The sequence below is a fragment of the Arenibacter palladensis genome (assembly GCF_900129275.1).
Taxonomy (GTDB): domain Bacteria; phylum Bacteroidota; class Bacteroidia; order Flavobacteriales; family Flavobacteriaceae; genus Arenibacter; species Arenibacter palladensis.
The window spans coordinates 1-115343 of the sequence record NZ_FQUX01000004.1; the positions used below are offsets into that span (position 1 = coordinate 1).

Sequence of the window (115343 nt, forward strand, 5' to 3'; positions counted from 1 at the left end):
CGAGATGTCGATCATCGTATTAAGGATCTTGTTCTTCAACTTCGCGTCAGATAGCTCGCGTTCTAAACGCTTGATCTTCTGGGCAGGGGTTTCTTTGGATTTTGGCATTTGATGTCGAATTGGGTTGCTCCAATCTAAGGTACCATGTTTTCTCAACCAGACCAAAACAGTACTTCTACCTTGAATGCCATAAGCCTTCTGTGCCTGCTTATAGGTCATTTCGCCTTTTTCAACTTGGGAAATAACGGCCAATTTAAAACCTAGATTGTAATCGCGTTGTGTCCGCTTATTACCTGTAATCTTTGAATGTTTCATAAATAAGTCGATTTTGTGTCAACTTATTTTAGGACGGGACACATTGTTATAGTAAATAAGCCACCTTAAATGGTGGCTTTATTTTACTACTCATTTGCTAGCTCTGTTTATATTAATGAGGCCCGGTGACACCGGTCAGGATAATTGTCATTTTGGCTTTTTGATTAAGAAATCACTAAAAATAAGGGCTTCATTTTCCTACTTTCTTAATAATTTAAACTAAGTCTATTTTTCTTCGCTTCGGTTATGAATTTTGGCTAATTTAAAGTTGAATAACAACTTAATTCGGCCTAAATCAAATTAATTAAATATGCAACTAGAAGGAAAAAATGTACTTATCACAGGCGGTACTCGAGGTATTGGAAGATGTATGGTACAGGAATTGGTAAAAGGGGGTGTACACAATATTGCCGTAATAGCCCGTGATAAACAAAACTTAAAAGAGTTATCTCAAGAATTTGAGGACGTTAAGTTTATGCGCATTGCTGGCGATGTGGCAGACATAGAAGTTTTACGGGAGGCTGCGGCACGTATAGAGGACAAATGGGGGCATTTGGATATCCTGATCAATAATGCCGGTATAGTATCTGCCGGTCCTTTGGAGGATATACAGGATGAAGACCTTTATGATCAAGTAGCGGTAAATATTACTGCTGTGCTTTTGCTTACTAAATATTGCATACCACTTTTAAAAGCATCCCAAGAAGCTGCTATTTTAAATATATCTTCTGGTTTGGGCCTCTTGGGCATGCCCTTCTATGCGGCCTATGGAAGCACTAAGGCAGCCGTACGCCAATTTTCGGACGCTATGCGAAGGGAACTTGCTCCTTTCAATATAAGTGTTACCTGTTCTTTTCCAACCGCAACGGATACGGATATGATGGAGAAATTTAAGGGTAGAACAATGGATTCTCCGGAATTTGTGGCCCAGCGCACAATAGAAGGATTATTAAATAAAGAATTACATGTAATTTTTGGAGGTGAGGAGCGACTCAAGGAAAATATCATGAATTTTGAAGCTCCTCAAGAATTTGATAAAATAGTGGCAAAGAATTATGAGGACCGAAAAAAAGCAAGTATAGGTCATAAGGCCGTTTAATCCTTACGGGATTAGTAATAGTAAAACACAATTATTCAATATGAAGTATACGCTTATTTATGCAGTAGTAATATGTAGCTCTTTAATATCTTGCAAGGAAACCACAAAGCCAAAGCAGGAGGTTGCCGGGACCGAAGTGGTTGGGGAAGCCAATCCTGGTTCTATACCAATTTCTTGGGTAAATAATAGGGTTGAAAAGGCAAAAAAGAGACTTGATGGGTCTGAAGCGGGAAAAGTGGTTTGGGATGCTATGGAAGCCATGGGAGGATTAAATAAATGGTATGGCAATGGCTATTTGTCCTTTAGATTCAATTATCAACCCTTGGATGGCTCTGTGCCCCGGGATACGTATCAGACTATTGATACATGGAGCAATAAAGCCAGACACCACAGTGTTACGGACAGTACCGCAATTTATGGATGGGATGGAGAGAATGCTTGGGTAACTGCCAAGGACAGTACCACCTTTAAATATAATTTGCGATTTTGGGCCTTGACCCCTTTATATCTTGCCGCACAGCCTTTGGTGTTGGACGGGGAAGGTGTTAATTTGGAGTTGTTGCCGCAAGTAAATTATAAGGATACACTACAGGATGTGGTGAAAGTAACATTCGATTCAGGGACTGGTGATGCTCCGGACGATTATTATATATTGTATTTGGATGCCAAAACGCATCTATTATCAGCACTTCGGTACATAGTTTCCTATCCAGGGTATTTTCCAGATGGGGGGAATAATCCTGAAAAAATTATGGATGTGGTTAGTCGAACTACCGTTAACGGTATTAATTTTCCTTTAAAATTCGATACTTATTGGTCTACGGAGGACGGTCAACCAAAAGGTGAGCCTATCACCACTATTGAATTGAGCGATATAGAGTTCCAAAGTCAGTTGGAGGAAGGTTTTTTTGAACGTCCAGAAGGAGGAATGCTCTTGGAAGGTCTGTAATGAATATAATATAAAAGAGGTGATTTTCAATTTTGAAAATCACCTCTTTTGTTTTGCTTATGTGCGGATATTACAATGTACCCTGGTTTTGTTGGCTGGTAAAGATATTATGAAGTACAGCTAACTTTCTTTAATGTAAAACTCCCTTTTTATTATAGGCTGCCGCCGCTGCGCCAATAATGCCGGCATGATTTTGCAATTCTGCAGGTATTACCGGGGTTTCAATACTGATATAATCCTTAAACTCGTCCCAATCCTTAGAGGTGCCCCCTCCTAATATAATTAGGTCCGGAGATACGATCAATTCAACCAATTCCAAGAAGACGTTAAATCGCTTGCCCCATTTCTTATAACTAAGTTCTTCCCTTTCCTTGGCCGAAGCCGCAGCCCAAAGCTCAATTTTATCATACTTTTTATAAGGAATCTGACCCAATTCAAAATTAGGGATCAATTCTCCGTTGTAAAAGGCACCGCTACCCAAACCTGTTCCTATAGTGATCATCACTACAAGACCTTCCTTGCCCCGGCCTACACCAAAATTCATGGATGCGTATCCTGCGGCATCGGCATCGTTTACCACGGTAACAGGCAATCCCGTAGCTTCGCTGAACAATTCATTAACATTAACACCGGCCCATTTTTTATGTAAATTTCCCGGAGTTTTGCAGATGCCATTTTTTATAACGGTAGGAAATCCACAGCCTATAGGTCCGCTATAGTCAAAATGTTTTACGATTTTGGCTACAACTTCGGCCATGGGTTTTGGTTTTCTGGATTTTGGAGTGGGTATCCTAAACCGCTCCGTTATCATTTCACCAGTTTCCATATTCACTAAAGCTCCTTTTATGCCCGAGCCACCGACATCTATTCCTAGGATTTCCATGTATTATATTAAAATATTTGTAAACAAAGTAACAAAAAACTTTTGGGAGTTGTGGTATGCATATCTCAAGGACAGACTTTTGTAGTCCTGATGAGCCTTGCTAACACAATTGCAACAATAGTCTTCCTGATGCTTATTAATTCTTTAGTCCTCTTCATATAGGCCCGTATTTCCCTTTTCCAACAATGGCATAAGAGACTGGACGATGTCCTGGTTTATATGGGCTATATTTTTGGTTTCGTAAGGGTCCGAAACATGATCGTATAGTTCCACCGTGGGTTCCTCCTTTCTAAAGTATTTGGTTAATCTGTATCTATCGGTTCTCAACGAAATACCATTTCTGAAATAGCTGTAGGCTACCTGATCGGTATTGGGTTTATCGGCAATAAAACTGTCCCTAAAGCTTTCCCCGTCTATTTTATGTTTCATATCTATACGGCACATTTCCATTATGGTTGGATAAATGTCCACGGTCTCTACGATGGTTTTTATATTTTTATTCTGATGTTCTTCAAAGGGCGATCTTATGATCAAGGCACTATTCAAGGCATTTTCAAACAGGGTGTGTTTTCCCCAAACCCGCTGATCTCCCAGATGCCAACCGTGGTCCCCCCATATCACGATAATGGTATTTTTATCCAACCCCAATACTTTTAGTTCATCCCATATCATCCCTATTTGCGCATCGATATAACTTATGGAAGCTAAATAGGCATGTCCCAACTTTTTTGCATAATCAATGGAAGCTGGTTCTGATAGGTTGGGAAGTTCATCGCCAAGGGCGTATCCATTAAATTCGCCGCTTTCATGTAAACTTTTCAAGTTTATGTTTTCTGGAATATTGGGATTTGGGGAAACAGGTATCTGTTCCCTGTCATAAAGGTCCCAGTACCTTTTGGGTGCATTAAACGGAAGATGTGGCTTAAAAAATCCAACTCCCATAAAAAAGGGGCTTTTCTTGTCCTTTAGTTCCCTGAGTTTTGCAATGGCCAGTTCGGTGGTAAGTCCGTCTGGATAACCCTTGTCGTTCACTTCCCCTGCCTCATATGGCTTTACCTGCTTCTTTAGGCTTTGACGGTTTTCTCCGTTAGCGTAAGCAAAGAAGGCGTTCCAACCTGTGCCCCATTTACCCGGATTGAACAAGAGTTCATCCCAGCTATGTGGTAGCTCTTTTTTTGTGGAAACCGGTTCTTCATAACCGTAGACCAGACCATCGGCAGAGTGACTAATTTTGCCTATGCCAACAGTGTAGTAACCGTTTCTTTTCAGTTGATGGATAAAACTCTCGGGAATATCATTTTCTTTCTTGCCCGATATTTCTTCTTCAATGGCACTGTTCCTCAAATGTGCTGGCTTCATTGGTCGCATCCCCGTCAATAGGGCATAACGGGAAGCCCCGCAGGTGGGGACCTGAACAAAATGGTTGTTAAAAACAGATCCTTCTGAGGCTATAGCGTCCATATTGGGCGATTTTACTACAGGGTGGCCATATACGCCCAATTCCGTTCTTAGGTCGTCAACGGCAATGAACAGCACGTTGGGCGGTTTTTGCCCTTGCTGGCATTGCAAATTGCTAGTCAAAAGGACTAGGATGATAAGTGGGGCAAATAGCTTTTTAAAAATGGTCGGCATGGGCAAATTAAGTTCATGGTTTAAAATTACTTCAAATATAACGGCTAATCCAATATCAAAACAATTGGTCCGAATCTTTAAGGAAATCGAATATTAATGTATCAACTTCGCATACATTTTTCCGGTCTTGATATCTCAGCCAAACAATTTCTCCTAGTTCCGGGTCAATTGACATTTCTCCTGAATAGGAGGAAAAATAACAGGTTTTTCTAACTAAGATTCCAGGTCTCTTGCCATCGGCCTGAGCTTCAAAAACACCAATATATTCAAAAGAGGAAATATCCAGGGATATGTTCCAATCCTCCATTATTTTTTGGGTGAGCACCATTACATCGGACACTTTTGGATCTTTTTGTGTACCGGGAAGCATATACTTGGTCTTTTCCTTAGGCCTTAAGGCCAATAGCTTTTTATCCACAATATGGATCCATGCCAGTTGATCCAAAATTTCTTCTGAAGGTTCAATGTAATAGTCAATAGAATTTAAGGAGTGGTTTTTGTCCAAGAAATCAAGGAGCTTATCTATTGCAGAGCCAAACTTGGTGAGTGTGCCCAATTTGTTGTTTCTGCCTAGGGCGCTGGAAATGGTCTCGTCCCTATTTCCAAATTTATAGCCGCCTTTTTTGATCCACAATAGGTTTAGGAGATGTTGCATCCCTACATTTCCCAATTGGTCTATAGAGATGGCTATTTTTAGAAGATACTCGCCAAGTCCTACTATGCCCTTTTTGAATAGCCCATGAAAAATACCATATATAAAGCCTAAAGGAACGGTAAGTATGAACAAAAAGATGGAGATGAAGAACAGGAGGATCCCAATTAAGGGATTCACCTTTTTGTCCACCTTATAGGTTTGTTTTTTTAAAATCATTGGCTTTGGTTGGTTGCTTAAAGATATAAATTAATTTTTGCGGTAGGGAAAGGTTTTTATGCGATGTTGGAAATTGTAAAATGAATTATTTTCAATTCTTAAATATCCAACTGCAATACAATCAAATAAATGTTATATTTGAGAAATTCAAAATTTTTTGGGATGGCCTAATAAAAAAGTTGTGTTCCAATATTGTTTTTACTTCCAATCATATTATGTATAATTTAAGCTTCTCCTTTAAATCTCAATAATCTTATTAATATCCTGTTTAGATGAAAAATTACATTGCGCTTTTTCTTGGTGTGTTTATTATTTTCCTTTCTTCCTGCTCCAGTAATATTAGGGAGGGAGAGCCGCGGATTTTGGTTTTTTCCAAGACCATGGGCTTTAAGCATGCTTCCATACCCGCGGGCCTGCAAGCTATCCAAAAGTTGGGGGTAGAGAGTAATTTTCTTGTGGATACGACCAAAAATGCCGAAGTCTTTAATGATGAAGATTTAAAAAAGTATTCTGCCATTGTTTTTTTAAGCACTACCGGCAATATATTGGATGCCAAGCAGGAAGCGGCATTTGAAAGGTATATTCAGGCCGGTGGAGGCTTTGTTGGTGTTCATGCTGCAACAGATACCGAATATGATTGGGGTTGGTATGGAAAATTGGTAGGGGCTTATTTTGATAGCCACCCTGCAGGTACCCCGGAAGCGGATTTTATCATCAAGGACAACTCCTTTGCTGCTACCAAAATGTTTAAGGATACTATTTGGCATAGATCCGATGAGCTTTATAATTTCAAGAAATTGAATCCCGAGGTAAACGTGTTGATGACCGTAGACGAAGAGACCTATGAGGGGGGTAAGAATGGGGAACATCATCCTATGAGTTGGTACCACGAATACGATGGTGGCCGAGCCTTTTATACGGCCCTGGGCCATACAGCTGAAAGTTTCTCCGAAGATTTGTATTTAAAGCATTTACTTGGAGGGATTAATTATGCCATTGGGAAGAATGAGACCCTAGATTATTCAAAAGTAACTTCACAGATTCCTCCAGATTCCGATCGTTTTACTAAGGTTACCTTAAAGTATGGGGAATTTTTTGAGCCTACCGAAATGGCCATTTTGCCCAATAATGATATTTTGATATCCCAAAGAAGGGGAGGGATCATGCTTTATAAAAACGCTACCCAAGAGTTGTCGCAAGTCGGATTCTTGGATGTGTACCATAAAACTTTAAATACACCCGACGTAAATGCGGAAGAGGGGTTGATGGGATTGCAAAAGGACCCGAATTTTGAAGCCAATCATTGGATTTATGTTTATTATAGTCCAACTGGTGATAAGTGGGTCAATAGGTTGTCTAGATTCAAGTTTGAGAACGATGTCTTTGATATGGCATCCGAACAGATTATCCTAGAAGTGGATAGTCAGCGAGAAATATGTTGCCATACCGCGGGTTCCATAGCCTTTGGTCCGGATAATATGTTGTATTTGTCCACAGGGGACAATAGTACCCCCTTTAATGAAAAAGGGGCTAAGTATACCAATAAAGGGTATGCGCCGTTAAACGATCTTCCTGGAAAGGAACAGTACGATGCCCGTAGGTCCTCGGGGAATACCAATGACCTTAGAGGCAAGATATTGCGTATAATAGTAAATGAGGACGGTAGTTATAGTATCCCGGAAGGCAATTTATTCCCCAAAGGAACACCTAAGACCAGGCCTGAAATTTTTACCATGGGCCACCGAAATCCTTATAGAATTTCTGTAGATCCCAAAAAGGGATATGTGTATTGGGGAGATGTGGGCCCTGATGCCCGAATAGATAGTTTGGAAACTAGAGGGCCAAGGGGATACGATGAAATGAATCAGGCCAGGGAAGCAGGTAATTTTGGGTGGCCTCTGTTTGTTGCCGATAACAAACCTTATCGCAGTTATAATTATGCTACAGGGGAGAGCGGGGATGCTTTTGATCCTGCCAAGCCTATCAACGATTCAAAAAACAATACGGGGCTTAGGGAGCTTCCGAAGGCTATGCCGGCCTATGGTTTTTATCCCTATGTGGCGTCCCAGGAGTTTCCTCAGACCGGAACTGGAGGTAGGAATGCCATGGCCGGACCTGTTTATTATTCGGACCTTTATAACGGTCCCAATGCCTTGCCCGAATATTATGATGGTAAGGTGTTGGTTTACGATTGGATAAGGGGTTGGATGATGGCCCTGAGCCTGTTTCCCAATGGGGAATTCAATAAGATGGAGCCTTTTGCTGATCAAATTAAGGTAAATAATCTAATAGATATGGAGGTAGGTCCTGATGGTAGGGTTTATCTTTTGGAATACGGTAGCGGTTGGTTCTCGAAGAATGACGATTCGGCCTTAAGTTATATTGAATATAATGGAGGCAATAGGCCTCCGGTGGTAGAAAGTATTACGGTGGACAAAACCTCGGGAAAACTACCGTTGACCATTACTGCCAAAGTTGTGGCAAGCGATAGGGAAGAGGATGCTATGACCTATATGTGGGATTTAGGGAATGGGGAAACCAAGGAAACTGCCGCCCCTGAGCTAACCTATACCTATGAAAATGAAGGCGACTATTTCATATCCACTACAGTAATGGATAGTAAGGAAGCTTCGGTTAAAAGTGAGCCGATTAATATAGTTGTAGGTAATTCCAGGCCGGAAGTTTCCATAGATATTAGCGGTGGTAATACAGCCTCATTTAAGCCAGGTACGCATATAGATTATAAGGTTTCCGTTACAGATCCGGATGGTTCGGCCATAGATGAAAATAACATATTTGTCTCTGTAGATTATTTGGAAGGAATGGATGAGGCCTCACTATCGTTAGGACATCAAGAGGTTTCGGCGGCCGTTACCGGTAAGGCATTAACGTTGGCTTTGGATTGTAAAACCTGCCACAAGGAAAAGGAAAAATCTGTTGGTCCAATGTACCGTGATATTGCCGAAAAATATAAGAATGATAAAAAAGGACTTAGCTATCTGCAAGGAAAGATAATTTCCGGAGGCAGCGGGGTTTGGGGAGAAGTAACCATGCCTGCCCATCCCAACCTTACCAAGGATGAGTCCAGGCAGATAGGATTGTACATACAGTCACTGGCCAGCACAGCGGTCAAAAAGAAATCTTTGCCGGCGGAGGGAACCATTAAACCAAATCCGGTAAAAGGGACAACGGTAATGGTGATAACCGCTAGCTATACGGATCAAGGCGGAAACAATGTGAAACCCCTTACAGGGTCCAAGTCCGTAGTATTGCAAATGGATACCGATGTTGTTAATGTTGGGGCCAGGTAATGGGAATTTGGTTGTTTTCTTTTTTATGGATACCTAATTGTGTGGTAATATATAGGGAGTTGCTGGAGTAATCCAGGGCAGCTAGTGTTATAGGGGATTGCAAATTGGGATTTTAAGTGGCCTGGTCATTACAGGGTTATTTTGTTGACTTGGGGCAGTTGGTGATCGATATCCTTCGGGTCAGTGATTCATCCAATTTTTAAATTCGGTGGCTTTTGCCTTGCTAACAATTACTTGTTCTATATGGGGCGGTATTACGCTAATGATTAGCTTACCATTAAAATATTGTTTTATCCCTGCAATGGCATCCCTTTGTGCAATGAACTGCCGATTTAGTCTGTGAAAGTTGGATGGGTCCAGGTCGTTTTCAATATCCTCCAATTTCTGATCAATTATATGGGTTTGCCTGTCTTTTGTTACCGCCTTGACTATCCCGTTTTCAATAAATAAATAGGCAATTTTTTCTGTTTTCAAAGGAATTAGTTCGTCCCTGTAATGCACTAAATACATAGATTTATAGGTCTTTTTTTGGTCCTTTAAAAGACTTAGAAGTCCCTCGACCTGATTGGTAATAAGCCCTTTGCCCTTTAATTGCCCTTTAAACTGTGCGAGGCTTACTTCCAATTCATCCTCGTCTATTGGTTTTAACAAATAATCAATGCTATTTAATTTGAATGCCTGTAAGGCATATTGGTCATAAGCAGTGGTAAAAATAATTGGGGCATCAATTTTAACGGCATCAAAAATTTCAAAAGAAAGTCCGTCGGCCAGATGAATGTCCATAAAAACAAGGTCGGCTTCCTGATTTTTTGAAAAATAATCAATAGCCGTTTTCACTGAATCCAAAACGGCCAATACCTCTAGATTATCCTGTAGGTTTTTGAGCATATAGGCAAGATTTTCACTTGCAGCCAATTCATCTTCTACAATTACTATTTTCATGTCATTTTGTTCAAGGGTAGTTTTACTCTAAAAATATCGCTCTGATTGTCTATAATTATTTGTTGTTTGCGAATCATATAATAACGCTTGTACAGGTTTAGAAGACCATTCCCAGTTCCTTCTGCCAAGGTAGAGCGGGGCCGTACTTTGTTTTCCACATAAATACAATCATCCTGTGAATAGATATTGACTTTCAAAGGATGTGTTTCCGAAATTTCATTGTGCTTCACTGCGTTTTCTACTAATAATTGTAAGGCCAAAGGGGGTATTTTTCTGTCCAGATAACTTTCGTCTATAGTTATTTCTATTTGAAAACGGTTCCTATATCTCGTCTTTATTAAATAAGTATAACTGTCCAGGAATTTAAGTTCTTCCTTCAGAGCAACTAGATCCCTGTCACTGCTCTGCAATATATAGCGGTACATAAAGGATAGCTTTTTAACAAACATGGTAGCCTCCTTATTGTCCCGGATAAGGGAGTTTAGGGAGTTTAGTGAATTAAAGAGAAAATGGGGGTTAATTTGATTTTTAAGGGCCGAAAGTTCATTTTGAAGGTTCTGCTGTTTCAAATGCTCGTTTTCCAATATGTTTTGGCGCTGAATAATTTGAAGCCTCAAAATTCTGGAAATGAAAATAATGATGATAAGGACCACTATGAATATAAAAACTTGAAAATCCTCTTCCCTATTGGAGACGTCTTTGTCCACCAAATAGGGATATATGAAATCTAAAAGTAAAACCGTGGACACTAGGATTCCAAGGTTGCCTGAGAGTCGCAATGCCCAAACAATTAAACGGTTCCTTTTGGGAATACGATAAATCCAATTGGTGTTGAATTGCAGTGTGGCCCAAGAAAAAAGGAAGAAAAACCAGAATTTTAAATCAAGGTCCACAAACAGTTCGCTAGAAAAAATCTCTTTGTTAAAACCGGTTGTCCTGAAAAGGGAAATGGTTAGCGGTAGGGTCACTAAAACAGCAATTAGTAGGGCTATCTTAATTATTTCAAGCTGTTTTACCTGTTTTATACTTTCCATATTACCTTTGTTGTTTTAAATATACTTCATTACACCTCCCTATCATAGTTCTCAAGATGGATTTTATAGTTCTTCCGGTTTGGAGCGAAAAAAGCCCCTGAATATAATCAAGGGCTTATAGGTGATAAACTTATGTAACTTTATTATTGTTATTTGGCATAAGCATTGAATCCCTTGGGCAAATAGTTCATTACTTCAAAGCCAAGATCGATCTCTTCCTCAATTTCTTCTACAACAATATCGTTTAGGTCCAGTTCCATGCCTTCGTATGCATTGAAACCAATTGGAAGGTATTGGGCCGGGTCAAAACCGAGTACAATATCTTCTTCCAAGTCCTCAACAACAATTGTATCGAGGTCTAATCCCATGCCCATATAAGCGTTGAAATCCAACGGAAGGTAGAGGGTTGGATCAAAATTAAGCACAATTTCTTCCTCATCCTCAATAAGGTTAATATCCTCTATGCTTAAATTTCTTACTTCTTCATCCATAAGCAATCCTTCCATAAATGGATTGTGGGGGTCGTATGAGGTGTTTGTTAGACAATCACTGTCTAAATTATTTGGACATTCCACTTTTCCTGAAAAAGAAAATAGCAAAAGTGATGTTAGCACAGTACCCAATAATAGAACTGATTTTTTCATGATATTTATTTTTGTATTATTTTGATTTGAACTTAATTTCTTTGGCAAAGATAGGGTCCGTGATAGGGGGTAATCAGCTTATTTCAAGTGAAACGTACAAAAAGGAAAGTGAAGTGTCTTTGAAAGCGACTCAACTGATGAGGATATGATTAAATGGAAGGAATGTTGCCCTATTATGGGCTAGTTTAAAGCTGTTTAAATGAAAATTGCGGTCGCGTTGGTCAGCTAGGTTATAGCAGCTGAGGTACTTGCAATTGTGATCTTTTTATAATTTTTTTTGGGAAATATTGCTCCAGGGCACCTATACTGCCCTCTGTATTACCTCAAACACTTTGTTGCCATCGCACTTCAAGGTTTTGGAAGGGTATTTTAGTATAAGGGCATAGTCATGGGTGGCCATAAGAATGGTCCGTCCTGTTTTGTTTATATCCTGTAGCACCTTCATTACTTCTACACTGGTCTGGGGGTCGAGATTCCCGGTAGGTTCGTCTGCCAGGATTAGATCCGGATCGTTGAGCAGTGCACGGGCTATAGCAATACGTTGCTGTTCCCCTCCGGAAAGTTCATGAGGAAATTTAAAACCTTTTGTTTTCATTCCCACCTTGTCCAAAACATCTTCTATCTTGGCGTTCATCTCACTAGGGTCTTTCCAGCCGGTAGCCTTTAGAACAAAAAGAAGGTTGTTGTTGACGTTGCGATCTGGCAATAATTTAAAATCTTGAAAAACCACTCCCAATTTTCTTCTCAAATATGGAATTTCCTTTTCCTTCAAGGTGGTAAGATCGAAATCTACAATATGGCCACTTCCTTGTTTTAATGGCAGGTCGCCATATAAAGTTTTCATAAAGCTACTCTTTCCACTGCCTGTCTTTCCGATAAGATATACGAATTCCCCTTTTTTAATCTCAAGGCTAATATCGTTCAATACTAAATTTTCCCCTTGAAATACGGCTACATCCTTCAATCGCAATATGCTTTCGCCCATAGTTTTTAATGTTGATATAAAAGTAATAAGTTCCTTTGGAATTAAATCAAATCTTCTTTAAAAATCTTTTTCTTTATCATATACTTAGGGACAATATTTATCGTTATATAATTTAATTACGGTAATTCTTAACTTCTAGAGAACACTATGCTAAGAAAAAAAACCGCTGTAATACTGTGTTTTGTTGGGTCTTTATTTTACGTAAACGCCCAAGAATCCGAAATCTATACTTTTGACCAAAAGGACTACCAGGAAGCTTTGGCCTTGTATAACAATAAACAGTATCAGGCAGCTCAGACTATCTTTGAAAGAGTAAAAAACAATACCAGGGATGAAGAGACCCAGGCCAACAGTGCTTATTATGCCGCTACTGCAGCAATTCGCCTAAATCAGTTGGGGGCCGACAGGTTAATGGAAGACTTTGTTGAAAAGTACCCAACTTCTACAAAACGTAATTCAGCTTATCTCGATGTTGCCGATTATTATTTCGCAACCGGAAAATATCCTTATGCCTTAAAATGGTATGCCAAGGTAGATCAAAGTTCCATGTCCAGAAAGGATAAGGAACGCTTCAATTTTAACAACGGCTACGCCTTGTTCTCCTCTAACAAACCAAAGGAGGCCGAACGTTACCTAAACCAGGTGACCACTTCTCCAACCTATGGTTCCCAGGCCAAGTATTACTTGGGATATATTGCGTATCAGCAGGACGATTATGTCCAGGCCAATCAGCGTTTCGATCAGATAACCGACCAAGAATTGTTGGAGGAAAAGCTATCCTATTATCAGGCGGATATGAACTTTAAATTGGGCAAGTTTGAAGAAGCTATCGCCTTGGCGAAAAAACAATTGCCAAAATCTGATAGAAATGAAGTATCGGAGCTCAATAAAATTATTGGGGAGAGTTATTTCAACCTAAAACAATACGCCAATGCCATTCCTTATTTAACCGAATACAAAGGGAAAAGAGGTAAGTGGAGCAATACCGATTATTATCTATTGGGCTATTCCTACTACATGCAGGGGGATTATGCCAATGGAATACAGCAATTCAATAAAATAATTGACGGCAACAACGATGTTTCCCAGAATGCCTATTATCATTTGGCGGAATGCTATTTAAAACTCGACAAAAAACAAGAGGCATTGAACGCCTTTAGAAATGCTTCCCAGATGGATTTCAATCCGGAAATTCAAAAGGATGCCTATTTAAATTATGCCCGACTGAGTTATGAAATAGGGAATGCCTATGAGCCAGTTCCTAAGGTATTGACCAATTATTTGGAAAAATACCCAAATGATCCCAATAAAGCGGAGATGCAGGAGCTTTTAGTGGATTCTTACATCACTTCCAAAAATTTTGCCGGTGCCATGGAGCTTTTGGAGAAAAACAAAAACTTTGCCAGTAAGGCTACCTATCAGAAAGTAGCATTTTACCGGGGAGTTGAATTGTTCCTGGAGGGAAATTACGAGGAGGCATCGGGCGTGTTTAAGAAATCCTTGGACAATGCCGAAGACCAATACTTTAAGGCAAGATCCAGCTATTGGAAGGCGGAATCGGATTATAATATGAATCGTTTTGATGATGCCCTGACCGGATATCTTCAATTCAAATCAAATCCGAGTGCCAGAGCAACTCCTGAATTTAAGGACTTGAATTACAATCTGGCATATACCTATTTCAAATTGAGAAATTATAACAATGCCATATCTGCGTTTTCCGGTTATGTGGAGACCAATAACGGCGATAGCGAAAAACTAAACGATGCCTATCTACGTTTAGGGGATAGTTATTTTGTAAGTAGCAAATATTGGCCGGCCATAGAGACCTATAACAAGGCAATAGCACGGAATAGTGCTTCTAGCGATTATGCTGCCTACCAAAAGGCATTGAGCTATGGGTTTGTGGACAGGAGCGCTACCAAAATAGAGGAGCTTTCCAATTTTGTGTCCAGATATCCCAATTCAACACTTAAGGATGATGCCTTGTTTGAACTGGCCAATTCCTATGTAAGGGCCAATAATACGGAAAGAGGGTTGCAGTTGTACGATCAGCTCACTATGGATTACAAGGGCAGCTCTTTGGTGCCACAGGCCATGCTTCGCCAGGGATTGGTGCACTACAATGCCAATCGTAATGAACAGGCTTTGGCCAAATTTAAAACGGTGGTAAGGGACCACCCCAATACTCAGGAAGCGCTTCAGGCGGTAACTACGGCCAAGCTTATTTATGTAGATCTGGGTAGGGTGAATGAATATGCCCAATGGGTAAAAGGTCTGGATTTTGTAGAGGTTACGGATACAGAACTGGACAACGCTACTTTTGAATCTGCGGACAAACAATATATTGAAGGTAATCAGGATGCGGCCATAAAGGGATATGAAGCCTATATTAAACAATTTCCAAACGGATTGAATGCCTTAAAGGCCAATTTTAATTTGGCCCAATTGTATTTTGGCAAAGGACAGAAGGACAGAGCATTACCCTACTTTAAGAACGTGGCCGGTAAAGGGACCAATGAATATGCCGAACAGGCACTTACAAGGGTGTGCGAGATCTTTGTAAGCAAAAATGATTATGTAACGGCCATTCCGTTTTTGGAGGAACTGGAAGCCAAGGCGGAAATTCAGCAGAATATCACCTTTGCCCAGTCCAATTTAATGAAGGGTTATTATGAGCGGTCGGACTACACCAAGACCATTCAGTATGCCACTAAGGTGTTATCCAATTCCAACATAGATAATCGTATAAAAAGTGATGCACAAATAATGATCGCTAGATCGGCCATTAAGACCAATGATGAGAACAGGGCGGAAAAGGCGTATGGGGAAGTGCTAAAAATTGCAACCGGGGAATTGGCGGCAGAAGCACTTTATTACGACGCTTATTTTAAAAACAAGTCTCAGAATTACGAGGATTCCAACGCTTCGGTTCAAAAATTGGCCAAGGATTATGCGGGGTATAAGGAATGGAGCGCCAAAGGCTTGATCATTATGGCCAAGAACTTCTATGCCTTGGGAGATGCTTTCCAAGCAACCTATATTTTGGATAGTGTTATCGCCAATTTCGGGGATTATCCGGAAATAGTGGCCCAAGCCAAGCAGGAGTCGTCTATTATTAAGGCAAAAGAAGCTCAAAGTAATTCCTCTATTAATCCAGAGGGAAATTAAAATTTCCTTGCAAAAAGAACACAATATGCACAAGCACATTAAAATATCCATATTTGCTATTCTAGGTTTTCTACAGATCGGATTGGCACAGGACGATAAAAAAGATTTAGGTACGGAAACGGTGACAGTGGTAAAAGCCTATTCACCTACCATTTCGGATGCGTTTAAGGTGAAGTCGGTACCTACTTTGAACGATTCCATAGTTTTACAAAAAAAGCCCATCAAATACAGTATATTTTCCGTTCCCGTTGCTTCTACTTTTACCCCTTCCAAGGGTAAGGCTTCCGGGGTGAAAAAGCTGCCGCCGGAAAAAATATATAACTCCTATGCATCCATAGGGCTGGGCAACTATAATAACGCCCTGGCAGATTTCTATACCAGCAGCGCCCTTAACAGGGATGAAAGATTGGATTTGAGTCTAAACCACCACTCCTCTAGGGGGGAAATAGACGGAACCGCTTTGGACAACATATTTTATAATACCAAATTGGACGCTAGTTATACCAAAAAGGACAGGGATATAAGTTGGGGAGCCAATATAGGGGCACAGCATCAATTATATAATTGGTACGGAATTCCCAATGGCTATTACACAGAGGAACTAGTGAATGGCATAGATGAAAAACAGATCTATTTTAATGCATTTGCAGGAGGATTTGTGGAAGTGGAGGATTCCTTTTTTAAAAGTGCCAATTTGTTCTATAGACGGTTTTGGGATTCTACCAAATCGGGTGAAAATAGGGCAGTGCTAAAGCCTGCCTTCGAATTTCCTTTGGGGGATGAGTTATTAACGCTTAAGGCCAAGGTTGACTATTTGGGCGGCAAGTTTAAAAATGGCCAGGTGGCCAATGATTCCAATGTTCCCGGAATAGATTATTCGCATTTGCAAGTGGGCATAAATCCCAATATAAATATTTTAGGGGACGATCTTTCGCTTAATCTGGGGGTGAATTTAGTGTATGGCATGGATCTGGAAAACAGTGAGGGCAACTTCTATATTTATCCTACAATCACGGCATCCTATCGTTTGTTGGATGAGGTGGCCATTGCTTACGGTGGGGTAGAAGGTGAGTTGAAGCAAAACTCCTTCTATGGATTTGTAGAAGAGAACCCATATGTTTCCCCTACCTTGGAAATGCAACCTACAGACCAACAATATGATGCCTACATAGGCCTAAAAGGACAATTATTACCTAATCTTAGCTACAATCTTAAGGGCTCCTATATGGCGGAAAATAGAAAACCACTATTTTTGCTAAACCCTGAAAATACCTCCAGGACAGATGAAAAAGGGTATTTCTATGGAAATAGCTTCCAGGTGTTTTATGATGATGTAAAGACTTTAGGAGTTTTTGGTGAATTAAATGTAGATATAAACCGTAATTTTAGCCTTGGGATTAATGCCCAAGTGTATGATTACGATACGGAAACCGATAATCCTGCCTGGAATTTGCCAGGTCTAACGGCCTCTATGTTTATGGATTATCAAATAGGGGAGAAGTGGTTCATGGGTGCCAACCTCTTTTATGTGGGTGAACGAGACGATCTTTACACTATAGCCTCCCCGGGAACTTTGCCGGAAGATTTTGCAATGACTCCGGTAACCTTGGATAGCTATTTTGATGCAAATGCGCATATTGGCTACCGCATAAATGAGCAACTGTCGGTTTTTGCAAAGGCCAATAATATAGCCAACCAGAATTATATGCGTTGGAACAATTATCAAGTACAGGGTTTCCAGGTTTTGGCCGGTGCCACGTACAAGTTTGATCTATAGATGAAAAAGTAATATTTGGAATTAGCGGTTGGTCATGATCTGCCAAAAACCCCGTGGTATTTTATGGTCGCCGTAAATGTACCTTCTGCCTTTAGACTTTTATCTTGAAAGGCAAAAAGGCAGTAAGGTATTTTTATTTTAAGTAGGACTGGCCTATTATGTGAGTGTAGGATAATATTGGGACCAGTTGTTCCAGCTTTACCAGAACATAAGATTTTTTTCAAACAGTGCCGGACTATTTAAACTAGTTAATATTTGGAAAAATGTCCCTTTTAATATTGCCCCATTCGTAACCCTCACGGTACATTTGGTCACAGAATAGGAAAAAAGATTCCTTTTTGTTCTAGGATAGGTTTCTTTTGCTGTATAGATAAATATTAATTATAAAACTTTATAAGAATGAAAAATTTTGGAAAATTGTTTTACGCTTCTCTTTTTTTTGTTTCCTGTAGTATGTCGCTTTTGGCTGAAACCCCAGGCCATGGTAATTATTGTTCCGATACTATAACGGAACTCGTGGATGAGGTGTATAAATCTCCTATTGGTACATGGGAATATACAGTGGCGGACGTTCCTTATGAATACAGTGCCGGAGTATTGATTATTACCAAGGAAAAAAATGAGTATAAGGTGTTGGTAAAGGCCAATAATAATACTCTCACGGCTTCGGATGTAAAGGTAAATGATGATAAAGTAAACTTTTCGGTTTATATTGAAGGAGGAAAAGTACAAGTTTCCTTACAAGTAAAGGACGATGTTATAAATGGCAACGCCAATTCTTCGGAAGGTTCATTTTCATTGAAAGGAAAAAAGAAATAGATCCTAAATTTTTAAAATTCAGACAAGGTCAATTGTCTATAGGCTTTACAAACATCCCTGAATATGGGGATGTTTTTTTATTTTTGAGAATATGTACTTAAACTTTTGTCTGTGAGGGATTCCTTTTGCCAATAAGTTTTGTTTGCAATTTGTTTAATATGGGGCAGTTCACTGTGGGTTGTAGAAATTGGATAGGAATTTTGTCCGTATTGTGCCTCGGTAGCGTCATGTCCCAAAACCTGGTGGAAAATCCGAGTTTTGAAGCTTTTTTGGAATGCCCGGATCATTTAGGGAACTTTGGGGAAGACCTTAAATATTGGTCAGTACCCACTCTGGGAACTACGGATTATTTTAATTCCTGTAGTCTTAGCATGGGAGTGCCCGTTAATTTTATGGGAGAGCAAACGGCAAAATTTGGGGAGGGTTATTTGGGTTTTTATATGTATGCCCCAGAAGATTATAGGGAATATATTCAAGGGGAGTTTAAGGAACCATTAAAGAAAGGAATTACTTATACACTGTCTTTTTACATTAGTTTGGCCGAGAATTCGGATCATGTTGTTCGTGATTTTGATGTGCTATTGTCATCAAAACCAATAGGGATTAAAATAAAAAAGGGACTCACCAAATGGCAGCTTTCCAAAATTGAAGGGAATAGTTTTACCTATATCGAAATTGTAGGTGACGAATTCATTAATGATGAAAAAGCATGGACCAAGATTTCCACTACCTTTCTTGCCACGGGTGGCGAGCAGTTTATTACTATTGGTAATTTTAATAACAATGCGTCTACAAGACGACAGAAATTGGTTAAGGAAAAAAATGTGAATGGAGCCTATTATTTCCTGGATATGGTCTATGTTGGGGAAGGTATACAGGCCTATGCCTTGGATGAGACCCATATTTTTGAGAATGTACATTTTAATTTCGATGAATTTAAATTAGCGGAAAATGGTGCACTTGAAATAAAGCGGGTCTACAATTATTTACAATCAGATAGTACTTTGAACATTGTCATCAACGGATATACGGACAACTTGGGGACCCCTTCCTACAATAAGGAGCTTTCTGTTAAACGTGCAAAGGCAGTGGCTAATAGATTGGTACAATTGGGTTTGGCCTCGCAAAGAATTACCTACAATGGTTTTGGAGCAACACAACCCCTAGGAAATAATGAGGAGGAAGAGGGTAGGGCACGGAATAGAAGGGTAGAGTTTATAATTTCGAAAACCCTTGAAAAGTAAGCTTTTAAAGGGCTGAGCGATTTTTTTTTAAATACATGTTAAAATTGTTGGCTATAAATGATTGTGGTTCAAACTTTTGGAACTATATTTGATTCACAATAAGTAATTAATTTAAATTTTAGTAATGAGTAGAGGAACAGTAAAATTTTTCAACGATGCCAAAGGATTTGGGTTCATCACAGAAGAAGGTTCTAACAAAGAACATTTTGTACACATCTCTGGTTTAATCGACGAAATTCGCGAAGGCGATGAAGTTGAATTTGAACTAAAAGAAGGAAAAAAAGGATTAAACGCAGTAAACGTTAAAGTTATTTAATATATACTTATTTTAATTTCCTAAGATCTAAAGCCTATCGTTTGATAGGCTTTTTTTTGTTCGTGAGACCCGTATTCCAAAAGCCGCATACGCATTGGAATACGTTAGTCGAACGAACCCCGCCTTTTGGAGGGTTTTCGGTTTAATACCCAGATCTTCGGGCACGTCCCTTATAGGAGTCCAGTATTTGGGATCAATCCCAAAAGTTGTGCGTGAATTGGATAAAGATAGGATAGACTATCCCAGAGTTCGTGTTCTGTTCATTTTTTGCATCGCCCAAAAAACGAACCAAAAAACGCTAGGCTGATTTTTCTTTTCTTGAAATCTACGGACTTTGCACGGCCGCAGCGTCCAGGCCGCTTTCACTAAGGTGAAATGCTCTATGGACGCCTACCTGCACCCGGTGTTAAAACCCCTTGATTTACTACTAAAACAAAAATAGGCCGTTCCTTTGTTCCGTCAACCTATATAGTGTCAATAAATCATTGACCATTTTTGAATACCGTTGAATATTGTCCTTGAAGTCCGTAGTTAGGTCGGTCTTCTTCCGTGGTGGAGATGACATGGCCGTAAAGAATTATTGAAGCCTTGGAAATAATTTAGGCCATGGCATCGGTCCCAAAAATCCAACGATTTTAGGGGCCACATAGTGAAGAAAGGTCTTTTCTCCTGCCCGATGGCAAGGCGGGTTTGTTTCGTTTTATTCATTGCCATTCTATTTTTTTATAAGGTATTCATGAACCTCCTGCGTCGGTTTCATTGGACAGTAAAGAAAATGAAAGAATGATTTTAATAAAATTTTCATTCGATTATGCCCAATAAATAGAGATAAAAACAAACAAAAAACACACAACAAATCATCTCAATCCCAAATTTTTCAGAAACACAACAATTAAGCATGGTCCAGTATTTGGTTTAGGTTTTAATGCTATTTACTAAATGACGAAGTTGGAAATTATTGCTCCTCAAAGTGTTGTGGCTTTATATTTTTAGACTTTAGCTGGACTAAGTTTATATTCTTTATATTGGTTTATGGAAATATGTATTGGTATTAGGGAAAGTTATCCCGATATCAATATTGTTGGTTTTCTTCCTTAACTTAAATTCTACTGTTTTTATGTTTGAATATTTGGAAAAAATAAAATTACTGATCAATAAAATGTCCACGGATCAGCAGGATCAATTGGTCAGTGCCGCTAAAATTGTGGCAGACGTAATTAAGAATGATGGCATAATTCACACCATAGGTACTGGTCATTCTCAAATGATAGGGATGGAAATGTTTGGCAGGGCGTCCAATTTGGCCAACGTAAATGCCATTATGGACGATATGGTGCTTATGGCCAGTGGGGCAAGAAGATCGGCTGAAATGGAACAAATTAGCGGACTTGCCGAAATACTTTGGAATAAGTATCAATTTAATCAGGGGGATGTGTTGATTGTTGTTTCAAATTCGGGAAGAAATGCCTTGCCTCTAGAGATGGCTATGAAGGCCAAGCAGGAGGGATTAACTACCATTGCGATCACCTCCTTGGAACAGTCCAAAAGGTATCCTTCCAGACATCAGAGCGGAAAGAAACTGTATCAGATTGCGGATTTGGTCATTGATAATTGTGTTCCCTCGGGGGATGGGGTTATCTCCATTAATGAACTGCTCATTGGTCCTGCTTCCTCGGTATTGGGCATGATCATTGTCAACATAATCTCGACCGAAGCCATCAAAATAAATTTGGACAGAGGTGTGGATGTCTCTGTTTTTCAAAGTCAGAACATAGATGAGGCCGATAATGAAGCACTCTATCAAAAATATGAATCTCGGGTAAAACACCTTTAGCATTCAATTGGGATTTCTAAAAGAAGTCCAAAAGGGCTACAATTCCATTGTAGGAGATTATAATAGAAAAAAGAAAAGCAGCATATAATCCTACATTTAGGAAGATATTGGCTTTGTGTTGGCCCATCAGCTTTTTGTTATTGATCAGTAAAATAATCCCTAGTATTACCAAGGGCAGTACAAATACATTAAATACTTGGGATAAAATCTGCATTTCTATAGGATTGGCTCCAAAAACAGGGACAATTAGGGCAAAAAGACATGCAACGGCCGTAATTATCTTAAATTGTTTGGAAGTGGTGTCCAATTCCCCGGATTGGTAATCGGCCAATAGGATGGGGGCAATCAATAGGCAGGGAAATATAGAGGACAGACCGGCACTTAAGGTTCCGAAGAAGAATAGGGTCAATGCGAATTTTCCCGCGACCGGTTCCAGGGTATTTACCATATCCAATACTTTAGTGACCGGTTGACCTTGATGAAACAGGGCGCCACTGGCTACGGCCATAACCGATGCACTAATGACAAAGACCAGACAGGCGGCTATTATGGAATCCTTTTTTTGTTGCTTAAGGTTGTTGATATTCCATCCTTTACCCTTGACAAATAATGGGCGGGATAAAAAAGTAGCAGCGGCCATGGTGGTACCCACGAAGGCGGCCACCATCATTTTACCACCTTCCACCTTGGGGATGGACGGTATTAAGCCTTTAGCCACCTCAATAGGCAAGGGGTAGACCATAAAAAGTGATATAAAAAAGGAAAGCCCCATAATGGTAACGAAAATCACCAATATCTTTTCAAAGAAGGCATATTTTCCTACCATGAGGAATCCATACATAACTATAATGACCACAATAGCAATTATTAAAACTGCTTCATATTGATAGCCTTGTAAATTGGGAAAATAGATAAGGAAAATCTCGAAGATAATATTGGCGGAAATTCCTAAGATACCCATAAGTGAATTCCATTGACCAAAGGAAATGCCAACGATTATCATAATGGCAATAAGCTTGCCCCATTTCAGATGGTTTTTAAAGGCAAATAGGGCAGTTTCCCCTGTGACCAGAGCGTAATTGCCATAGGAAAACATTAAGATTCCGGAGAATATACAGCTCAGCAACAAAACCCATAGCAATTGCATGCCGTATGTGCTTCCCGCAACGATCATGGAGGTTACACTTCCTGTACCAATGGTATAGCCAATGGCAAAAATACCTGGGCCGAAGGCTAGTATAAGGGCCAATATTTTTTTTAGAAATGAATTCTTTTTGATCGCGTTTTCCATCAATTTAGTTTCTTAGCTTTATAATAGACCCCAAAGTTTCGCGAACAGTGTTTTCAAGTCCAACGAAATCCTCGTTGTTCAATATTTCTTTACTAATAAGTTGGGAACCTAGTCCTACGCAGGTTACACCGGCATCAAACCATGCCTTTAGGTTGGCAACTTCAGTAGTGACCCCTCCTGTAGGCATAATGCTTGTCCATGGTTGTGGGCCTTTAATGGCCTTCACAAATGAAGGGCCATAGGTAGAACCTGGAAACAATTTTACGATTTCGCAACCCAATTCCTCGGCATTGTTAATTTCGGTAAGGGAACCGCAGCCTGGAGACCAAAGAACTTTTCTCCTATTGCAAGCGATGGCAATATCTTCCCTGAGCGATGGTGTTACTATAAAGTTGGCTCCTATCTGCATATATAGAGATGCTGCGGCTGCGTCTGTAATGGAGCCTACCCCGAGGACCATACCAGGAAGTTCCTTTATGGCGAATTTGTTAAGGGCAGAAAATACTTCGAAGGCGAAGTCGCCCCTAGCCGTAAATTCCATCAATCTTGCACCGCCGTCGTAGCAGGCCTGTAAAACCTTCTTACCCAATGCTATGTCTGAATGGTAGAATAAAGGTACCATCCCGGTCTCCTTCATTATAGTAGCTACTTCTATTCGTGTATATTGTGCCATATAATTTTATCAGTTTTGGTAATCTTCCAAGTATTGTATTGGACTGTTGGCTTTGATCAAAAGTTTATAGGTATTTACACTGCCGTTGCCTATGACAATGTCAGAGTAAGTAGTTGGTAAATACAAATAAATCCGGGAAGAGCCTATCGGCCTATGGGTTCCCGGATTTATTTACTTTTTTACTTATTTTTTTCTATTTTCTTAAATTCCTAAACCTTGTCCACCACCTATTTGGATAGTTTCGGCCGTAAGGAAAGCAGCATCCTTACCAGCTAAAAACGAAATTACAGAGGCTACTTCTTCAGGTTGTCCCAATCTTCCTAACAAAATATTGTTTTTCCAGGAAGCGAATACTTCTGGTTTGGTAGATTTAATTTCAGTATGGAAAGGGGTATCAATGGTACCCGGGGATACTGCATTTACCCTAATCCCATATTCGGCAAGATCTTTGGCCAAAGCCCTGGTTATGGCATGGACACCCGCTTTGGATGTTCCATAAATTCCTGCTCCAGGTCCTCCGGCATTCCAACCTGCAATGGAAGTGTAGTTAATGATGGTAGGAAGATCTCCTTTTTTTAGATACGGTATGGCAGCCCTTGATGCGAAAAACACTGAATCCAGGTTTAATGCCATTACAAATCTGTAAAACTCAGTGGTCATTTCTTCAAACCTGGATCTTCCTCCAAGGCCACCGGCATTGTTGACAAGGACATCAATCTTTCCGTATTTCTTGCCAATTTTATTAATGTTTGCCGTTACCTCGTCTTCTTTGGTAACATCAAATCCGTAATATTCAGCCGTAATACCTTCCGCAGTAAGCTCTTTTATTCTTTTAGCTCCCCCTTCATCATCTATTCCGTTCAATACTACCGTATATCCGTCTTTACCCAGTCTTTTTGCTACCTCAAACCCGATGCCTCCTGTAGCTCCTGTGATTACTGCAATTTTTCCATTTGAATTACTCATATTCCAATTTTTATATTATTAAATTTTAAATTATTCTACTGACTTTATATTTTTCGCGAAATAATAAATAGATCCTACTCCTAGTGGAACAAAAATGGCTATGGCCACAAAAATCGGCGTATAGGAAACTTTTGCAATTACCGGAACCAAAAAGTTCATGATAATTACGGAAAATACGCCTACCATACCACCCAGACCAGCCAATGAACCTACGGATTTACCACTAAAGAAGTCGCTTGGTAGGGTTTGGATGTTTCCAATGGCAAACTGAAAACCGAATAGTACAATAAATACGATTGCAACAAATTTTTCTGGTGTATCAGCAAGCAATATAGTGGCAATAAGGCCCAATACCATAATAATTCCTCCAATGAAAATGGTAGTTTTCCTACCCTTATTTATGGAATTTGTTTTAGCAATGATAACACCTGAAACGTATCCTCCTGCAATACTTCCGATAGCCGCACCTACGTAAGGAACCCAGGCAAACATTCCCACTTCTTTTACATTAAAGCCATACACGTCAAATAAATAAATGGGCATCCAGCCTACAAATAGCCACCAGATGGGTTCTAGAAAAAACCTACTTGCCACAATGGCCCAAGATTCCTTATAGGATAGTATTTCTTTAAGGCTTAACCCCTTTTGCTCCTCAGTGGCATTTTGATCGGCTATACTCTGTCCTTCAGAAATATACTTTCGTTCCTCTTCCGTTATCCATGGATGCTTTTTTGGTCCCGCTTTATTGATCATCAGCCAAGGAATAATCCATATTAGTCCTATGGCACCCACTATTATAAATGTCACTTCCCAGCCATAGGCCACAAAAAGAAGGGCTATTAGTGGCGGTGCTATAACAGAGCCAATGGAGGCGCCGGCATTAAACAACCCTTGGGCAATGGCCCGTTCTTTTATTGGAAACCATTCCGCATTACTTTTAACGGCACCTGGCCAGTTTCCTGCTTCTGATAAACCTAAGGTAGTTCTGAAAAATGCCAAAGATAAAAAGCCCCTTACGGTGGAGTGCAATAAGGTGGACAAACTCCAAATTCCTATGCTTATTACGTATCCAATCCTTGTACCAACTTTATCGAAGAGTTTGCCCGAGAATAATTGACCCAAGGCATAAGCCACCATAAATATGTTTAGTATGTAACTATAGTGATCTTTGGTTAGGCCCAAAGAATGCGATATGGAGCCTTCAACATTCTCATTACCCCACATAATGGACAAAGCACTTCTGTCTATATAATTAATAACAGTTGCTAAAAAGATAAGACCGATAATGAACCAACGTAATCCTTTAATTTTCATAGTATTTTGCTTTGCTTTGGTTTGTATTGTTGTTGCTAAGTCATTTATAGGTTATAGAAAGTAAGCGGACGAAATATCCGTGCTATTATAATACTGGAATTATAGCTGAAAAATTTGGGAGTATTTAAATTGTAATTTTAAATATCACACTATTCCATGGTATTGATCCTAGTATTATTTCCCTTCAGATTATTTTTTACAAGGCGATAAAAGTGTGCGATTTTATCCCTTGGTAATTTTTCTTAATCTTTAATGTTATAACAGTATTGATATAGCATTTTGAAATGTACCTTCATTTTTTCCTTTGCCAATTGGGGGTCCTGTTTCTTTATCGCTTCATAAATATCCCTGTGCTCTTGAATTCCTATAAATGCTATATTCTTGTCGCAAACGTGATATTTGGTAAAGTTGGTAATGATCTCCGGTGTTATGGTCAGCATGAATGTATTAATGGTACTATTCCCACTTGCCTTGGCTATTGCCAAATGGAACAAGAGATCTTCCTGCACCGCATCTTCCCCGTTCATTACTTTTGTAGCATAAGCCTCCAAAGCCTCCTCTATTTCTTTCAATTCTTCCTTGGATCTTCTCAAGGCCGCCAATCTAACGGTTTTTAGCTCCAAAAGTATCCTTGTCTCCACCAAGGATTTGAAATCTGGTTTTTCCAATCTAAGAATATCAGTGATCATTCCATTCAATGCCACGGAGCCAATATCGGCAACAAAAGTACCGCTCTGCGGCTTTGACTTTAACAGGCCATAGAACTCCAAGGTCTGTATGGCTTCCCTTACACTGCTTCTGCTCACTCCAAAATTTTCGGAAAGCTTTCTTTCCGACGGTAATTTGTCCCCTGGTTCCAGGTTCTTGTAATTTATATAATCCCTGATCTTGGATATAATTTCTTTCTGAATTGCGTCGTTTTCGTTTTTCGGGAGAATTTCTATTTTCATGCTAATCTTGTTATTTCTTAAATTGGTTAACCAGATTGGTTTGTCAAATTTAGGCATAAAACGCAATTGAGAAAAATATAACTCACTTATAATTCCTGCCTTCTTGCATTAAAGTTGCTTTTTGAAAAAAATTTACTGGCCTGACATCAAGCCAGTAAATTTCAAAAACAAAACTAACTAAACTACTAGTCCTTTATGGGTGTGGTCCCCAGTATGGATATGGATTTATAAATTGAACTTTTGAAGGTTCTTTTTCCATTTCATAAAACCACGACCCCTTAAATACTTTTTCGCCCAAGTCTGAAGATAATTCATTGCTCTTGAAGTAATATCCAAAAGTATCGCCTAACTACAAATCTCCACATTTAGACCTTTGGTATATAGGGCATGTTTTACCCTAATACCGGAACTTTTAATTAATATCCATCGTTTTGGGTAATAACTCCGTCGCTAGCAAGAATTTCCGAGTTTGGTATTGGGAAAACATGGTAATTACTACTAATCGTTTGTCCCATTTCTGCATCTACTGTACCAGTTCTTACCAAATCGAACCATCTATGTCCTTCAAGGGCCAATTCCACTCTTCTTTCGTCAGCAATTGCTTGTCTAACGTCGGCTTGCGAACTTATTGTTCCGGTTAAACTATTTAAACCCGCTCTGGTTCTTATGGGATCCAGCAATGGCAGTACGGTTGATGCAGGAGCGCTATTTTCATTCAGTGCTTCGGCGTACATTAGGATAACATCGGATAACCTCATTTCTATAAAGTCCTGGTCAAGAGCTCCGGTATATTTATTACTACCATTCATATTATCGGTATCAATAGTAAGAGCCTTTCTTAAATCGGTACCTCCACCACCAGCACTACTGGCGTCAAAAGCGGCAATTAAGCGTGGATCTAGAGGCGTAAGCGATTTTGTATCGGCCCCGCTAAACCATCCTACAAAGGTAGTTTGTGATCCATAAGCATTCGGAACTGAAGTTGATAATTGGGTTGCGAAAATGATTTCTGAATTACCATCTACCACAACGTTGGCATAGTCGCTTTCCAAACTAATCCCTGCGGCGGCTGCACCGTTGACAACAGCAGCAAGCATTGTAGCAGCTTCGGGGAAATTACCTCTGTACATATATACTTTTCCGAGAAAGGCTTGAGCGGCTATTTTGGACGCACGCCCACTTGACAATCCAGAATTGTCCAAACCGGCTATGGCTGCCTGAAAGTCTGGTATGATTACGTTATTGTACACGTCGGCAGCCGGTTGTCTTGTTAAAATGGACAAATCCGATGGGCTGGGGGAAGGAGATAAATTCACTGTAACATCTCCAAAAACCATCACCAATTTAAAGTAGGACAAAGCTCTTAGGAATTTGGCCTCAGCAATCTCAGTGGCGTCAGTTGAATTATCAATAACATTATTGGCACTTAAGATGGCCTTGTACATATTGCTATAGAATGGTCTAAAAAATTGCTCAACCAAATCTAAACCTCCTAAATCTGCGTTGTAGGTGTCAAATGACGTATATGGGCTTTCTAACATTAACATATTGTCTGCCCTAAAGTCGCCCATCACACCCATTGGGGTTGAACCACCGGTCTGATAGTGATACGCTGCGTTCAAAACGGGTCCAAATTCCTCCAAAGCACTGGATTCAAGTAATAAGGGTGGTGTTTGATCCAAATCGTTATCACATGATGTTAAGATCAAGACGGACACTATTGCTAGATATATAGTTTTCATTTTTTTCATGATTTCTTAATTAAAAATTTACGTTAAGACCCAAAGTAAAACTTCTTACGATAGGGCTCGCACCTTCTTGGTATCCGTAGGTGGTTGGACCCGCATAGCCATCATTTTCGATCTCTACACCTTCAGGGTTATAGGAGGTATAATCGTCTGCCATTATGTACAATAAATTGGTAGCTGCAAGATATATTCTCATAGAACTTAGGCCAATTTTGTCCGTTAAATCCGAATTAAGGGTATACCCTAGGGTTAGGTTTCTCAAGGCAGCATAGGAAGCATCTTGAATTCCTGAACCATGTGCATTTCTGGTCTCCTGATAGAATTTGCCACTGGCATCGGCAATACCGTCATTATTGGCGTCAAAACTGGACTTTAATCTACCACCAAATTGTGATTTCCAGTAAATTGGGTCAATATTGTAAAGTTCTGCTCCTTGAGATCCTTGCAATTGGAATGAAAAATCAAAATCCTTAAAGTTCATGGAACTTGAAAGTCCCCAATAAAAATCGGGCGTAGCGGATCCTAATTTTACGTAATCACCTTCGTAGGTAATTTCACCATCTCCGTTCTGGTCAACAACATACCATTCCGAACTGCCAAATCCAATGCCTCTGGTTGGATCTGACATGTGAATGGTTTCAACCTCACCAGTTACTTCATACCCCCACATTTCTCCAATTTCACCTCCTACATAGTTTCTAAACTCAGGACCTCTACCACTTGGTCCACCGTAAATCTGCCTGGGCAGTTCGGTCAATTCACCTAGATTGGTAATTTCTGATTCCACCGTTGATAAATTGGCGTTGACATCCCAAGAGAAGTTTTGACTGGTTACTATTTTTGCATTTAATTCAAACTCCAATCCTGAACTTGTTACATTACCACGATTAAGCTTTATAGCAGGTGTTCCAAGAACTTCGGAAACACTTTGATTGATCAACATATCTTTTACATCGGAAGTATAGTAATCTACACTAAATCTAAGTCGGTTATTAACAAAACCTAAATCAACACCATAGTTTGTCTCTTTATTGGTTTGCCAAGTTAAGTCTGGGTTTGCTATATCTTCAGGAATTAGAAATCCTGTTCCGAATGCTGTTGGCGAGGTACCTAAAATACTTAAGGAGTTGTATGAACCTAAGAAAGAAGCAGTACCTAAAGACCCCGTACTAAACCTAAGTTTAAATAGGCTAAACGCATCGGCATCTCCAAAAAAGGATTCATTGTGAATATTCCAACCCAAGGATAGTGCTGGGAATACTGCGTATTTTTCATTGGCTCCAAATCTTGAATCGCCATCCCTTCTAATGGAAGCCGATAGTAAATAACGATCATCGAATGCATAGGCAATTCTTCCAAAAAAACCATTTCTTGACTGCGTCTCATCTACCTCGTTGGTAATTACATCTGCAGGGTCGAAAAAATCATAATTCAATGGAAGAGCATATGGTACGTTGGATCCGTTGGATGTAATTCCCTTATAATAGGTGTTTACAAATTCCATACCTGCAACGGCAGAGATGTCATGCTTGTCAGCTAGTACTTTTGCATAACTCAAAGTAGTTGTACTTAAAACAGTAGATTTTTTTAAATTCGAGATATCCAATTCAGTTTGATTGGAACGTTGTTGGCCATCGGTCAATATTCCGTGATATACATAGGTCTGGGTGTCTTCAAGATCCGCTCCGAAAACGGTTTTTAAATTCAGACCATCTATGATCTCATATTGTAAATAAGAGCTCACATTTCCGAAATATGTCTTTTTCCATCTCCTCGAATTGTCAAATTTAGCGGCTACACCTGCATCTCCTGTTCCTCCAATACCGTTTTGGTTTCTACCGTATTGCCAATCGTGAACTACATCACCAGGTTTCAAATCATAGATACTAGTAGGATCTAGGCCAATACCTCTATAATCTTGGTCAAATGACCTGCCAATGTTATTTCCAGTAAAACCAGAATCGAATAATGCCTGTCTATTACGATCCAATTGTTGAACGAAATCTATGGAGGCTTGTGTATGGTAAATAGGACTAATGCTATAGGCTCTCAACAGATCCCTCATTTCCCAAGGAACAATATCTTGTTTGCCATAATAACCATTCATACTCAATCCAGCCTTTAGTTTGGAACTCAAGTTGGCATCTAGGTTCATACGTCCATTGTATCTTTCATAACCTTGCCCTTTTACAATCCCATCGGTTTTCAAGTAACCAAGGGAGGCAAAGGCTTTTATGTTTTCAGAGCCTCCGCTTACACTGAAATCATGATTGGTTGTGCTACCATTTTTGAAAAGCCAATCTTCAACACTTACTACATCGGGCGCATTGGCGTATGCGTCCAATCTATATTGTAATAAACCTGGATCGGTTTCGGAAAGATCGTACGCACTAGTTTGTAGCTCACTGGCCCATTCCCCTGCAGTCTTAAGCATCTCAATATCCTTTACATACTTGCTTGAAGTACTTGCGTACGAATTGTAGTTAAAATTAACTTTTCCTGCTTTTCCTTTTTTGGTAGTTACCAAAATAACACCATTGGCACCCAAAGATCCATAAATAGCAGCGGAAGCGGCATCCTTTAAAACCTCCAGGCTTTCTATATCGTTGGGGTTGACGGTTGCCAGATTACCTGAAATTGGATACCCGTCCACTACAATTAACGGACCAGAGTCACCCGAAACAGATGAAGCAGCCCTAATTTGGATCTTTGGATCCGCGCCGGGCTCTCCACTTTGATTTTGAATCCTCACCCCGGATAACTTACCTGCCAGAGCATCATCCACACGGGCTACTTGAACAGCAGCAACCTCATCTCCGCCTACTTTGGCTACGGCTCCGGTAAGATGTGATTTTTTTACAGTACCATAACCAACTACTACAACCTCATCTAGCTGGCTTGCATCTTCTTGGAGGGTGATATTCAATTGCTCTTGATTTGTAATGGTTATGGATTGGGTAACAAATCCCAAGGACGAAAACTGTAGTACGTCCCCATTTTTTACCATAATTTGGTAATTTCCATCAAAGTCTGTTGCCGTACCGGTAGTAGTATTGGCAATAATTACATTCACTCCAGGTACTGGGACCTTGGCAGCATCTGTTACCGTTCCGGACAGCATACGTCCATCCTGGGCGAACAGTGCAATGTTGAATAACAATACTACTGTTAGAATTAAATTAGTTTTGAATTTCATTAGTGATTTAATTAAGTTAGTAACAATTGATTAATTATGGCTCAAATGCCATTGGTTTCTATAATGTGATATTGTTCACATTTAATCCTTCAACTTACTTAAACATTTGGCTGCACTAATATTTAATGAAATTGCTTATTTTTGCAGTAAATATGTTTATAGTAATATTTGCATGTTTTGGTATTACTTCCCTTCAGAATGAAGTAATCTTTTTACAAAAGGATGGGTGTGCGCCCGTCCTTTTTTTTGGTCAAATCCTATGGTTTATTTTCGAGTGTTTTTCTGTTGACATGGTTCTTATTTTTTAGTTTCTTTTGGTAAACCAAATTGGTTAACCAGTTTGGTTTACCAAATATATGTTATTTAATTGTTAATTAAAAATTTAATTGCAAATTTTGTATGTTAAATTTTTGGAGGTGATAATTTAGGGGTGTATAAATTATCAATTTCGCATTGAGGCTGTTTTATGAAAAGACAAGTCCGCCGTTAATATCGATGTTTGCACCTGTAATAAATGATGTTTCGGATGAAGCCAGGCAAGCCACTGCATTTGCAATTTCGTCCGCCGAGCCTTCCCTGCGAAGTGGGGTCATTCCCGCTACTTTCTCCCGTACCTCATCTGTAGTGAAGGTATCGTGAAAGGTGGTGGCGATCATACCGGGACAAAGGGCATTTACGCGAATATTTTTTGGGCCTACCTCCTTGGCCAGACCTCGTGTAAAGGTCATAATAGCTCCTTTTGAAGTTGCATAGGCTATAGATCCTCCGCCCCCGCCGTCCCGACCGGCTTGGGAGGCTATATTTACTATAGAGGCACCAGATTTCATATGGGGCAGCACTGCTTGTGTTACAAGAAAGGTTGAGTTAAGATTTAATTTTATCACCTTGTCAAAAAAAGCTTCGTCCATCTCCGCTAATGTCTTTCTGGCCACTAGGCCACCGGCGTTGTTTACCAAAACGTCTATAGTTTCTCCATAGTTGCCAATGGTTTCCTTTATGAGTTTGTCTACTTCAGATTTCTTGGTCACATCCGCCTTGACAATTATTGCTTCGCCACCGGCCGATTTAATTGCGTTAAGAGTTTCTTTGGCATTTGCCTCGTTACTGTAGTAATTTACTACAACCTTGGCGCCTTCCTTGGCCAATTTTATGGAAATGGCCTTTCCAATATCCCTAGTACCACCAGTAACAATGGCTATTTTTCCTTTTAAATTCATATGTGTTGTTTATGGCATTAAGTCTTCCCAAATAGGGCGGTTTTTTAATTATTACTTCTTATCTCCAAAATAAGATACCGCTCCACCGCTTAAGAAATCTTCCCTTACAGGACTAAATGTGTCAATTAGTATCCCTTCTTCCAAACAAACTGCACTGTGCAATAGATTCGGTTCAATATAAACTCCATCTCCTGCTTCTACAATTTTCTTTTCTCCATTAATTTCAAATTCAAATTTGCCTGAAGCACAATAGGTAGCTTGGGTATGAAAATGTTTATGTGGGGAACCTAATGCTCCTTTTTCAAACTTCACTTTTACCATCATGATTTGGTTATCGTACCCCAAAAACTGTCTTGATACTCCTCCTCCAAGTTCTTCCCATTCCATTTCTTTTGTGGTGATGTACTTTTCACTAAATCGTTTCATTGTTTTTTGATTTTAATTAGTCATTATTCTTTTTTTAATAACGGTCAACTCTTTTATATGAATCAAATCGATTTACTTTGGGGGTGTGCCCTGACCTACGGTTGCTTCCCTAAACCATACTTCCGTAAAACATCCGTTTTCGTATTGTTTGGCGATATCACCTCCGTAGGTTTCCGCACCTGAAAACCAAACCATGTTGGTTTCTGGACTTTTTCCATTGGTCTGGTTATATGCGCCTTGTTTAAAATAATTCAATTCTCCACTATAGGCAGTGGCACGTTCAACGGCGTCTTGCCCTATGGGGGCGAATAATTGCTTCATCTGTTCTGGGAAGTCCGACTTTTTTACATATTCTGATGAAATCAGATTTTTGGTAAATGTTTTGGTTTCGTGATTTTCACTTTTGAAGGTTAGATACATGATTCCCTTATAAACATTTACTTCATAACTAAATTCTTCACCTAATTCAATGCCATTTTTAGGTTCAGCAGGAAAGTCGTTTTTACCTTTCCCAATGACGGACATATCGTTCCCCCAAACGGCATAGGAATGTTCCCACCGGCCTGAATTATCATCCCCTACTGGATTGATTTCATAATTCCAAAAAACGGAACCCTTGGTGTGACCAGGAAATTTCTTGTAGAATATTTTAAGAGGTTCATTTTCATGTCCCTCACCACTGTGAATTTGCCCGACAACAGTTGAATAAGAGGCAGCTACTCTGGCATCGCCAGAAATGGAGACCTGCATCACCTTGCAGGTGCCTGTTAGTTTGCCACCTTCTTCAGGAAGCCATTCTCTTTTTTCGTGTAGCTCGGTTCTTGTATTACTGGAGTTTTTTGACGTGACACCGGAATTGGGAGTTTTGTAGACTACCCAGCGCCTTGTACCGTCTATTACAGTGTAGAAGAAATCTTTGTGTTCGAACTGCGTGATATCTTCTACCTCCTTACCGTTACCCAGCAATATTTTAAATTTATCCATAAATGGAATCACCTCATTGGGATAGACCGTTTTAGTACTTAGGCCATCATTTGCTTCGAAATAACCTGCATTTGAAATGGCATCATCGCTGATTGTAATATCCGCTGATTTAAACCATACCTCAGCGTAATTACCATCTGCATATTGTTTTTGTAGATCACCACCATGGGTTTCGGCACCAGAACACCAGACTTTATTTATTTTAGGGTCTTTTCCGTTGGTTTGGTTGTACGTGCCCAATTTAAAAAATAGGCCCTCACCGGTATACGCTTCTTTGCGCTCCAGGCCATCCTGCCCTATGGGTACAAATAATTTCTTGGTTTGCTCTGGCATGTCCGAACGATTTGCATATTCAGAGGAAATAAGATTTTTAGTGAATTTTTTGGTTTCATGGCCTTCACTCGTGAATGTTAGATACATCATACCTTCCTTAATAACTACTTCATAAGTGAATTCTTCACCTAAGGCAATTCCGTCAACTGGTTCAGGTGGATAGGTGTTTTCATCAGTACCGACAACAGAAAAGTCATAGCCCCATATTGGATAGGAGTAATCCCATCTTTTGGAATTATCATCACCTGCAGTATTTATTTCGTAATGCCAAAAGACAGAACCTTTTTCATGCCCAGGAAATTTTTTATAAAAGATTTTAAGTGGTTCATTTTCATGCCCATCTGCACTATGAATCTGACCAACTACTACTGAATATGTTGAAGCAACGCGGGCATCGCCGGTAGTTGACACGTTCATTACCTTTAGGGTCGCTTTCATAGTAGCATCTGTCATTGGCGTCCACTTCTTTAATTGGGCCAATTCGGTTCTTGTATTGTTCGAGGTACCATGGGTATTTCCTGCATTTGGAGTTTTAAATACCACCCAATCCCCTTGATCATCACTTGCAGTATAAAAGAAATTCTTGTTCTCATAGTCAATAGCTTGGCCTACATTAGAGCCATCACCTAGGATCAAATTCCAATGTTGGAAAAATGGTATGATTTCGTTTGGACTACGACCTATAGCTGAGTTTTCAGAATTGTCTATAGATTCTTGTTTTTTGTTTTCTTTACAGCCAATAAATAGCAAAATGGTACTCATCATGAATAAATAATGTACCGAAACCGAATTGAATATTTTAAAGTTCATATTATATGGATTATGTTTTCTATAAAAACCGTAAAAAGTCATTTTTTTAACGGCTAGGATAATTTCTTCAACAATCTAAAAGAAACCTTCTATCAGATAGTTTTACCTGCACTTCTACGATAATGAAAGCCATTAAAAAACATAGCGAAAGTAATTTTGTAAAAATTGGTTTACCAGATTGGTTTACCAAAAATACGCAAATTTGTGGAACCACCAAATATTTAACATTAAATCGATCTGTTTTATCTTTAATTAATAATATTCTATCTATGAAATTGCTAATTCGGCAAATGCGAATTTTGCTCTGAACGCGAATTGTATAGGGGGTATTTAAAAAAAATTTGGAAATAAGGTTCTTCATTCCAAAATACCACTGGACTAAGTGACCTTTTTTATTAAATTGGAAGCCATGGTATTACATCGCTTGGATGAATTGCAGCTTTTGAATCTTCACTACTAGACTTCTTAGCGGTAATAGGACAGCTATTTGGGCTGGTACGAACAATTCGCAATTTTGGAGGCCATTTTAATTGGTTTTAATTTTAGTTTATTTCTTTTTAATTAGAAACATTGGATGTAATCCTTGCAAAGTGGCTTAATGACAGGGGGATTGGTTTAATACATTAATTTCATTTCTAAATTCTCCTCTATCCTGATTTCTCCAGAATTGTTGATCTCATTGTTCTTATGAGAATTATTTTTCGCTCCCCATAGTAATGCTACCAGTTTTACCGGATTGTTGTTAAATGTATTATTGGAAATATCTACATTTACAATGCCATGGGAGTTGATTAGAATTCCACTTTTTTCTTGTGCCCCACAATTTGTGAAGGTGCTGTTGGTGACCAATAGGTTGCCACCAATGGTTGATTCGTCATAACCACCGCGATAGTAATCTATGACATTGCTTTTTACGTTATTGAACCTGCAATTGTTTATTGTTAGATATTCAGTGTTATAATCTCCTAGATCATTAGTTTCTTCAGATAGTTCCAAACCATTTTCGCAATTTGATATTGAAGTATTTTCAAAGGTGATACGTTCTGCAAAGGACTCCTTATGGACCTTTAAGACATAATTAAAATCACTGATATCACAATCGGCAACGGTTAAACCAAAATGTGTAAACATATTTTCTTTTAAACTGGCGAATGCATATTGGGTATTATTTCCTTTTAGGGTTACATTTTTTAGGTTTAAAAATCCTTTAGGTTGAAGTTGGAATAGTGGTGAATTTTCTGCTCCTGAATAATTTAGGACAACTTTTGACTTATCCAAAGATTGAATGGTAAGCCTTTTATTGATTATCAAGGATTTCGGGATATCATAATTTCCTTCTTCCAACAAAAGGATATCCCCATTATTCGCTTCATTGATTTTTGATTGTAGATTTTCCGCTTTGCCTACAGCAATAGTTTTAGGTTCAGGAGCTTCAGCTTTAATTGAATACCAGCTTGGACCATATTTGGATCTGTCCAAAATTTTGGGGTCTTTAAAATCCGTAGAGACAAAGGCTCCAATGGAGTTGTTTTTAGCTCTGGAATTGCCGATCAAATCTTTGGATATTTTTTCAAATTCGAACCCTTTGTACGGTTCGATAGCAATTTTGGAAGAAGGAATAAGAATATTTTCTGCAATTTCCTTAACCTCAAAACTTACGGCCTCTAATCCATCATAAGTTTGAAAGTTGATACCTTGATTATTGATGGCGTTGCTTTTAAAAGTAACACCATCGGCCTTATCGTGTTCCACAATCGGCGACGTATCACCTTTTTCATTATAAATTACATTGTTTGCTATAATGGTCCTTATGGGTCTGGCAGAGCGAATCTCAGAGGAAGGCAGAACATCTTCCTGACTTAAATTTTGACCAACTCCGAATTGCCAGGGGGAATCGCAATTGATGTAGGTATTATAAGCGACCACTACATCGGTAACCTGATTGTATCTATTTTGGGGGGATTTTGGTATTCCGTTCATCACGGCCAAGGCACTTCTAAAATTCTTTCCTTTTATATTATAGAAGTAATTGTTGGTCACCCAATGCCCTGTGTTTATTATTCTAATACCTCCTATGTTTTCGTTTTTACCATCGCCAATAAAGTAATTACCATCAATAGTACAATAATTGCCATGTCTTGTTACCAAAGAACCTTCGCTTTTATAAAAGACATTATTTCTGAACTCATTGAAGTTGGTTTTGCTGGAAATAATTTCAACTTCACCGTTGCACTCTTCAAATAAATTATTGGCGACCATAGTATAACTTGGGGACATTGAAGAAAAGCTGTTGCCAATTTGTATGGTCTCACCACTGGCACCTCCTTTAGGGGGTCTTGGCCCAAAATGGTTATTAATGATTTTATGGTAATTATTTATGCTTTCATTGCCTTCCAAGTCTACCCTAATCGTTGGTCCACGATTTGTTTTTCCAGCAATATAACTGTTGCTCAAAGTATTGTGTCTTCCCCAGAATAGAACCCAGAGATCTGTGTCATCGCGATGCATTTTATTAAAATCCTCAATAACGCAATTGGTAATGGTGCAGTAATTGCCTATTGTATTTTCGTCCACCTTAAATTCTATTACTGCATCACTTGGAGAGTGACCATTTCTAAAGTGTAGACCATCGACTACTAAATACTTTCCTCCAAATTTTAAACCGGATACGCCTTCAATAAAAACTTTTCCAGGTGTCTCAGCCTTAATAGTGATTGGCTTGTCTTCCGTGCCTTCGCCTATAAATTTAATTTGGACATCCTTCCATATACCATTCGCCAACACAATGTTATCACCTGCTTGTACATTTTTTAGGGCTTCTTCCAGTTCTTCGGGAGTACTTACTGTTTTAAAATTGGGATTGGTCTTATCCCCACAAGCGCCGATAATAAATAAAAAACACAACCATGTTACTAGTCTTGTCATAATCAATGGATTTTAGGTAGCACTTACAATTAATAATTGGTTAACCAGTTTGGTTTACCAAATATATGTATATTTGTTCTATTGTCAAAAGTTTTGTTCGGATACTGTTTTTTTATCAATATGTTAAAATTTAAATACTAAAATTGAATTATAGCTTAGTGTACCAGAATTTATTGTACTCCTTGCTGCCTTTTTTGATTCTGCTGGCACAATGCTCCAATGCCCAAAATTTTGACCAAAATCAACTTAAAGACTATTATCCTTGGTGCATAGTTGCCTACGATTCCTTGGAACGTTCCCCACGGGAAAGAATCCAAATGATAAAAGAAATAGGGTTTAACAAGTATGCATATGATTGGAGGGATAAACACCTTGAAGATACAAAATTTGAACTTCAAATCGCTATGGATAATGATATAGAAATTGTATCTATATGGCTTTGGTTGAATGCGAATAGGGACAGTATTGGATTGCTGGGTCATGCCAACAAAAAATTGTTCAAAATTATAGAGGAATTGGATCTTAGAACTACATTTTGGGTAAGTTTAAGTGAAAATTTCTTCAAGGATCTTGATGAAGAACAATCCTTGTCGGAAGCCGTTGCAATTTTGGATTTCGTAGCTATTAAGGCCGCGGAGCTTAATTGTAAGGTTGCCTTGTACAACCATAGTGGCTGGTTTGGAAATCCCTTTAACCAATTGGAGGTAATCAAGGCCCTGCCACAGCACGATTTGGGTATAGTATTTAATTTTCATCATGCCCATAACAGTATTGATAATATAGATTCAATAGCATTTGCCATAAAGCCATATCTAAGAGCTGTGAACCTCAATGGCATGAAGAAGGATGGCATTAAAATATTACCTATTGGTAAAGGAGATTATGAAAAGGAAATGATCCAAGCATTTATAAATACTGGATTTATAGGGCCGTGGGGAGTAATGGGACATGTTGAAAACGCAGATGTAAAAAAGGTTTTGCTGGAGAATATTGATGGACTAAGATCCTTACAAAACCAATGAACAGTTATTAGAATTAAAACATAAAGCTTTAAATAAAATGAAAAAACCTGAATCGCGAACACGTAGGAATTTTATCAAACAGTCGACCCTTGCTGGTTCGGCGCTCATTTTTCCTGTGAATAGATTAACTGAATCACTTTTGGAAATTAAAAACGACGTACCCCAACACTTAAACGTTCATTTGTTTTCTAAACATTTGCAATTTCTAGATTACAATGATATGTCGGAAGCAGCTGCAGAAATGGGTTTTAGCGGATTGGATTTGACCGTAAGGCCAGAGGGGCATGTATTGCCCCATCGCGTATTGGAAGATTTACCTATGGCGGTGGAAGCCATGAAAAAATATGGCCTTAACCCGATGTTGATGACCACTAATGTGATTGATGTTGAAAATAAGGAACACAGCTCCGTATTGGAGACGGCTAGCAAAAGCGGTTTTTCCCATTATCGTACAGCTTGGTTAAGCTATCCCGAGAATAGGGAGATTGCTGAAAGTCAAGCTATCTATGGTCAACAATTAAAAGAATTGGAAGTTTTAAACAAACAGTTGGGCCTTATCGGCTGTTATCAAAATCATGCGGGCAATCACGTAGGGGCACCTATTTGGGATTTGCCACCTATTCTTCAGGCCACTAAAAATGTAAATATTGGTTGCCAATATGATATAAGACATGCCGTGGTGGAAGGAGGCAGTTGTTGGGAACTCGGGTTGCGACTTATTAGACCTTTTATCAAATCAATAGTCATAAAAGATTTTAAATGGGGAACCGTTAATGGACAATGGAAGCCAATCAATACGCCGCTAGGGGAAGGCATGGTAGATTTTGGCCGCTACTTTTCCTTGCTTAAAAAATACGGTATAAACGTGCCGGTATCCCTACATCTGGAGTATGGATTGGGCGGTGCGGAACACGGAGCGAAAGAGATCACCATAGACAAAAAAGAAGTCTTTGCACAGATGAAAAAAGATTTAACCTTCCTTCAGGAAGCTTGGCAAAGAGCGGAATAAATTGGAAAACCAAAGCATAACAAAATGGATCACACAACAAATTCCACAAAAGAGAAATTAAGAAAAGTCAGTACGGCCACCATTGCTACCTGTCTTTTTAAGAAAGGATTGAAAAAACAATTTATTCAGGACGTAAAACCTTTAAAGCAGGGTAAGTCTACCATGGTAGGGGAGGCCTATACCCTGAGATATATACCGGCCCGTGAAGATTTAAATACCATTGAAGTGTTTAAAGATCCTAAACATTTGCAGAGGGTAGCGGTTGAAGAATGTCCAAAGGGCTCGGTTTTGGTCATTGATAGCAGAAAGGACGCCCGTGCCGCTTCCGCGGGATCCATATTGGTTACGCGGTTAATGGTGAGAGGAGTGTCGGGAATTGTAACAGATGGGGGGGTCCGTGATTCTGCCGAAATAGCCGAGTTGAATATTCCCTCCTATCACAACAGGCCATCGGCACCTACCAATCTTACCTTGCACCAGGCCATTGCCATTAACGAACCCATCGGGTGTGGCGATGTTGCTGTTTTTCCAGGGGATATTTTGGTTGGGGACGATGATGGGGTTATGGTAATCCCTGCCGGTATTGCCGATGAGGTGGCCGACGAATGTTTGCAAATGACCTTATTCGAGGAATTTGTGATGGAAAATGTGCAAAATGGGCGATCAATTATTGGACTGTACCCTTTGGTGGACAATACAATTGCTGAAGAGTTTAAGAGGTGGAAAGCCAAAAAGTAAAGTCTTTTGGGCTAGACAATATGCCCTAAATGGGCTGCCGTATTTATGATCCAACAAATTCCAAAAAAAACTAAAACTGTTGGATTATTTGTTCAAGATCAATAGATTATATTGGTTTTCAGGAGAAGCTGAACGGCCAGTATGTGGTATATTAGGCGTTGGACTTTTTTGTTGCCATCCTTTTAGACCTGTGTTTGATTTTGCCATGAGCTATTTAGGAAACTTCCTTCAATGTGTTGGAGGATTTTGAATGGTTATTTCATTTTTAAATGATGCCTATATTTTGTAATTTAGGAAGTTCGTGAAGCAGAATATTTTTATAGGCTATTGTCCGTTGAAATATTCTGTTTTATAAGCGATAAAGTTTGGGGAAGCGATTTTGGCAAACCAACATTTAATTCATGACAGCATTAATCAAATCCAAGCCCATACATATGAAAAAATCACTGGTTGCTACCATATCAATTTTAACCTTTTTTATCACTTTAAATAGCATTTCGCAGACCCTGCCAAAAGGTGTCAAAGTTTCACAGATATATTCCGATGAAAATTACAACGCCTTTACTTCCCTAATCAAGTTTAAAGGTGATTTTTATTGTGCATTCCGATCAGGGGAAAAGCATGTGTACGGAAAGGATGGAATAATTAAAATTATCACCTCTAAAGATGGCATGGCTTGGAAAGAAGTTGATCAAATTGCCCTTAGCGGATTTGATTTAAGGGATCCTAAATTATCGGTTACTCCGGAGGGGCTCATAATGGCCACTATGGGAGGGTCCATTTATGAAGGCAAGACTCTGTTGGGAGGAATACCCCATGTTGCATTCTCCAATCCTATAGGTAACAAGTTTTCCAAGCCACAACCCATTAGATATGATGCCGGCATAAAATCGAAGTTCGACTGGCTCTGGAGCCTAACTTGGCATGAGGGTACGGGATATGGAGGCATGTATTCCAGAAAGGAAAATGAGGCAGGTGACAATGAGACGACCATAAAATTGGTTAAAACTACCAACGGGGTGGATTATGAAATGGTTGCGGATCTGGGAATTGAAGGAAATCCCAATGAATCCACAATCCGCTTTTTATCCAATGGCGATATGTTAATGCTAATAAGACGTGAAAAGGGTAACAAAAAAGCTTATTTGGGGAAAAGTAGTCCTCCTTATACCGACTGGAACTTTATGGAATCGCCATATTTTATTGGAGGTCCCGACTTTGTAGCGATAGGCGGTGGACAATATATTGGTGGGGGAAGGATTAATAGGGAGTATACCGGACTTGTTTCCTTTGATAAAAATGGAGATTTTAAGGAGGTTTTGAAATTGCCATCGAATTCCGATAGCAGTTATCCCGGTTTTGTTTTCGAAAATGATATCCTTTATATGAGTTACTATTCTTCTCACGAGACCGAAAAAACCTCTATTTATTTTGCAGAAATACCCCTGATTGAACTTAGATGATTGCTATAACATAAGTTTACCTTCTAAAATCCAATAATGAATAAAAAAATTCTTCCAAGTACCATACTGATCTGGGTGTTGTTAGGAATTGCTTTCTCTTGTAAAACCAATAAGGCAAACAACAAAATATCGGACTCCAAAGGGCCTGAGACCGTTTTGAGTCTAAGGCCTTCGGCGGATAACCCCCGCAACAGTGAGGGCGATTTTATAAGGTTAAAAAATGGAAATCTGCTATTTGTATATACCCATTATACCCAAGGTTCTGGGTCCGACCATGACCCTGCACATTTGGCAAGTAGATATTCAGAGGATAATGGAAATACATGGAGTGCGCAGTATGAGGTGGTGTTGCCCAATGAAGGAGGAATGAACGTAATGTCGGTTTCCTTACTGCGACTTCAAAATGGTGCAATAGCCTTGTTTTACCTGAGGAAGAATAGTACGGTGGATTGCATTCCCATGATGCGGATATCTACGGATGAAGCAAAGAGCTGGAGCTCACCGATTCCATGTATCACAGACAAGGAAGGATATTTTGTTCTGAATAATGACAGGGTTATTCAGCTGGAGGATGGACGTTTGATGTTTGCAGTGGCGGAACACCCCACTACGGAAAAGGGTTTCAGTGCACGGGGCAATTTATTTTCTTATTACTCCGATGATAATGGTGAAACTTGGACTTCTAGCGAAATGGTACCTAATAATACCGAAATAATCACCCAGGAACCAGGTCTTATAGAGCTGAATGATGGCCGTATAATGATGTACATTAGGGCAAGCGGTGGCGTACAGCAGCTGTCTTTTTCAGAAGATCGTGGGGCAAGCTGGAGTCACATAGAGCCCAGTGCTATTTACTCCCCGCTTTCGCCAGCTACTATAGAGAAAGTACCTGGAACCAAGAACTGGGTCATGGTGTGGAACAATAACGATGGCTCCGATACAACTATTAAAGGTAAAAGAACCCCTTTAACCATAGCCATCTCAAAGGACGAGGGAAAAACATGGGTAAACATTAAAAATATTGCAACGGACCCTGAAGGCTGGTATTGTTATACGGCCTTGTATTTTACGGATCCGCGAAATCTTATTTTAGGGCACTGCGCTGGTAACAGGGTCCATGGAACAGGGCTGGCGGTAACCGATTTGACTACCTTGAATTTGGATTGGATAGTTACACCTCAGAATTAAGAAATGCATTTATTGCCTTTAAATAGGCATTTAACGTAGATTTATTGGAAATTAGGTAATTTGTAATCCAATTTAGTTTGTTAATAAAATAATCATCAGAACCTGAAACTATATTTATGAACCTAAAGTATTTACCTTGCATTTTTTTCTTATTGATTTTGGGATTTACCACTATTGGATATGCCCAGAAGAATCAATCTCCCAATGTAATTTTGATCATTACGGATGATCAGGGCTATGGGGATTTGGGGTTTACTGGGAACCCCCATGTAAAAACACCGGTCATTGATGCTTTGGCAAGAGAAAGTGTAAGGTTTAATAATTTTTACGTGTCTCCCGTATGTGCACCCACGAGATCCAGTTTAATGACAGGGCGTTATTCTTTGCGAACGGGAATGAGGGATACTTACAACGGAGGTGCCATCATGGCTTCCAATGAGGTTACCATAGCTGAGATGTTGAAGCAGGCCAATTATAGTACCGGGGCTTTTGGTAAATGGCATTTGGGGGATAATTATCCAAGTAGACCCAGCGACCAAGGTTTTGACGAGTCGGTAATCCATCTATCCGGAGGTATGGGGCAAGTAGGGGATATTACTACATATTTCAAGGGAGATCGAAGCTATTTTGACCCAGTACTTTGGCACAATAATGAGCAGGAATCTTTTGAGGGGTATTGCTCGGATATTTTTACCGACCAAGCCATCAATTTTATTGATAAAAATAAGGAATCTCCTTTTTTCTGCTATTTGGCTTTTAACGCACCTCATACACCTTTACAGGTGCCGGATTCTTATTATCAAAAGTATAAGGACATAGACCCTTCTGACGGGTTTGGCAAGGACGGAAAGCCATTTTCAAAAATGAGCGAAAAGGATAAGGAGGATGCCAGGAAGGTATACGCCATGGTAAACAATATTGATGATAATCTAGGGAAACTCTTTAAAAAATTAGAGGACTTGAAGCTCACTGAAAATACGCTTGTAATTTTTATGACAGACAATGGTCCCCAACAGACCAGATATGTGGGGGGTATGAGGGGACTTAAAGGAGATGTTTTCAATGGGGGTGTACGGGTGCCGTTTTATTTGAAATATCCAGCACTTTATAAGGGTAATAAAGATGTGGAAACAATGTCGGCGCATTTGGATGTACTGCCTACGCTATCGGAAATATGTGAAGTGGAAATGCCTAAAGACAGGATAATAGATGGTAAAAGCTTGGTTCCTTTAATAGAGGGTCGGCAAGTGGAATGGGAGGATCGCTCCTTGTTTTTTTATTGGTCCCGTCGTTACCCGGAGCTGTACAATAATATGGCTATACAAAAAGCTGGGTATAAACTGGTAGGAAAAACGGATTATGATGCCGCTATAGAGGATTTTGAATTGTTTTATCTAAAAAAGGACCCATATGAACAACGCAACCTTGTGAACGAAAACAAGGCATTGGCAATGGACCTTAAAATGGAAATGGACAATATATACAATGAGTTGATCCTCTCGGAAAATTTGGTGCACCCTCCAAGAATCATGGTAGGTACGCCAAACGAAAACCCGGTAATACTTAATAGGAACGATGCTGGCGGAGAACGCGGAATTTGGAATCAGGAAGAAATTTATGGTAACTGGGATGTAAGTGTGGAAGAGGGTTATTATGATATCAACTTCAAATTTGTTGAACCGGTCAAGGCATTTGGAAAAATGGTTTTGGAGGCCAATACCTTGGTAAGACAAATGGAAAATAAAAAAGCGAATACAGATATTATTCATATGAAGCGGGTGTATTTCCCCAAAATGACCGGCCTACTAATTCCCTTTTATGCTGTGGATAATAAAAATATCTTCCCGTTTTGGATGGAAATGAAAAAAGTGGATTAGGTTCCAAGTAATTTTTTAGTCACTCATTTTCAGTAAAATGGATAAAATTTTTGGGCTCTAGATTTTCCTAAAACGGGGCATTAAATAATTGTTGCACGATGCCTTTATTGGCGTACATTCGCGCAAAATATTTATGTCCATGGAAAGTAGGGTAAAAGCAGTTGAGGCGTTATTCGCCGTTTTGGATGGGGAGATAGCTACTTTTCAATCCGAATCGGGTCTGGGCTGTAAAGCAGGTTGTGGCAAATGTTGCACCCATCCAGATATAGATGCTTCCCCCTTGGAATTTCTTCCCTGGGCTTTTCAACTCTTTTTGAATGGGAAGGCAGAAACTACCTTGGAAGAGTTGAGGGCAAGTAGCAGTTCCCTATGCCATTTGTACAGGCCTCTTTCTGTCCTGGATAGCAATAGCGGTAGCTGTAGCGACTATAAGTATCGTGGATTAATATGCCGATTGTTTGGATATGGCGCAAGTAGGGACAAGTTGGGGCAACTGCGTTTGGCCACTTGTAAGATTATTAAAGAGAATCAGGCCGAACGTTACGAAAATGTCCAAATAGCTATGAAGAACGGACTTTACGTGCCCATTTTTACTGATTACTACATGAACCTAAATCAAATAGATTTTAGGATGGGCAATAGTATTCTTCCTATCAATAAAGCCATGAAGGCCGCCATAGAGGAAGTGCTGCAGTACTATGCCTACCGTCCCTTTCCGGAGGGGCATAAGGTTATTGCATAAATTTTTGGGAATGCCTCCCAAAATTGATCCCTTACGTAATTCGAGTCTTTGTAATCCATTGTGAAGTAAAAATCTATTGATTTCTCCCTGGATTCATTTTGTATGGTTTAAGAAGGGTGTTTTGACTTTTTTACCTAGATTTGAAAATTTTATGAGGGAACGTTTTTAACGTAACCTCATAAAATTTTCCACTATTAAGCGTGCATATCAACTAACCATTTACAAAAAAGTAATTAAAATATAATTGTATGAAAGTGAGACTGTTTTTGACTTTGGGGGTAGTTTTATTTACAGTTTTAGGTGCATTTGCATCCCAGCTAGATACTCTAAAGGTCACAAGTAAGTCCATGGGCAAATCTATTGCCAATCTGGTAATTTTGCCCGATGGCTATACTGGACAAAAACAGGGTTATCCAGTACTTTATCTTTTGCACGGAGCAGTGGGCGACCATACGGATTGGGTAACCAAGGTATCGGCCATAAGGGATTATGCCGACAAATATAACATGATTATAGTCTGTCCTGATGGTAGTAGGACCAGTTGGTACTTTGATAGTCCCGTAGATCCATCCATGCGATATGAGACTTATGTTTCCAATGAGCTTGTTGAGGCGGTGGATAAAAAATACAACACTCTGGCCAATAGGAAATCTAGGGCGATTACGGGCTTGAGTATGGGCGGCCATGGGGCATTTTATCTAGCCTTTAAACATCAGGAGGTTTATGGTGCTGCCGGTAGTATGAGCGGGGGTCTGGATATACGCCCTTTTCCAGAAAACTGGGACCTCTCCCAACGCCTGGGCGATTATGCCGTAAATCGAGGCATTTGGGAAGATAATACCGTAATCAATATGGTGTATTTGTTGAAAAAGGACAACCTAAAGCTCATTTTTGACTGTGGTATTAACGATTTCTTTTATGATGCCAACAACAGAATGCACCAAAAATTGATGGAAAGAAATATACCCCATGATTATATTGAACGCCCTGGAAGTCATAATTGGGATTATTGGGCCAATGCCATACAATATCAACTTTTGTTTTTTGACAGTTTTTTTAAGTCCTAAAGTCGGAGGATAGGCTATGATTGTTTTAGCCTAGAACACAGTTTGATATTTATGTTGGTATTACGCCTTTAAGTCTATTTCTTTAAGATTCTCTATTCTGTTGCGTATCAAGAAGGCATCTATGGTTTCAAAATGCTCTATGACGCGTTTGTCCTTAAATTCGAATACTTTTTGTGACAGTCCTTGAAGAAAATCCCTGTCATGGGAGACCAATATAAGAGTACCGTCAAAGGCAAGTAATGCTTCCTTAAGCACGTCCTTTGATTTTAGGTCCAAATGGTTGGTAGGCTCATCCAAGATCAAAAGATTTACCGGTTCCAATAGCAATTTAACCATGGCCAATCGGGTTTTTTCCCCTCCAGAAAGTACACTTACCTTTTTTTCCAGGTCATCACCGCTAAACATAAACCTGCCGAGAATATTTTTGATCTGTGTACGTACGTCTCCTTCCGCTACTTCATCCACAGTCTGGAAGATGGTAAGTTCAGGATCTAACAAGGAGGCCTGATTTTGGGCAAAATAACCTACTTTTACATTGTGCCCCAAACTACATTTTCCCTCTACTTCAATTTCGCCCAAAATGGCCTTGATCATTGTAGATTTTCCTTCGCCGTTCCTTCCAACAAAAGAAACCTTTTCGCCACGCGAAATAGAGAGATTGGCATCTTTGAAAACCACATGGTCGCCATAACTTTTGGAAAGCCCCTCGGCCGTAACCGGATAGTCGCCCGAGCGTATGGAAGGAGGAAACCTTAGTTTAAGTGCGGTTGTGTCTATTTCATCAATTTCTATAATCTGAAGTTTTTCCAACATTCTTTCCCTGGAGGTAACCTGATTGGTTTTGGAATAGGTGCCTTTAAATCTATCAATAAAGGCCTGGTTGTCCGCAATAAATTTTTGCTGTTCCTGATAGGCTTTTATTTGGTGGCTTCGTCTGTCTTCCCTTAATTGAAGGTAGTGGGTGTAGTTGGCCTTGTAATCATAGATCCTGCCCATGGTTACTTCTATGGTTCTATTGGTAATATTGTCAATAAAGGTTTTATCATGGGAAATTACTACGACCGCCTTTGCTTTGTTCAGGAGGAAATCCTCCAGCCAAATTACAGATTCGATATCTACGTGGTTGGTAGGCTCATCCAAAAGTATTAGGTCCGGCTTTTGCAATAATATCTTGGCAAGTTCTATTCTCATTCGCCACCCACCACTGAATTCACTTGTAAGGCGATGAAAATCTTCGCGCTTAAACCCTAGTCCCCTCAGCGCTTTTTCTACCTCTGCCTCATAGTTTATTTCCTCAAGGGCATAGAATTTTTCGCCTAGGTCCGATACTTTTTCAATGATAGACATGTAGGCATCCGATTCATAATCGGTTCGGGTTTCCAATTCCTTGTTAAGGCGATCAATTTCATCACGCATGCTAAAGATTTCCTTAAAGGCTTTGGAGGCTTCTTCGAATACGGTACAGCTGTCATCGGTCAGTAAATGCTGGGGCAAATAGGCAATTACAGCGTCCTTCGGATATCGAATATGACCACGGGTGGCTTTTTGTTCCCCTGCAATTATTTTCATCATAGTAGATTTTCCAGCCCCGTTTTTTCCCATAAGGGCAATCTTATCGTTTTCATTAATAACGAAAGAAACATCACTAAACAAGGTGTCTCCACTAAACTCTACAGTAATTCCGTCTACAGAAATCATATTCCAATTTTAAGTCTGCAAAACTATGAAAAAGGGCAATACCGATAGCATTTTATTGGAGTATTGGACCCAATGTTTTTTGTAGTTGCGATATGGAAGCTAATGTATAAGCCGGTTTAGTGACGAAACACCTTGTTTTGTTGGTGTTTTTTGGTTAAATAATCTAGATCGCGAATTGCATAAGATTTTGAGGTGAAGCAGTATGGATTAATATTCACATATTGCTTTTTTTTCGGGACCTTTAATATATGAACATTTTATTTCGGATAAGGATTATGATCTTGTCCTCCTTCGGAGTTTCGTGAGTCGGTCTTTGTAATATGCCTTAAGTTCGTCCACAAAACTCATTGGGTTTTCGTATTCCGTCAATACTTTGTAGGTGTGTTTGTTTTTGGCTTCGGTCAATTCTTTTTGCAGTTTTTTAAGCTCAATCTTTAGGAATGTTAGTTCGGGACCTTTTGATGGATCTTGATTTTTGGGAGGTACTATCAAGGTGTTGCCGCTAAAAATGTGCGCATGATAAGCCTTTAGGGCGGTCAAATCCCCGGATCGGTATATTTCTATTAACTTGGTAGTAATTTCCGTGGCCAAGTCCAACTTATCGGTTTGCATAGAAAACTTATCAGGATGTACATATATCATGGCCTCTCGGTACAATTGCTTCCGTTGTTCCTGCTCCATTGAGTTCTTTACAGGAATTGGTTTGGGCTGATTGGATCTTAGGATTCCAGTCTGGTCAAAGTTCTTTCCACGTTTTTTTTGTGCCAAACGTTTAGCCTTTTTTGCTTTTTTCTGCTGCTTATAAAGTAATGATAGTTCTTGCTCCTCAATTATTTCCTCTTCAATTTTTGCACGAAGAAGGTTTTCAAATACAGAGGTCCTTTGAATAACTTCATCGATTTCCATTTGCAGGCGGTTAATCTCCACCTTCAGGAGCTGAATTTGGGTCGGGAGTTCGCTGGGAAGGTGATTTTCACTCATGGGTTCCAGATGATAGGAATCATATTTTGAGGGCAATTTAAACAATAAAAATTGCCCAATCGGAGTTCTTATGGTGTTGTGGCTCAAAAGAAAAAAAAGTAACAAAAATATTATGGGCATTCCATTGAGCGCGATTTAGTATAAATTTTAATAGTCCGTAAAATTATTTTGATTAAAAAATAAAGAGATGGTAAATTTAAAAGGTATTGTCAAGTTTGGATTTGTAGTTTACAGTATGTTGCTGGGGTTTTCTTCCCATGCTGCTGAAAATGTAAATCAATTCGCTGTTGGGGTTAAAAATAGCCCCTTACTTATTAGCGAGGAAAATTTTCTGGGCAATTGGAAATATTCCGCCGAGAATGTGCCTTATGAGTACGCCAAGGGGATATTGTTTATATCCAAAAAGGAAGGTATACTTACGGTTTTGGTTGCTTTAAGAGGAGGGGAACGCAAAGCGCAGGAGGTTAAGGTAAAAGATAACACCTTGTCATTTAACCTTAATTTGGAAGGTCATATAGTATCTGTGAGTATCAATGTAGTAGGTGATAAAATAAGTGGAAAGGCCAGTTCCGATGATGGTGTTTTCCCATTAACAGGGGAAAGGCGTTTAGATCCTGAATAGGATGTTTAATCTTTTTAGGACTATTTGGATTCCCTTAAGCCATAAAAAAACCGAAGTCAAGAACTTCGGTTTTTTCTTTTAATAAAATTATATCCCTTAAAAGGTAATTGGTACGGAAACTCTAGTATTTCCCCATCCTAAAACCATATGGGTACCATTGTCAACATCCTTATAAGCAATGGAAAAGGCATCCAATGATTCGGATGCACTGCTAACACTTGCAGATACGCGAACTACATCGGCATCTTCCTGATAGGAATAAGCTCCCCATTGATTTAAATTTTTGTTCAATATTATAGTCCATTCCTTGTCGCCTGGAATGGTAAATAAGGAATAGGTTCCAGCAGCAACTGCTTTACCACCTACAGTGGCATCCTTATAAAAAATAATCTCTGGGGCTTCATTGGCTCCAGTTCTCCATACTTTTCCGGCTGGGGCAAGTTCAGAAATTGAACGTCCTTTTAATTGTGGTCGACTATAAGTTACGCGAACCAATTTTTCCGAAACTTTATAATCAGTAGGATAGGAGGAAATGTCTGCTGGACTCTTGTCCAATCCACTGAATTTCTGCGCCATAGCCTCAGAACTAAAGGCCAAAGCAATAACCATAAGTGTAATCGTAAATAAATTTTTCATTTTTTTTTGTTTTAGTGATTGTCAAATTTAAGTAGTATTCCTTTTATTCTGAATTAAAAGTCGGTAAATTTTGGACACCTTACAAAATAGTGGGTTGGTGTAAGTGAATTCATTTATATGATATCAATATATAGGTATTTTATAATTTTTGGTTTTAAATTATAACTATTTATGGGTTTTATATTTTATAATATATATATTAACTTGATATTTGCTTAAAAATTGACATAAATATTATTGTATGTGTGGAATTGTATGTGCCTTTGATGTAAAGGAGAGTACTGAGGTTTTGAGACCTCAATTGCTGGAGATGTCCAAAAAAATTAGACATAGGGGACCTGACTGGAGTGGGATATATGCTAACGATAAGGCTATTTTAGCGCATGAACGTTTGTCTATTGTGGACCCGGCATCAGGGAAACAACCTTTATTCAGTCCGGATAAGAAATTGGTTTTGGCCGCTAATGGTGAAATTTATAACCATAGGGAGTTGCGTAAGCAGTTTGCAGGAACCTATAATTTTCAGACAGAGTCGGATTGTGAAGTGATCTTGGCCTTGTATCAAAAAAAAGGGGTCGACTTCTTGGATGAAATGAATGGTATCTTTGGTTTTGCTATCTATGATGCTGAAAAAGATGAGTACTTTATTGCTAGAGATCATATGGGAATCATTCCCTTATATATAGGTTGGGATGTTAATGGTACTTTTTATGTGGCTTCCGAATTAAAGGCGTTGGAAGGGACTTGTACCAAAATACAGTTGTTTCCTCCGGGGCATTACCTGCATAGTAAGGATGGGGAATTTAAAAGATGGTATTCCCGTGATTGGATGGAATATGATGCGGTAAAGGATAACGAGACTAGTATTAAGGCTATTAAAGAGGCCTTGGAAGCTGCTGTCCATAGACAATTAATGTCCGATGTTCCTTATGGTGTTCTGCTCTCAGGGGGATTGGATTCTTCGGTAACCTCGGCTATTGCAAAGAAATACGCCCAGAAGAGAATTGAATCGGACGATACAACCGATGCTTGGTGGCCGCAATTGCATTCATTTTCGGTAGGATTGGAAGGTTCTCCGGATTTGGCAGCGGCACAAAAGGTGGCGGAACATATCGGTACGGTGCACCATGAGATAAAATTTACAATTCAAGAAGGATTGGATGCCATAAAAGATGTCGTTTATAACCTGGAAACCTATGATATAACAACAATTAGGGCATCCACGCCAATGTATCTTATGGCCAGAGTGATAAAATCCATGGGTATTAAAATGGTTTTATCAGGAGAAGGAGCGGACGAATTATTTGGAGGTTATTTGTACTTCCATAAAGCGCCAAATGCTAAGGAATTCCATGAGGAAACGGTCCGTAAATTGGACAAGCTACATATGTACGATTGTTTAAGGGCCAACAAATCTTTGGCAGCTTGGGGTATAGAAGGGCGAGTACCATTTTTGGATAAGGAATTTATGGACGTGGCTATGAGAATCAATCCTCAGGATAAGATGATCAACGGTGAGCGTATGGAGAAATGGGTGGTTCGTAAGGCTTTTGAGGATATGTTGCCAGAAAGTGTTGCCTGGAGACAAAAGGAACAATTTTCGGATGGAGTTGGTTATAGCTGGATAGATACCTTAAAGGAGGTTGTTAAGAACGAAGTTACGGATGATCAATTGGCCAATGCCAAATACAGATTCCCACTGCAGACACCTACGTCCAAGGAAGAGTTTTATTACCGCTCCATTTTTGAAGAGCATTTCCCATCCGATGCTGCTGCATTATGTGTTCCCCAGGAACCTTCGGTAGCATGTAGTACCAGAATTGCCCTGGAATGGGACGAGGCCTTTAAAAACATGAACGATCCGTCTGGAAGGGCTGTATCCAAAGTGCATTCCGATGCTTATGTAAAATAATGCAGCCGGAATAGGCAATAAGAATTCTATAGATCAAGTTTTTTGGTTTATTAGTGTACAAGAGGCATCCTTTAGGGGGTGTCTTTTTTATTTAAGGGGGTTGTTTGGGGGTTGGAGAATTGGCGAATCCAGACCTAAAGGGGCGAAGTCCTGTAAACACTTTATTCGGCTTTCCCGGAATATCTGTGTTAGCTGGGTTCTGTCGATCTAATTTCGTGGTATTTTGTTGATTGTTATCGTTGGAATCGGGTAGGTAGGGGGTGGAATAACACGCTTCGGTATCTTATATATCGATTGGTATTTTTTCCACAATTTTTGTTGATAACTTAGTAACTTATATGGGCTATCAACCCTATATTTCATAGGGTATTGCGTATATTTGTAGGATTGCTAAAATTATAATGAAATAAGTATTTATTTATGAGCGAAGAAGCAAATAAAGACGAGCAAAAAAAGAACAATTATTCCGCGGATAGTATCCAGGCCCTTGAGGGTATGGAGCACGTTCGTATGAGGCCTTCCATGTATATTGGTGATGTAGGGGTACGTGGTTTGCACCATTTGGTTTATGAAGTGGTGGATAACTCCATAGATGAAGCTATGGGCGGTCATTGTGATGAGATTACTGTAACGATAAATGAAGACAATTCCATTACTACCCAGGATAACGGTAGGGGTATCCCTGTAGACCTTCACAAAAAAGAAGGTGTTTCAGCTTTGGAGGTTGTTATGACCAAAATAGGTGCCGGGGGTAAATTCGACAAGGATTCCTACAAAGTATCGGGTGGTTTGCACGGTGTTGGGGTGTCATGTGTCAATGCACTTTCAAAGCACTTGAAAGCTACGGTTCATAGGGATGGAAAAATCTGGGAACAGGAGTACAGTAAGGGTAAGGCACTATATCCGGTAAAAAGTGTTGGGGAAACCGATAAAAGGGGGACCATTGTTACTTTTACACCGGATGATACCATATTTACCCAGACTGTGGAATACAGTTATGAGACCTTGGCAAATAGAATGCGCGAGCTTTCTTTTTTGAACAAAGGTGTTGCCATTACCCTAATGGATAAGAGACAGAAGGATAAGGACAGCGAAAGTGGCTATGTTACCGAACGCTTCTTTTCCGAAGAGGGTTTAAAGGAGTTTATCAAGTTTTTGGATGGGAATCGCGAGCCTCTTATTCGCAGTGTTATTTCCATGGAGGGGGAGAAGAACGATATTCCTGTAGAAGTAGCTATGGTGTACAATACCTCCTATACTGAAAATCTGCATTCCTATGTGAATAACATCAATACCCATGAAGGTGGTACGCATTTGGCTGGATTTAGAAGGGGTTTGACATCCACTTTGAAGAAGTATGCCGATGCATCGGGGATGTTGGAAAAATTAAAATTCGAAGTTCAGGGAGATGACTTTAGGGAAGGTTTAACGGCTATTATTTCCGTAAAGGTTGCAGAACCACAGTTTGAAGGACAAACTAAGACCAAATTGGGAAACAGGGAAGTATCTGCGGCGGTAAGTCAGGCAGTATCGGAAATGTTGACCAATTATTTGGAGGAGAATCCAGATGATGCCAAAACCATTGTCCAAAAAGTAATTTTGGCGGCCCAAGCACGTCATGCGGCTACCAAGGCCCGTGAAATGGTTCAGCGTAAAACGGTGATGAGCATTGGTGGCTTGCCAGGAAAATTATCCGATTGTTCGGAACAGGATCCAGCATTATGTGAAGTCTTCTTAGTTGAGGGTGATTCTGCGGGAGGTACTGCCAAGCAAGGGCGCGACAGGGCTTTTCAGGCTATTCTTCCATTGAGGGGTAAGATCCTGAACGTGGAAAAAGCTATGACCCATAAGGTCTTTGAAAATGAGGAGATCAAAAACATATATACGGCCTTGGGTGTAACCATTGGTACCGAGGACGACAGCAAGGCTTTGAACTTGGATAAATTGCGCTATCACAAAGTTGTGATTATGTGTGATGCGGATGTGGATGGTAGTCATATCGAGACCTTGATATTGACCTTTTTCTTTAGGTATATGCGTGAATTGATAGAGGGAGGCCACGTTTATATAGCAACTCCGCCACTTTATTTAGTGAAGAAAGGAAATAAGAAACGATATGCCTGGACCGATAAGGAAAGGGATGAAATTGCAGAAAGTTTCAACGGTAGCGTTGGTATTCAGCGCTATAAGGGTCTTGGGGAAATGAACGCCGAGCAGTTGTGGGATACTACCATGAATCCGGAATTTAGGACCTTAAGGCAGATAACCATTGATAATGCTACCGAGACCGATAGGGTGTTCTCTATGTTGATGGGCGATGAGGTGCCTCCAAGAAGGGAGTTTATTGAGAAAAATGCGGTCTATGCCAACATTGATGCATAAAAAATAGTGTTTACACAACAAAAACTCGCACCACTGGTGCGAGTTTTTTAGTTTTATGCAAAATCAAATGGTTATGAAGTATATAGTATTGACAGGAATTTTATTCCTAAGTGCATTTGGGTTTTCACAGTCCAATGTAAACGAGTTGTTCGCCGCAGGTATTGACGATGCGGAACAATTTTCCGATAGTTATTTCGGCCCGGTCTCCGAAGGCGCTATTTATAGTTTGTCCAATGGATGGTACAATTCTGCCGATTCCAAACCTTTGGGAGGTTTTGAGATTTCGATAATTGGTAATATGACTTCCTTTAAAGGTAAGGAAGACAAAAAAGCTTTTGTTCTTAATACGGCCGATTATGAAAATCTGCAATTTGTAGATGGAAGCACTTCCAAATCGGTTTCAACTGCTTTAGGGGATCTGGAAGGTATACGGGTTTATGTGGAAGGGGGCGAGGAATTTGAATTACCAACCGGATTGGCTTCGGAAAACATCAACTTTATTCCGTCGGCCTTTTTACAGTTAAGCGTGGGGCTGATCAAAGGATTGGAAGTGAAGGCCAGGTTTTTGCCTAAAATTGATACTGAAGATGTTGCCGTGGGCTTGTATGGCGTTGGGCTTCAATACGATTTTTCTAAATTGTTGCCAGCCGATAAAATATTGCCAGTTGCGCTTTCCGCAGTGGCAGGGTATACGCATTTAAATGCTTCCTATGATTTTACGGACAGTAATATTGTAGATGGTAGCGATCAGCAGATAGAAGTGGATATGAATGTTTTAACTGTTCAGGCCGTGGCCTCCACAAAGCTTCCGGTCATCAATTTTTATGGGGCTATAGGTTATGTTTCCGGAAAATCCACAACAGACGTTTTGGGTACCTATAGAGTGCAATCAGGGCTGTTAATAAATACAACTTATACAGATCCCTTTTCCTTGACTAGAAAGGCAAACGGAGTTTCAGGAACCTTAGGGGCCAAATTAAAACTTGGTTTCTTTAGGTTGCATGCAGATTATTCCTTGGCCGAATTTAATAACCTTACTGTAGGGGTAAATTTTGGATTTAGATAAATCCAAAATTTACCCTTTATTCCCTAATAGCCAATACGTTGCCATCAGCATCGGCTAATACAGTTCCATTGTCGGACTCTGTCATGATTACAATGTCTTCCTCTTTGTCCAGGCCGGGATACGAAATAACATAAAGGCTGTCCTTATGGACCCATTTAAAGTCCGAAATAACCGTTAAGTTTTTGTCGTGATAGGTGTGGTATCTACCTAAATAGGCGTCATTAAATATCCACTCCTGCCTCACGGTAACATCCTGTTTTTGAGTGGTGCCTCCGTCCGTCGCGATATGGGACCATATCCCAATAACCGGATCGTTGTTTTCTGTAATTCTGGTACAATTACTGGCCAGTAGGATGCCAATAATCGCCAAGAATGAAAATAATTTCTTCATTTTGTAGGAATTTTCTTAGATTTGGGTACTTAGTATTGAACGTACGGTTTCAGCTTTCTATTATATTAATTCGACGTATGGAACGGTATTTTAACTTTTTTCGATAAAAGGTCTTTTTATTACGTTCAGTATAAATTTGGATTGGGCACCAACGGCAGTTACTTTTTCCAAAGTCGATATTAAAATGACAAATCCTTATTCCTTATAAAATTTAGTTGGTTTCTGTAGAAGGGGTGGTATTGTTCTGTTAAAAATCAGTACTTTTGAAAGATAAAATTTAACTTAAAATAACCTTATAATGAAAGTTACCGTTGTTGGAGCAGGTGCTGTTGGCGCAAGTTGTGCAGAGTACATTGCCATAAAGAATTTTGCATCCGAAGTAGTTGTGTTGGATATTAAGGAAGGTTTTGCTGAAGGCAAGGCCATGGATTTAATGCAAACCGCTTCATTGAATGGTTTTGATACCAAAATAACAGGAATTACAAATGATTATAGCAAAACTGCTGGAAGCGACGTAGCTATTATCACTTCTGGTATTCCACGTAAGCCGGGAATGACCCGTGAGGAGTTGATAGGGATAAATGCAGGGATTGTAAAAACGGTTTCTTCCAGTTTATTGGAGCATTCTCCCAACGTAATATTGATCGTGGTAAGTAATCCAATGGATACCATGACTTATTTGGTGCATAAAACTACTGGTTTGCCCAAGAATAGGATTATAGGAATGGGTGGCGCATTAGACAGTGCAAGGTTTAAATATAGGTTGGCAGAGGCATTGGAGGCTCCAATATCCGATGTGGACGGTATGGTTATCGGGGGGCATAGTGATACAGGTATGGTACCATTAACCGCACATGCAACTAGGAACAGTATTAAAGTATCCGAATTTTTGTCCGAAGAGCGCCTTGCCCAAGTATCCGAGGATACCAAAGTGGGAGGAGCTACACTGACCAAGTTATTGGGTACCAGTGCTTGGTATGCGCCTGGTGCTGCCGTTTCTTCTATGGTACAGGCCATTGCCTGCGATCAGAAGAAGATGTTCCCATGTTCTGCATTTTTGGAAGGTGAGTACGGACTTAACGATATTTGTATTGGTGTTCCGGTACTTTTGGGTAAAAATGGTATCGAGAAAATTGTAAAAATAGAATTGGCCGAAGCTGAAAAAGCTAAAATGCAGGAAAGCGCAGAAGGCGTAAGAAAAACAAATAGCTTATTGACCTTATAGTTTATTAGGGTTCGCGAATATTAAGGGCATCCGTCCCATTTGTTTCCGAGTACCATCGGAACGGGGCGGATGCCCTTATTTTATAAAACTGATAAATATATTGTTAGTTCCTATGGGAAATAATATATTTGCACGCTATTTAAGAATACCATTTTAAATTAATATACAACCAATGCAAAATAAAGGACTTATAAAGCTTTTCGCTTTTTTGTTTGGGCTAGTCAGTATTTATCAGCTATCCTATACATTTATTACCAATAAAGTAGAAAAGGATGCAACTGTCTTTGCTACCAATAAAATTTCAGAATCCGAAGAGGATTACCTTGCAAAAAGGGAAGCGCTGGAAGCAAGATATTTAGACTCTATAGGAGGAAATTCCATTTTAGGGTTTACTAGTTATGACGAAGCCAAGAAAAAGGAACTTAATAAGGGTCTGGATTTAAAAGGTGGGATAAATGTTACCCTTCAAATTTCTGTAAAGGATATTTTAAAAGGCCTTGCCAATAATACCAAGAATCCGGTTTTCAACAAGGCGCTGGCCGATGCGGATGCCGCTTCCAAAAATAGTGATGCTACTTATATAGACCTGTTCTTTGAATCTTTTGACAAAATAAAGGGGGATACCAAATTGGCCTCTCCGGATATCTTTGCAAATAAAGGTTTGAGCGATGTCATTAACTTTCAAATGACCGATGATCAGGTAAAACCAATTATAAGAACAAAGATTGATGAATCCATTGTTTCGGCTTTCGAAGTACTTCGTGAGCGTATCGATGGTTTTGGTGTTACCCAGCCAAATATTCAACGAGAAGGTAATTCTGGTCGAATTTTGGTAGAATTGCCTGGTGCAAGGGATATAGGACGTGCTCAGGATTTATTATCCAGTACGGCGCAATTGGAGTTTTGGGAAACTTATAAACAGAGTAACCCTAGTTTAAGTACCTTTTTGCAGGCTGCCAACGAGAAGTTAAAAACTTTGGTAGAGGTTGAAAAACCGGAAGAAGTGGTTAAGCCAGAATCTGAATTGGATTCTTTGTTGTCTGATGTTGCTCAAGATTCATTGGATTTTTCCCAAGATGTGAATCCACTTTTTAGTTTGCTTATCCCAGCAAATCCTAACGGAAATGCCTTGGTAAGTGCCGCTATTCAGGATACGGCTAAAATTGGGGAATACCTTAGAATGAAGGAAATCCGCAGATTGATTCCAGCGGATATTCAGTTTGTCAAGTTTGTTTGGGAACGTCCAACCGAAGGTTCCGAAATAGTTGAGTTATATGCCTTAAAATCCAACAGGGACAATACGCCCAGAATTAGTGGGGACGTTGTTTCCGATGCTTCCGATACTTTTGATCAATATAACAAGCCTGCGGTTACCATGACCATGAATACCAAAGGTGCCAAGGAATGGGAAAAACTAACAGGGGATGCCTTTAATAACCAGACCGGTATCGCTATCGTGTTGGATAATAAAGTGTATACTGCGCCTGGCGTTTCTTCCGGACCTATATCTGGTGGTCGTTCAGAGATTACGGGTACTTTTACCATTAACGAAACCAAGGATATTGCCAACGTACTAAGAGCGGGTAAACTACCTGCTTCAGCGGAAATTATTCAATCGGAAATTGTAGGACCTTCCTTAGGTCAAGAAGCAATCAATAGTGGATTCTTTTCATTTATGATCGCCATGGCCATTGTATTGGTATGGATGGTGTTTTACTACGGTAAAGCTGGTATTTTTGCCGATATCGCATTGCTTTTGAATATCCTGTTGATCTTTGGGGTGCTGGTAAGTTTAAATGCAGTACTTACATTGCCTGGAATTGCTGGTATCGTATTGACAATTGGTATGTCTGTGGATGCGAACGTTCTTATTTTTGAACGTATTAAAGAGGAGTTGGCAAAAGGTAAAGGACAGAGCCAAGCTATCGCGGATGGTTTTGGAAATGCACTTTCTTCTATCTTGGATGCCAACATTACTACCGGTTTAACGGCATTAATACTATTTGTATTTGGTTCTGGTCCTATCAAGGGATTTGCTACTACCTTATTGATAGGTATAGTTACCTCTTTGTTTACGGCCATATTCATTACTCGACTTTTGGTTGATTGGTATGTAAGTGGAAAAGGAAGAAAATTGGATTTCTCTACGGCCATGACCAAGAACCTGTTCAAGAATATCAATATTGATTTCTTGTCCAAAAGAAAGATTGCCTATATAGCTTCTTCTATTTTAGTGGGGATAGGTTTATTTTCAATATTAACACAAGGTATACCGCAAGGGGTCGATTTCCTTGGAGGTCGTTCTTACACGGTAAGATTTGAGAAGATGGTAAACCCCTCTGAAATCGCTTCGGAATTGAACACTGTTTTTGGTAGTGGTACCAATGTTAAGACTTATGGTGAGGCCAATCAAATAAAAATTACTACTGCATATAAGGTAGATGTTGAAGGCATAGAAGTGGACAATGAAATTCAGAATAAACTGTACGCTTCCCTTCAAAAATATTTGCCGGACGGTACCAGTTTTGAGAATTTTATAATTGGGAGTGGTGAGAATTCCATAGGAATCCTGCAATCTGTGAAAGTGGGTCCAACCATTGCGGATGATATTAAAAAGAATGCCTTCTTGGCTATTATTGGCTCTTTGGGGGTAGTATTCCTTTATATTCTATTCAGGTTCCGTAGATGGCAGTTCTCTTTGGGTGCAGTTGCGGCTGTATTCCACGATATTTTGATCGTATTGGGTGTATTCTCCATCTTTGGTAAACTTATGCCTTTTAATATGGAGATCGACCAAGCCTTTATCGCAGCAATACTTACGGTTATTGGTTACTCCTTGAACGATACCGTGGTAGTTTTTGACCGTATTAGGGAGATTATAGCTGAAAAAGGATGGAAAGCAGGGGAGAATACCAACTTGGCCCTGAACAGTACCTTAAGTAGAACCTTGAATACCTCCATGACTACTTTGGTAGTGTTGTTGGCAATATTCATATTCGGCGGTGAATCCCTAAGAGGATTTATGTTTGCCATGATCATAGGTATCATTGTAGGTACTTATTCTTCTTTGTTCATTGCAACTCCAGTAATGTTCGATACTTTGAAGAAGAAAACTCAAATAGGAAAGGAAGAGTAATAGTCTCCTACCAACGAAAATAAAAAAGGCCGCTGATCAGCGGCCTTTTTTTTATATTATTTTTCCATGGGACCCTTCGGGAGTTGTTTGTAGCTCATAGATAAATTGGGGTTCCAGGCCCGGTTCTTTCCTGTGGGAAACAAAGACAATGGCGGACTTGCTTTCTTTTGCAATTTTATTGACAAGGGATATAAAAAGCATGGCACTTTCATCATCCAGCCCGGCAGTTGGTTCATCCAAAATTAAAAGGGGCGGATGTTTTATCATGGCCCTAGCGGTCATCACCATACGCTGTTGCCCTGCGGATAGGTCGGCGAATAGTACGTCCTTTAGGTGCCACATATCGAGTATAATTAGCCATTCTTTGGCCAAGGCCTTCTGGTTTTCCGTTGCCCTTAGATAGAGGCCAACAGAATCGTTCATCCCAGAAATGACCATATTAAGGCAGGAGTGTAGGCCCGAAAATTTATCGGTCATGGCAGGGGTGTAGTACCCAATCCTTTTCTTAATGTCCCAAACGCTTTCCCCACTGCCTTTGCGTTGTCCAAAAAGGTACAGTTGCTGTCCGTAGCCTTTGTGGTTGTCACCGGTAATCATGGAGAGCAATGTTGATTTTCCACTTCCGTTCGGACCTATAAGCTGCCAAAACTCCCCTTTTTTGATGGTCCAATTAATTTTGTCCAGCACTCTTTTATCCCCATATATTACACTGATGTCCTTGCAGTCTATTAAAACGGATTCTTCATAGTCTGTGGGTGTTATGGGCTTAGGGATTCTGCCGGTAAAGGAAGTATCTACGGATGGGTTGTCTTTCTTAGTTACTTCGGGTCCGCTGGCCAATGGTCTTATTGTGGATCTTTCCAAAATCATCTCTTGGGTTATAAAAGGTAAAATATCGGCTTTTCTACTTATGAGCTGGATGATAAAGGTGTTTTTTGAAATATGGTCAAGGGAGGCTTTTAAGTCCTTTTGGGCGTCCTTATCCAAATTGTCGAAGGGATTGTCCAAAACAATATAATCCGGCTTTAGGTGAAAGATATATTTCAATAGCGCCTTTTTTTGTTCCCCGCTAGACATTGTCTTGAGCAATTGCTGTGAATTTTTATTGATAATTTGGATGCCGTGTCTTTCCTCTTCGTCTATAAACTGGTTTAAGGTTATTTTGGAAAATAGGGCCCCTTCCAAATTCTCTAGGGCCTCAAATCCCTTCGGTAAGGGTCCTTCCAACACATTTTTTATGAACTGGTCCTTTTGTGAGTTGTTGTTGATAAATACGGCCCAGTGTATGCTTTTTTTCATGGTTAATGGCATTTTATACAAGTCAAAGGAAAATATATGATCAATTTGGTTTTTACAATTTTCGGACTTATTTATTGAACCAATAGGTAAATTTTAATGTCAAAGCCCAATTTCTTCCTTCCAGCGGTTCAATTAGGTAGTTGTTGCTGTATACCAAAAATAAGTCGGACGCCGGTTTATAGCGCCATTGAAACCGCGAATTTAGATTAAAGTTTTTGGATTGCTCATTGTATTGGAACAATGTGGCAAAGAATAATTTGTTGGTAAAGGTTATATCGACCTCCGAGCCAATTAGCCAAAATTCGGTGTTGTTCCACGGAGCTGGTAGATTAATATTGTTATAGCTTAAATTACTGCTTAGACTTACAAATGGTTGAAAACGATAGCCCAATTCACTGATGAGGCTTGTTCTGTTGCCATCCAGATAGTATCCTCCAAAACGTCCGCCAAAGGAGTAGGTAAACATACTTTGGGGTTTGGAAATGAAATCGATGGTATAGGCGTTCCAATGGTGCTTGGTTCCAATATCCAATAATTCCTTGCCCGATCTAGTAGGGTCAAAAGGCGATAATAGTTCCACATATTCATCGGTTACCCCTAGGTTTAATTTGGAACGATCCCGAAAGTCAAATAGGTATTCCATAAGGTTGATGTTATCCGTATGCTCCAGTCTTTCATTAAAGAAATAACTAGTGCTGAATTTAGGACCATGACTCAAAATGGTGCTTTTTTTGGGAAAGAATAGATGGCCTATATAGGAAGTGACGTTTACGTAGCCATTTCTTGGTACAAAACCAACTTCGGCAGTATAATCGTCCTCAACCGATTCCTCCTGTACTTTCCAATTCCATTTACGGCTTTTATATTCCAAATGGGCCGCTTGGGAAATACCGCTGCCATTCTTGTTGGGCGCGAAGGACTTTAGAAAAAAAGCCTTTCCTGTCCACTGGTTATTGGCGGAAGCCAAATTATACTCCAAACCCACATTTCTATTAAATTTTGGAAAAACTGTTCTAAGGGAATCCGTATCCTGTGGGTAATTAAAAGATTCCTTGTTTACAAACATAAGGCCAATGCTAGACCTTGCAAATACTTTTCTTTGTAATGAGAGCACGCCAAAATTTTGACTGGGCAACCCAGTTTCATCTATGCTTGCCGTTTGCATATCCATAAGGCCTAAACGCCATTTTTTATTGAGGTTCCCACTAACCCTTGCGCCAGCCCTTATGGGTACGCCCAATCCTATTCTCCTGGAGAAAAAAGGACGTATAGTGGCATAACCAAAGTTGGCAAAGAGATCTCCGTTCTCCAGAAAGAATTGTCTTTTTTCTGGAAAAAAAAGTTCAAATCGGTCTAGATTAGTTACCTGTCTATCTACCTCTACCTGTGAGAAATCCGGATTTACCGTCAAGTCCAGATTTAAAGAAGTGCTAAGACTGAACTTGACATCGCCTCCAATTTTTTTGTCATACTGGGTATCCGTGTTGTTTTCCAGATCTTCACTAATACCGCCCAATACATATGGTATAACGGAAAAATTTGTTTTTGGGGAGGGAGGAGGGGAATCCCAGACCAAAGTTCCGGTATAGGCCAGTGAAGCCGTGGGGAATTGTCGGGGAATGGGTGTCCAACTCGATTTTTCGCCCGATTTTAAATCAAGTCGGCTGAAGTTAATGCCCCATTCCGTAACTCCGTCTTCATAACGTATGGATTTGAAGGGGATGGCCATTTCAAAGACCCATTTTTCTTCGTCACTGGTTACGGCGGATATCCATTTGCTGTCCCAATTGAGGTCTACACTACCTCCACTGTGCATGGTACCGTCCCATTGCGCACCTGCTGCATTGGAGCCAAAAGAATAACCCGTGGTTTGGTTGTTAAATGGGTCTAGGAACAATAAAAAATTGTCATTTTTCCCAAAACTAAAATCGCGTCGTAATGATTCTACGTAGTACGGGCCTTTGGTGGCGTTGTAAAAAGTAGCTAAAAGGTAGAGATTATTTTCATCGTAGGTCATTCGGATTTCAGAAGGTTCATTCGCCATTCCGGTATCCATAGGCAGTACCATGTAGAAGTCGGATGCCACATCCGTGTCTTGCCAGGCCATATCGTTACCGATCCCATCTATTACTATTGTGGCGGTAGTCTTGTGGATATTTAATTGAAAGGACTGGTTTTTTTTCTGAGCCGCTAGGGGTATTGCCAAAACAAGGGCTAAAAGAGTTAGGGGTACTTTTTTATAAGCTGACAAAGGAATGGTCTTTTTGTTGGTTGAACGTACTAAAATAGGCATTTTATAAGGATCTAAACCATATGGAATGCCTTACTTTCAACCACCCTATTCATAAATCTTAGTCGCCGATCAAGGTGTTTTCTGGTAGACAATAGAATCCCCAACGGCCAAAGTCCATTTGTCCGCGAAACCGGCATTTACTTCATGTACATATTTTACGGGAACTTTGGAAGGTAAACTGTTTTCCTTAAAAGGTTGTGCATTCTTTTGAAAACTGGCTATTTTCATCTGGTCGTCCACAAAGATAAGGTCTAAGGGAAATTCGGTGTTTTTCATATAAAAGTAATGCATGGCAACATCGTCAAAGACAAACAGCATTCCTTGGTTTGGTTCCATGGAACTACGGTACATAAGTCCGGTTTCCCTTTCGTAGTCGGTATCCGCTATCTCAATATCCAGAGTGGTTAAAAGGGAATCCGATTCTTTTTTCAGTATGCGGAGATCTCCTTCTTTTTTAAAGGTGACCGGAGCTGTTTTTATAGCTTTTTTTGGTTCCTCCTTGCAGGAAAGCTGCATGACAAAACAAACAGCAATAAGAAGACAGATTTTACAATTTCCCATTTTACAATTTCTGTTTGGTGTAAGTACCTTTAACCTTTCCTAGCAGATTATTTTGAGGTGCCTGATTTTGGTCTAAGGATATAATAGAATCCAACTAAAATAAATGGTATGCTCAACCATTGGCCGGTGGATAACAAGCCCAGTGACTCTTCAAATCCACCCTGACTTTTCTTTACGTATTCCACAAAGAAGCGTACCGTCCATAAAAGTACTAGGAATACCCCAAAAAGATACCCCAGTTTATCCTTTTTGTCGGTCTTCCAATATAGATAATACAAAATGGCAAATACAAAAATATAACAGAACCCTTCGTACAGTTGCGCTGGATGCCTATAGGGAATAGCCTCCAGGTATTCGGCAAAACGAGGGTCTTTTTCAATTAGGTTATAAGCGGCATTTACCGTTTTTTCTTTAGTGATGGATAATGCTTTGTATGCGGGCATGTCGTCGGAATCGCGCACGAACCTAGTGGCCAGTGCAAAAGATTTTTCTACCGGTTTGCCGTTGATCTCGGAATTGAAGAAATTCCCCAATCGAACACAAAAAGCACCAATGGATACTGGAATAACAATGCGGTCTAGAATCCATAGAATTTTAAATTCAGGATATTTTCTGGTGTAAAGGTACATGCCAATAATAATTCCTATGGCCGCTCCGTGACTTGCCAGACCGGTAAATCCTGTAAACTCGTAACCATTAATAAATCCGAAAAGGGTGCTATCCGCACTTTCCCTAATGGGCAGCAAAATTTCCAATAAGTGGTTTTGGTAATATGGCCAATCATAGAAAAATACATGGCCCAATCTTGCCCCTAACATGGTGGCCAAAACGGTATAAATAAAAAGGGAGTCCAACTGCTCCAGGGATTTTTTTTCTTTTAGAAATATTTTCTTCATGAGATACCAGCCCAATGCGAAAGCGATTATCCAAAGAAGATTGTAATATTTTATTTGTATTACCCCAATTTTAAAAAGGGTATCGGCGGGATTCCAAGTAAAGCCTAAAAAGTACATCTACGATTTTTTAAGCGACTAAGATAAGTAAATACTGTAAAGAATAGGGGACGGAAATGGGTTAATTTGAATATGTTGGCAGGAATATATTTGGAAAAGTAATGATGCTACTGTGTGCAATTATTACCAAACTGAATTTATAAATACTTATTGATACGGAAATCCAGGAACAAACAAATTATGGTACCGGGTCGTAACCGCGACCTCCCCAAGGGTGGCAGCTAAAAATTCTTTTTAGGGCCAGCCAGCCTCCTTTGAACAGGCCATGTTTTTGAAGGGCTTCCAAAGTGTATTGTGAACAGGTGGGGGAATATCGGCATGTGGCCGGGGTGAGAGGGGAGATAAAATTCTGGTAAAACTTAACCAATAGTACAAATGGGGCAATTAATATTTTTTTCATTTATTCAAAATATTATAGTGATCTAAAAAGGAATTTTATAAAAATTATCCGCATAGACCCAATGCTTCACTTTTGTGCTAAGGTTTTAATTTTTTTGGTTGATGGGTTAATAGTCAATTCTATATATGCCCATTTCAATATGGCTCAATTTAGTTAAGACTAAAGGTCGTGCCATCTTTTCCATCATTCAATTGAATGCCCATTGCCGCCAATTGGTCCCTTATTTTGTCCGATGTGGAGAAATCCTTATTGGCCCGGGCTTCATTTCGCAACTGTATCAGAAGACCAACAACGCTGCTCAATTTGTCCGAATTAAGCATGGCACTATTTTGATTTTCAAGGCCTAATATATCAAAAACAAAACCGTGCATGGTCTCAATAAACAGTTCCTTGTCCTTTTGGGTTATGGTTTCCTTACCCTCTTTTATTAAATTGATTCGTTTCACGGCTTCAAACAAATTGGCCGTTAGCATAGGGGTGTTGAAATCATCGTTCATGGCATCGTAACCCTTCTGTTTCCACTCCTCCACATTAAAGCTGGACGAGGGACCGGTGGTTAGTTTTTCCATGCTGTCAATGGCATCCATCAATTTTTGAAACCCTTTTTCGGATGCGGAAAGGGCTTCATCGCTTAGGTCCAAAATACTGGTATAATGTGCCTGCATCATAAAAAAGCGTACCACGGATGGTGTGTAGGGTTTGCTTAGAATGTTGTTCTCCCCAGAAAACATCTCATTCGGCAAGATGTTGTTTCCTGTAGATTTGGCCATTTTTTTGCCGTTCAAGGTCAGCATGTTGGCATGCAACCAATATTTTACCGGTGCATGTCCGTTACAGGCTTCGGCCTGGGCTATTTCACATTCATGATGTGGGAATTTTAGGTCCATACCGCCACCGTGTATGTCAAAAGTTTCACCCAGATACTTGGTGCTCATAGCAGTACATTCCAGATGCCAACCGGGAAAACCATCGCCCCAAGGAGAGGGCCAACGCATTATATGCTGGGCTTCCGCTTTTTTCCACAGTGCAAAGTCCTGGGGACTCTTTTTTTCGTCCTGTGCGGCCAATTCACGGGTATTGGCAATCATATCCTCCAATTTTCTCCCACTTAATTTACCGTACTCATGGGTCTCGTTAAATTTTTCAACATCAAAATAAACAGACCCGTTAATTTCGTAGGCAAAACCTTTTTCAAGAATATTCTTTATAATTTCAATTTGCTCAATAATGTGTCCGGTAGCAGTAGGTTCAATACTTGGGGGCAATAAATTGAATTTTTGTAGTATGCTGTGAAAATCCAGGGTATATTGTTGTACCACCTCCATGGGCTCCAGTTGTTCCAACCGCGCTTTCTTGGCAATTTTGTCCTCCCCGTCTTCCGCATCGTTTTCCAAATGCCCGGCGTCTGTAATATTTCGTACATATCTCACCTTATACCCCAGATGTTTTAAATACCTGAAGATCATGTCGAAAGACATGAAGGTTCGGCAATTGCCCAAATGCACATTGCTGTAAACGGTGGGTCCACAGACGTACATGCCCACGTGGCCCTCGCTTAAAGGTTCAAAAACTTCTTTTTCTCCCGTAAGCGAATTGTAAACTTTTAATTTTTGAGTTTGGTACAAAGACATTATTAAGCGGGACAATTAAAATTTAGTATCGATGTTGATATAGTCCAAAAATTCTCTTCTAACGGCCTCTTCCTTAAATTTCCCACCGTATTCTGCTGTTACGGTGCTACTTTCAATATCGCGTATGCCTCGAGAATTTACACACAAATGTTTGGCGTCTATAACACAGGCAACATCTTCGGTGCCTAAAACCTGTTGAAGTTCCCTTACGATCTGAATGTTTAATCGTTCCTGGACCTGAGGCCTTTTGGCGTAATAATCCACAATCCTGTTCATTTTGGACAGGCCAACAACGGTGCCTTTGGATATATAGGCCACGTGGGCTTTCCCCACTATAGGCAATAAATGATGCTCACAGGTAGAATACAAAGTGATGTTTTTTTCTACCAACATTTCTCCGTACTTGTATTTATTGTCGAAGGTGGATGATTTTGGTCTTTTTTTGGGATTTAGGCCTCCAAAAATTTCTTGAACAAACATTTTGGCCACTCTGTTTGGAGTTCCCTTTAAACTATCATCATCAAGGTCAAGGCCTAAAGTCAGCATTATTTCATTTACACTGCCTCTTATACGTTCTATTTTTTCTTCATCACTTAGCACAAATGCATCCTTACGTAAAGGTGTGTCCTCAGCAGCGGAAACGTGATCGTCCCCCAGCTCTTCAAAATGCTTTTCCAATGCGTTGTCGATTTTCATTTAAAATTGCTTTTTAAGGCAGCAAAGATATACATTATATGCTAGTTAATACCATATTTACCTCCCTACACAACATAAATTAGTGTTAACTAAACTAGGGTGTTACTTTTGAAATTCCCAAATTTAGTAGGTATTCATGAACAGGTTGGTCGTCGTTTTTGGTGTTATTTGGTGTCTCTGCAATACTTTGGCCGTGGCTCAAGTGGCTCCGGATTGTTCCAATGCAGTGCCTATTTGTAACAATACACCCGTCAACGGGGGTACCAATGGCTACGGTGCCGATGACTTTAAAGGTGCCAATAAATCCGGTTGTTTGGAAAAAACACTTTCCGGGGCAATTGAGTCCAATGCCGCTTGGTATAGGTTTAGGACAGGGGCCTCAGGACAATTGGGATTTAATATAGGTTTTGATTCCAATGAAGATTGGGACTTTGCCCTTTATAAGGCCAGTGATTGCAATTCCCTGGGCGACCCGATACGATGTAATTTTTTTGACAATAGGGATGCCAATAGTTTTATTGGAGTAGGGGTGGACCCTCAAGGGGCTGCGGATAATGTTCAATATGAAGAGTGGTTGGAGGTTTCGCCCGGTGAGGACTACTACTTATTGGTAAATAACTTTAGTAACGTTAATTCGGGATTTTCCATACAGTTTACGGGTCAAATCTTTGTGACCAACCCTTATGATGCGTTGGATTGTGCAATAATCAACAATCTTTTGGGACCTCCAATTGCGGCATGTAACAACGAAAGCGTTGTTTTGGATGCCACTACCGCCGATGTGGTAAGTTATACTTGGTATAAGGATGTAGGTAATGGGTACACCCAAATTCCTGGTGAGGTTTCCGCTACCTTAAATGTACAGGACGCTGCTTTTTACCGAGTGGAAGTAATAACCCAGTCCCAGAATAATATTATTAGTGATGTACAAGTGGGGTTTTCCCAGGCGCCTACAACTGCCCCTGTTGGTGATGAACACCTATGCCTGGATTCCGAATATTTTTATTTAAGTGATAAGGATCAATTGGCTTTGGGCGGACAATCTGCGAACGAGGTAATCATTTCCTATCATACGAGTTTGGCCGATGCGGAGGCTGGGATTAATGCCCTGTCTTTGGAATATGGTTTGCAGGCAGGGGAGCAACAGATATATATTAGGGCCACCTCTGTACAGAATCCAAGGTGCTATGATGCTTCTGAAGATTTTAAATTAACGGTCCATCAACCTTTGGCCCCCAGTTTTCCTTTGGAGGTTTTTCTTTGTGAAGGGGAACCCAGTGCTGTGATAGGCGAGACGGTCCCTGATCCAGAATATAATTACCTGTGGAGTACTGGCGAGACAACTTCCAATATTACCGTTTCCCAAGGCGGGGAATATTCATTATCGATAACCGATAAGTTGGGTGTATCAGCTTGCGAAAATAACTTTATGATTACCGTGTATGCCTCCAATACACCGCATATAAAAGAGGTGGTAATAGAAGATCTGCAGGACAACAATACCATTACGATAATTCCCGACAGGGAGGGTGACTTTGAATATAGATTGGATAACGGGGCATATCAGACAGATGCCAAGTTTTATAATGTACTTCCTGGTATGCACTCTGTTACCTTAAACGATATGAACGGCTGCGGAACCGCTACGGAGACCATTGTTGTAGTAGGGTTTCCCAAGTTTTTTACCCCCAATGGCGACGGGGCAAATGATATTTGGAACATTGTAGGAATTTCCAGTTTGGACGAACCTATTTTGACGGTTTATAACAGGTACGGAAAGTTGCTTAAACAATTGTCCCAAAATAGTATGGGTTGGGATGGCACCTATAATGGCGTTGCGCAGCCCTCGGATGATTATTGGTTTAAGCTTAGTTTTAAGGATCAAGACGGACAGCGTATTGTGGCCAAGTACATTAATAACCATTTTTCCTTAAAGCGTTAAGGATAGATGGGGTATACAATGTACATAAATCTTATACTTCTAATCTATTAATCTATTAGGTATTTGTCTTCAAAATTTTGTGATAAATATACCTCCTGTTATACTAAATCTTTTTCATAGGAGTTATTATACTTGATTTAAGTATGTATTAGCCCCAATTTCTATGCGGACACTTATCTGTTCTATATGCGTTATGTTGCTGTTTGTGAGTAATATAATTGCACAAAATTCACCTGATTGTAGGAGTGCTATTCCTGTTTGTGCAGATGGCCAGCCCATTATGCCAATTGTTGATGGCAGTGGTGATATTGACGATTTTGATCCTGATGTAATTCGGCAAAGTGGTTGTTTGGAAAAAGGAAGTGTAAGTTCTGCGAATATCGAAAACAACACCTCTTGGTTTGTTTTTAGAGCAGGTACGGGAGGTCAGATAGGCTTTGATATAGAAGCTCTGCCAGTAACGGGTACTACAATAACAGCGGAGTGGGACTTTGCGGTTTATGGTCCTTATGATCAGACCAGTGGGCAAAATTTCTGTTCGATTATAGGAAGTGGATCAGAACCTATCCGTTGTAATTATGAAGCCAATAATACGCGCTTCACGGGAATAGGGATTAATCCGGAGAATGGGGACGTGGGTGCTCCTTTTTTAAAGCAAAGCCAAAATACCTATGACGAATGGTTAGATGTACTCCCAGGAGAAATCTACTATATTTTCATTAATAATTTCAACACCAATTTCAATGATGATGCCGAGCAATTTTCATTGACTTTTACGGGTAGTTCGGTTGATGCCGATCAAGATAATGCGTTGGATTGTACCCTAAGGGACGAATTTTTGGGATTGGATATCATTGCTTGTGAGGATGATCCGGACATCACCTTATCTGCACAAAATTCTCCTTTTGGACCTGATATTACAAGTGTTGTTTGGACTGTAGATTATGAGGACGATGGCGTTATTGATGCCACCTTGCCGGGATCCGGACCTTCCAATGCCGAATTGGTGGTGAGTAGCCCCAATTCTGGACGCTATTTTGTTGAACTGACCAACAGTTTTGGAAATGATGTTGGTGATAATATACTAATCACCTTTTTTGGAACACCAGTTTTACAGGAAGTAATCGTTAGGGATGATATTTCCGATAACAATATAGTGGAGATAGTGGTGGCCAACCCGGACGGAAATTATGAGTATGCCATAAACGGTGGGCAATTTCAGGATGATCCTGTTTTTAATAATGTACCACCAGGGGTAAATACAGTGATCATCAATGATAAAAATGGTTGTGGAACTACAGAACCTATAGAGTTCTTGGTTGTGGGGTATCCCAAGTTCTTTACGCCCAATGCCGATGGTATCCATGACCGTTGGAATGTTTATGGAATCTCTACCTTGATAGATCCTGTGGTGTTTATATTTGATCGTTACGGCAAACTCCTTAAACAGATTGATGAAACCACAATAGGGTGGGACGGTACCTTTAACGGCAGGCCAATGCCTTCTTCGGACTATTGGTTTAGGATGGACTATTCACGGGACGAAGACGGTATCATTGTGGCGCGCTCTGTTAGGACCCATTTTACTTTGAAGCGATAGCAATATATTTTAAAACAAAAAAGACGGGTAAATCCCGTCTTTTTTGTTTCCAGTATATTTTCTTCTTTAGAAATTCAGGGTGTAGCCCAAACTTACAACGGAGTTTTTATTGGTGATGCTGGCAGGTGTTGGAAGGCCAACATCAAATAATTGTTTGTTTATGTCTTGGGTGGAGTAATTGTAGGAAAGGTCTAGCCTGCTTCCCCCAAAATTATAACCTATACCACCTGAATAGCCGTTTAAATCACCTATAGTATTGCCGCTGGCGTACGGACTTTGTTCAAATCTATAACCTGCCCTTAAACTTAGGGCTTCAATACGGTACTCGCCACCTAATCTAAAAGTTGAAACGGCACTTAACTTATCAGAAATAAAATCGTTTTCTGAGGCAAAACTAGGGTCTGAACCTGGTCTTAACTCTGCTTTTGACATGTCTTGATAGCTATAGTCGAAACTCAATAGGCCATCCTTGCCAAAAATCATAGCCAAACTTCCGGTTAATTTTCCTGGTATTTTAATAGTGTAATCCTCGTAAATATTTATGATATTAAAATTGATAAATGAAATATCGCTATCGGCTAGATCCGAATATATTCTTTGAGAGGTTTCATCTGATAAATTATACCAGGTTGGAGATTGATAACTACCGCCTATTCTGAAATTTTCGTTTAATTTCCCAATGGCGCCCAGACTAAAGGAAAAACCATTTCCCTGGGTCCTAAGCAAATTATCGAAGGTAATATTCTGTATTTCCGATTCGGCATTAAAGCCCCTTTCGGAAAGTTGGGTGAGTTTGTCCAAGAATACGCTGTGAATGTTTAGGGAAGCTCCCAAATACAAATTGTCACCGTATTGTGAGGCCAAGTTGGCGGTAAACTTACTGTTGTAACCTGTAGTGCTCTGGGAGTAATCTTGGTTAACGTTACTGTATATAGCATTGGAGATATAATCGGTGTTATTGTCGTCGGAAAAATCCACAGGGTCAATTATTCCTCCGTAATATCCCAAAAATGCTTGCTGGTCCACAAAGCCTAAAGTAGCTCCTATATCCAGATAGGCTTCTTCTATATATTCGCCGTCCTGTATTAAAAGTGGTCCAAAGGGTACCCCATTGGCCAAATCCAAAAAGTAATTGTCTATACCCTGATCGCTACTGCCGGAAACCAAAAGGTCATCGTCAAAATTCTTTACCAGGTCGTAATTAAATGCCAATGCAATTTTTCTCCAAGCAGAATTGTTGTTGGTGCTTTTAAATACGAAAACACCCCCAACTTGATTAAGATCCAATGAATTTAAGGAGGTGCTGCGGCTACCGTTGAAATAACGGGAATCATTTTTTATATTGTAATTGGATCCGGTTAAGGATAACAAGCTGTTATTGAAAACGGCCGACCCCGCAGGATTTACGTTTAGGGCCGACAAATCTCCGCCCAATGCGCCAAATGCTCCATTTAATCCTTGAAAACGTGCTGTTCCGTAGGAACCCTCTCCACTAAGCCTTAAAACATCATTGATATTCTGGGCGCTGGCAAATGCACATACCAATAGTAGAATGAAAGTGTAATTCCTTTTCATTTTATTTAATTTAGAAAGTTTTTATTAAAATATGGGACCATGTTTATTAATTGCGCCTTCCGCTACTTCTACTACTGGATGACGATGATCTTGAAGAAGAACTGCTGGAACTTCTTACGTTGCCACTGGAGCTGTTGGAACTGCTAGAGCTTCTGTAGGTGCCACTCGATGATCTGGAAGGCGTACTACTTCTATAGGTTCCACTTGAAGACCTTGTTGGGCTGGAACTTCTGTAGGTTCCACTGGAAGACCTTGACGTTGAGCTGCCGGAACTTCTATAAGTGGAAGTTCTGGGAGCTGTGCCCTTATAGGTTCCGCTAGAGTTATTGCTCCTGTAGGTCTGGTTGCTTCTAGAGCTGCTATTGTAATTTGGTACCGCCCTTGTGCTTCTGCTGGTACGGTATGATCTGTTTCTTTCCAAAGCATCTACCCCAACATTACTACGGGATGTAGTTCCAGTTCTATTGATATTGCTACGCGTAGTGGTGCTTCTATATCTACTGGAGCTGGATCGATTTGCGTTGCTTATATTTGATCTTCCGCTTAGGGCAGTGCTTCTTAGGTTGGAATTTGAATTGTAAATGCCTCTCCTGCTAGCGCTGTAAGCGTAATTTCTATTGTAGTAATTGTTGCCGAACCTGCTTCGGGAATAGTAATATGGGTAGTGTCGATATGGGGAATAGAAGTAAGGATTGTAGTAACCGCCCCATCCGTAGCCTCCCCAGCCCCAGTTGTTCCAGCCATAGCCTCCCCAACCCCAGTTGTTCCAACCATATCCGTATCCGAAACGGTTCCATCTCCAAGGGTTGTAATATCCGTAATAACCGCCATAGAAGCCTCCATAAAAGCCACCATATCCCCATGCGAATGGAGAACCTCCCCAACCCCAATCGTCATAGATGTTGATACTCACATTGGTGGCATTATCCCCCCATGATCCGTATCCATTGTAGTCGTTATTGGCGCCATTATAGCCTAGGTCTTGGCTATACCCAAGGCTGTCGGTTTCCGTATCACTATAGTAACCATCCACATCTGTGAATACCTCGCTATCCAGAATTTCACCATATTCATCGGCCTTTTGACCAAAATAATCCGCATAGGCATTTTGTTTTGGTGCTGGCTGTTGGGTTCTTGACCGTTGCTCGGTTACCCGAACTTGTTCCGTATTATTGGAATAGATGCCATCATTATCGTAATATGAAGCCTGCTGGTAAGACCCGCAAGACGCCAATACTATGCTAAGGAGTACAACGGTTGCTGCTATATGTATTCTTCGGTGGGGTAGAGAATGTATCATCGCTGTAATTTTAATTGTTGAACAATGTAAAAATAGTTAGTTTTGCCGAACTATTTCATTTAAATATAAGGTCGCAAGTTTTGTGCCAAACTTACTGGTATGGGTAAAAATTTAACGAAAAGAGCAGAGGATTATTCCAAATGGTATAATGAACTTGTTGTAAAAGCGGATTTGGCTGAAAATTCGGGAGTTAGGGGCTGTATGGTTATTAAACCGTATGGTTATGCTATTTGGGAAAAAATGCAGGCTCAGCTGGATATTATGTTCAAGGAAACGGGACATGAGAATGCCTATTTTCCATTGTTTATACCTAAGTCCTACTTGAGCAAGGAGGCCAGTCATGTGGAAGGTTTTGCCAAGGAATGTGCGGTAGTGACCCATTATAGGCTTAAAAATGCAGAGGATGGTAGTGGTATTATAGTGGATCCCGAAGCCAAGCTGGAAGAAGAGCTTATTGTTAGGCCTACCTCCGAAACAATAATTTGGGATACCTATAGAAGATGGATACAGTCTTATCGCGATTTGCCACTTCTTATTAACCAATGGGCCAATGTGGTGCGTTGGGAGATGCGTACCCGACTCTTCTTAAGAACAGCGGAATTCTTATGGCAAGAGGGGCATACCGCACATGCCACTGAAAAGGAAGCTATTGCTGAAGCCGAACAGATGATGAACGTATATGCCGAGTTTGTAGAAAATTACATGGCAGTACCTGTTATAAAAGGTACCAAAACGGCCAGCGAGCGTTTCGCCGGGGCATTGGAGACCTACTGTATAGAGGCCCTAATGCAGGATGGTAAGGCCTTGCAGGCCGGTACATCGCATTTCTTGGGACAAAATTTTGCAAAAGCTTTTGATGTAAAGTTTGCTACCAAGGAAGGGGTGCAGGAATATGTATGGGCAACCTCTTGGGGTGTTTCCACACGTTTGATGGGGGCATTGATCATGACCCATAGCGACGATAACGGACTGGTACTACCTCCTAAATTGGCTCCGATACAAGTAGTGATAGTGCCTATTTATAAAGGTGAAGATCAATTGGATGCCATTTCAGAAAGAGTGGCTCCTCTTGTAAAGGAATTGAGATCCAAAGGAATCTCTGTGAAATATGATGATAGGGATACCCATAAGCCAGGATTTAAATTCAATGAATACGAGCTGAAAGGGGTGCCTGTTCGTTTGGCAATTGGCCAACGGGATATGGATAATGGCACTTTTGAGGTGGCAAGAAGGGATACTTTTGAAAAAGAAACGGTAAAGGCCGATGAGGTTGTGGCCAAAATTGAATTTTTGATGAAGGATATTCAGGCAAATATTCATAATAAGGCCTTGGAACATAGGAGAACACATATCACCGAGGTAAATTCCTATGAAGAATTTAAAGAAGTGTTGGAAGGTAAAGGAGGATTTATATCGGCACATTGGGATGGTACTTCGGAAACGGAAGAATTGGTGAAAGAGCAAACAAAAGCTACTATTCGCTGTATTCCTATCGATGCCAAAGAAGAGGCCGGAGTCTGTATGGTGACTGGAAAACCATCCTCGAGAAGAGTACTTTTTGCTAAGGCATATTAAAAGATTTTAAAAAATTTTATTTAGGTCTTGCGATAGTAAAAAATAATTGTATTTTTGCATCCGCAATTATGCGATTTGATGGTCCGTTCGTCTAGGGGTTAGGACGCCAGGTTTTCATCCTGGTAACAGGGGTTCGATTCCCCTACGGACTACTAAGATTATTTTGAAATTTTGGGGTATTGATTTTGATTCAACAATTAGGTCAGTACTTGCAACCAAAAAATGGTCCGTTCGTCTAGGGGTTAGGACGCCAGGTTTTCATCCTGGTAACAGGGGTTCGATTCCCCTACGGACTACACAGTATGTTTAGGGGTTTATCCCAATAAAAAAATTAATTAAATAGAAAATGGCAAATCATAAGTCAGCATTAAAGAGGATTAGAAGGAACGAAGCGGTAAGGTTACGTAATAGGTACCAGCATAAAACAACCCGTAACGCTATCAGAAGATTGCGTACAGAGGAGGATAAGAAAGCTGCTGAGACTTTGTTGCCAAGCGTAGTAAGTATGATCGATAGATTGGCTAAGCGCAATATCATCCATTCCAACAAAGCTGCAAACTTAAAGAGCAAGTTGACCAAGCAAGTAGCTGCACTATAAGTTTTATAACATACTTAGAGGAACGCCCTTCGCAAGAATGGGCGTTTTTTTGTTTTTGCTATTGGCCATAGTAATCAGAATATCTATTTAGGTTAAGATATATCATGAAATTATCAAGAAACCGTAAGGTTGCAGATATGCTTCGGAAAACCGTAGGTAATTCAACGGAATCATATTATATTCGGAATTCATTTTTGTTTAATCCGAACTTAGTGAAACTGAAAAATGATGGGAACAATACGCTTAACACAAAAACTAGGGTTTATTTTATTTGTAATTTTTATAGGTTGTAAATCACAACAGGAAAAAGTACCTCATAGTCACTCCCATGAAACTGGGCATTCCCATTCCCATTCGCATAGCCATTATCCGGAACATGATTCCATAACGGCCCATAAACTAATGTATCCATCACAGATCCCGGACAGGGTGATTGCCAATTTAACTACGGATCCAGCTAATAGTATGGCCGTGAATTGGAGAACAGATCAACAGGTGGAAGCTGGATTTGTCGAAATTGCCATAGCGACCGATGGACCGGAGTTTTTATTGAAAGACGTTAGACGAGTGGAGGCCAAGAGTGAAATTTTTCAAAATCAGAACAGAAAGGAGCCTCTTGTAAAGGCGGTATACCATTCGGCGGTAGTGAATAATCTACAGCCAAAAACTACCTATGTCTATAGGGTAGGTAACGGAAAGGAAGGCAACGATGGTTGGAGCGAATGGTTTCAATATACCACGGCCAGTGACATTTCGGGAGAACCTTTTAGCTTTATTTATTTTGGGGATGCCCAAAACAATGTGAAGTCGCTATGGTCTAGGGTAATACGAAATTCTTATAGAAAATTTCCAGAAGTTAATTTTATGTTACACGCTGGAGATCTTATCAATGACAGGGATGCCAATCTGGAATGGGGCGAATGGTTTTATGCAGGTAGCTTTATTCATGCCACGGTGCCAAGTGTTATGACACCAGGTAATCATGAATACAGGGATGGTGTATTAACCTCTTTATGGAAACCACAATTTACTTTGCCCGAAAATGGACCAATTGAGGAATTAAAAGAAACGTGTTTTACAATTGATTATCAAGACATGAAATTGATTTCCATCGATAGCGAAGGTTATGATGAAAGTTTGGAAGCCCGTTCGGCACAGATAAAATGGCTAGATTCCGTATTGCAATCAAATACTAAAAAATGGATCACCATTTTTACGCATTATCCGGTTTATTCTACCAAAGAAGGGCGAGACAATTGGGAGCTGAGGGAAGGTATAAAACCTTTGATAGATAAATATAAAGTGGATTTGGTTTTGCAGGGGCATGACCATACCTATGCCAGAGGTTATGCGGATAATGAAGGTAAAGGCTTAACAGTGTTGGATGATGCGGGTACTGTTTATGCGGTTTCAGTAAGTGGCCCTAAAATGTACGAATCCCAAGACCAGGATTGGATGGTGCGAAGGGGAGAGTATACCCAATTGTTTCAAATAATTACCGTTACCAATGATACCATTAAATATGAGGCATATACCCCTATAGGAAACCTCTATGATGCCTTCGACCTTATTAAAAAGGATGGTAAAAAACAGCTTATCAATAGAGTGCCGGACAGTCCCATCCGATTAAAAAAGGACTTTGAAGGAGAAGACAAATAGGAAGTTCTATTTACATTGTTGCCCAATTGGGTCATAATAAATGGACTTTTTATTGATACAGACCTAGATTAATTGGTAATTAATTTCATCGCTGTCTGCGATAATTTGTCGGAGTAACGCCTTTAATTTCTTTAAATTTCCTGTTGAAGTTGGCTATGGTTCCAAAACCACATTGTTCTGCTATTAGGGAAATGGAAAGGTCAGGGTTGCTATTGATAAGTTTACAGGCATTTTCAATTCTTATTTCGATCAAAAATTGAAAAAATGTTTTGTTGGTTCGTTTTTTAAAATAGCGGCAAAAGGAATTCTTGTTCATATGGGCCTTATCCGCAATTTCCTCCAAAGTAATAGGTTCGTAAAATTTTTCCATGGCATATTCAAACACATCGTTCATGCGTTTTCCCTCATCGTCCGTATATCTCTTTTTATAGACAAAGGAAGACAGGGGAGCTGTTTTTGCATTACTTATCAAACTTATTATTTTTAGAAGCGTAGCTACCCTTTCAATCTTATTCTGATGGGGTAATTTATTGAATTGTTTTGCGATTTTCCGTTTTTTGGAAAGCACCTTCAATCCGTATTCCGAACCTTTAAAAAATTGCTTGGTTTCCGCCATATCGGTCACCTCAAAAAATTGTTTTCCAAAAGAGTCTTTTTTAAAAAATAAGGAGCACATGATAGATTCATCACTTTTGTTGGAATCACTCTTAAAGACGTGGGGTACATATTCGCCAATTACTAAAATGTCGTTTTCCTTGTATTCGTTTATGGTGTCTGCTACAATAAAAGATCCAGACCCTTTTACGATAAGGCTTATTTGTATTTCCTGATGTTGGTGAAGTTGGCCGTAAAATATCCTCTCGCGATCTTCTTGGTAGATGAGCGCTTCGTTTTTTGGTTTGGGTATTTTAAATGGTAGTACTTTCAAGACTTGTTTTTGCAAATATTAGGCAAAAATATATTATTATACAGTTTTTGGGGTAATATAGTGTAATAATATGCTATTCTGGAATACTTACAGTTCTTTAAAAGCTTAAGTAAATTGAAATAGATACACTCTGAGGTAAGACAAAAAAGGGAGATTAGGTTTTTTGAATTGCTTCATTGTGACTTTTTTTTGTTGAATTATTCGTAACCACGACAGGATTACCTGTGGCGTTCCTTTGCGCTCCGTTTTGCAAATAAGAAACCCCGCAGCTATCGCCGCTAGTTCTTTGTTTTACTCCAAAACCTCAAACTGCGTTTGGCTTTTTCCTTAAAAAAAAGAACCACGCCTAAAAAGACGTGGTTTTATGCTTGTGGTGACCTCGACAGGATTACCTGTGGTTTTCCTTTGCGTTCCGTTTTGCAAATAAGAACCCCCGCAGCTAACGCCGCTAGTTCTTTGTTTTACTCCAAAACCTCAAACTACGTTTGGTTTTTTCCGCAAAAAAAAGAACCACGCCTAAAAGACGTGGTTTCTTGCTTGTTGTGACCTCGACAGGAGTACCTGCGGTTTTCCTTTGCGCTCCGTTTTGCAAATAAGAACCCCCGCAGCTATCGCCGCTAGTTCTTTGTTTTACTCCAAAACCTCAAACTACGTTTGGTTTTTTCCGCAAAAAAAAGAACCACGCCTAAAAGTCGTGGTTTCTTGCTTGTTGTGACCTCGACAGGATTCAAACCTGTAACCTTCTGAGCCGTAATCAGATGCGCTATTCAGTTGCGCCACGAGGCCATTATAAAAATTCATTTTTCCCGTTTAACGGGCTGCAAATATATTTCTTTTTAAATTTACCACAAAATTACAGCAACCAAAATAAATGGATTTAAAGAAATATGTTCGGGATATCCCGGATTTCCCGGAAGAAGGAATCTCTTTTAAAGATATAACTCCCTTGTTGCAAGACGCTAACGCCTTGGCGAGCGCGGCCGATGCCCTTTTTGAACTGATCAAAAATAAAAAGGTAGATAAAGTGGTGGGCATGGAGAGTCGTGGATTTTTCTTTGCACCCCTATTGGCAACCCGTCTTAAAGCCGGCTTTGTCCCGGTAAGAAAGCGTGGAAAATTACCGCATCAAATAATTAGTGAACCCTATGCCTTGGAATATGGTACGGATGTACTGGAAATTCACGTGGATAGTATATTGAAAGGAGAGAAAGTACTTATACATGATGATGTCCTGGCTACCGGAGGGACAGCAAAAGCGGTTTGTAAACTTATAGAAAAGTTGGGTGGAGAGGTTATACAGTGCAACTTTTTATTGGAACTTAAATTTTTAAAGGGCAGGGACAAATTATCCGGTTATGCTGTAGAGGCTCTTATACAATATTAGTCCAAGGCATTGGTGGTTACCAGGTAGCGCCAACCTATAATTGCCATTTGCATTTTTGTGGCCTTGGAAAGGTCTAGTTGTTTTTTTGAATAGGAGGGCAATACCAACTTGTTCAATTTTGCCAAAAGTTTAAAGAAAGCTTTTTTCATCCGATACAATTATTTTTTGGGTTAACTCCAAAAGTTAATGGCCTGTGTTTATAGTGCTACAAATATAGGGACTATGTGGTATAAAAGGGATATGGTTATGCAGTGGTGCTAAAAAAGCACTTTGAAATGGAGGGCATCATCGATAAAGTGCGTTATGCACCATAAGATATTCCCCAAATATTGTGAGTTTTAGAATAAAACGTATTTTTGCGCAAAATTATAGAGTAATGAGCACAAACAGAACTTTTACCATGATTAAGCCCGATGCCGTTGAGAATGGACATATCGGTGGAATTTTGGATAAAATTACTTCGGCCGGATTCAAAATCGTGGCAATGAAATATACGCAATTGAGCAGAAGGGATGCGCAGGCGTTTTATGCAATACATAAGGAGCGTCCTTTTTTTGGGGAATTGGTCGATTTTATGACCAGAGGACCTATTGTATCTGCTATCCTTGAGAAGGATAATGCGGTGGAAGATTTTCGTGCCTTGATCGGGGCAACAAACCCTGCTGATGCTGCAGAAGGGACTATAAGAAAATTGTTCGCTACATCAATAGCGGAGAATGCGGTACATGGTTCTGATAGTGATGAAAATGCTGCCATTGAGGGTGCCTTTCATTTTGCTGGAAGGGAAATCTTTTAAGGATATTATACATGTAGAACAAAAAAACCACGCCCTTGGGCGTGGTTTTTTTGTTCTATTATAAAGGAAGCTTATCTAAGAACAATTTTTGTGATTAGATCCTTGCCCAATTCCTCGTTCAATAATTTTATGATCTTGGATTTGCCCAAGCTTAACTCCTCTCTTAGTACGGATGAAGAAAGCGAAACAAAAAGGGTGTCGTTCCGTAATTCTATGGCGGTGGTATAGTTGTTAACACCATTGCCCATGAGATTTATCCAAGCTTCACGTGCATTAACGCGGTCCATTCCTTTTTGTAATTTATTTTCAGAAATAAATTCCTTTAAGGCTTCACCAAGCCGAAGGTTGTCGTTTTTTCTCTTAGCCATTTTTACTCAATATTAATGGGTTGAAATCTTTTGTAGTGGTATTTTATGTTTTCCTCACTTAGAACTGTAAAATTATTCTCCGATAGATTCACAATTTTTTCATACCATTCACTTAACTCTGTTTTATAGTTTAAGGTAAAAACACCGTCTTTCTCATAAATAGTAAACAATTCTGCATCATTGGAAGTAATGTAGGTGCCGCTTAAATTTGGCTGTACCTTTTTTCGATATCCCTTTAAGTCGTTTATTTCAATGTAGTCTATACTGGTATTCACCACATATTCCTTCTCTGAACCGTCTGGAAAAGTAACTTTTTCTATTTCCCAGTAGCCGTTCAAATAGGGTAAATCCAATTTGTCCACCTTATTTTTACAGCCAACCAGGCCAATTAAGGCAAATAAAATATAAACATATCGCATACTACAACTTAAATATTTTATAGGATTGATGTATTTTTTTTACAACTTCCTCGGTTCTGTCGGCATGGGTATCACTGAGGAATATTTGACCAAAATTTTCTTCATCTACCAAATTAATGATATGGGCTACCCGGTTTTCGTCCAATTTGTCAAAAATATCATCTAAAAGTAACAAGGGGGTAGTTCCCGCCTGTTTTTTTATAAAATAGAATTGTGCCAGTTTTAGGGCGATCAGGAATGATTTCTGCTGCCCCTGACTCCCAAATTTTTTTATAGGGTGACCATCTATGTCAAAGTTCAGGTCGTCTTTATGCGTGCCCACACTGGTGTATTGGAGGGCCCTATCCTTTTCTAGATTCCGCTCCAATAAAGTTAAGAGTTCGTCATCCAATAATTTACTATCATATGTTAAATTTACGGGTTCTTTTCCACCAGAAATGGCGAGATACTGTTCCTTGAATATAGGGATGAACTCTTCCAAGAATTCGGACCTTTTATGGAAAATTATACTTCCGTATTCCTGTAGTTGCTCATTATAGATGGCCAGGGTGGTTTTGTCAAAAGTCTGGTTAACGGCAAAATACTTTAGAAGGGAATTTCTCTGACTAAGGGTTTTGTTGTATTTGATGAGACTGTGTAGGTATTCCTTGTCAGATTGGCTAATTACGCCATCCATAAACTTGCGTCTGGTTTCACTGCCTTCAATGATGAGATCGCGGTCTGCCGGAGAAATAATGACCAAGGGTAAAAAACCAATATGGTCGGAGAATTTGTCATAAGCCTTTCCATTGCGTTTGATGATTTTTTTCATCCCTTTTTTTAGGCTGCAGAGTATCCTTTCTTCCCTGTCATTTTTTTGAAATTCCCCATCTATCACAAAAAAATCCTCGTCATGCTTTATATTTTGGGTGGCCACAGGATTAAAGTAACTTTTTCCAAAGGAAAGATGGTAAATGGCATCCAAAACATTGGTTTTGCCTACCCCGTTGTCGCCCACAAAACAATTTATTTTGGCATCGAATTCGAAATTTTCGGACGCAAAGTTTTTATAATTAATAAGTGATAATTTCTTTAGAAACATTCTGGCTTGTAAAATATTTATTTTTTAATCCTCCCGGAAACTATAAAATATCCAAAAATAACGAATAAATACCCGTTCGGTTTTGGATAAAAACTTTATTTTTGCGCGATTAATAAAATTCAAAAATGGCAACATACAAGAAAAGAGGTTTTAAACCTAAAAATAAAGAGGAGGAGATTTTGTTGGATGAGCAGGAAAGTACAACTGCAGAAGTATTTAGTTCGCTGGATGAAGGTGCTTCCAGATCGGAGGAATGGGTTTCCAGAAATCAAAATTATATTCTTGGTGTCATTGGGGTGATAGCCGTGGCCGTTTTGGGCTATTTGGCATATTTCCAGTTTGTGGAGAAGCCAAAGGAAGCAAGTGCTGCCAATGAAATGTTATATCCACAGCAATATTTTGACCAAGCTTTATCGGCTACCGCCGAAAAGGATTCCCTCTTTACCCTGGCCTTGAACGGGGCAGAAGGTAAGTATGGGTTTTTGGATATTATAGAAGAGTACAACGGTACTCCTGCTGCCAATTTAGCCAAATATTCTGCCGGCATGGCATTTCTGAACATGCAGAAGTACGATGAGGCCGTCAAGTATTTGGAAGGATTTTCTTCAGATGATATGATCTTGGGTGCCTTGGCCAAAGGAGGATTGGGAGATGCTTTCTTGCAATTGAACCAACCAGGCGATGCATTGGGGTACTACGAACAGGCCTTTGCCCATAGTGCCAACGATTTTACTACGCCAAAATTCTTATACAAAGCGGGTGTTACTGCATTGGAATTAAAAGAAAATAGCAAGGCTCTTAAATACTTCCAAAGAATAAAGGATGAGTATCCAAGCTCTGAAGAGGCTAGGACAATAGATGCTTTTATAGGTAAGGCAAAAAACAACTAGTATGGCTACGGCTAATAAAAATTTATCGGCTTACGATAAAACAACAATCCCAAATGCGAAGGATCTTCGGTTTGGGATTGTTGTTTCAGAGTGGAACGAGGCAATTACGGAAGGACTTTATGAAGGTGCAATGGAGGCACTTTTGGATTGTGGCGCCAAGGAGGAAAATATTATTCGATGGAACGTTCCAGGAAGTTTTGAGCTGCCTTTTGGGGCCAAGAAAATGATCGAAACCAAGCCGGTGGACGCGGTAATTGCTATTGGAAGCGTAATTCAGGGGGAGACTAAGCATTTCGATTTTGTTTGTAGTGCTACCGCCCAAGGAATAATGGATTTGAACGTAAGGACTAAGGTGCCTGTTATTTTTTGTGTTCTAACGGACAACAATATGCAGCAGGCTATAGATAGAAGTGGAGGTAAACATGGCAATAAAGGCGCCGAGGCGGCTATAGCGGCCATAAAGATGGCTAGTCTAGGCTAGCGCTCTTACAATTCTCTTTATTGCGCTTGTTGTTTATGACGAAAAATAGGCGTCTTTCCTATAATTGTTAACATTTTTTAGCAAGGGATTTAAGGCATGTTTTTTGTTTTTGAGTAACTTTGAAACAATAAGCATTATGGGAAAGTTTTCGAAATTACGTAAAAATAAAAAGTTCAATTATACACCTCGTTATTACGATGATAAAGGTGAGGGTAGTCCGTACAAAATAGAACATAAACTGGACAAATTCAGACCTACTATGGATGGTCGTAGCGGGCTTAAAGGCAAGTTCGGTAGGGCTATGGACGATTTAAAACGATCCGGAAGCCGAAATCAAAAAATTAGAACCCTTATAATAATTGCCATCCTGATTCTTATTTTTCTTTACATCATAGATTTCGATCTATCTATCTTTACAACTCGATAATGGCAGATATTATAAAGCTTTTGCCAGACCATGTTGCCAATCAAATTGCCGCAGGGGAAGTAGTTCAACGTCCTGCCTCGGTAGTGAAGGAGCTTATGGAAAATGCTATCGATGCTGGAGCTTCTACCATAAAATTAGTGGTAAAGGACGGTGGAAAGACACTTATTCAGGTAATTGATGATGGTGTGGGAATGAGCGTTACCGATGCCCGACTAAGTTTTGAGCGGCACGCAACATCCAAGATTCAAAAGGCGGAGGATTTGTTTCAGTTGAATACCAAAGGTTTTAGGGGAGAGGCCTTGGCCTCCATTGCTGCTATTGCCCATGTGGAAATGCAAACAAGGACAGCTGAGGATGAGGTGGCCACGCATATAAAGATTGAGGGCAGTAAGATTATATCGCAAGAAGTGACCGTGGCCCCAAAGGGGACATCCATGATGGTGAAGAATTTGTTTTTTAATATTCCTGCCAGACGAAATTTCCTAAAATCCAACAATGTGGAACTTCGTCATATTATGGATGAATTTCATAGAGTGGCCCTGGCCCATTCATCGATCAATTTCCATTTTTATAACAACGGTAGTGAATTGTTCAACCTGCCTACTTCCAACAGTAGACAGCGAATAGTGAATATTTTTGGTGCCAAGACCAACGAAAAGTTGGTTCCGGTAAACGAGGATACCCAAGTAGTACAGATTAGCGGCTATATAAGTAAGCCGGAATATGCCAAGAAGAGTAGGGGAGAGCAATTCTTTTTTGTAAACAACAGGTTTATAAAAAGCCCTTACCTGCATCACGCTATTTTGGGAGCTTTTGATGGACTTATAAAAAAGGAAAACCATCCAGGTTATTTCCTATATTTAACTGTGGACCCTGGTTCTATCGATATCAATATCCATCCCACTAAAACGGAAATTAAATTTGATGACGAGCATACCCTTTATGCCATCTTAAGGTCTACCGTGAAACATAGTTTGGGACAATTCAATGTAATCCCGTCCTTGGATTTTGAGCAGGACCAAAATCTGGAAACTCCATATAACTACAAGGATAAAACGGCAGAATTGCCCAGAATTAACGTAGATTCCAGTTTTAATCCTTTTAAGGAAAGCTCAGGAAGCGGAAACGCACCGAGGCCGAACTATCATAAGCAGAATACAAAAAGTTGGGATAGCCTCTATGTAGGTATGGAATCCAATTTAGGGAAGAATTCAGGGTTTAGTAGTGTAAGCTTTGAATCCGATACTATTACAGGTTCTATTTTTGAGAATAAAAAAGAGCTTATAGACACCGGTACCACCACTTTTCAATTAAGGAGGAAATACGTTGTGACCACGATAAAATCCGGTATGGTGGTCATAGATCAAAGTAGGGCCCATCAACGGGTGCTCTACGAAAAGTTTTTGAAGAACATCACCATCAAGGAGGCAGTTAGCCAACAATTGTTATTTCCCTTATCTTTGACATTTTCCAAATCCGATTGTGCTATTATCGAGGAAATCCAAGATAGCTTAACCACGGTAGGTTTTGTTTTTGATAATATCAGTGAAGAAGAGGTGACGGTTACAGGGGTACCCTTGTCCGTCCCCGAAAGTGAGGTAGGTATTATACTAGATCAATTGATATCGGATTATCAGCAGGATTTTGTGGTCGATGGCTTTTCGCAGACCGATATACTGGCAAAAACCTTGGCCAAATCCTTATCGGTTAAAACAGGGGAGATATTGGACAGTGATTCCCAATTGGCCTTGGTAAACGATCTGTTTGCCTGTAAGGAATCTGGGGTAAGTCCTTTTAATAAGCCAATATACGTCACCATTACCGAGGACGATATTGATAAAAAATTTATATAAATGGGTAGGATTACGGACGCAGTAAAGCATTTGATAATTATAAATGTGTTGTTTTTTGTGGCAACTCAATTATATGGCGATCAAATGTACCAATGGTTTTCCCTTTGGTTTCCGAAAAATGAAAATTTTGGATTTTGGCAGGTTATATCCCATATGTTTATGCATGGTGGGTTTATGCATATTTTGTTCAATATGTATGCGTTATGGGCCTTTGGTTCCCCGCTGGAACGCATGTGGGGAAGAAATAAATTTTTCTTCTTTTATTTCTCGGCCGGAATTGGGGCCGCCCTGATCCATACAGGCGTAAATTACTATTACTTTAATCAGGGGATGGATGCATTGATAAATGCTGGAATTCCAAGAGAACAGATAATGGAAATTATTACTGGCGGCAAATACAGTCCCAGCTGGTACGATGTGGCCTCCAAGAGTACCATAGATAATTTTTTGGGTGCCTTTAATACTCCTGCAGTAGGTGCCTCCGGTGCCATATACGGTGTTTTGGTGGCCTTTGGCATGTCTTACCCCAACAGTGAACTTTTCTTAATGTTTATTCCAGTGCCCGTAAAGGCCAAGTACTTTATCCCGGTACTAATTGGACTTGATCTGTTCTCAGGGGTAACGGGCTATTCAATTTTTGGTAATGGAATAGCGCATTTTGCCCATGTGGGCGGGGCGCTGTTCGGGTTCATTATGATGTGGTATTGGAAAAAAAATCAGTTTAACAACAATCGCTGGGACAGATAATGGGCAATCAGAACATAAGATATTATTACAATAGATTAAATATTGCGGAAAGGCTTATAGTCATTAATGTAGCGATATTTATTCTAAGTGGCCTGCTAAAGATATTGTTTGGTATTTCAGGAGGCAGTATTATTGGTTGGTTTGAACTACCAAAGGACTTTTTTCATTTTCTTACCCAGCCATGGTCTATTGTTACTTACTCCTTTTTCCATTCCGGGTTCGGCCATATCTTTTGGAACATGTTTATGCTGTATTTTGCAGGAAGGATTTTTTTGAACCTTTTTGATAATCGCAGGTTTCTCAATGTGTATTTTTTAGGGGTAATTCTTGGTGGGATGATATTCTTATTGAGCTATAATATATTCCCTGCCCTATTAGGCATAAATACATCCTTGATCGGTGCCTCGGCGGGGGTTACGGCAGTATTGATATTTGTTTGTTCCTATTTACCCAATCAGGAGGTGCGGATTATATTTTTTAATGTAAAACTTTGGCATATTGGGGTCTTTGTAGTGCTATTGGATCTTATTCAAATATCAATGGGTGGTAATGTAGGAGGCCGTTTGGCCCATTTGGGGGGTGCCGGATTAGGATATTTTTATGCACGCCAGCTTATTAATGGCAACGATATTGGTAGTGGTTTTGCGAAGTTATTGGACGCCATTGCCAATTTGTTTAAGCGTAGTGAACGAAAAGCGCCCCTAAAAACGGTTTATAGGAAAGAGAACCGTGGAAGTGCAAGTACGGAGAATTATGATAAAGAAAGTCGGCAGCGTAAAATAGACGCCATTTTGGATAAGATTAGCAAGTCTGGTTATGAAAGCCTTTCCAAGGCTGAAAAGGATTTTTTATTTAAGGCGGGAAAAGAATAGAGCGTGAAGAACCTTAATTTTATTGATAAATTTCTATTTTTCATAAATGCGATCTTTGCACTTCTATTGTTTATTTCTTGTTTTGTGCCACAAATTTCAGTGACACATTTTGCTTATTTTTCCATTCTTAGCCTTATGGTACCTGTTCTGGTACTTTTCAATTTACTTTTTTTGACCTACTGGCTGTCTAAAAGAAAGAGACAATTATTGCTATCCGCCTTTGTATTGGTACTTGGTTATTTCAGTTTGGGGAATTTTTTCAGGTTTCAATTGGCCGAAGAGGAGATCAAGGAAAAGGATCTGAGTATTATGAGCTACAATGTTAGGGGGTTCAATAAGTACGATTTGCTCAATGATCCTTCGGCCGAAGGGCGTATCATGGATTTTATTTCCTCGGAAGACCCTGATATATTGTGTATTCAGGAGTTTAGCCGAATCAAGGATAGGCAGCTTAAGAAGATGTATCCCTTTAAATATATTACGGGTTATAAATCAAGTGAAAGGAGATCCATTCAAGCCATTTATTCTAAATTCGATATAATCAACAGTGGATCTTTGGATTTTCCCGATAGTGGAAATAATGCCATTTTTGCCGATATCGTTGTCAATAAGGACACCTTTAGGCTGTATAACCTTCATCTGGAGTCGCATAGAGTCTCTCCCAGCGTAAGTCGATTATCAAATGAGCCCAAGGGCAGGTTGTTGAAAAGATTGAGCAAATCCTTTGCTAAACAGGGAGAGCAGGCGCAATTGGTAGAGAAACATATGGAAGACACGCCCTTAAGGAAAATTGTATGTGGAGATTTTAACAATACCCAATTTTCCAATGTATATAAAGTGATCAAAGGGGATATGAATGATTCCTTTACCGAGCAGGGAACAGGTTATGGCCGGACCTTTAATTTTAGATATTATCCGGTTAGAATAGATTTTATTTTGGCCGATGAAGCTTTTGAAATTACGGCCCATAAAAATTTCGACATAAAATTATCGGATCATTTCCCGGTAATGGCATCGATTAAAATGGACTCCAATTAGTTTGTTTTTTGAATAAGGTGATTCCCAACATTTTAACCCTAAGTTTCCTTTCTGGTATTGGGGCTTGCCATTGATCCGGACGTCAATCAATAACCCATTAAAATACTTTCTTGGCAGTTTGTGCCTCAGAGGTAACCCCAGGAGGTAATTCTATTATTTTAAAATTTTTAAACTGGATTTCTGCACCTTCAGACTCTAGGCATAAGTATCCTTTTTTGATGGATGACTTGCTTATGCCATTGACAAATTTTCCATTTACAGAGAGTTTTATGGTTCCATCCACACATACCACTTTGTAACTGTTCCATTCTCCCTTGCCGAGTGCCCTATTTTCAATGGATTTACTTCTAGTACCCCTAGGGTTGTCCGGGAGGGTATTTACCCCGCCCACCCCAAAAAGTTCGCCGTGCACGTATGCTATTGGGGGCTTTACACCATCACGAATATTTTGGTTTACCCAATCCAGTTCCAGCATTTGTACTTCCACGCCTCCAGGTAAGCGATCTTTTTCGCCCGGTATGGCATCGCTCCATACAAATACCCCCGAATTACCGCCTGCTTCCATATGGCGCCACTCTACTAGCATAATAAAGTTCTCAAATTGTTTTTCGGAGCGCATAACGCCTATGGGAAGACCAGAGCAAACTAGGATATCCTTTTCTTTTCGCCATGTTTCCGGATCTGTATTTACATTGATCCATTTAATGGGTTTCTCCTTGCCCTTATCGTTGTTGGCCAATTGTTCCAAAGTAATTTCGGTACCAAAGCTTAATGGTTTGCTCTGGGCCAGGGTATTAAGACATGTTCCCAAGGAACATAACAGAAAAAGGTTTGTAAATATCTTCATTTGTACGCGTGTATGGGTTATGAATGGATGTATGTCCATGACTTAAGATGCTAATTTGATGGGTTGTAGCATCTTGATTAGGTCTGTGTAAATTATATAAATTTGGTCTTACCGGGAACTGCTACAGGTTGTGTGGGCCATTTTAAATCCCAATGATATTCATCCACTTTGGGACCTAGGCTTTCTTGGGAATTAAAGGCCTGTTCCCAACTTATGGTTTGACCGGTATAGCCAACCATGCGCGCCCATATGGCCAACATGGTACTAGTGGCCATCCATTCGCCATTGTTGATCGGGTTTCCATTTCTGATGGAAGCAAAAAGTTCATCATGCTCTGTCTGGAACATATTGTTTCTTTCACCTTCATAGGTCCATTTGTTCTTTCCCGTTATTTCATATCTACGACCAATATGTACTATGGCACTTCCCTCACTGCCAAAAACTTCAACACTATTTTTGTGCGAAGTATCGCTTTGTTGCCTAGTAAAATGATACCCTTTAGCACCGTTTTCGTATTCAAACTCCACGGCAAAGTGATCGAATATATTGCCGTATTTTTTGTCTACCCTAACCTGTCGGCCACCGGTGCCAGTGGCACTTATGGGCATTTTGTCTCCCATTACCCACGACATCATATCCAAACTGTGAACGGCCTGTTCCACAACAAAATCGCCAGACAACCAATTGTAATAATACCAGTTGCGCATATTGTAGGTCATATCGGTCCAATCTGGTTGGCGTTCCTTGTACCAAGCTTCCCCTCCATGACGGAAAGTGGTAACGGTTCTGATATCTCCAACGGCTCCATCCAAAACACGACCATATATGGCCCTATTGGGATAGTCATACCTAAAACAGAATCCAGATACCAAGGAGAGGTTTTTTTCTTTGGCTATTTTTGCTGCAGCCAGCACTTTGTGCACTCCGGGAGCATCTACTGCCACTGGTTTTTCACAGAAAACATGCTTTCCGGCATTTACTGCAGCGGTAAGATGGTCTGGCCTAAAAGCCGGAGGTGTCGTTAATAAGACTACATCCACACCAGATTCAATTACCTTTAGATAGGCATCGAAACCAATGAACTTGTTTTTGTTTTCTACCTTTATTTTGTCGCCGGCGATCTTTAAAAGCGCGGAATATGCTTCCTCCAGTCTATCTTCAAAAACATCGCCCATGGCATATAGGATTACATTGGGATCGGCTTCCAGGGCTTGGGCGGCAGCCCCGGTGCCCCGTCCTCCACAACCTATAAGGCCCACCTTTAGGGGGGAGTCCTTATATGCAGGTGTTGCACCAAAGGAAATAGCAGGATAGGTCAGCGACCCACCAATAATAGCTATACCCGACTTTTTTATAAAATCCCTTCTTCCTGGGGTAGGTGAATGATTAGATGTATGGTCTTTCATTTTATAGTTGTCAATTAGATTTACCGTTAATAAATATAATACACAAAATAGCAATAATTTTTTTAAGTCCTTAAAAAGGACTTTCCCTAGATTTTTTAAATGACCAGTTGGATGTTATTGAAAAGCTAATATAAGGATGGTCCTAGAGTTAATTAGCGATAAATGGTATAGGTGTCTTGTTTAACGTAAAATACCGGGAATGGGAGGGTAAATGGGCAGAAACAACTTTACATTAAATAACAGTCTACCGTGTCTGCCAAGATGTGTATTAGAAAGGCGATTCCGAAAATTCTGGTTTTTGTAAAAAATAGCAATAGGAAATAGCCGCCTATGGCCCAATATTTATGTAAGGGATGAAAGTTTATGCTACAACGATTTGGGTCAAAAATAGGATCTGCCCATAGATGATCCAAATCCAAAATAATTCCTGCCAAGAGGATCAAGATTATTTTTAGTCGGTGTTCTTTAAAAAAAACTAGACCAATAATAATTGGAAGAATAAAATGAATGCCATAATGCATACAAAACCTAAGCATTTGTTAGGTTTATGTTTAAGTTTTTTAGATAGTTCAAGGTGTTGGTGCCTTCATTGAACAAAAGGTCTAAAATACTTAGATTGGGAATAAAATCGTTTCTGTCCTCGAATACCTGTACATACTCCGGCTGTTGAAATTGAAAATTTGCTTTGGAATTTATTAATATCCTTCCATCAATTTTGTCGGTAACATCAACCTCAAAGACTTCAGTCCTGTCCTGGGGCATTTTAATTTGCAGACATTCACATACGGTCTCGATAGTTTTCAAATTAAAATCCATTAAGGAATGGAAGTTATTGTGGTACAATGGTGCAATGTCATCTTCATAGAATTCAAAGAAGGGAGAGGTTCTATAAGCAGTTTCCAAGGTTCGCCAATGTTGTCTTTGCCAAGGGTAATCATTGTCAATTTTCATATCACTATAACGTTGTTTTCCCTTTCTGTTCCCAACATGTTTTATGGGAATATTGAGCATGTGCTTTCCTAGATCCGTGCAGATATAGCACCTATTGCGATAGGTCTGTTTTTGAAAATTGTCCATTACTTCCCAACAAATGTCATTTTGGACAATAGCGGCAAAATTGGCGATATTGGGAAAATAACCTGGATGAAGCAAAAGAGTCATGGTTCCTAGAATTGATCAATGTAAAAATTGCTTAATGTATCAATGGGGTATATGAAAAGTTCTTATGGAACAATTGGCACATTTAATTATTGATGAATTACTTTTTAAGCATCCACTTTTTTCTTTTTCCTAAAGAAATCAAATATGAACCAGGCGGCCAACAAGATCAAGAAATACTTAAAGTAGGAGGTAGGCTCGCCATCTCCGTTTACAGTGGTAAATACCCTGTCCCATCTTACCTTCCAATTACTTATGCCTTCGTTGATGCCATCAATGCTCATCCATATAAAAATGGGCGTCCCCACTATATGGTCTTCAGGAACATAACCCCAGAATCTACTGTCTTCGGATCTATGTCTGTTATCGCCCATCATCCAATAGTAATTCTGTTCAAAAGTGTAGGTATTGGAAACTTCGCCATTAATGAGGATTTGATTTCCGTTTACCTTAATGTCATTTCCTTCATATTCCTTAATGATCTTTTCATAAATGGGAAGTATATCAACGTTAAGGGGAACCGTATTCCCTTTTTCTGGAATGTAGATCGTGCCCATATTGTCTACAGTGCCTGCATATGCTGGATTTTGTGGAAATACGGAAGTATCGGCATTTGTATAGGAAAATTTGTTGATAGAGGTAATTCCATCCTTACCAGTATAATTTTTGGCTTCCTCTTCGGTTAGATTAAAGAGTGCCATATTCTTCATGTCCTCGGACTTTAAATAGTCCTTTACCTTTTGGTTGCCCACATTGCCTGCGTAATAGGTGTAGGACGAATCGGATTTTATTTGTTCCAGATTCATGGCCTGTATTACTTCGGTAGCGCGTTCCTGTTGGAGGGAGCTGTTGGGAACACGTATTACATTCCCCGAAAGGTTCTCCCTTCCCAAAAGTTCTATAGCCGCATTGGAAAATTGTCCGTCTACGGTAACGGTATGAAGAAATTCTGGCTTTGCCCTATAAGGTAGAACGGTTTTTTCGCCATTAATATATACATAGCCATCTTTAATGGTCAAGGAATCTCCCGGTACCCCCACACAACGTTTTACATAGTTGGATTTTTTGTCGATGGGTTTGCGCACCCCTTGCTGTTTTTTAAAGAACTGGTAAACGGTATCTGCGGGCCAACTAAATACCACAATATCGTTTCTTTTTACCTTTTTAAACCCGGGAAGTCTTAAGTATGGCAGTTGTAATTTATTCCATATGGAAGTTTTATAAGTGGCAGGGTCCACATCCGCAATATAGGATCTAGTTTTAAATATCGGCAGGGTATCGTGTACCATGGGGGCTGCCACGGTGGTCATTGGTATCCTTGCCCCGTAATGAAATTTACTTACGAAAAGGAAATCGCCCACCAACAGGGTTTTTTCCAAGGAACTGGTAGGGATAACAAAGGGTTGAATTAAATAAGTGTGGACCAAAGTAGCGGCCACAATGGCAAATACAATGGAACTGACCCATTCTCCGAGAGCAGTTTTGGGATGGATGTCCCTGTTTTCAATGTATTTTACGTCCTCAAAATAGTTTACGTAGTAGATATATAGTCCAAGGGTCAATAAGGCCAACCAGGTATCCAGTAAACTGTTTTTTCCAAAACTTCTTAGGGTTTCTACCCAGACCACAGGAAACATCAACAAATTAATGATTGGAATAAAAAGCAGGATAACCCACCATTTAGGCCTATTGATAATCTGCATTAGAATAATGGCATTATAAACAGGGATTGCCGCTTCCCAAGCTTTACGTCCTGCTTTTACATATAATTTCCAGGTGCCTAAAAAATGAATCACCTGAATAATTAAAATAAAAATAATCCACTGTGTGCCGTTCATATCGGTAATTGTTATTTAAGGATTAATGGTTTAAAAGAGCCTATCAAACCTTAAGTCATTTTATATTGTACTTTGTTACGTTGTTTAACTAAGGTTTAACACGTCTTTCATGGTGAAAACGCCTGATTTTCCAACGATCCACTCCGCCGCAATCACTGCCCCCAGCGCAAAACCTTCCCTGTTATGGGCGGTATGTTTAATTTCAATGCTGTCCACTTCGCTTTCATAAGTAACGGTATGGGTCCCTGGGGTATCGCCAATTCGCTTGGCTGTGATAGGGATTTCCCTGTCCCCGGCACTATCCAATTTCCATTTTGTATAATTGGTATTGTCAATTACACCTTCGGCCAAAGTAATGGCGGTTCCGCTAGGGGCATCCAATTTTTGGGTGTGGTGTATTTCTTCCATGACAACGCCGTATTGATCTTGAGGGGCCATTAATTTTGCCAAATAGGAATTCAGCTCAAAAAAAAGGTTGACGCCCAAACTAAAGTTGGAAGCGTAAATGAAGGCTCCGTTATTTTTTTTGCACAAGGCTACTGCCTTTTGGTAATCCTGAAGCCATCCGGTTGTTCCGGAAATTATGGGAACATTGTGTTCCAAACAGTTCTTAATGTTTCCATAAGCAGCGTTGGGCATACTAAAATCGATGGCAACATCAATTTCGGAAAAATTTATATCCGTAGCGTCCAAATCAATTTTAGCTACAATATTATGGTTTCTTTTTAGGGCGATCTTTTCAATCATTTTACCCATTTTACCATATCCGAACAAGGCAATATTCATAAATTAAAACTTAATGGTTAATGCCATACCATAAACTGGTTTGGCGGTAATAGCGTCCATGTCCAAAAATGGTTTAAAATCCATACTAAGGTCATCATCCACGTTAAATTGCTTTAAATGCGAATCCACATTGGCATCCACAATATTCAGGGCGTACATTCCTATGGTGACTAAAAGCCATAAATCCCTGTCCTCTTGATATCTTTCCTGTGCGCTTTCCAAGGCAGAATCAGAAAAGTCAGGATCTGCCCCTGGGGCATTGGGTGTGCCCAGATCATAAAATTCATCATCGGTAAAACCGGCCAATCTTCGTTTGTAGGCGGTTCTAAAACGGTCATAGAGGTCGTCATTATAGATGTAGCCATATATTCCACCGCCTATAATGGCATAGACTATGGGAACCTTCCAATAACGTTTATTGTATATTTGTCCAAGGCCGGGAAATACCGCAGAATAAAAGGCTGACTTACTGGGAGCCAAGGGGTTGATGGCTTTTTTTTTCACTTTTAGGGTGTCCACCACTTTAACTCCCTCCTTGTTAAGAGTGGTTTTTATGGAATCTGATGCTTGGGTATTCTTTTCTTCCTCCTGCGCTAGTCCAAAGGTGATAACAAGAAAATATATAGCCAGTGATACAAGATATTTACTCACCCGTAATCAATTTTTTTAATCGATTGAATTCTTCCTTGGAGTGAAAGGGGATGGTAATTTTTCCTTTACCTTTTTCTGAGGCTTTAATATCTACTTTTACGGATAAATATTCTGAGAAGGCGCCAAGATTTTTACTGATAAAATCCGGATTTATAGCTGCTTTCTTTGGCTCTTTTCCTGATGGGACCGCAACCGGAGCTCCATTAGTGTTGCCTTCCTGATAATCCTTTACCGCTTTTTCCGTATCCCTTACCGAAAGATTTTCGCCTACAATTTTTTCGTAAAGTGCAATCTGGTCCTGTTTTTTTTCCACATTTACCAATGCCCTTCCGTGGCCCATGCTTACAAAACCGTCACGTATACCGGTTTGTATAATGGGGTCCAATCGCAGTAAACGCAAATAGTTGGTAATGGTTGAGCGCTTTTTGCCTACCCGTTCGCTCATTTTTTCCTGCGTCAATTGAATCTCATCGATCAACCTTTGGTAGGATAGGGCAATTTCAATGGGATCTAAATCTTGCCGTTGAATATTTTCAACCAGTGCCATTTCCAGGGATTCCTGGTCGTTTGCAATACGGATATAGGCTGGTATGGTCTCCAGGCCAATTAATTTGGATGCCCTGTACCTGCGTTCTCCTGAAACTAATTGATATTTGTTAAAATCTAGCTTTCTTACGGTTATTGGCTGTATTACTCCCAATTCTTTGATGGAAGAGGCCAATTCCTGCAATGCTTCATCATTAAAATTGGAACGGGGCTGAAATGGATTCACATCTATGGAATCCATATCCAATTCCACAATATTGCCCACAACTTTATCGGCATTCTTGTCTGTGGCCGACTGAATATCGTTTTCCGGGTCTTTTAATAGGGCCGATAATCCGCGGCCCAACGCTTGTTTTTTTATCGCTTTCGCCATTATGCTGTCTCCTTGTTTTTCACAACTACTTCATTCGCCAAATTTAAATAATTGGCAGCTCCTTTACTACTGGCATCATATTTAATAATGCTTTCACCATAACTGGGGGCTTCGCTCAACCTTACATTTCTTTGAATGATGGTGTCGAACACCATTTCGGAAAAGTGTTTTTTTACCTCTTCCACTACTTGGTTGGATAGTCTTAGCCTGGAATCGTACATGGTAAGCACCATTCCTTCAATATCCAATTCGGGATTGTGTATTTTTTGGACACTTTTTATGGTGTTCAATAATTTGCCCAATCCTTCCAATGCAAAATATTCGCATTGAATGGGTATCATAACAGAATCTGCCGCAGTAAGGGCATTTAATGTTAAAAGTCCAAGGGAAGGTGCACAATCTATAAGGATATAGTCGTATTTGTCCTTAAGGCCACGAATGGCGTTCTTCATCATATATTCCCTATCGTCCTTGTCTACCAATTCGATTTCGATGGCTACAAGATCAATGTGTGCCGGGATAAGATCTACATTTGGGGAGGAGGTCTTAATGATGGTTTCTTCGGCGGTTTTGGTATGTTCCAATAGTTGGTAGGTTCCCAATTCAATACTGTCTACATCCAAACCTAGTCCGGAAGTTGCATTAGCTTGGGGGTCAGCATCTATTAGTAATACTTTTTTTTCCAATACACCCAAAGAGGCGGCTAAATTTACCGAAGTAGTAGTTTTTCCTACACCACCCTTTTGATTAGCAATAGCAATTATTTTGCCCATTATCATAGTAAGTTAGGGGGTAAAAATACGATTATTTAAGTTGTTATAAAATGTATTTTGTTAACACTGGGTGAATAACTATAGTCTTTAGCGTTAAAGTACGTTAAAGTTGTATGGGATTTGTTCTCAGCCTATTAGAGGTTTATTATTTTTTTGCGAATCACTTATACACAACTTATTAATGGAACCACATTATGAAAAGCTTCGGCCGCCATGTAGGAAAGCTGTAGCGGCAAGTCCCAAAAAGTAGGGCTAATTGGTTAAGTGCCATAGCCCTTGGGCTCATTTCCAAATTGTGATTTAAGATGCAATATGAAGTTTTAAACTAATATGTCCGTTTAGGAACCACGGACATTATGAGCTTAGGATTTTCAAAATTTCGATGGCCGTATCGCTTATTTTTGTGCCGGGCCCAAATATAGCTGCTGCTCCTGCTTCGTATAAAAAATTATAGTCCTGCTTAGGTATAACCCCGCCCACAATAACCATAATATCGTCTCGCCCATAAGCTTTTAATTCCTGCAGTACCTGAGGTACCAAAGTCTTATGTCCTCCTGCTAGGGAGGAGATCCCCAGGACATGGACGTCGTTTTCAACGGCTTGTTTTGCCGCTTCGGCAGGGGTTTGGAAGAGGGGGCCAATATCTACGTCAAAACCCAGATCGGCATAGCCCGTAGCCACAACTTTAGCACCACGATCGTGACCGTCCTGCCCCATTTTGGCAATCATTATTCTAGGTCTACGACCTTCCTGTTCGGCAAAACTGTCGGCCATTTGCCTGGCTACGCCAAAACTGTCATCTCCTTTTATTTCCTTTGAATACACCCCGGTAATCGAATTTATAATTGCCCTATGTCTCCCGAAGGCATTTTCCAACGCTGAGCTGATCTCGCCCAACGTAGCTCTTGCCCTGGCAGCCTTAATAGCTAAAGCTAAGAAATTTTCTTCTTCTATGGCATTTGGGTTGGCAGTTTTGGAGGAATTGGGATGCATTCTTTCTTTTGCAACTTTGGTAAGTGCCAAAAGTGATTGTTGTACTTCTTGTTCATTTCTATTGGCCTTGACCATTTCTAAACGTGCCAATTGCTGTTTTCTGACCTCGGCATTGTCCACTTCCAGTATTTGAAGGTCATCATCTGTTTTGGACTGGTATTTATTAATTCCAACAATGATATCCCTGCCACTATCTATACGGGCTTGTTTTTTAGCGGCAGCCTCCTCTATCCTCAATTTTGGAATTCCAGCATCGATGGCCTTGGTCATATCCCCCAATTCTTCCACTTCATTTATCAGAACCCATGCCTTTTGCACAATTTCCTCAGTCAACTTTTCCACATAATAACTGCCGGCCCAAGGGTCTACGGTTTTTGTGATTTCGGTCTCCTTTTGTAAATATAATTGGGTGTTTCTGGCAATACGCGCAGAAAAATCCGTTGGCAGGGCTATGGCCTCATCCAAGGCATTGGTATGTAAGCTTTGTGTGCCGCCAAAAACTGCTGCGGCCGCCTCTATGGTCGTTCTGGTGATATTGTTGAAAGGATCCTGTTCGGTTAGGCTCCATCCGCTGGTTTGGCAATGGGTCCGTAGGGTAAGCGACTTCTCATTTTTTGGGTTAAATTGCTTTACCAATTTGGCCCAGAGCATTCTGCCGGCCCTCATTTTGGCAATTTCCATAAAATGATTCATTCCAATGCCCCAAAAAAAGGATAATCTTGGAGCAAAATCATCAATATTCAATCCGGCTTTTAAGCCTGTTCTTATATATTCCAGTCCATCGGCCAAGGTATAGGCCAATTCAATATCGGCAGTGGCACCGGCTTCGTGCATGTGATAGCCGGATATGCTTATGCTATTGAATTGGGGCATAAACTTGCTGGAATATTTAAAAATATCGGCAACGATCTGCATGGATGGGGCAGGAGGGTAGATGTAGGTGTTCCTTACCATAAATTCCTTAAGAATATCGTTCTGTATGGTTCCGGAGAGATTTTTTGGTAAAACACCTTGTTCCTCCGCTGCAACGATATAGAATGCCATTATGGGCAACACTGCTCCGTTCATGGTCATGGAAACCGACATCTCATCCAAAGGAATATCCTGGAACAGAATTTTCATATCCTCTACAGAATCAATGGCTACACCAGCTTTGCCAACATCGCCCACCACCCGGGGATGATCGCTGTCATATCCTCTATGGGTTGGTAGATCAAAAGCTACTGATAGCCCTTTTTGTCCCGCCTTGAGATTTCTTCTATAAAATGCGTTGCTTTCCTCTGCTGTAGAGAATCCCGCATACTGCCTTATAGTCCAAGGTCTGGTAACGTACATAGTGGAATAGGGGCCACGAAGAAATGGCGGTATACCAGCAGCGAAATTTAAATGTTCCAAATCCTCGGCATCTTCCTTGGTATAATTTTTTTTCAGGAGTATTCCTTCCGCGGTCTCGTATGGCACAACGGAATCCTGATCCGGAATGCTCTTTTCCGGAACGGACTTCAGTTGAATGTGTTGAAGATTTTTTCTTGCCATGTTTTGTTCGTCTTGTCCTAATCTTTACCTATTCGTTTGGAATTAATATTGCTTTTTGAAAACGGTAGCGGGAAGCTTTTATTCCGTTTTTAATCGCTCCTGTTCCCATTCTTCGGACAATCTTTTTTCTAATATTGGTTCTATCAAGGTTTTGCGGGTATTGGTTTTTACAAAGGGGTATAATTCCAGTTCATCCTTCATTTTATCCAATCTGGAGGCATATTTATTGGTACCTACGAGGATTTTATCGCGCCTGTTAAAACTTTCCTGTTCTTTGGTGGCGCTTTCCTTTATTTTTTTCTGAATGAGATGTTCCTTTAATTGGACAAGAAATCCACCACCTGCTTCAATTTGTTTAAATAATTCCAATGCTTTGGATGAGAGTTGATGGGTTATTGTTTCAATATAATAGGCCCCATCGGCCGCATTGTTCACCTTGTCAAAATAACTTTCATTTTTTAGGATCAAAAGTTGATTTCTGGCCATTCGCTCCCCAAATTCATTGTCCTTATGGTATATGGCGTCATAGGGTGTGTTTAACACCGTGTCTGCTTCCCCAAGAATGGCCGACATACATTCCGTTGCCGTGCGAAGCATATTGGTGTTGTAATCGTACAAGGTTTTATTTCTCAAAGTGGGGGTAGCCATAATATGACAATACTCCAAAGCCCCATATTCATTGGCTAAGGTTGCGAACAAAATACGTAGGGACCTCAACTTGGCTATTTCAAAGAAATAGTTGCTTCCAACAGGGACCTTAAAGGTTATCACTGCGCTTTTTAGCTTGTCTTTATGGTGGTCATTTAAGTGGTTCAAATATTCATTGGCATGTGACAGGGCATAGGCCAATTGCTGCACCATATTAGCTCCTGCATTTCCATAAAGCGCCACATCAACCCCCAAGGTTTGGTCGTGATTTAAATTTAGAATTTCCCCAAGTATTTTGTGGTCCTGATCCAGCTTGTAGTGCCAGTTTCCATTTCTGGCCAGATGCCCAATAATATCAATGTTGGTAAAGATTTTTTTATGATGGTTTTCCGTGGCTGCCAAAAGCGATTTTACAAAGGCAAAAGATAGAAATTGAAGATTGAAATGGATATATGTTTTACCGAGGTCAATTTCATCAAGCAGTTCAGTAATATTTATTTCTGGGGAAGGAATGGTAAAATAAATACTTTCAGCCCCCCTGGTAATGGCATCCAAGGCTTTTTTGTTGGCCATTTTGGCGTTCCCGGCGTATATGCCTTGTGCTATGTTCCAACCATTTCCTTTTGGTAATTCGGATAGCTCAAGCGACTTTAGGTCTTCGGAGTTGTAAAAGGGTTTTACCTTAATGCCTTCGGGAGATTCCCATACCAATTTCTTGTTGTAATCCTCACCCTGCAATTCATACTGGATCTTTTGCTTCCAAGCTTTGGAAGAAATCTCGTGAAAATCGCTAAAGAGTTCGGATTTACTCATCATCCTTGGTTTTTACACTATCCTCATATTCAATTAAATAAATTTCCTCATTTTTCTTTTTTAGATAGTATTGTTCCCTGGCAAATTTTTCCAACTCTTCAGGGTCCGATAGCTTTTCTATAATTTTTTTATCCTTGGCTATCTCTTCATGCAGAAATTCTTTCTGCTTTTCCAGATTGTTTATTTGTTTTTTAAGCTCCCAATGTATGAGAAGGGAGTTGGTGTCAAAAAAAACCATCCAGACTACAAAAACCGTCAGTACCAGTACATACATATTGGTAACCATCCCAAACCATTTTTTCTTTCTTATCCCTTTTATTCCCATTGGTGACTAACTTAACTTTTCATTGATTATGGTCCTTACAATGTCGATCGCTACAGTATTGTACTTATTGTTCGGAATTATAATGTCCGCATATTCCTTTGTGGGTTCAATAAACTGATTGTGCATAGGCTTTAGCGTATTTTGATAACGCGTTAAAACTTCGTCCAAATCCCTTCCACGTTCGGTGATGTCCCTTTTTAAACGCCTTATCAATCGTTCGTCCGAATCTGCATGTACAAAGATCTTAATGTCGAACATTTCCCTGATCTGGGGATTTGTCATGATGAGGATACCCTCTACGATCATCACCTTTCTTGGATGGGTTAGAATGGTATCGTTGGTACGGTTGTGTTTAACAAAAGAGTAAACGGGTTGATGAATTGGAACACCTCTCTTTAAATCCTGTAGATGGTTTCCCAACAATTCAAAATCTATGGCACGGGGATGGTCAAAATTAACCTGTGTACGCTCTTCATAGGTTAAATGGGAAAGATCGCAATAATAGGAATCTTGGGAAATAACCCCTACTTCCTCATACGGCAATTCATTAATAATTTGATTTACAACCGTAGTTTTTCCACAACCTGTTCCACCGGCAATCCCAATAACCAACATGTATTTCTAATTTGTTCCAAAAATAACAATTTGCAAGCAAACCGTAATGATTAAATTAGATGCCTTGCCCATATAAGCGTAAACTTTTTATCCGCCTTCAACGTAAGTACAAGAAGGGTTGGTGATATCTATGTTTATTCGACGGCCTATTGAATTTAATTTTTCCCATTCTGTAATTAATTTAACAGTTAAAAATCAGATTATGATAAAATTAGCGTTATATTCTTTAGGTGTAATTTTTTTATTGAAGTTTAAAAATTAACAGATATCCAACACAAATATGGAATATATTTGATCGTTTTATGGGTAGTTCTTTTTTATAGTGATTCGTATTATTTTTCTTTTTAAACAGTATTTTATTATTCATTTATGACGGGTAGAACTCAATTTCAATTCAAAGCACGCCTAGTGGTAATGTTGGGTGTCATTTTTTGCTGTGGTTTGGCATACTCTCAAAAAGATTTGCCCATAAATATAGACGATTCTAAAGTAAAGCCACTTCCCAGTTTGGTAAATAGCGACTTACAGAAAAGCTTGGAAAAGGAGCTCATGTCCAATCCCAACTGGAAGTCATTAATGAACAACAACAAGATGGCTGTTGGAATAGTGGACCTGTCCAATCCCGAAAATGCAAAATATGCCAGTATAAATGGGGATTATATGATGTATGCCGCCAGTTTACCAAAAATAGCGGTGCTATTATCCTCCATGGATGCTATAGAAAAAGGGGAATTAAAGGAAACTCCGGAAATAAAGAAGGATATGCGATCTATGATTAGCAAATCCAACAACGAAGCAACTACCCGAATGATAGATCGTTTGGGTTATGATAAAATACAGTCCGTTATGACCGATCCAAAATATATGTTCTATGACGAAAGTCGGGGCGGTGGATTATGGGTTGGTAAAAGATACGGAAGTGGTGGGGATACCAATAGGGAACCCTTAAAGAATTTGTCCCATGCTGCCACAGTAAACCAAGTATGTAGGTATTATTATCTATTGGCCAATGGAAAATTGGTGAATAAGGGCAGGTCCAAACAAATGTTGGATATTATGGGAGACCCTGAATTACATCATAAATTTGTGAATACCTTGGACAATATTGCTCCCGATGCCAGATTGTATAGAAAGTCCGGCTCTTGGAGAACCTTTCATTCCGATTCTATTTTGGTTTGGGGAAATAATCCCAATCGCCGTTATATTTTGGTCGCTTTGATAGATGATGCTGGAGGTGAGCAAATTATTAGGGACTTGGTGAGGCCTGTAGAAAAGGTGTTGAAGGCAGAGCGTATACATTTTGCCGTTAACTAGGTTCCTTTAGTATATTTCCTTTTGTTTATTCGTATAATGTTTGCCAATGAATTAATTTTGGCCCTGATCTTCTATGGATTGGTTTTGGATAGGAGTGCTGTTGGATATTACTAAAACGCATGAAAATTGAACTACCTTATTTCATTTATTAAAACGTTTCAAACCTATATTCTAAAGGCGTTTGATTTAAAAGAGGAGGAACTGACCAAAACACTTCTACTTCAATTAAATATTTTCCTCATTATTACGGTTTTATTGATAGTAAAACCTACTATAAATTCACTATTTCTTTCTGAACTTTCTTCGGATGCACTTCCGTTGGGCTATGTTTTAACTGCTATAATGGCGGTGTTGGGCTCGTTTTTTTACGACAGGGCCTTGGAAAAGTATCCTTTGAATATTATTGTGGATCGCACCTTGATCGGGTCCGTTATTTCATTGGTAATATTTGGAGTGGCCTTAAATTTCGATCTCGGCTATGGATTTGCATTGTACATACCATATGTTTGGGTGGCTATTTTTGGATTGTTGACCGCTTCCCAGTTTTGGGTAATGGCAAATCTGGTCTATAATGTTAGGGAAGCCAAGCGTGTATTTGGGTTTATTGGCGCCGGTGCTATTGGCGGAGGAATATTTGGGGGGTATTTAACCTCTTTGTTGACCAATATTCTTAACACCGAAGACCTGTTGTTTGTAGCTGGTACCCTTTTAATGTGCTGTTTGCCCATTACCCGTTATATCTGGAAAAACGAAGTACTGAAACTCAACCCTTTTCAAGTTTCCAGCCGTTCCAATCCGAAGGCAGAGTCCCCTTTTAGGCTTATCAAGCAATCCAAATTACTTAGCTTAATTGCGGTAGTCATCGGAATAAGTGTTTTGGTCGCCAAATTGGTAGATTATCAGTACAGTGATTATGCTTCCAGGTTTATTAAGGATCAGGATGAATTAACATCCTTCTTTGGCTTTTGGTTTTCTACCTTGAGCGTTATTTCACTACTGATACAGTTGTTCCTCACCAAACGTATTGTAGGAACCTTTGGTGTAGGTAAATCCCTGCTTTGGTTGCCTTCGGGCATATTGTTGGGGTCTTTTCTTTTGTTGATCGTGCCGCAGCTTTGGGTAGTGGTGTTTATCAAAATTGTGGACGGAAGTTTAAAGCAGTCCGTTAACAAGGCAGCCACGGAATTACTTTCCATACCCATTCCAATAGAGATTAAAAAGAAGACCAAGACATTTACAGATGTGGTAGTAGATAGTATAGCTACAGGGATGGCGGGCTTTATTCTGATCTTTTTTATTAATGGTCTGGATATTTCATCTACCTACATTAGTATCATTATTATAGGGCTAATTTTAATCTGGTTGTACTTTATATATCATTTAAGGAACGAGTATATAATTTCTTTCAAGAGCTTGTTGGAATATAATCCTGCAAGAAAAGAGAAGGCTGCCAAATCTGAAATAAAGGTTACCTCCATTATAGAAACGGTAATACGGGTGTTTGAAACCGGGAACGAGAATCAGATATTGCATATGTTGCATAAAACATTGGAAGTAAAGGATGAACGTTTCTTTTATGCGATTAAGGCCTTGTTGAACAATCCGTCTGCCAAGGTAAGGGCTTTGGCCATTGAAAACCTTTATTTTTTGAATACGGAAAATTTATGTCCTGCTGTGGAACCCATGATCTATGATAAGGATCAACAAGTGACCACTTCTGCGTTTCGGTATTTATTGAAGCGCTATCAACAAAACCCTGTGGAGCTTTTGGACAAGTATTTGTCGGTAGAGGACAATACCATTGCCAATGCCACCTTGGTCGGCCTGTCTATGGAATTGCGAAATAATAGGGTAATGCAGGATCGATTTGGTTTGGAACAAAGAATAGAAAATACCCTTGCCCAATTAGAGCAAACCAGTATAGAGCTGGAAAGGACGAATAAGATTCTGGCCATTCTTGAAACCATAGGGAATGCCAAGGTTGAAAGATTCTACCCTGTCATCAAGACACATCTATATTCCGATAATGTTCCAATTGCTAATACCGCTATCTTGGCGGCATCAAAAACGTTGGACAAACAGTTTATAGACCTAATCGTTTCCAGATTATCTGGTAAGGATACCAGAAAATCGGCAATGGAGGCCCTCTACTTTTACGGGGAGCCCATCATTGATATTTTGTTTGAGGGTTTAAAAACGGATAGCATTGATCCGGACGATAGCGCCTACGTGGTCATGGTTATTGGTAAGTTCGATTCACAAAAGGCCATCAATATCTTGATGAAACTTACCGATGACATGGAACATACGGTGAAAATTGAAGCTATTGAAGCCTTAAAACACCTTAAGTGGAAATATCCCCACCTTAAAATTAGGGATCAGTTTATTGTGGATAAGATCTTGGACGAGTGTCACCTGTACCAAAGTACCCTGTCCGTAATCCATACCCAAATAGTACTACAGTATAAAAAGAACCCGGAAAAACTGGAGACCAAGGAGGAAAATGAAGCCAGAAATGGCCTTATACATTTATTGGAATTGAGGCTGGACAGGCAATTGAAACGAATTTTTCAATTTTTGGGGGTAAAATACCCGCCCCAGGATGTGGATCCCATCTTAAATGCCATACTTAAAGGTCAGGAAGAACAACGTATACATGCCATTGAATTTTTGGACAATATTCTGGACATACAACTCAAAAAGGAATTGATTCCTGTTGCCGAAAGCATTATACAAGTTGGTGTAATTTCCGAAGAAAATTTAAAAAATCTAAACGTAAAGGTGCTTAGTGAATCCGAAAGTTATTTGGCCTTATTGAAACGTAAGGATATTAAGTTGAAACTGGCGGTACTTTACTTGATTGAAAAAACCAGAGACCCCAAATTTACACCCCTTTTGGAAATGGTTTTGGAGGATTCCAACGGGAAGGCCAGAAAAAAGGCGGCCGAAATCTTGAGTAGTTTTAAAAGGATTAGCGCTTAATAATCTTGTCGATGCTACTGGCCAATGTCATGTGGTCCGTTGCTGAATTCTTTCGCAGTACGTTGGTCATAAGTACCACCATATACCTGCAATTGTCCGGATGTTCTACAATGGCTACAGAATTCATGAAATTGGTAACATTGCCCATATATTTTCCACAGGCCTCTCCTGTGCTTCTATCACATTTATATAAACTCCCGGATTTGAAATATACCGCGGCAGGCTTCAGGGCAGGGGATTGTGCGTACCTTATCCTTCGGTCCGTCATATACATAAGGCGTTTCATTTCCAAGCTGGATTCCTCGTCTACCACCTTGCCCTGTTCCAACTGGATCAAGAATTTCATCAACCCTAAGGGAGACCCTATACTTCCGCCTTTATCTCCTACATAGCGGTTGGGACCCGAGGTGAAAAAGCTTCCCAAACGCCATTCGTCACTTGTAATTCCTAGTTCCCGTAAAGGTAGGTTTACCACGTCATTGGCCAAATCTGTCAATTCCTTTTTTGGGGTTGTGGTGAAGTAGGTATCCGCTTCTTCCTGTGTTAGGGTTGGATACGACTCCCCGAAGGCGGCCATCAATAAGGCTTCCCTCCATACAATGCTTGCCGCACCGTTATTGCTAACGGAAAGCATATGATCTGCCCATTCAAACAAGGTAAAAACATCACTTGCTATTACCTGTCTTTTCAGAAGTTTGTTCGTTTCCAAATTAAAAATGGGCACAGTGTGCGTATCTGTCAATCCCCAAACGCCCGATTTCACGGATTTGGAACGTAAAAGGTCCAAACGTTTTTCAAAGGAATCCGGATATATTTTTTGTAATTGGGTAAACAAAGCTACCATTACGGCCAGTTTACCAACACTTCCCGGTTGATATCCGGCAGTTTCGTTTCGCTTGGCATATCTAACACTGTCAATATCCGAAATATCCAATACGGTGATGGAATAACTCTTGTCCAATCCCCTGAAGAGCGCATTGATGTCTTTTTGGAATTGCTCATCCACGCTAAGGAATGCGGCAGTGCTGTCCTCTTTTTTAGATATTAGGTTAAGCTCAATGTCCATGTAGGACTTTTGGGCCCCTGGAGGAATAACAGTGGTAGATTTTAGCTCCCCACTTTTAACGAGCTCCAGATACTTCAACCGTTTGATCCCAGTATGCAAATACCCATCAATGGGGTAATAGCTCATGGTGGTAAAGGCCGAACATATCACTAATAAAACAATATATTTAATATTCTTTTTCATCTTATATTTTTTTAGAAAGGGGAATGCTTTTGTCCAAATCGATTTTTGGCGTAATAGATTCCAGATAATTGGAACTTAAGGCTTTTTTATTCTCTACAAAAGGGCGAATTTGAAACAGCCACAACTTATTGTTTTGGAATCCCAATTCCACATCATAGGCCCCTTCATACTCCGATTTGGTTTCGGTAGCCATAGTTTCACGAATTGTTTTGGCAAATGCCCTTATTTCATCAATGTTTTTTTGGTTTAGGATGAAATTCTCAAAGGTGGACATTCTTTTTACTGTTCCCCCAGCAGCCGGAAGTCGATTGTGGTACATTTCCCTGGCGGGTGCCAAAAGTTGGGTTCCTCCAGTCCCCTTGACCAAGTAGGTTTCTGCCGACTGACCATCCACAGCACCACCGGCTCCCCTACTAAAGGCAATGGTAAGGTCATCCGGATTGCCGGAACTTATCCCCTTGGTGATCAATACCCCCGAATAATCCACATCCACGCTGGGGATTACCAAAATGGAAGGGAATACATTTTCAGGATTTAGAAGGTATTTTTGGCGCCATTTAAAACTGCGTTCAGAATAAGGGGAAGCCCATACATCCTTAATTCCCGATATAATTTTTTCCTTGGCAGCAACATTGAATATTGTAAGGTTCAATCCGGCCCCTGTAAAATTCTTTAAATCTTCCATGTTGGTGTCACTTCTTAGAAAAACCGGGATTTCGCCAATTTCTTTTCCCAATACTTCCTTAAACCCCTCTTCCAGTTGGGCAATGAATTCGGCCTTCATTGGAATTTTTTTTATGGCCTCCCTTAGGATTTCCAGTTGCCTAAGCTGATAGTTTTCTACCTCGCCTTCCGCAATGCCTTGGGAACGCATGGTCTCGGCCTCTTTGAAGGTGGAGTTTAAAAAATCCCAATAGCTGCCCTGCTGGCCGGGCATGGGTTGATCCATATGGTCCCTAAAGATTCCGAAGGGAATTACCAGACCTTCGACCACCATTTCCGGGAACATTTTTTTTAACTGTCCCAAATTGGCCGCTTTTGGACCGCAAAGTTTACCGGAATCCTCAGCGTCTACTGACCTAAGGTTAAGTATGGCATTTTCGTCCAATCGTATATTCTCTATGGGTACTTCAATTCTTTCCTCTTTGCGCTCTACCTTAGTAAATAAACTGCGTTCTTCCTCGGACATGTCTATTTCCGGCTTCATAATAACGTTGCCCTTGTTAGACACTGCATAAAACACCTTTTCCCCATTAAATTTTTGAAGACTTTTAAGATTTTCATCGCTCAGTGCGGCATTGGGGATGCCCATATTTCGTGCCAATAATTGAACGTGAGACACCATATTCCCTTCGGATACCGTAGCAATTCCGGCAACTGGCTTAAGATCTGATGGTGGACGTTGAAAAATATAGATTTTATCGGAAGTTACCTCAATGTCATCAGGAGAACCCCCTACCACTACCAATTCCCCTAGGGCATATCCTGGATTTAGGCCTCGTAGGCTACTTTGATTTTCAATGTCCATCACCTTATTGGTCAGAGAGGATTCTTGGGCAATAATATCGCCCAATTCTCCTACGGTTTGACCCAAGTAAAGGGCAATGGAACCTCTGATTTTATCATCAATGAATCCGTAAGCCTTAGGTTCAAATGCCGTGTAAATATCCACAATTTCCTGATAATTGGCCTTTACCATGGAAGAGCTCCATTCCACTTCCCTACGTGCATTTTCCAATATGGTGGTAAGCTGTCCTAGAGACATGCTTCCACTGTTGGTTCCCTTTAGGGATAGGTCCAATTCTTCCCATTCCGCCAGTTCTATATAACCGGCGCCGGCATTAGCCATACCCAAATAGCAGACTTTGTCCAATAAACCATTTAGATCCTCCGGTTGCCATTGGGGAGAATTTTTAAATATTACTTCTTCCAATTTTAGGGAGGCGTCCAATAACTGAAGCCGTGCGGCCGCACTTACTTCTCTTGGAATGGCCTGCCTTATCTCTAATAGCAATTCTGCAGTAGCGGGTATGAGCACAGCTGCATTTGCTTCCCCACTATAGTTGGTCGTAAAGTTTTTTATGGCAACCCCAATAGGGCTATCCTGAACAAGAGCTGTATTTTTTTGTATTTGCGCAATATCAACCGGTTTGTAGAAATTGGCCATGGTAGACACCAGGGCATCTATTTTTACTTTTACCTCGTTGTTCAGTTTGTTACTGTGTTTGGACTTAAAATCCTTTACTTTATTTATATCCCCGGCATCGGGCTGACTATGGATTTTAACCCTTAAGTCCATAAATTCCGGGACCATGTCCGAAATTACCTTTGAATCGCTCCTTATTTTTTGGGATAGATTGTCGTCACCGTTATGGGGTATATCCTTTAAGGACTGGCGAATAAGATAAAAATTTTGAACTACATTTTGAGTATCGGATAATAACCATTTATAAAAATCCACCCCCCATGCCTCTTCGTCCTCTGCCTGTATGGCACCGCGATAGAACTGCCCTTTTTCTAGGATCCAGCCATTATCAACAGTTCTTAAATATTTGTCCAATTGATACTGTTTAAGGCGGGAATGGTTGTTTTCTGCGTCCCAAAATTCCTCCTTGGAAGTGTAGGCCAAAATTTGTCCCAAATAAATGTGGTTGCTCTTTCCTAAATCGATAATAGAATTTTTATAGGTAGCGTGCTGTACTCCAGGACCTATATTATCTGGACATGGGTCTTTGGGTTGGCGAATGCTTCCATCTGTACAGAACCAGCGGATTTCTTTATATGGTCCACGGATATCTTTTTTGTAAGAGTTGATCAAATCCTTTATTTCCTGATTGCCCAATTTTTGTCCGGGACTTATTAATGGAAAGCAGAATAGTAGGATATATATAAATATATGTTTTTTCATAGCGTTGTAATGGCAGTATAAAGTGTAATCAAATGTAATACCAATTTTAATGCAAAAATATATTTGAGCTTAGTTTCGATTCCTTAATTAAAAAAACTATAACATACAGGCGGGAAATGGTAAATGATGAGGTATATAGCCTGTATGGCCATAGAATGTAAGTAATTGAGGGAAGATTTACAAATTGATTTTTTTTGGCGGTTACCAACCCCAAGCAGTCACTTAGAGTCGATGGTCTATTACAATAACTGGTTTTCTGCTCATTTTGGGAAATCGCAGGTCCTGAAGGGTTTTAAAATCGTGGAATTCAATTTTGGGGAGCACCCTCAGTTTTGCCCTAAAGTGATCCTTGATGGTCTGTAATAAATCATTTGTAGGATTGGAGGTAGCTATTTTAATACATATTTCATCGGTTCCAATGTCATTATGGTCTATTTCGATTACAAAGGCGTCTATTTCGTTAAAATAGTTGAGTACGTTGTACATGGCCGGTGGATATAAGGTAGTTCCCTTATATTTTATCATTTGTTTCTTCCTGCCAATAACAGGCCCTAAGCGAGGCGTATTTCTTCCACAGGAACATTTGGAGGTGTGTGCCTGGACAATATCGCCGGTTTTAAATCTCAGCAAAGGCATACCTTCAACTCCCAAGGTGGTAATGGTAAGCTCACCCGGCATTCCTTCTTCCACTTGCTTTTCTTCGTCGTCCAAAATTTCGATGATGATCAATTCCGGGTGATGGTGGCCGCCTTGCATTACGGAACATTCGGTAAAGGCCGTACTCATTTCCGTGGAGGCATAAGTGGAGTAGAGGGGAATGTTCCAATCTTTCTTAATTTTGGCCGCAAGGGTGTTTAATGAAAAATCTTCATTCCGTAGTGATTCCCCTATACAAATAGCCCCTTTTATCCCGGCCTTATTGGGGTCTATGCCGTGCTGATGGGCGTATTCTATGAGCTTCAACAAAAATGAAGGAACCACGATAAGGTAGGTGGGCTTAAACTTAAGGATGGAATCCCATTGAAGTTCGGGAATTCCGGCGCCTACCCTTATAATTCCAGCACCTAGCTCCCTTGCTCCCAAAAAATAGGCCAATCCGGCCATAAATCGTCGGTCTATAGTTGTTGTTAATTGTAAAATATCGTCTGCCGTAACGCCGGCGCAGTCAAAGGAGATGGCCTCGTTGTAAGCCAAACGATTAAGGTCGTTGTCTGTCAGGGCAAAGGTAACAGGTTCGCCCAGGGTGCCGGAGGTAGTTACATAATCTATAATCTTGCGCCTATCCACGCATAGGAAATCATCGTTATATTGTTGTAGATCCTCTTTAGAGGTAGTAGGGAGTTTGCCAAGGTCTGCCAAGGTCTTTATATCGCTGGCCTGTAAATTATGTTCCTTAAAAATTCTTTTATAATAGGCAGAGTTTTGGGTAATATAGTTGATAAGTTCCCTTAAACGCTGTTCTTGTAACTGTTGAATTGCCTCTGCCGATGCTTTTTCGATTTCAGGGATCATTATTTTAATTTACGTTTTAGTCTTCGAATATACGAATGTACCGCAGCTTTCTCTGGAACTGTAGTAATTTCTTTTGTGTTAGCTTCCATAAAGTTGTTTAATGCCGCTCTATAATATTTTCTATTGTAGTTGTAGAGGCCTAGCCAATAATGCGTTTCCCAAAATTGGGGATTCAATCTTTTAAATTCCTCAAGAAATTGGGGAGTCAAGTGTTTGTTGTCTGCAACGGCTTGTTTAATTTGGTCAATTTCAACACGGTACTTTTCATAGTTTTGGTAGGCTTGTGTATACAGAAAATTATCCTTTTCAATATTTTTATTAGGGATGGAAAGCGTTGATCCTATTCTGCTATTTAAACTGTCCTTAAAAATTTTGTTTAGGTCATAGGCCACAAATTCCCCTAATTGGTACGGATTGGAGGACACCCATACCAATCGCTGCTCTGGCTTAAATACAATGCCATGATGTGCCAATAGTTGGTTTAACGCCTTTTCATTGCCATAGCCAATGTTGTTGTCCTTAAGTCCTTCCTTGTTTCTCAGGATGTCTACGGCAATTGTTGGGGTTATTTTTTTATGGTCTCCCAATAGTTCTTCCATGCGTTCATATCTGTATTGGGTATGGCCTTCAAATATGTGTTTCTGATTATTTTTGTCCTTTGCATAGGCATCGCTCTGAAAGTGGTTGGAGCAGATCAATTGAGTGGAATTGGGAACTTCATATACGCCAAAATTGTGCGGGGAGACTTCGATTATCATGGCCTTTTTATCCCTGGCACTACCCACGAGAATGGATTCTGATACAAAAACCTGTCGTTTTTTTGCGATGGA

At 39.9% G+C, this 115343-nt stretch carries 92 protein-coding genes, 3 tRNA genes and 1 pseudogene (1 of these 96 running past the window's edge); 41 read left to right on the forward strand and 55 right to left on the reverse strand.

The features are described from left to right. Window positions 1-315: pseudogene (locus BUA60_RS12240) on the reverse strand (IS3 family transposase); the annotation flags it as partial. Between the two features lie 310 nt (window positions 316-625). On the opposite strand from BUA60_RS12240, the gene BUA60_RS12245 reads away from it, so the two are divergent. Continuing rightward, window positions 626-1414, forward strand: coding sequence for an SDR family NAD(P)-dependent oxidoreductase (locus BUA60_RS12245; RefSeq protein WP_072862092.1), 789 nt, complete (start codon window positions 626-628; stop codon window positions 1412-1414). Window positions 1415-1454: 40 nt separating this feature from the next. Beyond that, on the forward strand, window positions 1455-2363 hold the full coding sequence (locus tag BUA60_RS12250) for a hypothetical protein (protein ID WP_072862093.1): 909 nt from the start codon (window positions 1455-1457) through the stop codon (window positions 2361-2363). A 130-nt stretch (window positions 2364-2493) separates the two neighbouring features. On the opposite strand, the gene ppgK is transcribed toward BUA60_RS12250, so the two are convergent. The 3 genes from ppgK to BUA60_RS22770 form a co-directional block, all read right to left on the reverse strand. Next, a complete protein-coding gene (gene ppgK, locus BUA60_RS12255; RefSeq protein WP_072862095.1) occupies window positions 2494-3246 on the reverse strand; it encodes a polyphosphate--glucose phosphotransferase in 753 nt (250 codons plus the stop codon). 144 nt (window positions 3247-3390) lie between these two features. Beyond that, window positions 3391-4878, reverse strand: a complete 1488-nt coding sequence (locus BUA60_RS12260; protein WP_072862096.1) for a sulfatase — start codon at window positions 4876-4878, stop codon at window positions 3391-3393. 55 nt (window positions 4879-4933) lie between these two features. Next, window positions 4934-5749, reverse strand: coding sequence for an NUDIX hydrolase (locus BUA60_RS22770; protein WP_084532591.1), 816 nt, complete (start codon window positions 5747-5749; stop codon window positions 4934-4936). Between the two features lie 272 nt (window positions 5750-6021). Here BUA60_RS22770 and BUA60_RS12270 point away from each other — a divergent pair, with 272 nt between their 5' ends. After that, on the forward strand, window positions 6022-9060 hold the full coding sequence (locus BUA60_RS12270; protein ID WP_084532592.1) for a ThuA domain-containing protein: 3039 nt from the start codon (window positions 6022-6024) through the stop codon (window positions 9058-9060). A gap of 180 nt (window positions 9061-9240) precedes the next feature. Here BUA60_RS12270 and BUA60_RS12275 read toward each other — a convergent pair whose 3' ends face one another. The 4 genes from BUA60_RS12275 to BUA60_RS12290 all read right to left on the reverse strand — a co-directional run bounded on the left by BUA60_RS12275 (window position 9241) and on the right by BUA60_RS12290 (window position 12665). After that, window positions 9241-10002 carry a LytR/AlgR family response regulator transcription factor gene (locus BUA60_RS12275; protein WP_072862098.1) on the reverse strand — a complete coding sequence of 254 codons (762 nt, stop codon included), beginning with the start codon at window positions 10000-10002 and terminating at the stop codon, window positions 9241-9243. Continuing rightward, window positions 9999-11036: a sensor histidine kinase gene (locus BUA60_RS12280; RefSeq protein WP_072862100.1), complete on the reverse strand. Its 1038-nt coding sequence runs from the start codon at window positions 11034-11036 to the stop codon at window positions 9999-10001. Before BUA60_RS12280 ends, BUA60_RS12275 begins: the two co-directional genes overlap by 4 nt. 149 nt (window positions 11037-11185) lie before the next feature. Continuing rightward, window positions 11186-11680, reverse strand: coding sequence for a hypothetical protein (locus BUA60_RS12285; RefSeq protein WP_072862101.1), 495 nt, complete (start codon window positions 11678-11680; stop codon window positions 11186-11188). 301 nt (window positions 11681-11981) lie between these two features. Continuing rightward, a complete protein-coding gene (locus BUA60_RS12290; protein ID WP_072862103.1) occupies window positions 11982-12665 on the reverse strand; it encodes a cell division ATP-binding protein FtsE in 684 nt (227 codons plus the stop codon). A 147-nt stretch (window positions 12666-12812) separates the two neighbouring features. Between BUA60_RS12290 and BUA60_RS12295 the strand changes: the two genes are divergently transcribed. The 6 genes from BUA60_RS12295 to BUA60_RS12320 all read left to right on the forward strand — a co-directional run bounded on the left by BUA60_RS12295 (window position 12813) and on the right by BUA60_RS12320 (window position 21826). Continuing rightward, window positions 12813-15836: a tetratricopeptide repeat protein gene (locus BUA60_RS12295; RefSeq protein WP_072862104.1), complete on the forward strand. Its 3024-nt coding sequence runs from the start codon at window positions 12813-12815 to the stop codon at window positions 15834-15836. A gap of 25 nt (window positions 15837-15861) precedes the next feature. Next, window positions 15862-17613: a TonB-dependent receptor domain-containing protein gene (locus tag BUA60_RS12300; protein ID WP_072862106.1), complete on the forward strand. Its 1752-nt coding sequence runs from the start codon at window positions 15862-15864 to the stop codon at window positions 17611-17613. A 399-nt stretch (window positions 17614-18012) separates the two neighbouring features. Beyond that, a complete protein-coding gene (locus tag BUA60_RS12305) occupies window positions 18013-18432 on the forward strand; it encodes a hypothetical protein (RefSeq protein WP_072862107.1) in 420 nt (139 codons plus the stop codon). Window positions 18433-18590: 158 nt separating this feature from the next. Further along, entirely contained in the window at window positions 18591-19676 is a 1086-nt protein-coding gene (locus BUA60_RS12310) for an OmpA family protein (RefSeq protein ID WP_084532593.1), read from the forward strand. Window positions 19677-19800: 124 nt separating this feature from the next. After that, entirely contained in the window at window positions 19801-19992 is a 192-nt protein-coding gene (locus tag BUA60_RS12315; protein WP_031442744.1) for a cold-shock protein, read from the forward strand. Between the two features lie 1117 nt (window positions 19993-21109). Next, window positions 21110-21826 (forward strand): sugar isomerase domain-containing protein, encoded by a 717-nt coding sequence (locus BUA60_RS12320; RefSeq protein ID WP_072862111.1) that lies wholly within the window; start codon window positions 21110-21112, stop codon window positions 21824-21826. 16 nt (window positions 21827-21842) lie between these two features. Here the strand turns inward: BUA60_RS12320 and BUA60_RS12325 are convergent, their stop codons facing one another. From BUA60_RS12325 to BUA60_RS12385, 11 genes are all read right to left on the reverse strand, one after another. After that, window positions 21843-23117: an Nramp family divalent metal transporter gene (locus BUA60_RS12325; protein WP_072862113.1), complete on the reverse strand. Its 1275-nt coding sequence runs from the start codon at window positions 23115-23117 to the stop codon at window positions 21843-21845. 4 nt (window positions 23118-23121) lie between these two features. Further along, complete coding sequence (locus BUA60_RS12330) at window positions 23122-23790, reverse strand: bifunctional 4-hydroxy-2-oxoglutarate aldolase/2-dehydro-3-deoxy-phosphogluconate aldolase (protein WP_072862115.1); 669 nt, start codon at window positions 23788-23790, stop codon at window positions 23122-23124. 201 nt (window positions 23791-23991) lie between these two features. Then, window positions 23992-24756 (reverse strand): SDR family NAD(P)-dependent oxidoreductase, encoded by a 765-nt coding sequence (locus BUA60_RS12335; RefSeq protein WP_072862117.1) that lies wholly within the window; start codon window positions 24754-24756, stop codon window positions 23992-23994. Between the two features lie 30 nt (window positions 24757-24786). Then, window positions 24787-26070 carry an MFS transporter gene (locus BUA60_RS12340; RefSeq protein ID WP_072862119.1) on the reverse strand — a complete coding sequence of 428 codons (1284 nt, stop codon included), beginning with the start codon at window positions 26068-26070 and terminating at the stop codon, window positions 24787-24789. A gap of 242 nt (window positions 26071-26312) precedes the next feature. Beyond that, window positions 26313-27020, reverse strand: coding sequence for a FadR/GntR family transcriptional regulator (locus BUA60_RS12345; protein ID WP_072862694.1), 708 nt, complete (start codon window positions 27018-27020; stop codon window positions 26313-26315). A 416-nt stretch (window positions 27021-27436) separates the two neighbouring features. Continuing rightward, entirely contained in the window at window positions 27437-28771 is a 1335-nt protein-coding gene (locus tag BUA60_RS12350; protein ID WP_218587925.1) for a RagB/SusD family nutrient uptake outer membrane protein, read from the reverse strand. A 10-nt stretch (window positions 28772-28781) separates the two neighbouring features. After that, window positions 28782-31964: a SusC/RagA family TonB-linked outer membrane protein gene (locus BUA60_RS12355; RefSeq protein WP_072862121.1), complete on the reverse strand. Its 3183-nt coding sequence runs from the start codon at window positions 31962-31964 to the stop codon at window positions 28782-28784. 464 nt (window positions 31965-32428) lie between these two features. Then, on the reverse strand, window positions 32429-33181 hold the full coding sequence (locus BUA60_RS12365; protein ID WP_072862125.1) for an SDR family NAD(P)-dependent oxidoreductase: 753 nt from the start codon (window positions 33179-33181) through the stop codon (window positions 32429-32431). 51 nt (window positions 33182-33232) lie between these two features. Then, on the reverse strand, window positions 33233-33607 hold the full coding sequence (locus BUA60_RS12370) for a cupin domain-containing protein (RefSeq protein ID WP_072862127.1): 375 nt from the start codon (window positions 33605-33607) through the stop codon (window positions 33233-33235). A 72-nt stretch (window positions 33608-33679) separates the two neighbouring features. Beyond that, entirely contained in the window at window positions 33680-35734 is a 2055-nt protein-coding gene (locus tag BUA60_RS23440) for a polysaccharide lyase family 7 protein (protein WP_084532605.1), read from the reverse strand. A 615-nt stretch (window positions 35735-36349) separates the two neighbouring features. After that, entirely contained in the window at window positions 36350-38659 is a 2310-nt protein-coding gene (locus tag BUA60_RS12385; RefSeq protein ID WP_072862132.1) for a chondroitinase-B domain-containing protein, read from the reverse strand. Window positions 38660-38802: 143 nt separating this feature from the next. On the opposite strand from BUA60_RS12385, the gene BUA60_RS12390 reads away from it, so the two are divergent. The 8 genes from BUA60_RS12390 to BUA60_RS12425 all read left to right on the forward strand — a co-directional run bounded on the left by BUA60_RS12390 (window position 38803) and on the right by BUA60_RS12425 (window position 47765). Continuing rightward, entirely contained in the window at window positions 38803-39681 is an 879-nt protein-coding gene (locus tag BUA60_RS12390) for a sugar phosphate isomerase/epimerase family protein (RefSeq protein ID WP_143153187.1), read from the forward strand. Window positions 39682-39718: 37 nt separating this feature from the next. After that, the gene (locus tag BUA60_RS12395) at window positions 39719-40690 is read left to right on the forward strand and encodes a sugar phosphate isomerase/epimerase family protein (protein WP_072862134.1); all 972 of its coding nucleotides are present in this window, start codon (window positions 39719-39721) and stop codon (window positions 40688-40690) included. 24 nt (window positions 40691-40714) lie between these two features. After that, window positions 40715-41428: a ribonuclease activity regulator RraA gene (locus tag BUA60_RS12400; RefSeq protein ID WP_072862136.1), complete on the forward strand. Its 714-nt coding sequence runs from the start codon at window positions 40715-40717 to the stop codon at window positions 41426-41428. 434 nt (window positions 41429-41862) lie between these two features. Beyond that, window positions 41863-42891: a hypothetical protein gene (locus BUA60_RS12405; protein ID WP_072862702.1), complete on the forward strand. Its 1029-nt coding sequence runs from the start codon at window positions 41863-41865 to the stop codon at window positions 42889-42891. Window positions 42892-42927: 36 nt separating this feature from the next. Next, window positions 42928-44079, forward strand: a complete 1152-nt coding sequence (locus tag BUA60_RS12410; RefSeq protein WP_072862138.1) for a sialidase family protein — start codon at window positions 42928-42930, stop codon at window positions 44077-44079. Window positions 44080-44195: 116 nt separating this feature from the next. Next, complete coding sequence (locus tag BUA60_RS12415) at window positions 44196-45956, forward strand: arylsulfatase (protein ID WP_072862140.1); 1761 nt, start codon at window positions 44196-44198, stop codon at window positions 45954-45956. Between the two features lie 139 nt (window positions 45957-46095). After that, on the forward strand, window positions 46096-46698 hold the full coding sequence (locus tag BUA60_RS12420) for a YkgJ family cysteine cluster protein (RefSeq protein WP_317043195.1): 603 nt from the start codon (window positions 46096-46098) through the stop codon (window positions 46696-46698). A gap of 248 nt (window positions 46699-46946) precedes the next feature. Then, entirely contained in the window at window positions 46947-47765 is an 819-nt protein-coding gene (locus BUA60_RS12425; RefSeq protein ID WP_072862142.1) for an alpha/beta hydrolase, read from the forward strand. Between the two features lie 60 nt (window positions 47766-47825). On the opposite strand, the gene BUA60_RS12430 is transcribed toward BUA60_RS12425, so the two are convergent. Next, complete coding sequence (locus BUA60_RS12430; protein WP_072862144.1) at window positions 47826-49463, reverse strand: ABC-F family ATP-binding cassette domain-containing protein; 1638 nt, start codon at window positions 49461-49463, stop codon at window positions 47826-47828. 273 nt (window positions 49464-49736) lie between these two features. After that, a complete protein-coding gene (locus BUA60_RS12435; RefSeq protein ID WP_072862146.1) occupies window positions 49737-50564 on the reverse strand; it encodes a hypothetical protein in 828 nt (275 codons plus the stop codon). A 67-nt stretch (window positions 50565-50631) separates the two neighbouring features. On the opposite strand from BUA60_RS12435, the gene BUA60_RS12440 reads away from it, so the two are divergent. Further along, window positions 50632-51066 (forward strand): hypothetical protein, encoded by a 435-nt coding sequence (locus tag BUA60_RS12440; RefSeq protein ID WP_072862148.1) that lies wholly within the window; start codon window positions 50632-50634, stop codon window positions 51064-51066. A 96-nt stretch (window positions 51067-51162) separates the two neighbouring features. Here BUA60_RS12440 and BUA60_RS12445 read toward each other — a convergent pair whose 3' ends face one another. Beyond that, a complete protein-coding gene (locus BUA60_RS12445; RefSeq protein WP_072862150.1) occupies window positions 51163-51702 on the reverse strand; it encodes a DUF2911 domain-containing protein in 540 nt (179 codons plus the stop codon). A gap of 241 nt (window positions 51703-51943) precedes the next feature. Here BUA60_RS12445 and asnB point away from each other — a divergent pair, with 241 nt between their 5' ends. From asnB to BUA60_RS12460, 3 genes are all read left to right on the forward strand, one after another. Then, window positions 51944-53614, forward strand: coding sequence for an asparagine synthase B (asnB, locus tag BUA60_RS12450; protein WP_072862152.1), 1671 nt, complete (start codon window positions 51944-51946; stop codon window positions 53612-53614). A gap of 420 nt (window positions 53615-54034) precedes the next feature. Beyond that, window positions 54035-55996 (forward strand): DNA topoisomerase (ATP-hydrolyzing) subunit B, encoded by a 1962-nt coding sequence (gene gyrB, locus BUA60_RS12455; RefSeq protein ID WP_072862154.1) that lies wholly within the window; start codon window positions 54035-54037, stop codon window positions 55994-55996. 73 nt (window positions 55997-56069) lie between these two features. Further along, window positions 56070-57062 carry a DUF6588 family protein gene (locus tag BUA60_RS12460; protein WP_072862706.1) on the forward strand — a complete coding sequence of 331 codons (993 nt, stop codon included), beginning with the start codon at window positions 56070-56072 and terminating at the stop codon, window positions 57060-57062. 16 nt (window positions 57063-57078) lie between these two features. Here the strand turns inward: BUA60_RS12460 and BUA60_RS12465 are convergent, their stop codons facing one another. After that, complete coding sequence (locus BUA60_RS12465) at window positions 57079-57453, reverse strand: hypothetical protein (RefSeq protein ID WP_072862156.1); 375 nt, start codon at window positions 57451-57453, stop codon at window positions 57079-57081. Between the two features lie 298 nt (window positions 57454-57751). Between BUA60_RS12465 and mdh the strand changes: the two genes are divergently transcribed. Continuing rightward, a complete protein-coding gene (gene mdh, locus BUA60_RS12470; protein WP_072862158.1) occupies window positions 57752-58678 on the forward strand; it encodes a malate dehydrogenase in 927 nt (308 codons plus the stop codon). Between the two features lie 172 nt (window positions 58679-58850). Then, window positions 58851-61814, forward strand: a complete 2964-nt coding sequence (secDF, locus tag BUA60_RS12475) for a protein translocase subunit SecDF (protein ID WP_072862161.1) — start codon at window positions 58851-58853, stop codon at window positions 61812-61814. Window positions 61815-61865: 51 nt separating this feature from the next. Here secDF and BUA60_RS12480 read toward each other — a convergent pair whose 3' ends face one another. The 7 genes from BUA60_RS12480 to folE form a co-directional block, all read right to left on the reverse strand. Next, entirely contained in the window at window positions 61866-63113 is a 1248-nt protein-coding gene (locus tag BUA60_RS12480) for an ATP-binding cassette domain-containing protein (protein ID WP_072862163.1), read from the reverse strand. A gap of 67 nt (window positions 63114-63180) precedes the next feature. Continuing rightward, window positions 63181-65406: a carbohydrate binding family 9 domain-containing protein gene (locus BUA60_RS12485; protein WP_084532596.1), complete on the reverse strand. Its 2226-nt coding sequence runs from the start codon at window positions 65404-65406 to the stop codon at window positions 63181-63183. Between the two features lie 69 nt (window positions 65407-65475). Further along, window positions 65476-65967 (reverse strand): DUF192 domain-containing protein, encoded by a 492-nt coding sequence (locus BUA60_RS12490; protein WP_072862165.1) that lies wholly within the window; start codon window positions 65965-65967, stop codon window positions 65476-65478. Window positions 65968-66014: 47 nt separating this feature from the next. Further along, window positions 66015-66980 carry a prolipoprotein diacylglyceryl transferase gene (gene lgt / locus BUA60_RS12495; RefSeq protein WP_072862167.1) on the reverse strand — a complete coding sequence of 322 codons (966 nt, stop codon included), beginning with the start codon at window positions 66978-66980 and terminating at the stop codon, window positions 66015-66017. 178 nt (window positions 66981-67158) lie between these two features. Continuing rightward, a complete protein-coding gene (yidD, locus tag BUA60_RS12500) occupies window positions 67159-67380 on the reverse strand; it encodes a membrane protein insertion efficiency factor YidD (protein WP_072862169.1) in 222 nt (73 codons plus the stop codon). A 149-nt stretch (window positions 67381-67529) separates the two neighbouring features. Next, the gene (cysS, locus tag BUA60_RS12505) at window positions 67530-69011 is read right to left on the reverse strand and encodes a cysteine--tRNA ligase (protein ID WP_072862171.1); all 1482 of its coding nucleotides are present in this window, start codon (window positions 69009-69011) and stop codon (window positions 67530-67532) included. Window positions 69012-69026: 15 nt separating this feature from the next. Then, window positions 69027-69707: a GTP cyclohydrolase I FolE gene (gene folE / locus BUA60_RS12510; protein ID WP_031442780.1), complete on the reverse strand. Its 681-nt coding sequence runs from the start codon at window positions 69705-69707 to the stop codon at window positions 69027-69029. A gap of 136 nt (window positions 69708-69843) precedes the next feature. On the opposite strand from folE, the gene BUA60_RS12515 reads away from it, so the two are divergent. Next, window positions 69844-71649 carry a T9SS type B sorting domain-containing protein gene (locus BUA60_RS12515; RefSeq protein WP_072862172.1) on the forward strand — a complete coding sequence of 602 codons (1806 nt, stop codon included), beginning with the start codon at window positions 69844-69846 and terminating at the stop codon, window positions 71647-71649. Between the two features lie 205 nt (window positions 71650-71854). Then, window positions 71855-73249 carry a T9SS type B sorting domain-containing protein gene (locus BUA60_RS12520; RefSeq protein ID WP_245802545.1) on the forward strand — a complete coding sequence of 465 codons (1395 nt, stop codon included), beginning with the start codon at window positions 71855-71857 and terminating at the stop codon, window positions 73247-73249. A 66-nt stretch (window positions 73250-73315) separates the two neighbouring features. Here BUA60_RS12520 and BUA60_RS12525 read toward each other — a convergent pair whose 3' ends face one another. Together BUA60_RS12525 and BUA60_RS22860 are read right to left on the reverse strand one after the other, a co-directional pair. Further along, window positions 73316-74824, reverse strand: coding sequence for an OmpP1/FadL family transporter (locus tag BUA60_RS12525; protein ID WP_072862176.1), 1509 nt, complete (start codon window positions 74822-74824; stop codon window positions 73316-73318). A gap of 46 nt (window positions 74825-74870) precedes the next feature. Next, entirely contained in the window at window positions 74871-76124 is a 1254-nt protein-coding gene (locus BUA60_RS22860; protein ID WP_143153188.1) for a hypothetical protein, read from the reverse strand. Between the two features lie 99 nt (window positions 76125-76223). Between BUA60_RS22860 and proS the strand changes: the two genes are divergently transcribed. The 5 genes from proS to BUA60_RS12560 all read left to right on the forward strand — a co-directional run bounded on the left by proS (window position 76224) and on the right by BUA60_RS12560 (window position 79956). Then, window positions 76224-77699 (forward strand): proline--tRNA ligase, encoded by a 1476-nt coding sequence (gene proS / locus BUA60_RS12540; protein WP_072862182.1) that lies wholly within the window; start codon window positions 76224-76226, stop codon window positions 77697-77699. Between the two features lie 80 nt (window positions 77700-77779). Then, window positions 77780-77851: transfer RNA gene (locus BUA60_RS12545), tRNA-Glu, on the forward strand. A 72-nt stretch (window positions 77852-77923) separates the two neighbouring features. Next, window positions 77924-77995, forward strand: a tRNA-Glu gene (locus tag BUA60_RS12550). Between the two features lie 50 nt (window positions 77996-78045). After that, complete coding sequence (rpsT, locus tag BUA60_RS12555; RefSeq protein WP_031442787.1) at window positions 78046-78297, forward strand: 30S ribosomal protein S20; 252 nt, start codon at window positions 78046-78048, stop codon at window positions 78295-78297. A gap of 225 nt (window positions 78298-78522) precedes the next feature. Then, window positions 78523-79956: a purple acid phosphatase family protein gene (locus BUA60_RS12560; RefSeq protein ID WP_084532597.1), complete on the forward strand. Its 1434-nt coding sequence runs from the start codon at window positions 78523-78525 to the stop codon at window positions 79954-79956. 85 nt (window positions 79957-80041) lie between these two features. Here BUA60_RS12560 and BUA60_RS12565 read toward each other — a convergent pair whose 3' ends face one another. Both BUA60_RS12565 and BUA60_RS12575 read right to left on the reverse strand, forming a co-directional pair. Beyond that, a complete protein-coding gene (locus BUA60_RS12565; RefSeq protein WP_072862184.1) occupies window positions 80042-80884 on the reverse strand; it encodes an AraC family transcriptional regulator in 843 nt (280 codons plus the stop codon). 712 nt (window positions 80885-81596) lie between these two features. Further along, window positions 81597-81670, reverse strand: a tRNA-Arg gene (locus tag BUA60_RS12575). 85 nt (window positions 81671-81755) lie between these two features. Between BUA60_RS12575 and BUA60_RS12580 the strand changes: the two genes are divergently transcribed. Beyond that, window positions 81756-82268 (forward strand): adenine phosphoribosyltransferase, encoded by a 513-nt coding sequence (locus BUA60_RS12580; protein WP_072862186.1) that lies wholly within the window; start codon window positions 81756-81758, stop codon window positions 82266-82268. Here the strand turns inward: BUA60_RS12580 and BUA60_RS12585 are convergent. Then, the gene (locus tag BUA60_RS12585; protein WP_072862188.1) at window positions 82265-82417 is read right to left on the reverse strand and encodes an SsrA-binding protein; all 153 of its coding nucleotides are present in this window, start codon (window positions 82415-82417) and stop codon (window positions 82265-82267) included. The two genes, BUA60_RS12580 and BUA60_RS12585, sit on opposite strands and share 4 nt — an antisense overlap. Before the next feature lie 227 nt (window positions 82418-82644). On the opposite strand from BUA60_RS12585, the gene BUA60_RS12590 reads away from it, so the two are divergent. Then, window positions 82645-83064: a nucleoside-diphosphate kinase gene (locus BUA60_RS12590; RefSeq protein ID WP_031442810.1), complete on the forward strand. Its 420-nt coding sequence runs from the start codon at window positions 82645-82647 to the stop codon at window positions 83062-83064. Window positions 83065-83135: 71 nt separating this feature from the next. Here the strand turns inward: BUA60_RS12590 and BUA60_RS12595 are convergent, their stop codons facing one another. The 3 genes from BUA60_RS12595 to recF are packed head-to-tail and all read right to left on the reverse strand — an operon-like array spanning window position 83136 to window position 84932. Then, window positions 83136-83432: a DciA family protein gene (locus BUA60_RS12595; RefSeq protein ID WP_072862190.1), complete on the reverse strand. Its 297-nt coding sequence runs from the start codon at window positions 83430-83432 to the stop codon at window positions 83136-83138. A 2-nt stretch (window positions 83433-83434) separates the two neighbouring features. After that, window positions 83435-83851: a lipocalin family protein gene (locus BUA60_RS12600; protein ID WP_072862192.1), complete on the reverse strand. Its 417-nt coding sequence runs from the start codon at window positions 83849-83851 to the stop codon at window positions 83435-83437. A 1-nt stretch (window position 83852) separates the two neighbouring features. After that, window positions 83853-84932: a DNA replication/repair protein RecF gene (gene recF / locus BUA60_RS12605; protein ID WP_072862194.1), complete on the reverse strand. Its 1080-nt coding sequence runs from the start codon at window positions 84930-84932 to the stop codon at window positions 83853-83855. Between the two features lie 125 nt (window positions 84933-85057). Here recF and BUA60_RS12610 point away from each other — a divergent pair, with 125 nt between their 5' ends. From BUA60_RS12610 to BUA60_RS12640, 7 genes are all read left to right on the forward strand, one after another. Continuing rightward, on the forward strand, window positions 85058-85822 hold the full coding sequence (locus tag BUA60_RS12610) for a tetratricopeptide repeat protein (RefSeq protein WP_072862195.1): 765 nt from the start codon (window positions 85058-85060) through the stop codon (window positions 85820-85822). 1 nt (window position 85823) lies between these two features. Further along, window positions 85824-86303 (forward strand): 6,7-dimethyl-8-ribityllumazine synthase, encoded by a 480-nt coding sequence (ribH, locus tag BUA60_RS12615; protein ID WP_072862197.1) that lies wholly within the window; start codon window positions 85824-85826, stop codon window positions 86301-86303. A gap of 136 nt (window positions 86304-86439) precedes the next feature. After that, the gene (locus tag BUA60_RS12620) at window positions 86440-86730 is read left to right on the forward strand and encodes a riboflavin synthase subunit beta (RefSeq protein ID WP_072862199.1); all 291 of its coding nucleotides are present in this window, start codon (window positions 86440-86442) and stop codon (window positions 86728-86730) included. Continuing rightward, window positions 86730-88583, forward strand: coding sequence for a DNA mismatch repair endonuclease MutL (mutL, locus tag BUA60_RS12625; RefSeq protein ID WP_072862201.1), 1854 nt, complete (start codon window positions 86730-86732; stop codon window positions 88581-88583). The genes BUA60_RS12620 and mutL overlap by 1 nt, the downstream gene beginning before the upstream one ends. Beyond that, entirely contained in the window at window positions 88584-89330 is a 747-nt protein-coding gene (locus BUA60_RS12630) for a rhomboid family intramembrane serine protease (protein ID WP_072862203.1), read from the forward strand. It begins immediately after the preceding gene. Further along, the gene (locus BUA60_RS12635; protein ID WP_072862204.1) at window positions 89330-90202 is read left to right on the forward strand and encodes a rhomboid family intramembrane serine protease; all 873 of its coding nucleotides are present in this window, start codon (window positions 89330-89332) and stop codon (window positions 90200-90202) included. Before BUA60_RS12630 ends, BUA60_RS12635 begins: the two co-directional genes overlap by 1 nt. Window positions 90203-90286: 84 nt before the next feature. Beyond that, complete coding sequence (locus BUA60_RS12640; protein ID WP_245802546.1) at window positions 90287-91240, forward strand: endonuclease/exonuclease/phosphatase family protein; 954 nt, start codon at window positions 90287-90289, stop codon at window positions 91238-91240. A 97-nt stretch (window positions 91241-91337) separates the two neighbouring features. Here BUA60_RS12640 and BUA60_RS12645 read toward each other — a convergent pair whose 3' ends face one another. From BUA60_RS12645 to udk, 13 genes are all read right to left on the reverse strand, one after another. Further along, on the reverse strand, window positions 91338-92087 hold the full coding sequence (locus BUA60_RS12645; protein WP_084532606.1) for a 3-keto-disaccharide hydrolase: 750 nt from the start codon (window positions 92085-92087) through the stop codon (window positions 91338-91340). A 92-nt stretch (window positions 92088-92179) separates the two neighbouring features. Then, complete coding sequence (locus BUA60_RS12650; RefSeq protein WP_072862208.1) at window positions 92180-93493, reverse strand: Gfo/Idh/MocA family protein; 1314 nt, start codon at window positions 93491-93493, stop codon at window positions 92180-92182. A gap of 227 nt (window positions 93494-93720) precedes the next feature. Beyond that, window positions 93721-94029 carry a DUF6122 family protein gene (locus tag BUA60_RS23295; RefSeq protein ID WP_072862209.1) on the reverse strand — a complete coding sequence of 103 codons (309 nt, stop codon included), beginning with the start codon at window positions 94027-94029 and terminating at the stop codon, window positions 93721-93723. Further along, window positions 94022-94654: a WbqC family protein gene (locus BUA60_RS12660; RefSeq protein WP_072862211.1), complete on the reverse strand. Its 633-nt coding sequence runs from the start codon at window positions 94652-94654 to the stop codon at window positions 94022-94024. Before BUA60_RS12660 ends, BUA60_RS23295 begins: the two co-directional genes overlap by 8 nt. A gap of 104 nt (window positions 94655-94758) precedes the next feature. Then, a complete protein-coding gene (lepB, locus tag BUA60_RS12665) occupies window positions 94759-96489 on the reverse strand; it encodes a signal peptidase I (RefSeq protein ID WP_072862213.1) in 1731 nt (576 codons plus the stop codon). A gap of 84 nt (window positions 96490-96573) precedes the next feature. Beyond that, on the reverse strand, window positions 96574-97275 hold the full coding sequence (dapB, locus tag BUA60_RS12670) for a 4-hydroxy-tetrahydrodipicolinate reductase (protein WP_072862214.1): 702 nt from the start codon (window positions 97273-97275) through the stop codon (window positions 96574-96576). 3 nt (window positions 97276-97278) lie between these two features. After that, window positions 97279-97926: a DUF5683 domain-containing protein gene (locus tag BUA60_RS12675; RefSeq protein WP_072862216.1), complete on the reverse strand. Its 648-nt coding sequence runs from the start codon at window positions 97924-97926 to the stop codon at window positions 97279-97281. Further along, window positions 97919-98845: a ParB/RepB/Spo0J family partition protein gene (locus tag BUA60_RS12680; RefSeq protein WP_072862218.1), complete on the reverse strand. Its 927-nt coding sequence runs from the start codon at window positions 98843-98845 to the stop codon at window positions 97919-97921. Before BUA60_RS12680 ends, BUA60_RS12675 begins: the two co-directional genes overlap by 8 nt. Further along, on the reverse strand, window positions 98845-99618 hold the full coding sequence (locus tag BUA60_RS12685) for a ParA family protein (RefSeq protein WP_072862220.1): 774 nt from the start codon (window positions 99616-99618) through the stop codon (window positions 98845-98847). Before BUA60_RS12685 ends, BUA60_RS12680 begins: the two co-directional genes overlap by 1 nt. 354 nt (window positions 99619-99972) lie before the next feature. Next, window positions 99973-102147: a methylmalonyl-CoA mutase gene (scpA, locus tag BUA60_RS12690; protein WP_072862222.1), complete on the reverse strand. Its 2175-nt coding sequence runs from the start codon at window positions 102145-102147 to the stop codon at window positions 99973-99975. Between the two features lie 78 nt (window positions 102148-102225). Then, window positions 102226-103611, reverse strand: a complete 1386-nt coding sequence (locus BUA60_RS12695; RefSeq protein ID WP_317043196.1) for a methylmalonyl-CoA mutase subunit beta — start codon at window positions 103609-103611, stop codon at window positions 102226-102228. Continuing rightward, complete coding sequence (locus tag BUA60_RS12700; protein ID WP_072862225.1) at window positions 103601-103933, reverse strand: FtsB family cell division protein; 333 nt, start codon at window positions 103931-103933, stop codon at window positions 103601-103603. The genes BUA60_RS12695 and BUA60_RS12700 overlap by 11 nt, the downstream gene beginning before the upstream one ends. A gap of 6 nt (window positions 103934-103939) precedes the next feature. Next, on the reverse strand, window positions 103940-104548 hold the full coding sequence (udk, locus tag BUA60_RS12705; protein WP_072862227.1) for a uridine kinase: 609 nt from the start codon (window positions 104546-104548) through the stop codon (window positions 103940-103942). Between the two features lie 369 nt (window positions 104549-104917). Between udk and BUA60_RS12710 the strand changes: the two genes are divergently transcribed. Continuing rightward, window positions 104918-105862, forward strand: coding sequence for a serine hydrolase (locus BUA60_RS12710; protein WP_084532598.1), 945 nt, complete (start codon window positions 104918-104920; stop codon window positions 105860-105862). Between the two features lie 126 nt (window positions 105863-105988). Beyond that, entirely contained in the window at window positions 105989-108844 is a 2856-nt protein-coding gene (locus BUA60_RS12715; protein WP_245802547.1) for an Npt1/Npt2 family nucleotide transporter, read from the forward strand. On the opposite strand, the gene BUA60_RS12720 is transcribed toward BUA60_RS12715, so the two are convergent. The 4 genes from BUA60_RS12720 to BUA60_RS12735 form a co-directional block, all read right to left on the reverse strand. Then, complete coding sequence (locus BUA60_RS12720; RefSeq protein ID WP_072862229.1) at window positions 108834-110093, reverse strand: serine hydrolase; 1260 nt, start codon at window positions 110091-110093, stop codon at window positions 108834-108836. The two genes, BUA60_RS12715 and BUA60_RS12720, sit on opposite strands and share 11 nt — an antisense overlap. Before the next feature lies 1 nt (window position 110094). Beyond that, window positions 110095-113001, reverse strand: coding sequence for a PEP/pyruvate-binding domain-containing protein (locus BUA60_RS12725; RefSeq protein WP_072862231.1), 2907 nt, complete (start codon window positions 112999-113001; stop codon window positions 110095-110097). Between the two features lie 222 nt (window positions 113002-113223). Then, window positions 113224-114513 carry a flexirubin biosynthesis putative acyl-CoA ligase FlxY gene (locus BUA60_RS12730; RefSeq protein WP_072862233.1) on the reverse strand — a complete coding sequence of 430 codons (1290 nt, stop codon included), beginning with the start codon at window positions 114511-114513 and terminating at the stop codon, window positions 113224-113226. Then, window positions 114513-115343: the end of a C45 family autoproteolytic acyltransferase/hydrolase gene (locus BUA60_RS12735; RefSeq protein WP_072862235.1), read on the reverse strand. Its footprint extends 840 nt past the window's final position; the window shows 831 of its 1671 coding nt (coding positions 841-1671); its start codon lies off the right edge, out of view — the gene reads right to left on this strand; it ends in the stop codon at window positions 114513-114515. The genes BUA60_RS12730 and BUA60_RS12735 overlap by 1 nt, the downstream gene beginning before the upstream one ends.

Bases quoted from the DNA above. Each gene is read 5' to 3' on its own strand.
- BUA60_RS12280 (WP_072862100.1), bottom strand. From the start codon at position 11,036: ATGGAAAGTATAAAACAGGTAAAACAGCTTGAAATAATTAAGATAGCC.
- BUA60_RS12245 (WP_072862092.1), top strand. From the start codon at position 626: ATGCAACTAGAAGGAAAAAATGTACTTATCACAGGCGGTACTCGAGGT.
- BUA60_RS23295 (WP_072862209.1), bottom strand. From the start codon at position 94,029: ATGCTTAGGTTTTGTATGCATTATGGCATTCATTTTATTCTTCCAATT.
- yidD (WP_072862169.1), bottom strand. From the start codon at position 67,380: ATGAAAAAAATATTAATTGCCCCATTTGTACTATTGGTTAAGTTTTAC.
- BUA60_RS12295 (WP_072862104.1), top strand. From the start codon at position 12,813: ATGCTAAGAAAAAAAACCGCTGTAATACTGTGTTTTGTTGGGTCTTTA.
- BUA60_RS12315 (WP_031442744.1), top strand. From the start codon at position 19,801: ATGAGTAGAGGAACAGTAAAATTTTTCAACGATGCCAAAGGATTTGGG.
- recF (WP_072862194.1), bottom strand. From the start codon at position 84,932: ATGTTTCTAAAGAAATTATCACTTATTAATTATAAAAACTTTGCGTCC.
- BUA60_RS12395 (WP_072862134.1), top strand. From the start codon at position 39,719: ATGAAAAAACCTGAATCGCGAACACGTAGGAATTTTATCAAACAGTCG.
- BUA60_RS12680 (WP_072862218.1), bottom strand. From the start codon at position 98,845: ATGGCGAAAGCGATAAAAAAACAAGCGTTGGGCCGCGGATTATCGGCC.
- BUA60_RS22860 (WP_143153188.1), bottom strand. From the start codon at position 76,124: ATGATACATTCTCTACCCCACCGAAGAATACATATAGCAGCAACCGTT.
- rpsT (WP_031442787.1), top strand. From the start codon at position 78,046: ATGGCAAATCATAAGTCAGCATTAAAGAGGATTAGAAGGAACGAAGCG.
- BUA60_RS12700 (WP_072862225.1), bottom strand. From the start codon at position 103,933: ATGGGAATAAAAGGGATAAGAAAGAAAAAATGGTTTGGGATGGTTACC.
- BUA60_RS12560 (WP_084532597.1), top strand. From the start codon at position 78,523: ATGATGGGAACAATACGCTTAACACAAAAACTAGGGTTTATTTTATTT.
- ribH (WP_072862197.1), top strand. From the start codon at position 85,824: ATGGCTACGGCTAATAAAAATTTATCGGCTTACGATAAAACAACAATC.
- BUA60_RS12305 (WP_072862107.1), top strand. From the start codon at position 18,013: ATGAAAAATTTTGGAAAATTGTTTTACGCTTCTCTTTTTTTTGTTTCC.
- BUA60_RS12725 (WP_072862231.1), bottom strand. From the start codon at position 113,001: ATGAAAAAACATATATTTATATATATCCTACTATTCTGCTTTCCATTA.
- gyrB (WP_072862154.1), top strand. From the start codon at position 54,035: ATGAGCGAAGAAGCAAATAAAGACGAGCAAAAAAAGAACAATTATTCC.
- BUA60_RS12405 (WP_072862702.1), top strand. From the start codon at position 41,863: ATGAAAAAATCACTGGTTGCTACCATATCAATTTTAACCTTTTTTATC.
- BUA60_RS12325 (WP_072862113.1), bottom strand. From the start codon at position 23,117: ATGGAAAACGCGATCAAAAAGAATTCATTTCTAAAAAAAATATTGGCC.
- BUA60_RS12695 (WP_317043196.1), bottom strand. From the start codon at position 103,611: ATGATGAGTAAATCCGAACTCTTTAGCGATTTTCACGAGATTTCTTCC.
- BUA60_RS12365 (WP_072862125.1), bottom strand. From the start codon at position 33,181: ATGAATTTAAAAGGAAAAATAGCCATTGTTACTGGTGGTACTAGGGAT.
- BUA60_RS12290 (WP_072862103.1), bottom strand. From the start codon at position 12,665: ATGGGCGAAAGCATATTGCGATTGAAGGATGTAGCCGTATTTCAAGGG.
- BUA60_RS12435 (WP_072862146.1), bottom strand. From the start codon at position 50,564: ATGCCCATAATATTTTTGTTACTTTTTTTTCTTTTGAGCCACAACACC.
- BUA60_RS12300 (WP_072862106.1), top strand. From the start codon at position 15,862: ATGCACAAGCACATTAAAATATCCATATTTGCTATTCTAGGTTTTCTA.
- dapB (WP_072862214.1), bottom strand. From the start codon at position 97,275: ATGAATATTGCCTTGTTCGGATATGGTAAAATGGGTAAAATGATTGAA.
- BUA60_RS12525 (WP_072862176.1), bottom strand. From the start codon at position 74,824: ATGAAAAGGAATTACACTTTCATTCTACTATTGGTATGTGCATTTGCC.
- BUA60_RS12645 (WP_084532606.1), bottom strand. From the start codon at position 92,087: ATGAAGATATTTACAAACCTTTTTCTGTTATGTTCCTTGGGAACATGT.
- BUA60_RS12350 (WP_218587925.1), bottom strand. From the start codon at position 28,771: ATGAAAAAAATGAAAACTATATATCTAGCAATAGTGTCCGTCTTGATC.
- BUA60_RS12650 (WP_072862208.1), bottom strand. From the start codon at position 93,493: ATGAAAGACCATACATCTAATCATTCACCTACCCCAGGAAGAAGGGAT.
- BUA60_RS12385 (WP_072862132.1), bottom strand. From the start codon at position 38,659: ATGACAAGACTAGTAACATGGTTGTGTTTTTTATTTATTATCGGCGCT.
- BUA60_RS12330 (WP_072862115.1), bottom strand. From the start codon at position 23,790: ATGGCACAATATACACGAATAGAAGTAGCTACTATAATGAAGGAGACC.
- cysS (WP_072862171.1), bottom strand. From the start codon at position 69,011: ATGTCTTTGTACCAAACTCAAAAATTAAAAGTTTACAATTCGCTTACG.
- BUA60_RS12585 (WP_072862188.1), bottom strand. From the start codon at position 82,417: ATGAAAAAAGCTTTCTTTAAACTTTTGGCAAAATTGAACAAGTTGGTA.
- BUA60_RS12335 (WP_072862117.1), bottom strand. From the start codon at position 24,756: ATGAGTAATTCAAATGGAAAAATTGCAGTAATCACAGGAGCTACAGGA.
- BUA60_RS12285 (WP_072862101.1), bottom strand. From the start codon at position 11,680: ATGAAAAAATCAGTTCTATTATTGGGTACTGTGCTAACATCACTTTTG.
- udk (WP_072862227.1), bottom strand. From the start codon at position 104,548: ATGTTGGTTATTGGGATTGCCGGTGGAACAGGTTGTGGAAAAACTACG.
- BUA60_RS12635 (WP_072862204.1), top strand. From the start codon at position 89,330: ATGGGCAATCAGAACATAAGATATTATTACAATAGATTAAATATTGCG.
- BUA60_RS12465 (WP_072862156.1), bottom strand. From the start codon at position 57,453: ATGAAGAAATTATTTTCATTCTTGGCGATTATTGGCATCCTACTGGCC.
- BUA60_RS12630 (WP_072862203.1), top strand. From the start codon at position 88,584: ATGGGTAGGATTACGGACGCAGTAAAGCATTTGATAATTATAAATGTG.
- BUA60_RS12415 (WP_072862140.1), top strand. From the start codon at position 44,196: ATGAACCTAAAGTATTTACCTTGCATTTTTTTCTTATTGATTTTGGGA.
- BUA60_RS12685 (WP_072862220.1), bottom strand. From the start codon at position 99,618: ATGGGCAAAATAATTGCTATTGCTAATCAAAAGGGTGGTGTAGGAAAA.
- BUA60_RS12590 (WP_031442810.1), top strand. From the start codon at position 82,645: ATGAGCACAAACAGAACTTTTACCATGATTAAGCCCGATGCCGTTGAG.
- BUA60_RS12730 (WP_072862233.1), bottom strand. From the start codon at position 114,513: ATGATCCCTGAAATCGAAAAAGCATCGGCAGAGGCAATTCAACAGTTA.
- BUA60_RS12400 (WP_072862136.1), top strand. From the start codon at position 40,715: ATGGATCACACAACAAATTCCACAAAAGAGAAATTAAGAAAAGTCAGT.
- BUA60_RS12595 (WP_072862190.1), bottom strand. From the start codon at position 83,432: ATGGCTAAGAGAAAAAACGACAACCTTCGGCTTGGTGAAGCCTTAAAG.
- BUA60_RS12600 (WP_072862192.1), bottom strand. From the start codon at position 83,851: ATGCGATATGTTTATATTTTATTTGCCTTAATTGGCCTGGTTGGCTGT.
- BUA60_RS12425 (WP_072862142.1), top strand. From the start codon at position 46,947: ATGAAAGTGAGACTGTTTTTGACTTTGGGGGTAGTTTTATTTACAGTT.
- BUA60_RS12275 (WP_072862098.1), bottom strand. From the start codon at position 10,002: ATGAAAATAGTAATTGTAGAAGATGAATTGGCTGCAAGTGAAAATCTT.
- BUA60_RS12340 (WP_072862119.1), bottom strand. From the start codon at position 26,070: ATGAAAATTAAAGGATTACGTTGGTTCATTATCGGTCTTATCTTTTTA.
- BUA60_RS12370 (WP_072862127.1), bottom strand. From the start codon at position 33,607: ATGAAACGATTTAGTGAAAAGTACATCACCACAAAAGAAATGGAATGG.
- BUA60_RS12355 (WP_072862121.1), bottom strand. From the start codon at position 31,964: ATGAAATTCAAAACTAATTTAATTCTAACAGTAGTATTGTTATTCAAC.
- BUA60_RS12480 (WP_072862163.1), bottom strand. From the start codon at position 63,113: ATGAAAAAAAGCATACACTGGGCCGTATTTATCAACAACAACTCACAA.
- lepB (WP_072862213.1), bottom strand. From the start codon at position 96,489: ATGAACGGCACACAGTGGATTATTTTTATTTTAATTATTCAGGTGATT.
- BUA60_RS12320 (WP_072862111.1), top strand. From the start codon at position 21,110: ATGTTTGAATATTTGGAAAAAATAAAATTACTGATCAATAAAATGTCC.
- BUA60_RS23440 (WP_084532605.1), bottom strand. From the start codon at position 35,734: ATGAACTTTAAAATATTCAATTCGGTTTCGGTACATTATTTATTCATG.
- BUA60_RS12460 (WP_072862706.1), top strand. From the start codon at position 56,070: ATGAAGTATATAGTATTGACAGGAATTTTATTCCTAAGTGCATTTGGG.
- BUA60_RS22770 (WP_084532591.1), bottom strand. From the start codon at position 5,749: ATGATTTTAAAAAAACAAACCTATAAGGTGGACAAAAAGGTGAATCCC.
- scpA (WP_072862222.1), bottom strand. From the start codon at position 102,147: ATGGCAAGAAAAAATCTTCAACACATTCAACTGAAGTCCGTTCCGGAA.
- BUA60_RS12260 (WP_072862096.1), bottom strand. From the start codon at position 4,878: ATGCCGACCATTTTTAAAAAGCTATTTGCCCCACTTATCATCCTAGTC.
- mdh (WP_072862158.1), top strand. From the start codon at position 57,752: ATGAAAGTTACCGTTGTTGGAGCAGGTGCTGTTGGCGCAAGTTGTGCA.
- BUA60_RS12515 (WP_072862172.1), top strand. From the start codon at position 69,844: ATGAACAGGTTGGTCGTCGTTTTTGGTGTTATTTGGTGTCTCTGCAAT.
- BUA60_RS12620 (WP_072862199.1), top strand. From the start codon at position 86,440: ATGGGAAAGTTTTCGAAATTACGTAAAAATAAAAAGTTCAATTATACA.
- BUA60_RS12660 (WP_072862211.1), bottom strand. From the start codon at position 94,654: ATGACTCTTTTGCTTCATCCAGGTTATTTTCCCAATATCGCCAATTTT.
- BUA60_RS12250 (WP_072862093.1), top strand. From the start codon at position 1,455: ATGAAGTATACGCTTATTTATGCAGTAGTAATATGTAGCTCTTTAATA.
- BUA60_RS12445 (WP_072862150.1), bottom strand. From the start codon at position 51,702: ATGAAAAATTTATTTACGATTACACTTATGGTTATTGCTTTGGCCTTT.
- BUA60_RS12430 (WP_072862144.1), bottom strand. From the start codon at position 49,463: ATGATTTCTGTAGACGGAATTACTGTAGAGTTTAGTGGAGACACCTTG.
- lgt (WP_072862167.1), bottom strand. From the start codon at position 66,980: ATGTACTTTTTAGGCTTTACTTGGAATCCCGCCGATACCCTTTTTAAA.
- asnB (WP_072862152.1), top strand. From the start codon at position 51,944: ATGTGTGGAATTGTATGTGCCTTTGATGTAAAGGAGAGTACTGAGGTT.
- BUA60_RS12485 (WP_084532596.1), bottom strand. From the start codon at position 65,406: ATGCCTATTTTAGTACGTTCAACCAACAAAAAGACCATTCCTTTGTCA.
- BUA60_RS12310 (WP_084532593.1), top strand. From the start codon at position 18,591: ATGGGGCAGTTCACTGTGGGTTGTAGAAATTGGATAGGAATTTTGTCC.
- BUA60_RS12710 (WP_084532598.1), top strand. From the start codon at position 104,918: ATGACGGGTAGAACTCAATTTCAATTCAAAGCACGCCTAGTGGTAATG.
- secDF (WP_072862161.1), top strand. From the start codon at position 58,851: ATGCAAAATAAAGGACTTATAAAGCTTTTCGCTTTTTTGTTTGGGCTA.
- ppgK (WP_072862095.1), bottom strand. From the start codon at position 3,246: ATGGAAATCCTAGGAATAGATGTCGGTGGCTCGGGCATAAAAGGAGCT.
- BUA60_RS12490 (WP_072862165.1), bottom strand. From the start codon at position 65,967: ATGGGAAATTGTAAAATCTGTCTTCTTATTGCTGTTTGTTTTGTCATG.
- folE (WP_031442780.1), bottom strand. From the start codon at position 69,707: ATGAAAATCGACAACGCATTGGAAAAGCATTTTGAAGAGCTGGGGGAC.
- BUA60_RS12410 (WP_072862138.1), top strand. From the start codon at position 42,928: ATGAATAAAAAAATTCTTCCAAGTACCATACTGATCTGGGTGTTGTTA.
- proS (WP_072862182.1), top strand. From the start codon at position 76,224: ATGGGTAAAAATTTAACGAAAAGAGCAGAGGATTATTCCAAATGGTAT.
- BUA60_RS12270 (WP_084532592.1), top strand. From the start codon at position 6,022: ATGAAAAATTACATTGCGCTTTTTCTTGGTGTGTTTATTATTTTCCTT.
- BUA60_RS12345 (WP_072862694.1), bottom strand. From the start codon at position 27,020: ATGAAAATAGAAATTCTCCCGAAAAACGAAAACGACGCAATTCAGAAA.
- BUA60_RS12720 (WP_072862229.1), bottom strand. From the start codon at position 110,093: ATGAAAAAGAATATTAAATATATTGTTTTATTAGTGATATGTTCGGCC.
- BUA60_RS12580 (WP_072862186.1), top strand. From the start codon at position 81,756: ATGGATTTAAAGAAATATGTTCGGGATATCCCGGATTTCCCGGAAGAA.
- mutL (WP_072862201.1), top strand. From the start codon at position 86,730: ATGGCAGATATTATAAAGCTTTTGCCAGACCATGTTGCCAATCAAATT.
- BUA60_RS12610 (WP_072862195.1), top strand. From the start codon at position 85,058: ATGGCAACATACAAGAAAAGAGGTTTTAAACCTAAAAATAAAGAGGAG.
- BUA60_RS12420 (WP_317043195.1), top strand. From the start codon at position 46,096: ATGGAAAGTAGGGTAAAAGCAGTTGAGGCGTTATTCGCCGTTTTGGAT.
- BUA60_RS12440 (WP_072862148.1), top strand. From the start codon at position 50,632: ATGGTAAATTTAAAAGGTATTGTCAAGTTTGGATTTGTAGTTTACAGT.